This window comes from Amycolatopsis sp. NPDC051128 (assembly GCF_040682715.1).
Classification (GTDB): Bacteria; Actinomycetota; Actinomycetes; order Mycobacteriales; family Pseudonocardiaceae; genus Amycolatopsis.
Map to the genome: position 1 here is coordinate 1 of NZ_JBFBBN010000009.1, position 111,267 is coordinate 111,267.

A 111,267-nucleotide genomic window follows, 5' to 3' on the forward strand; every position below is an offset into this window, starting at 1 on the left:
CGTCCCTATCGGGCCCGTGCAATGTCCGATGCGGCGAGCCGGACGGCGACGTCTGGCTTCAAGTCCCTCAATGCGACATTCACGGCACTTCGGAGGGTCAGCAGCGGTTGAGCATGCTCGTCAGAGCCGTCTTTTCGGCCGAGTTGATCGTCAGCTTGAACTTGTACTTCACCGCGGTCCACATCTTCGCGTAGGTGCACCAGTAACTGGTCAGCGGCGGCTTCCACTGGTCGGGCGACTTGTCACCCTTCTCCTGGTTGACGTTGTCCGTCACGGCGATCAGCTGCGGGTCGGTGAGGTCGTTCGCGAACGCCTGGCGCTGCGCGGTCGTCCACGACGACGCGCCGGTGCGCCACGCGTCGGCCAGCGGCACGACGTGGTCGATGTCCACATCGGACGCCGCGGTCCAGGTCGCGCCGTCGTACGGGCTGAACCACTTGCCGGAGGTCGCCGCGCAGCTGGAGCTGGTGACCACGCTCGTGCCGTCCCGCTTCAGCACCACTTCGCGGGTGTTGCAGCTGCTGCCCTGGTCGATCCAGTGCGGGAACTTGTCCCGGCTGTAGCCGTCCTGGGACCCGTCGGCCTTGACGGTGAGGGACGCGAGCTCGGTCTTCGCCGTGGAAGCCGACGGGATGCCCGGCGGGGTGGCCTCGGCGACGCTGATCAGCGTCCCGGAGAGCACGGCGGTGGCCGCGAAGATGGTCAAGGAATGACGAACAGCACGCCTGGTCGGCATTTTGCTGCCTCCGTGTCAGATGCAGGGAACAGCTAACCCTGATACACGGGAGTAGCGGGTACAACACGTATAGGTGACATGTTGCTGTCCGTTGATGAACGACGCGCTACCGGCGCCACCCTATCGTGCAAGTCAGACCGCGCCGCGGACCAACCGGAGATCCTCGGTGTGCCGGTACCAGGTCCACTTGTTCACCGCGCGCTCGTAGACGACGTCGTCGCGCACCGGCCGGGTCGGGATGCAGCCGATCTGGAACGCCCGCGAGTACAGCGTCGTCGGCCGCTTGAAGATCGTCCCCTTCACGACGCGGACGGCCAGCCCCGGGCCACCCGGGTCCGGCGTCACCTCGATCGACGAGGCCGGCCCCCGCAGCGCCACCTGCTCGTCGGCGTAGGCCACGCCCCGGACGAGCCGGAGCAGTCCCCGCCCGACGAGCACGCCGCCGACGTCGTCGCGGATCAGCGGCACCGGGTCGACCTCGCCGCGCAGCGCCAGCGCGAGCGCCCGCAACGGCGTCTTGGGCAGTCCCCAGAGCGCGGCGACCGACGAGTCCGGCGACGACGGCACGAACCCGACCGACACGCCGGAGACCGCTTCCTTCCGGAGCAGCCGCAGCACGACCGCGGCGAGGTCCGCGTCCGTGCCCGACACCACCAGGTGATCGTGTTCGCCCAGCAAGGGGTCGATTTCCGCCTTGCCGGGACGGCTCGGCACCCGGATCGACTCGACGTCGTCGACCTCTTCGAAGCCGGCCGCTTCGTCGCCACAGGCCACCACTATTCCGCGCACCCGCGGGTCCTCCGTTACGCTCATGCACCGGCATTTAGCAGCGCCACCGGTGTCCGTCCGGGACACTAAACCTCACGTCGTCGAACACCTGGAGTGTCACATGCCGGCCATCGTGCTCATCGGTGCCCAATGGGGAGACGAAGGCAAGGGCAAGGCCACCGACCTGATGGGTGACCGCGTCCAGTGGGTCGTCCGCTACCAGGGTGGCAACAACGCCGGTCACACGGTCGTCCTGCCGAACGGCGAGAACTTCGCCCTGCACCTCATCCCGTCCGGCATCCTGACGCCGGGCGTGACCAACGTCATCGGCAACGGCGTGGTGGTGGATCCGGGGGTGCTGCTCGACGAGCTCTCCGGCCTCGAAGCGCGGGACGTCGACACGTCCAAGCTGCTGATCTCGGCCGACGCGCATCTGATCATGCCGTACCACGTGGCGATCGACAAAGTCACCGAGCGGTACCTCGGCAGCCGCAAGATCGGCACCACCGGCCGCGGCATCGGGCCGTGCTACCAGGACAAGATCGCCCGCGTCGGCGTCCGCGTGCAGGACCTGCTCGACGAGAAGATCTTCCGCCAGAAGGTCGAAGCCGCGCTGGAGTTCAAGAACCAGGTGCTGGTGAAGGTCTACAACCGCAAGGCCCTGGACGCGGACCAGGTCGCCGACGAGGTGCTGGCGGCCGGCGAGAAGTTCGCGCACCGCATCGCCGACACGCGGCTGCAGCTCAACCAGGCCTTGGAGCGCGGCGAGACGGTGCTGCTGGAGGGTTCACAGGGCACGCTGCTCGACGTCGACCACGGCACCTACCCCTTCGTGACGTCGTCGAACCCGACGTCCGGTGGCGCGAGCGCGGGTTCGGGCATCGGGCCGGGCCGGATCGGCACGGTGCTCGGCATCCTCAAGGCCTACACCACGCGCGTCGGCTCCGGCCCGTTCCCGACGGAGCTGCACGACGAGTCCGGCGAGTACCTGCGCAAGCAGGGTGGCGAGTTCGGCGTCACCACGGGGCGGTCGCGGCGCACCGGCTGGTTCGACGCGGTGATCGCGCGGTACGCGGTGCGCGTCAACGGCATCACCGACTACTTCCTCACGAAGCTGGACGTGCTGTCCGGGCTGGAGAAGGTGCCGGTGTGCGTCGGCTACGAGGTCGACGGCTTCCGCACGCAGGACATGCCGATGACGCAGACCGACGTGCACCACGCGATCCCGATCTACGAGGAGCACCCGGGCTGGTTCGAGGACATCTCGGCGTGCCGCACGTTCGAGGAGCTCCCGGCGAACGCGCGTGCGTACGTCGAGCGTCTCGAAGAGCTGTCGGGCGCCCGGATTTCGGCGATCGGCGTCGGCCCGGGCCGCGAGCAGACGATCGTGCGGCACGCGTTCGTCTAGGTCAGCTTCGTGCTGACGGGTGTCTCGTTGCGGAACAGGTCGAGCACCGGGCAGTGCTCGTCGACCTCGCGCTTGAGGTCTTCGTAGCGCTCCCGGCTCGCCGGGCCTTCCAGCTCGACGGACACGCGCACGTCCCCGAAACCGGGGCGGGTGTTGAAGGAGAAGCCGAAGAAGCCGTGCAGGTCGAGGTCGCCGTCGACGGTGACCTTGATGGAGTCGAGCGGGATCCCGCGCTTCGCCGCCCAGAACTGGTACGTGACCACCTGGCACGAACCGAGCGCGGCGAGCGCGAACTCGACGGGGTTCGCGGCGTGGTCGGACCCGCCGAGCGCCGGCGGCTCGTCGACGGTGAAGGAGTGGTCTCGCACCTTCACTTCGACTTCGGTCCTGGTGCCGGGCTTGAGGGTGTTGGCCACGCTGAATGAGGCGGCGGCGTTGTGCGGGTCGGCGTCGACGGCCCGGCGGGTGCCTTCGATGACGTCGGTCAGCGACATGGGCTCTCCTGAAAGATCGTGAGAGGGATGTCGCCACAGGGTGGGCGATGCCGGAGCCGTTCGCGCGGTTTCCCACGCGCTGGGAAGCCGGAAATCGATGGCGCCGCTCGTTAGCTTGGAATCATGACCATCGGAGTCGCGCTGCCGTCCGGGGACACGGGATCGGCGCCGAACCTCGTCGACGAGCTGATCGCCCAAACCCGCCAGGCCGCCGACGCCGGCCTGAAGTCGGTCTGGTTCTCCCAGCTGCCGCTCAGCCAGGACGCCGTCAGCGTCGCCGCGCTCGCCGGGCGCGAGGTGCCCGGGATCGAGGTCGGAACCTCGGTGGTGCCGACCTACCCCCGCCACCCGCTGGTCGTGGCGAGTCTCGCGCAGACGGCTCAGGCAGCCACCGGTGGCCGGTTCACCCTCGGCATCGGGCTCGGCTCGAAGGGGTTCCTCGGGCCGGTTTACGGCGTCGACTACCCGCCGCCGGTCCGGCACCTGCGCGAATACCTGACCGTCCTGAGGCAGGTCTTCGCCGGGGAAGCCGTCGACTACTCCGGCGACACCCTCGAGGCCCACGTGCCCGGACCGTCCACTGTGGCCGGTGGACAGGACGTGCCGGTCATCGTCGCCGCCATGGGGCCGCAGGCGCTGCGCGTCACCGGGGAACTCGCCGACGGCACCCTGCCCTACCTAGCCGGCCCCAGAGCGCTTTCCGAGCGGATCGTCCCGATCCTGACCCGCGCCGCCGAAGCCGCGGGACGTCCCCGGCCGCGGGTCATCGCCGCTGTGCCGGCCGTCGTCACCCGTGAACCCGACGCCGTGCGGGAACTGGCCATGCAACAGATGGCCTTCTACGCGCAGATCCCGTCCTACCAGAAGATCCTGGCGGCGGAAGGTGCCGATCACCCGGCGGACCTCGCGCTCATCGGCGACGAGAAGACCGTCGCCGCGGGAATCCGGCGCTACTACGACGCCGGCGCCACCGACGTCGTGCTGACCCAGGCCGGGATCCGCTCGGCCGAGGAGCGGCTCCGGACCTGGCAGGCGCTCAGCCCATCCGGTTCGTGAGGAGCCGTGCGCTCGGCTTCCGGTGAATGGAAGTGAGCTGGCTCGCGACGGGGGCACCGTGCATACTTGTGCGCAATACGCACACCTGTGCGGAAAACGTGCACCGACGCACATCCGGAGGTTCTCCATGTCCCCTGGCACTCGCTCCTGGGTCGTGCCCCTGGCCTGGACCGCCGTCCTGCTCGACGGGTTCGACCTGGTCGTGCTCGGCACCGTGCTGCCCGTGCTGCTCCGCGACCACGTCTGGGGCCTGACGCCCGGCACGGCGTCGGTCGTGTCGACGGTCGGGCTGGCCGGGATGATGCTGGGCGGGCTGGCGATCGGCACGATCACCGACGTCGTCGGCCGCCGGAAGTCGCTGATCGCCTCCGTGGCGCTGTTCTCCCTGTGCACGTTGCTGTGCGCGTTCGCGCCGTCGACGTTCGTCTTCGGCCTGCTGCGCTTCGTCGCCGGCCTCGGCCTCGGCGGCTGCCTGCCGACGGCGATCACGCTGGTCACGGAGTATGCGCGCCGCGGCAAGGCGGGCAGCGCGACGACCACCGTGATGACCGGCTACCACGTCGGCGCGGTGCTGACCGCGCTGCTGGGCATCGTGCTGATTTCGCCGCTGGGCTGGCGCGCGATGTTCGTCGCCGGAGCGCTCCCGGCCGTCGTGCTGATCCCGCTGATGCTGAAGTTCCTGCCGGAGTCCGAGACGTTCCAGCGGGTCCGCGAGACCGAGCGGTCGGCGGGGCACGCGGTGGCCGGCCTGTTCCGCGGCGGCCTGCTGCGCGCGACGATCGCGTTCTGGGTCACGTCGTTCATGGGTCTGCTGCTGGTGTACGGGCTGAACACCTGGCTGCCGGAGATCATGCGCCAGGCCGGGTACCCGCTCGGCGCCGCGCTGAGCCTGCTGCTGACGCTGAACGTCGGCGGCATCGCCGGCCTGCTCGTCGCCGGCCGGGTCGCCGACCGCGTCGGTATCCGCCCGTCGGTGCGCGTCTGGTTCGTCGCCGCGGCGGTGTTCCTGGCGCTGCTGAGCGTGAAACTGCCCGCGGTCGGGCTGTATGCGGCGGTGTTCCTCACCGGCTGTTTCGTCTTCAGCGCCCAGGTGCTGGTGTATGCCTACATCGGCCGGATCTACCCGGACGCGATCCGCGCGACGGGCCTCGGCTGGTCCGCCGGCATCGGCCGGATCGGCGCGATCTCCGGCCCCCTCCTCGGCGGCGCGCTGCTGACGGCGGGAATCGCGTACCCATGGGGCTTCTACGCGTTCGCCGGCGTCGGCGCCCTGGGCGCGGCGGCGGTGACAGTGGTCCGCCCGGGCCGCCACTCCCCGGCGCAGGAACCCGCTCGCGCGCCGGAATCCCGCCCCGCCACCACCTGAAGCCGTGAATGTCGCATTGAGGGTGGCGGCGGGGGCATGGATGGACCCTCAATGCGACATTCACGGACCTTTCAGCCGAGTTCCTTCAGTTCCTGTTCCACCGCGGCGAGTTCGGCTTCCGAGCCTTGGACCTTCGGGCCCGTGAACCACTTCCGCGCCGAGACCAGCCACCAGATTCCGGCGCCGCCGAGGACCACCAGGAAGGCGACCGGCGTGTAGTTGAAGGAATCCACCGTCACCGGGGACGCCGGCGGAAGCATGAACAGCACGAAGATGAACGCGACCCAGACGGACGCGACGATGCCGATCGGTTTCCCCCACTTGCCGAGGTTCCACGGACCCGCCTCGAACGAGTCGCCCCGCCGGACCCGGAGGAACACCGGAATCACGTAGGCGACGTAGAGACCGACGACGGCGATCGAGGTGACCGCGTAGTACGCCGTCGCGCTCCACAGGTAGGGCAGCGCCAGGATCAGGGCGCCGCCGGCGGCGAGCCAGACCGCGTTCGTCGGCGTCTGGGTCCGCTTGTTGATCCGGTGCCAGAAGGCCGATCCGGGGATCGCGCCGTCACGGGCGAAGGCGTAGATCATCCGCGAGTTCGCGGTCACCGACGACATCCCGCAGAACAGCTGGGCGCCGATGCAGATGAGCAGGAGGAACTTGCCCGTCGTGACCCCGGTGGCGTCGATGAAGATCTGGGCGGGTGGCACCCCGGTCCCGGAGCCGAGCGCGCCGTCGTAGTCCTGGATGGCGAAGGTCAGGCCGATCAGCAGGATCCAGCCGGCGATCAGGGAGACGATGATCGAGGTGATGATGCCCCGCGGTCCGGCCTTGGCGGCGTTCTTCGTCTCTTCCGTCATGTGCGCCGAGGCGTCGTAGCCCGTCAACGTGTACTGCGCGAGCAAGAGGCCCAGTGCGAACACGTAGATCGGCGAAGTCCAGCCGGTCTTGTTGACGAACTCCCCGAAGACGAAGCCGGCGTCCTGGTGCTTCGCGGGCACGAAGGTCAGCACGCCCACGATGACGAGGACGCCGACCAGGTGCCACCACACGCTGACGTTGTTGAGGATCGCGACCAGCCGCACGCCGAAGGTGTTGAGCAGGCCGTGCACCACGAGGATGATCGCGAGCAGCAGGATGGTGTGCCCCGGCGTTGCCGCGAAGCCCCACTGCAGGTCGAGGAACGCGTTGAGGAACAGCGCCGCGCCGAAGTCGATGCCCGCGGTGACCGCGATCTGCCCGACCAGGTTGAACCAGCCGGTGAACCAGGACCAGGCCGCACCGTTGCGGGGCGCCAGTTTCGCGGCCCAGTAGTACAGGCCGCCCGCGGTGGGGTAGCTGGAGCACACCTCCGCCATGCCGAGGCCGACCAGGATCACGAAGAAGCCGACCAGGACCCAGCCCCAGATCATCGCGGCGGGTCCACCGGTCTTCATGCCAGTGCCGTAGAGCGTGAGGCAGCCGGAGAGGATCGAGATGATCGTGAACGAGACGGCGAAGTTGGAGAACGCCGACATCGTCCGTTTCAGCTCTTGCGCGTACCCCAGCTGGTGCAGCCGGGCGCTGTCGTCGTCGGGGGTGGTCTGCTGGTCGGAAACATCCATCGGGCACCTCTTGAAAGGTATGCGGCCAGACCATTGAATTCGCCGAAGGTAGCCTTGGTCCCGAAGGGTGTCAAGCCTTCGTCAAGAACTCGTCCAGCAGCCCCAGCAAGGGCCCGCCACCTCGGTGGTTGTTCGAGATCAGGGTCGCGGTGACCCCGGACGCCGGCTCGTGGTCGCTCCGGAACGTGACACCCGCGTCGCCACCCTCCAGCCGCACCACGCCGGGCCGGGGCAGCCAGAAGCCCAGCCCGTAGGCGTCGGCGTGCGGGCGGAGCATCCGGTCGACCCACTCGTGCGGCAGGATCCGGCCGCCGAGCAGCGCGGGCCAGAACTTCCGGAAGTCCGGCGCGGAGCTGTAGATCCCGCCGTCGCCGTAGCCCACGACGGGCAGGCTGAACACGTTGGTGCGGCCGTCTTCGAGGTAACCGGTGGCCGTCCGGGCGGGCAGCGCGTCCGAGCGGAGGAACGCCGTGTCGGTCATTGTGGCGGGCTCGGTCACGCGGGTCCGGACGAGCTCGGCGAAAGGTATGCCCGCGATCCGTTCGGCGATCAGGCTCAGGACGGCGAACGCGCCGTTGTTGTAACGGAACTCCGTGCCGGGCGGCGTTTTCTGCGGGTACCCGTCGAGCGCGGCGAGGTAGTCGGCCGGCGTGGCGAGGAGCGGGGTCTGGGGCGGCGGATCCGCTTCCTCGTCGTAGTAGTCACCGACGCCGGAGGTGTGTGTCAGCAGGTGCTCGATCGTCACGGCGTCGTCGATCAGCGGCAGATCGGTGCCGAGGACTTCGCGAGCGGTGGTCTCCAGCTTCAGCCGCCCCTCGGCGACCAGCCCGACGACGACGAGCGCGGTGAACCCCTTGACGCCGCTGGCGATCGCGAACCGGGTGTCGACGGTGTTCACGACGCCGTACCCGATGTGCGCGAACCCGTACGCCTTCGAGCACAGCGTCTCGGCACCCCGGCTCACCAGCACGACGCCGGAGAACTCGTGTTCTTCGGCCAGTTCGTCGAGGGGCGCGCTCATGGACTCAGCGTCCACGAGCACGCCCCGCACGGCAAAGCGTTTTACCGGCCGAGAAAGGCGTGCAGCGACTCCAGCGCGGTGTCCGGCTGGTCGGCGAAGAAGCCGTCGACTCCCGCCTTGAGGAACGCCGCCTCCTCGGTGAAGACGTCGCCGTAGGCGTCCGGCTCGGCCGACGAGCGCAGGTTCGCCGGCAGGAACGGGTTCTCGTTCCGGAACGTGTACGGCTGCACCTTCAGGCCCGCCTTGTGCGCATCGGCAACCAGCGTGGTCGGCGCACCCAGGTTGTCGTCCTTGTCCCGCGGGATGACCTGCGCCTTCTCCGGCCCGAAGTACTTCGCGTACTTCGCGATGTCACGCAGTCCCTGCGGCGTCACGAGGTCCTTGTACGTCCGCGGGTCGCCCTTCGCGACGAAGTCCGCCGGCGCGCCGGTCGCCGACGTCAGCTGCAGCAGCGGCGTCCGGATCTGCTGGTGCAGCGCGATCAGGTTCGACACCTCGAACGACTGGATGATCGCGGGCGCGTCCGGCCGGTCGAGGCCGTTGCGCTTCAGGATCGCGACCAGCTTCGGCTCGGTCGGGTTGCCGATCGACTGGAAGAACGTCGAGTGCTTGACCTCGGGGTAGGTGCCCAGCGTCCGGTGCAGCTCCCGGCCGAGCCGCCTGGTCAGGTCGAGCACCTCCTGGTAGGTCGCGATCTGGTAGCGGCCGTTGTACAGCGTGTTGTGCGGCCGGTTCTGCGGGATCCGCTCGACCGCGCGCAGCGTCTTCAGCTCGGCGAGCGTGAAGTCCTGGGTGAACCAGCCGGTCGCCGAGACGCCGTCGAGCACGACGGTCTTCTTCCGCGACGCGAACTCGGGGTGCTTCGCGACGTCGGTGGTGCCGCCGATCTCCGGCTCGTGCCGGGCGACGAGCTGGCCGTCCTTGGTCGGCACGAGGTCGACGTCGACCCAGTCCACGCCCATCCGGTAGGCGAGCTCGTAGGAGGCGAGGGTGTGCTCCGGCCGGTACCCGGGCGCGCCGCGGTGTCCGATGATCACCGGGTCATCGTGGCCCCGTCCGTGCGCGGCCGCATCGGCGGACCCCCTGCTTTCGCCGGGCGCCGCGGCCGCGCTCGCGGACCCGATCGCCAGGCCGGTGACGCTCAGCAGCGCCAGCCCGGCCAAGGCCAGTACACCCACACGGTTGCGTTTCATCTGGTGACCTTCTTTCCCACGGGGTGCCTTGACTACCCGCGTCACCTTCGATGCCGCAAGCGTCTCCCGGGGGTATGTGGGCGGTCGACGCGGTAAACGGCGCGTGGACTCCTCTTCGAGCCCGGCCCCGGGGACGGCGAAATGTTCGCCGCGAACCCGGGCGGATACGCTGTGCGGCGTGCGCGTACTGGTAATCGGCTCCGGCGCCCGTGAGCATGCTCTCGTCCTCGCGGCGTCCGGCGACCCCGCTGTCACCGCGCTCGCCTGCGCGCCCGGCAACGCCGGGACGGCCGCGATGGCCGAGCAGCTCGGTGTCGAGGCCGCCGACCCGGACGCGGTCGCGGCGCTCGCGAAGAGCTGGCAGGCCGACCTGGTGGTGGTCGGGCCGGAGGTCCCGCTCGTCGCCGGCGTCGCCGACGCCGTCCGCAAGGCGGGCATCGCCTGCTTCGGCCCGTCGGCCGCGGCGGCCCGCATCGAAGGTTCGAAGGCGTTCGCGAAGGACGTCATGGCCGCGGCGAACGTGCCGACCGCGCGCAGCGAGGTGGTCGACAACCCGGCCCGCCTCGACGCCGCGCTCGCCCGCTTCGGCCCGACCTGGGTGGTCAAGGACGACGGTCTCGCCGCGGGCAAGGGCGTGGTCGTCACGACCGACTACGACGTCGCGCGCAAGCACGCGATCATGCTCCTCGACGGCGGCCACCCGGTGCTCCTGGAGTCCTTTTTGGATGGTCCGGAGGCGTCGCTGTTCTGCTTCGTCGACGGCCACACCGTCGTGCCCCTGCTGCCCGCGCAGGACTTCAAGCGCGTCGGCGACGACGACGCGGGCCCGAACACCGGCGGCATGGGCGCGTACGCACCGCTGCCGTGGGCGCCCGAGAACCTGGTCGACGACTTGGTCGAGCGGGTCGTCCAGCCGGTGGCCGACGAACTCGTGAAGCGCGGCGCGCCGTTCTCCGGCTTGCTCTACGCCGGGCTCGCGCTGACGTCCGACGGCCCGCAGGTCATCGAGTTCAACTGCCGCTTCGGCGACCCGGAGACGCAGGTCGTGCTGGCCCTGCTGCGCACCCCGATCGCCGGGCTGATGCACGCCACCGCCACCGGCAAGCTCGCCGAGCACCCGCCGCTGGAGTGGTCCGGCGGCACCGCGGTCACCGTCGTGATCGCCGCCGACGGCTACCCGGGCAAGCCGCACACCGGCGACGTCATCACCGGCGCCGAGCTGGAAGGCGTCCTGCACGCCGGCACCCGCCGCCGCGACGACGGCGCCGTCGTCTCCGCCGGCGGCCGCGTGCTGTCGGTGGTCGGCACCGGCAAGACGCTCAAGTCGGCGCGCAAGCACGCGTACGAGACCGTGGCGAAGGTCCACCTCGCCGGCTCCCACCACCGCACCGACATCGCGCTGAAGGCGGCGAACGGCGAGGTCAGCGCTCCGACGGCGAGTCAGCGCGCCTGATTTCCCGGATCGGGGGAACCGGACGGGGCCGGACTTCGTCCAAACTTAGGCTGCTGCCACATCCGCGTTGGTAGCCTCAGTAGCCTCGATGGGGAGTCGGCCGGTCACTGTCCGTATGACGTCAGGGGAGAGCATGTCAGGACCTTCGTTCGACCTCAGCTCGGCCGTCCCGGTGGCGCCGGCGGCCGCGGACGTCCTGGTCCACCCGGACAAGCTCCTCGACGTCGCCCGGATCGTCGAAGACCAGGCCAACGCCCTGGAGGACCAGCTGATCGTCCGGCTGGACCAGCTGCGGATCGACGCGCCCTCCGCGGACGTGATCAGCACGCAGTCGGTCCAGGCCTGGAACACCCTGATCGCCGACGGCGACCGCTCCTACGCCGGCCAGGTCCGCGAGTACGTCGCGGGTCTCAAGCGCCTGGTCTCCCAGCTGCGTGAAGCCGCGAAGGACTACCAGGTCAGCGACGAGGAGAAGGCGGCCGTGTTCGGTGACCGCGGCAAGCACGGTGCGTAACCACACGCTGAGGATCACCGGTGGTGTGCTCGCGACGGCGGCGCTCGCCGGCTGTTCGGCGGGCACCGACGGCACCCCCTACCCCATCGAGACGGCCGCGACCGCGGCGTCGCAGAGCGCCAAGGCGGCCCAGCTGCCGCAGCGTCCGGCCGAGCTGCCGATGCAGGGCGTCGACCTGTGCGCCCTGTTCCCGCAGGGGCAGCTCGACGCGATGAAGATCAGCAGCACGCCCCGGCAGGCCGACGGCCCGGACGGGCCGGTCTGCCTGTTCGACGCCGACCGGGAGGAGCCGTTCCACGGCTACGAAGCGGGATCGGCGGCCGCGGACCTCGACCAGTGGATCACCGGGGCCCGGCGCAAGAGCAGCATGACCACCGAGCCGAAGGCCATCGGTGGTTATCCGGCACTGACGAGCTACCGCGCGGCCGCCGACCCGGCCGACTGCACCACGCTCGTCGGCGTCGCGAAGGGCCGGACGCTGACCATCCGGGCCTTCCCCGTCACCCGCGGCAAGCTGACCCAGCCGCAGCTGTGCGACATGTCGGCCCACGCCGCCGACCTGGCGCTGCAGACCTTGAAAGCACGCAACTAGGGAGGGCGCGTGGACTTCTCCGAGCTCGCGGCCGGGATCCGGAACCACCGCTTCGACGGCTGGACCAACACCGCGGTCGCCGAACAGATCACCCGGATGGTCAACGGCGACGGCACCGGCAGCATCGGCACCGCCGTCGACGCGCTGAAGGCCGTCGCGACCGCGCTCGCCCACACCGACCAGACGCTGCGCGCGCAGCTGCTGAAGCTCGGTGTCGAGTGGCAGAGCCAGGCCGGTGGCGCGGCCAGCCAGGTGTTCACCGAACAGGCCGGGTTCTCCCAGGACGCCACCACGAAGGTCGCGCACGCCGCGGAAATGGTGTTCGAGCAGGGCGAGGCGTTCAACCGGACCAAGTACAAGCTCCCAGACGCCGAAACGGTCCGGAAGGGCGCGGGCGGCTACACGCTCACCGACGGCTTGCTGCTCAGCCTCATCGGCTTCGAGACCGACCACGCCCGGCAGGTCGAGGCCGCGAACAACGCCAAGGCGCAGGCGACACAGGCGCTGAACGAGTACGCCCAGGACAGCGGCACCAACCTGCTCTCGACGCAGACGCTGTCGGACCCGGAGTCGCTGAAGCTGGCCGCCCCGGGCGTCACGCCGGGAGTGCTGGACGTCGCCGGCTCCGCCGTCGCGGTGACGCCGGACGGCGGCGTGAAGCCGGCTTCGGACAAGGTCCGGTCGGTGCACGTCGACCCGCCGGTGGCGCAGCCGGTGTCGCACCAGGTGCACGTCGACCCGCCGACCCCGGCCTACGGCGTCGCGGCGCAGCGGCCGACGCGGCCCGCGCAGCAGCCGCGGCAGGCCGGGGCGGCGACGAGCGCCCCGGCCGCCCAGCACACGACGCCGAGTTCGTCGACGACGCCGTCGGGCGTGAAACCACCGACGACGACATCGCCGTCGTCACCCGGGCCGGGCTGGGTGCCCGCCCCGGGCCGCGGCACCGCCCACGAGCCCGGCCGGCTCACCCCCGGCCCCGGCCCCGGCGGCGGTGACCCCTTCGTCCCGCCAGGCGCGCCCGGCGCGCTGCCGCCCGGCTCGTCACCGGCGACCGCGCCGATCAAGTCGCTCGGCGGCGGGGGCGCGTCCGGCGGTTCGACCGGCGTCGACAGCTCGCTCGGCGGCGCCCACCGCGGCCAGGACGGGCTGCTGGCCAAGGGCCGTACGGTCGGCGCCGCCCCGCAGGCCCCGATCTCGCCGGGCCAATACACGGCCGAACGCGGCTTCGTCGTGAAGCCCGGCGCGACGCCGGGCGAGCTGGGCGCGGGCGCGGCGGCGGTCGGCGCGGGCGCGGCCGGTGGCGCGCTGAGCGGCGACCGCGAACGTCAGCGGCGCGAAAAGGGCCAGGCGAGGGGGCCCGTGCGGCCGCTGCCGGTCGGCGAGCTGCCCGAGGAAGAGGCCGCCGCACTGCGGAAGTCCGAGCAGATCAGCCCGAAGCAGGCACGCGGCGAGACGAAGTTCCTCTCGGAGGCGGCCCCGCAGGAGGAGGACGCCGAGCACGTCCGCCGCTACGGCGTCGACGACCAGGACCTGTTCGCCGACCAGCGGATGGTTTCGCCCGACGTGCTCGGCGACCACGGCGGGGATGTGCGCTGACCGTGTCGCTCGTGCTGTCCGCCCTGGAGTTCGACGTGCTCTGGGAGTCGTTCGAACTACCTCGCCGGCACGTCGCGCTGGACGTGCCCAGCGACGGAACCACCCGCGCGGAGCGGCTCGAGCTGGTGGAGTCGGCGTGGGCGTCGCTGAGCGAGCGGCGGCTCGCCCGCAACCGCCGGGCGTCCGGCGAGGTGGCCGACCTGCTGCACCTGCTGGCGCGTCCCGCATTCGGGCTGGACGTGTGGGTGTGGGCGGAACGCGAGATCCGCGGCCGCGCGGTCAGCCTGCGCGGCCAGGCGGTGCTGGCGGTGGTCGACAACGGCGAGGTGTGGCTGATCCCGGCCACGGAGGACAACCTGCCGGAAGCGGCGGTCTCGGTGGCGGGCGAGCTGACCCCGGGCATCGGCCAGACGGTGAGCCTCCCGTACGACGTGGTGAAGTCGGCCGACGCGGCGGCGAAGGGCGACCCGAAGGCGCTGGTCACGGCGTTGGAGGACCGTGGAGTGGCGTTGTTCCAGGCCCAGGAGCTGTCGGGCATGCTGCTCGGCCAGGAGGCCAGGGGCCAGTTCGGCGCGGAACGCACGGGCCGCGACGGCATGACGCACCGGGCGCCCCGGGTGGTGGCGTTCTTCGACACCGACGCGGGCCGGTACCTGTTCCAGGTGGCCAAGGATCGCGACGGCCGCGAATGGGCGACCGTGACCCCGGCGGACAACGCCCTGCTGGCGACGAGGATCCGCGAACTGATGGCGGAGGCCTGATCCTCGCCGGGGGAAGTTGCCGGGATCCGCACGCGCTCCCCACGGGAAGTCATAAAGTAAGCGCGGGAACCGTCCTGGTCATGGCGACGTCTGATCGGGCGGTGACAAGTTTCCGAAGGGGATGACGAACCGTGCCTGTCTACGACCCGGACTCGATGGCCATCGCGGCCCGCCAGGTGGAGAAGCTGAAGGACGAGTTCGAAAAGTCCAAGCAGAAGGTCACCGGCATGGACCACGAGAAGGAAAGCCCCTTCGGTGGCATGGACGACAAAGGCGACGCGCACGGCGCGGTCGGCAAGTTCAAGGACGGCGTGCACAGCCAGTTCGACGCCGCCGGCAAGCACATGGAGGCGCTGGGGTTCGCCATGCGCAAGGCCGCCGGCCTGATCGCCGAGACGGACCAGGTCGGGGCGAGCGACCTCAAGCTGCACGTGGACAAGTGACTGAGCAGGGGGCACGACGGTGGGCTTGAACGGGGTAGGCGCCGGAACGCCGGACAACTGGGACGCCTTCATGAAGAAGGTCGACCAGGTCGAGAAGGTCAACCTGCAGAAAATCACCGACGCGGCGACGCAGTTCCGCGAGGCGGGCAAGAACGCGGGTGACCACAATGCATCGCTGAAGTCGTCGACGGACGCGCTGAACGGCGGGGTGTGGGCCGGTCCGGCGGCGGACGAATTCTTCAAGTACGTCCGTCAGGTGCGCGATGCCGGCACCAAGGTGCAGACGCACCTCGAGGATGTCGCGAAGGACCTCGACACCCTGCAGGCCAACCTAGCGGAGATCAAGCGCAAGGTCTCGGACAAGCAGAACTCCGCCGAAACCGCGGTAAACAACCGCAACACCCAGGCGGAGGCCGCCATCAAGGCCGCGTTGGACGCGGCGAAGACGGCCCACGACGAGGGAAAGCCGGCACCGAGCCCGTCCGCGGCGGAGATTCTCGACCAGGCGAAGAAGGACATCCACACCATCACCGCCGGCTTCGACGGCGACGTGACCAGCCTGCAGACCGAAGCCGACACCCAGATCAAGGCATCACAGAAGCTGATGTCCCAGCAGATCGAGGGCGGCTACGACCAGGTGCCGTTGCCGAGCAGTTCCGCGTCGGCGCCGAAGAGCACCGGGGGCATCCACAGCAACGGCGCCTCTCACGGCGGCGGCGGTGGCGGTGGTGGAGGAGGCGGAGGCGGAGGTGGCGGCCTCGGCCCGAGCGGCGGCCCGCCGTCCTCGCCGCCCCCGGGCAACGTCCAGCAGTGGATCCAGGAAGCCATGAAGGCCCTCCAAGCCGCGGGTATTCCGGTGACCGACGCGGACATCCCGAAGATCTGGGCCATCATCCAGCACGAATCCGGCGGCAATCCCAATGCGATCAACAACTGGGACTGCGTGCCGCTGGAGACGCAGATATTGACCAGGCGCGGCCTCCTGAAGCACAACGCGGTCGAGGTCGGTGACGAGACGATCGGCTTCAATCCGGCCACCGGGCGCAGCGAGTGGACGCGGATCACCCGAGTCGTCCACCACGAAGACGCCGAACTGGTCCGGATGGGCAACTCCCGCTGGCAGGCGACCACGACGCCGAACCACCGCTGGCTCAACCTGCCGCGGGTCAGTGTCAGGCGCACCGACCTGCCGGTGGTCTGCCCGGAGTGCGGCTGGGAGCCACGTGCGGCACACCAGCCGGAGAACGGTGTCGCGGTGCATCGGCGCAAGAAGCACGGTTTCGTGTCGCCGAAGCAGGAGAACCGGTACGAGACCGAGCCGGGCTTCGTCACCACCGAGAACGTCGGCTCGCGCGACCGGATTCTCCTGACGGCGCCCGCCGCGACCGAGTCGTCGCTGGAAATCAGCGTGCCGGAAGCAGCCATCCTCGGGTGGATCGCCGGTGACGGCCACATCGAGACCCGGCAGCACCGCCCGACGATGTCCATCGCGCAGTCGAAGCCCGAAATGGTGGCGAAACTGCGCCGGCTTCTCGAGGGCGTGCCGCACGCGCTGTACGTCGACGACCGCGGCGGGTGCGGACCCCGGCACCAGTTCCGGCTGGACCACGACTACGCCCAGGATCTGCTTGCCCGAGCGGGAAATCCCAAGTCCGACGCGGTCGCGCAGGTGCTGGGGATGTCGACCGGCCAGCGTGCGGCGTGGCTCGAAGCGATCGTCGATGCCGAAGGCAGCCGGTACTCGCTGCCCGGCTACTCGCGACCGCAGGTGGTCGTTTACCAGGGGCCGGGCGCCGTCCTCGAGGCGATCGCGCTGGCTGGTTACCTGTCCGGATCGCGGCCTCGCGTCCTCTCGGTGAAGCGGACGAACCAGCCGGAAACCTGGCGCCAGGAATTCTCCGTGCACCTGAACAGCCCGATCATCACGGGAGCCTTCCTGCGGAAAGAAGACGCCGGGCGCGGCGACGTGTGGTGCGTGACCACCGAGTTGGGCACGTGGACGGCTCAGGAAGGTGACCACGTCTTCCTCACCGGCAATTCGAACGCCGCCGCGGGCCACCCGTCCAAGGGGCTCATGCAGTGCATCGACTCGACGTTCAACGCCCACAAGCTGCCCGGGCACGACAACATCTACAACCCGGTCGACAACATCATCGCCGGCGTGCGGTACTCCTACGACCGGTACGGCGGCCTCGACAACGTGCCCGGCATCAAGGCCATGGCCCACGGCGGTGCCTACCGCGGCTACTGATCCCAGAGCAGCCGGAGCCGAGCGTTAGCCTGGCCGTATGGTCGACCTCGGAGCCTTCGCCGGGCCCGCGCTGCGGGCCGGCGTCCCGCCCTTCCACGTCATGGACGTCCTCTCCGCGGCGGGCGCGCGGCAGCGCAGCCACGGCGATCTCGTGTCCCTCGCGGCCGGGCAGCCGTCCGCGCCCGCCCCGAAGCCGGTCCTCGAGGCCGCCCAAGAGGCGCTCCGGAACGGCACCCTCGGCTACACCGAGCAGCTCGGCATCCCCGAGCTGCGCGAGGCTGTGGCCGGGCACTACCGGAAGCGGTATGACGTCGACGTCCAGGCGCACGACGTCGTCGTGACCACCGGGTCGTCCGGGGGTTTCCTGCTCGCCTTCCTCAGTGCCTTCGACCCCGGCGCCAAGGTCGCGATGGCGCGGCCCGGCTACCCGGCCTACCGCAACCTGCTGTCCGTGCTGGGCTGTGAGGTCGTCGAGTTCGGAACCAGCGAAGAGACCAACTTCCAGCCCACCGTGCGGCTGCTCGACGAGCTCGGCCCGATCGACGGGCTGATCGTCGCCAGCCCGAGCAACCCCACCGGCACGGTGCTGCCGCCCGGTGAGCTCGCCGCGATCGCCGGCTGGTGCTCGTCACACGGCGTGCAGCTGATCAGTGACGAGATCTACCACGGCATCTCCTACGGGGCCGAGCTGGACTGCGCGTGGCAGTACGGCCGCGAGCCGCTCGTCCTCGGCAGCTTCTCGAAGTACTTCGCGATGACGGGCTGGCGGCTCGGCTGGATGCTCGTGCCGCAGCGTCTCCACCGCGCGGTCGACGTCCTGACCGGCAACTTCACCATCTGCCCGCCCGCCGTTTCGCAGCACGCGGCGCTCGCAGCCTTCACGCCGGAGGCGTACGCGGAAGCCGACGCGCACGTCGAGCGGTACCGCGCCAACCGTGACCGGCTCTTCGCCGGCCTGAAGCGCATCGGCCTCGGCAAGCTCGCCCCCGCCGACGGCGCCTTCTACGCGTACGCCGACGTCAGCGCGTACACCGAGGACAGCCTGAGCTGGTGCCAGCGGCTGCTCGCCGACACCGGGCTCGCCATCACGCCCGGCGTCGACTTCGACCCGGTCGACGGCGGCAAGTACGTCCGGTTCAGCTTCGCCGGCAGCGCCGAGGACATCGACGAAGGCGTTCGCCGGCTCGGGGCCTGGCTCGGCCAGGGGGAACCCTGATTCATCCCTGAACGTTGCGCTGACGAGGGGAGTTTCACCGCCGGGCATGGCACTGTAGCTATCGAGCCACCGGGCCGGTGGGGCCACGGGAAGTATCGGAGGAGCCATGTTCTGGAAGATCGTCGGCGGCCTGATCGTCGCCTGGGTGGCGTTCATGGTGCTGGGCGCCGTGATCGGCTTCGTGTTCAAGGCGGTCCTGTGGATCGCCATCATCGGCGGCGTGATCTTCCTCGGCACGGCCGCGTACGGCGCGATCAGCGGCAAGAAGGACCCGAAGCGCATCAACCGCTACTGAGGCCTGCTTCAGGGGATCCGCGCGACGCCGCACAGTGACGTCCAGTTGACGGGCGTCAGCGGTGCCAGGCGCGGCCCGTCCGGCCACCACAGGTGCGGGGCCGTCAGCCCGGGTTCGAGCAGTTCGAGGCCGTCGAAGAACGACGCGATCTCGGCGCGCGTGCGGTAGCGCGTGTCGAGCCCGGTGCTGCCGAACCGCTCCTGCAGTGACGCCGCGACGCCGGCCGCTTCGGAGCCGTCGTCCGGGTTGTGCTGGTGCAGCAGGACCAGGTAGGAGCCCGGCGCCATCGCGCCGACGTAGGACTTGACCACTTGCTGCGCCTGCTGGAAGTCGGTGATGTGGTGGATGATCGCGCACATCACGAGCCCGACGGGCCGGTCGAAGTCGATGAACTGCTTCACCGTGTCGTCGGCCAGCGTCTCGCCGGGGCGCAGCAGGTCGTTGCCCGAGATGTGCGTGAAGTCGTTGTCGACGAGCAGGGCCCGGCTGTGCGCCTGCACCACCGGGTCGTTGTCGACGTAGACGACGTGCGCCTCCGGGTTGTACTTTTGCGCCACCTGGTGGGTGTTCTCCACCGTCGGGAAGCCCGAGCCGAGGTCGAGGAACTGGTCGACGCCGAGCCGTTCGGTCAGGTAGCGGACGGCGCGGACGAGCCACTGCCGCATTTCCTTCGTCATCGCCGGGGCCTCGGGGGCGATTTCGAGGATCTGCCGCACGACCGCGCGATCGGTTTCGTAGTGGTCCTGCCCGCCCATCAACGCGTCGAAGACGCGGGCGATGCTCGGCTGGTCGAAGTCGACGCGGGCCGAGGGTTGTTCGCTCGCCATGGATACCTACCGGGGACGTCGGCCGTGGACGGCGCCCAGCCTAGATCATGGATATCACGGCAGGTAATCGAACGTGCGGTGTGGGTGAGTTTCAGTCCAGCCAGGCGCGGGCCGCGTCGGCGCCGTTCCAGAGCTGAGCCTTGAGCCCCGCCGCCCTCGCGCCCTCCACATTGGACTCGCGGTCGTCGAAGAACAGGCAGTCGGCCGGCTCGGCGCCGAGTTCGTCGAGCAGGAGGCGGAAGATCTTCGCGTCCGGCTTGACGCACCGGACGTCGCCCGAGAACAGCGTGACGCGGAAGTGCCGCGCCCAGTCCTGCGCGCGGACCCATTCGCCGAACACCGACGGCGCGTTCGAGAGCAGCGCCAGTGCCGCGCCGGCCTCGGACAGCGCTTCGAGCAGGGCTTTGGACGACGGTTCCAGGTGGCCCCAGCCGGCGACGTCGATGCGGGTCAGCTCGTCCGACAGCGCTTCGTCGACGGGCACACCCACCGCGTCGCCGACCGCCTGCCAGTACTCGAGCGGCGTGCTGCCGGCGTCGAACGGGATCCGGTAGTCCCAGTACGCCTTCTCGAATTCCGGGAGCGGTGCCCCCATCGCCGCGGCCAGGTCCGGGCGCGCCGCGCTCGGTTTGCTGAGCACGTCGCCGTAGTCGAACACGATCCAGTTCATGCGGTCCCCCAGGTCAGGCGCCGGTCTTGAGCCGGCGCAGGGCTTCTTCCACGTCGGCCGCGCTCAGGTCCCGGTGGGTGACGAACCGGACGCGGCCGGCCATCGGCACCGCCTGGATCCCGATCGAGTCGAGCCAGGTGAGCGCGGTCGGGACGTCGGCCACTTCGGCGAGCACGATGTTGGTGTCGGGGTCGTTCGTCGGCCAGCCGTGCTCGCGCAGGCCTTCGGCGAGCCGCCGGGCGTTTTCGTGCGACTCGGCCAGGTCGGGGACGCGGTCCAGCGCGATCAGGCAGGCCGCGGCCAGGATGCCGCCCTGCCGGACGCCGCCGCCGAGCATCTGGCGCATCCGGCGGGCCCGCTCGACGAACTCCGCGCTGCCCGCGACGACCGAGCCGACCGGCGCGCCGAGACCCTTGCTGAAGCAGGCCGACACGCTGTCGACGCCGACGGTCAGCGCGGCGGGCGGCACTTCCAGCGCGACGGCGGCCTGCCAGAGCCGGGCGCCGTCGAGGTGCACGGTGAGACCGGCTTCCTTGGCCACGGACAGCAGCTGGGCGTGCTCGTCGGGCGGCGTCACCGCGCCGCCGGCCGCGTTGTGGGTGTTCTCGAGGCACAGGAGCGTTGTCCGTAATGTGAAGTACGGCCCGGGTTGTCCGATCGCGGTCGCGAGGGCGTCGGGCGATGGGCGGCCCGGGCCGCCGTCGTGCTCCAGGATGTCCGGCATGCCGCCGGCCAGCCACGCCGCCGAGCCCAGTTCGTTGGTCAGCACGTGGGCACCGCGCGTGGCGAGGAACCGGTCGCCGCGCTGTAGGTGCAGGCTGAGCGCGATCAGGTTGGCCATGGTCCCGCTCGGCACCCACAGCGCGGCCGGCATGCCCAGCACGTGCGCGGCCCGCTCCTCCAGCGCCGCGACCGTCGGGTCGCGCTCGAGGACGTTGTCGCCGACCTCGGCGGACGCCATCGCCGCCCGCATCGTGTCATCCGGACGGGTGACAGTGTCGGAGCGGAAGTCGAGCGTCGGCAGCGCGAAGGTCACGGAGTGATCACATCACACGCACCTCGCGGGGATCAATGAGGCCTTCACTGGTCGAACCCGTCCGGTCCGTGCAACCGTGGACGCCCCTGATTCCGTCCTACCGGCCGAACGACAACCGAGTGGAGCACGACTGCGCGTGGACCAGCGCGACGAGCAGGAATTCGCGGAGTACTTCGCCGCCAGGCGAGACGCCGTGCGCCGGACCGCGTACATGCTCTGCGGCGACTGGCACCGGGCGGACGACCTCGCGCAGACGGCGTTCGTGGCGTTGCACCGGAGGTGGAAGAAGATCAGGGATCGCGCGGCGACCGACGCGTACGTCCGCACGACGCTCGTCCGGGCGTCGATCGACGAATCGCGGCGCCCGTGGCGGCGCGAATGGCAGACCGAGACGCTGCCGGAGCAGGCCGACGCCACGCCGGGCCTCGACGAGCTCGTGGCGACCAGGGAAGACCTGCTCGCGGCGCTGAAGGAAGTGCCGCCCAAGCAGCGGGCGGTGCTGGTCATGCGGTACTTCGAAGGGCTCGACGTGACCAGCGCGGCGAAGGCGCTGGGCTGCAGCGAAGGCAACGTGAAGAGCCAGACCGCGCGCGGGCTGGCGAACCTGAAACAGGTCCTGGAACGGGAGGTGGAGACGAATGGATGAGCAGGAGCTGCGCTCGTTGTTCGCCGCCGCGCCCGGGGACCCGCCGTCGCCGACCTTCGGGCAGGACGACGTCGTCCGCGAATCCCACCGCCAGACCCGGCGACGCCGCCACCGGATCACCGCCGGGGTGAGCGCCGCGGCGCTGGTCGTCGTCGGGTTCGGGGCGTACGGAGCGCTGTCGGGGGACATCCCCAAGTCGCTGACCGCGGCGAGCGACAGCGGCGTCCCGGTGCATTCGGGGCCGGGCTCCGGGCAACCGGGCGACGGCTCGATGCGTCCTGAAGTCGGTGGGGAGTCACCGAACTTCTCGTCCCAGCCACCCCAGCAGGGGGGTGACGGGGGTGGGAAGACCGGCCACCAGCTGGCCGAAGGCGCCTCCGGGTGCGAACAGGTGGACGGGGAGCTCGCCAGGGCCCTCGCTCGCGAGCTCCCCGGCCCCGTCGCCGTTTCCCAGGCTTCCCCGGGCGGCGCCTGTTCGACGACGTCGCGGTCCGCCGGGTTCGCCGTTCCGGGCGGCGAGGTGTCGGCGGCGGTGTACCCGAAGGGCATCCCGGTGACCTTCAAGTCCCAGCCGGCCGGCGCGGTCACGGCCCAGGTCGGCACGGCGTCCGGCGGGGTGCTGGTGCTGGTCAGCGTGCCTTCCGCCGGGGCTGGCGCGCCGTACGCGGGCCAGGTGGACCAGTTCGCGCACGATCTCGCGCCCCGCTTCTGAGCCCGGGTTCCCCCGGTTGGCAGAATGACCGGCCATGACCGCCGCGACCACCCCGAAAGGGGAGCGACGGCGCGCCGCGCTCGTCGAGGCCGCCGCGAAACTGCTCGTCGAGGGCGGGTTCGACGCCGTGCGTCACCGGGCGGTCGCCGAACGGGCCGGGCTGCCGCTCGCGTCGACGACGTACTACTTCGACTCACTGGAAGACCTGGTCACGGCGGCTGTCGAGCACCACTCGAACGCCGAGCTGACGGCCGGCCGTCGTCGGCTGGAGGAGCTGGCGACCCGCAACCGCGGGGTGCACGCGACCGTCGAGCTGGTGCTGGAGATGCTGCTGGGCCCGGAGAGCGGTGACCAGGAGGCCGACGCCGAAGCGGTGCTCCTGCGGTACGAGCGGCTGGTCGCCACCGGCCGCCGTCCGTACCTGCGGCCGTTGATGCGGACGTTGTCGGCCCAGCTCAACGAGCTGCTCACGGAGATCTTCGCCCGTTCGGGCACTCCGGTCACCGACATCGAGCTGGAGCGGCTGGTCGCGCTGGTCGACGGCGCCGTCGTCAACGCGCTGATCGCGGTCGACCCGGCCCCGCGCGCGGCGGCGGCCCGCATGCTCCAGACCGCCCTCGACGCTTGAGGGATGACCACTCACGACCGCGCGCGCTGAGCCCTTTCCAGGTCGTCGTGGGACTTCGTGACCAGGGCGGCCATCGCCTGTTCCGCCGCCGCCGGATCGCCGGCGACGACGGCGTCGAACACCTTCCGGTGGCTGGGCACCGGGTCCTCCGCCGTCGGCGCCCCGTGCACGAGCTTGTCGCGCTCGGCCAGCCCGATCGCGATGATCCGTTCCATCCGCACCAGGAAGTTGTTGTGGGTGGCGGCCATCAGCCGCCGGTGGAACGCGAGGTCGGCCTGGACGCTCGCTTCGGGATCACCGGCGGCCGCGGCCATGTCGGCCAGCGCTTCCCGCAGCGACTCGACGTCCTGCTCCGACGCCCGCCCGGCGGCGATCCGGGCGGCGGCGGGCTCCACGACCGCGCGGACCTCGGTGAGCTCGTCGAGCAAGCCCGGGTCGTCGGCGGCCGCGGTCTGCCAGCGCATGACGTCGGCGTCGAGCATGTTCCACGCCTCGCGCGGCTGGACGAACGTGCCGCGTTTCTGCCGGGCGTCGATCATTCCCTTGGCGGCCAGCACTTTCAGCGCCTCGCGCAGCGCGGTCAGGCTGATGTCGAGCTCTTCGCGCAGCGCGGTCAGGTCGAGGACGGCGCCCTCGCCCCACTCGTCGGAGAGGATCCGGCTGGCCAGCGTCTCCACGGTCTGGCCGTGCAACCCGCGTGGCCGGTGTTCGGTCAATGGAGGGCCCTCTCAGCCGGCGGTGTGACGGAATCCTACTTTCACGGCAGCGAGACCGGCAGCACGAACGTCGGCGAGCCCGTCGGGTAGTACCTCGGCTCGGCTTCGCCCGACGCGGTCAGCGGGAACGCCGTGATCGCGTCGTCGAGCTGGGCCGCCACATAGCAGTTCCCATCCACCAGTGCGAAGTGCCGCGGGCCCGCGCCGCACGGCTGGTCCGCCACCGCGGCCGCGTCGTCCAGGGCGAACTCCGTGACGCAGTCCGGGCCGCGGTTGGACAGATAGAGCCGCTCGCCCGCCAGTTCCAGGTGGGCCACCAGGTTCGGCACCTGAGGCGCGGAAAGCGTCGACGGCGTCGAGGTCACCACCTCGAACGCCCCCGGGGACGTTTCCCGGACCGTCACCAGCGTCCCGGCCAGCTCGCCGACGACGTACGCGAGGTCCGTGCCCGGCCGCCGGACCAGCTGGCGCGGGCCGGTGCCCGGCGGCAGCGAAGACACCGCCAGCGGCTCCAGCGTTCCCGACGAAGACAGCGTGTAGCTGCGGATCTCGTCTGTCCCGAGGTCCACGGCGCTCACCACGGTGCCCTCGGGCGACGGCACCGCCATGTGGACGTGCGCCGCTTCCTGCCGGTCGGAAACCGGGCCGCTGCCGCTGTGCCGGACCAGAGCTGTCCGCTCCTCGATGGCACCGGAGGAAGACAAGGAAAACACGGCCAGGCTGCCGCCGGTGTAGTTCGCGCACAGCAGGAACCGGCCGTCCGGCGTCACCGCCAGGTGGCACGGGTGCGCGCCGCCCGTCGCGGCCGAGCCCAGCACCGACAGTGCGCCCGACGCGGAGAAGGACAACGCCGTCACCTCACCGGAAGCGGTCTCGTTCGCCGCGTACAGCACCGGCGACGACGGGTGGCGCACGAGCCACGACGGCGACTCCATAGGCAGCGTCGCGATCTCCGCCAGCTCACCCGAAGACGACCGCGAGAACGTCGTGATCCCCGTGCCGTTCCCCGCGTCGCCGGTGTAGCACCCGACGAAGACCAGTTCAGCCATGCGCGCTCCTCAACAGCGTCCGGACCCGTGCGGAGATCTCCGCGGTGGTGCCGCGGGTCAGCGCCGAGCCGATCCCGCAGGCCACCGCGCCCGCCGAGAGCCAGCGTGGCACGTCTTCCGGTCCGATGCCGCCAGTGGGGACCAACGGCGCGATCCGCGCGGGCGCACGGTTTCTCGTGTCACCGTCGCGTCCGGGTAGGCCCGCGCCGCTTCCACAGCCGTCTTCAAAAAATTATAATTAGTATTTAATATTGACGAAGGCCCCGACCATCCTGGAGCGAAGACCGGGGAGGGAACAGCGATGGCTGCTCGTACGGCGGTGGTGACCGGAGCGGCGTCCGGGATCGGGGCGGCGACCGCCTCGAGACTGCTCGACGACGGGTACCGCGTGCTGGGCGTGGACATCGCCGAACTCCCCGGCGGCGTCGTCCCGATCCGCGGTGACGTAAGCGACGAGGCGACCTGGGCCGGCATCGGCGAGGTGGACGCGCTGGTCAGCAACGCCTACGTCCCCAGCACCGGGCCGCTGCACGAGATCGGGCGCGCCGAGTGGCAGCGCCAGCTCGACGTCAACCTGACCGGCGCCTACCTCGCCGTCCGTGCCTGCCTGCCGTCGCTGCGGGCCCGGCGCGGCGCGATCGTGCTCGTCTCTTCGGTGCACGCGCGCTTCGGCCTGCCCGGTCACCCCGCGTATGCCGCGAGCAAGGGCGCGCTGGTCGCGCTCGCCCGGCAGCTGGCCGTCGAATACGCCCCCGACGTGCGGGTCAACTCCGTGCTGCCGGGGCCGGTGCGGACACGGGCCTGGGACCGGCTCTCGGTGGAGGACCGTGAACGCAGCGCGCGGGCGACACCCGCCGGCCGGCTCGGCGAGCCGGCGGAAGTCGCGAATGTGATCGCTTTCCTGCTTTCGGACGCCGCGTCGTTCGTCACCGGGGCCGAGCTGACCGTCGACGGCGGCTGGTCCGCCGCCAAGGATTCCGCGTAGAGGGAGGACTCGGGTGAAGATCACCGAGGTCGAAACGTTCCTGGTCGCGCCGCGCTGGCTGTTCCTCAAGGTCAGCACCGACGAAGGGATCAGCGGCTGGGGGGAGCCCGTGGTCGAGGGCCGCGCGGGGACCGTCCGCGCGGCCGTGCACGAGCTGTCCGAGCTGCTGCTCGGCCAGGACCCGCTGCGCATCGAGGACCACTGGCAGGTGCTTCGCCGTGGTGGCTTCTACCGCGGCGGCCCGGTGCTGTCGAGCGCGCTGTCCGGGTTCGACCACGCGCTGTGGGACATCGCCGGCAAGGTCCGCGACGCGCCGGTGCACGAGCTGCTCGGCGGGCCGGTCCGCGACCGCGTCCGGGTCTACAGCTGGGTCGGCGGCGACCGGCCGTCCGGCATCCGCGAAGCCGTTTCCGCGCAGGTCGAGGCCGGTTTCACGGCGGTGAAGATGAACGTCGCCGGCCCGCTGACGGCGATCGCGTCGCCCGCCGAAGCCGACGCCGCCGTGGCGCGCGCGTGGGAGGCGCGGGAGGCGCTCGGCCCGCACCGCGACCTCGCGATCGACTTCCACGGCCGCGTCTCGCCCGCGATGGCGCGCCGGCTGGTGCGGCTCCTCGAGGACGTCCAGCCGATGTTCGTCGAGGAACCGGTGCTGCCGGAGACGCAGGGCGACGCGCTGCGCGCGGTCGTCGAGGCGTCCACCGTGCCGGTCGCGGTCGGCGAGCGGCTCTACTCGCGCTGGGAGTTCAAGCCGGTGCTCGACGCCGGGGTCGCGGTGGTCCAGCCGGACCCGTCGCACGCCGGCGGCATCTCCGAGCTGCGGCGGATCGGCGCGCTGGCCGAGATGTACGGCGCTTCGCTGGCCCCGCACTGCCCGCTCGGGCCGATTTCCCTGGCCGCGTCGCTGCAGGTCGCGTTCGCGACACCGAACTTCCTGATCCAGGAACAGAGTGCCGGCATGCACTACCACGAGGGCCGGGAGCACAGGTACCTCACCGGCCCGTCGATCTTCGCCTTCCGCGACGGCTACGTGGCCCGCCCGCTCGGCCCCGGTCTCGGCATCGAGGTCGACGAGGCCGCCGTCCGCCGCGCCGACGAGATCGGGCACGCGTGGCGGTCACCGGTGTGGCGCCACGACGACGGCGGGTTCGCGGAATGGTGAAAGCGCTTCCCTTCCGGGGCGAGGGGTTTCTTGGTCCCGAATGAGTCATCCGAGCAAGGCCGGGCAGTTAGCTGCGGCAGCCAGCTGGCCCGATCGGCCCGATTGGCCGTGGCGGCCCCTCCCCGGGCCGCCACCGCGCTGACCTGCGCAGGTATCGTGTGGGCGTGACCGAAAAGCCCCGCATTCCGAACGTGCTCGCCGCCCGCTACGCCTCGGCGGAGCTGGTCTCGCTCTGGTCGCCGGAGCACAAGGTCGTCCTGGAGCGCCAGCTCTGGCTCGCCGTCCTCAAGGCGCAGAAGGACCTCGGCGTCGAGGTGCCCGACGGCGTCGTCGAGGCCTACGAGCGCGTGCTCGGCCAGGTCGACCTCGAGTCGATCGCCGCGCGGGAGCGCGTCACCCGGCACGACGTCAAGGCGCGGATCGAAGAGTTCAGCGCCCTGGCCGGGCAGGAACACATCCACAAGGGCATGACTTCGCGCGATCTCACCGAGAACGTCGAGCAGCTGCAGCTGCTGCGTTCGCTCGAACTGGTGCGGACCCGGGCCGCCGCCGTGCTGGCGCGGCTGGCCGCCCTCGCCGTCGAGCACGCCGACACCGTCATGGCCGGGCGCTCGCACAACGTCGCCGCGCAGGCCACCACCCTCGGCAAGCGGTTCGCCACGGCGGCCGACGAGCTGCTCGTCGCCTTCGAGCGGCTCGACAACCTCGTCGAGCGCTATCCCCTGCGCGGCATCAAGGGTCCGGTCGGCACCGCGCAGGACATGCTCGACCTGCTCGGCGACGAGTCCACTTTGGACCAGCTCGAGGACCGCGTCATGCAGCACCTCGGGTTCAACCAGCGGTTCGTCAGCGTCGGTCAGGTGTACCCGCGTTCGCTCGACTTCGACGTGCTGTCCACTGTGGTCCAGCTCGCCGCGGCGCCGTCCAGCCTGGCCAAGACGATCCGGCTGATGGCGGGCCACGAGCTGGTCACCGAGGGCTTCAAGCCCGGCCAGGTCGGCTCGTCCGCCATGCCGCACAAGATGAACACGCGCTCGTGTGAGCGCGTGAACGGCCTCGCCGTGGTGCTGCGCGGCTACCTGTCCATGATCGGCGAGCTGGCCGGTGACCAGTGGAACGAGGGCGACGTCTCCGACTCGGTCGTCCGCCGCGTCGCGCTGCCGGACGCGTTCTTCGCGCTCGACGGCCTGCTGGAGACGTTCCTCACGGTGCTCGCCGAGTTCGGCGCCTTCCCGGCGGTGATCGAGCGTGAGCTGGATCGCTACCTGCCCTTCCTCACCACGACGAAGGTGCTCATGGCCTCGGTCCGCGCCGGCGTCGGACGTGAGACGGCCCACGAGGCGATCAAGGAGCACTCCGTCGCCGTCGCGCTCGAAATGCGGGAAGGGCGGGCCGAGAACGACCTCCTCGACCGCTTCGCCGCCGACAAGCGCATCCCGCTCGACCGCGGTGAGCTGGACAAACTCCTCGCGGACCGGATTTCGTTCACCGGCACGGCCGGGCGGCAGGTCGAGCAGGTGGCCGACCGCGTCGCGCGCGTGCTCGAGCGGTTCCCCGAGGCGGCGGGCTACGCGCCGCAGCCGATCCTGTGAGCTGACGCACCCGTCCACGGACTGGAACGAATCCGCTCGTACGGGCGAAATCCCTAATCTCGGTCGCTGAACCCCGTGCTCTTCGCGCGTGCCATCCGCGCGCTCAACCATGGAAGAAGCGATGAAATCCACGCTGTCGAAAATCGTCGCCGTCGTCGCCGCTGGTGCCCTGACGCTGACCCTGGCCGCGTGCGGGGGCTCCGGCTCCGCCGCGGGCCAGCCCCTGCGCGTCGGCACGCTGAGTGACGCGCCGCCGTCGATCTACCTCGAAAACGGGCGGTTCACCGGCTACGACAACGAGTTGCTGCGCGACATCGCCAAGCGTGAAGGCTTCGAGGTCGAGTTCGTCGGCACCGAGTTCGCGGGTCTCTTGGCGGGCGTGGCGAACGGCAAGTTCGACATCGGCAGCTCGACGATCTCGAGCACCGAGGCGCGCAAGAAGACGGTCGCCTTCTCCAACGGCTACAACACCGGCTTCACGACGGTCGTGACGGCGAAGGGCGCGAACCTCAAGGACGTCGCGGCGCTGTCGGGCAAGCGGCTCGGTGTGGTCCAGGGCTCGGTGCAGGACGAGTTCGCCGGCAAGGTCTCCGGCGCCCAGGTCGTCCGCTTCCCCGACTACAACGCGGGCTTCGCGCAGCTGAAGAACGGCACGCTGGACGGCTGGGTGGTGCCGCAGGACATCGGCCAGAAGTACCTGGATCAGAACGCGGCGGTGCCGCTGGAGCTCGGTTACACTGCCGAGGACAAGGACACACCGTCGGCTTTCGCGGTCGCCAAGACCAACCCGGAGCTGCTGAAGAAGCTCAACGACGGGCTGGCCAAGGCGATCGCCGACGGCACTGTCGAGCGGATCTACGGGCAGTTCTACAAGAACACCCCGCTGTCGAAGGAACTCCGGCAGGGCGGGCCGGGCCTGCCCGTGAAGAACCTGGATGCCTGACGTGAAAAAGCTGACAGTCACCGGTCTCATCACTCTGCTCGTCGCGACCCTCACCGCGTGCGGCGGCGGGGACCCCGGCGAGAAGACCCTCCGCGTCGGCACGCTGAGCGACTCGAAGCCGAACGCCTACCAGGAGAACGGCACCTTCACCGGGTTCGACAACGAGCTGCTGAAGGCCATCGCCGCCAAGGAGGGCCTGAAGCTCGAGTTCGTGTCGACGGACTTCTCCGCGCTGCTCGGCCAGGTCGCGAACGGCACCTTCGACATCGGCAGCTCGGCGATCTCCCAGACCGACGCCCGCAAGAAGACCGTCGACTTCTCGGCGCCGTACAACTACCAGGCGCTCGGCATCGAGGCGAAGGAAACGGCCGGCATCACCGACGAGAAGTCCTTGGCCGGCAAGCGGATCGGCGTCGTGCAGGGCACGGTCTCCGACACCTGGCTCGGCTCGAACGCGCCGACGGCCCAGGCCGTCCGGTTCCCGAACGACGCCGCCGCGCTCAGCGCGCTCAAGACCGGCGCGGTCGACGGCGCGGTGTTCGACCAGGCCACCGCCGAGGACTACGCGAAGAACAACCCGGACGCGAAGCTCAAGGTGACCAAGGCGATCACCACGACCATCCCGCACGGCTTCGCGTTCAGGAAGGGCAACACGGAGCTGATCGGCAAGGTCGACGACGGCTTGAAGAAGGTCATCGCCGACGGCACCTGGGTCAAGGTGCACGACCGGTTCGAGCCCACCGCGCCCGTGCCCGCCGAGTTCAAGCCGGGGCAGTAGTCCGCAATGGAACAGTTTTTCGACACCTTCCTCAACTGGGAGTACATCTGGCAGGTCTTTCCTGACCTGCTGAAGACCGGCCTCCTCAACACGCTGATCCTCGCGGTGACGTCCGCGTTGATCGGCACCGTGCTCGGCATGGTCGTGGCCGTCATGGGCCTGTCCACCAAGGCGTGGCTGCGCTGGCCGGCCCGGGTGTACACCGACGTCTTCCGCGGCCTGCCGGCGATCCTGACGATCCTCGTGATCGGCCAGGGTCTCGGCACGCTCGCGCGGGACGTCGTCGGCACCAACCCGTACCCGCTGGGCATTCTGGCGCTGAGCCTGATCGCGGCCGCCTACATCGGCGAGATCTTCCGCTCCGGCATCCAGAGTGTCGAAAAAGGACAGTTGGAAGCCAGCCGCGCGCTGGGGATGAGCTACGGCAAGGCGATGCTGCTGGTCGTCATCCCGCAGGGCGTCCGGCGGGTGCTGCCGGCGCTGGTGAACCAGTTCATCTCGCTGATCAAGGACTCCAGCCTGGTGTACTTCCTCGGCCTGCTGTCCGAGCAGCGCGAGCTGTTCCGGATCGGGCAGGACCTCGCGGCCAACACCGGCAACCTGTCGCCGCTGGTCGCCGCCGGGTTCGTCTACCTGGTGATCACGGTGCCGCTGACGCACCTGGTGAACTACATCGACAAGAAGCTCCGGACCGGCCGCGAGGTGCGCGCCGACGAGCCGGGCGAGGGTGATGAGCTGGACCTGGTCGCCAGCGGGAAGGTCGTCTCGTGACGACGGCGGTGCGTTCGTCCAGTGTGGAACTGCGGGACATCCACGTGCGCTTCGGCACGCTGGAAGTCCTGCGCGGGGTCGACCTCAAGGTCGCGAGCGGCAAGACGACCTGTGTGATCGGGCCGTCCGGCTCCGGCAAGTCGACGCTCCTGCGGTGCGTGAACCGCCTGCAGGAGCCCGACTCCGGCGACCTGCTGCTCGACGGCGAATCCGTGATCCGGTCGGATCCGGACGCGCTGCGCCAGCGCGTCGGCATGGTGTTCCAGCACTTCAACCTCTTCGGCCACCGGAGCGTGCTGGACAACATCGTGCTGCCGCTGCGCAGCGTGAAGAAGCTGAGCAGGGAGGAAGCGTCGGCGATCGCGCGCGCCCGGCTGGCGGACGTCGGCCTGGCCGACAAGGCGCCGTACCGGCCGAGCGCGTTGTCCGGCGGTCAGCAGCAGCGCGTCGCCATCGCGCGAGCGCTGGCCATGGACCCCGAGGTCATGCTGTTCGACGAGGCCACCAGCGCGCTCGACCCGGAGCTGGTCAAGGGCGTGCTGACCCTGATGGCCGGGCTCGCCGAACGCGGGTTGACGCTGATCGTGGTCACGCACGAGATGGGCTTCGCGCGCAGCGTGGCCGACGAGGTGGCGTTCATGGACGCGGGGCGGATCGTGGAGCAGGGCTCACCGGCGGAGATCTTCGACGAGCCGCAGAGCCCGCGCCTGCAGCGGTTCCTCTCCCAGGTGCTCTAAAGGAGGAGCTTGGGCGGCCGTGTCCCAGGTAGCCTGCGGAGATGGCGAGAATCACTCGGCTGACGTACTACCCGGTCAAGTCCTGTGCCGGCACCGACGTGCCGTCCGCCGAGGTGAGCCTCGCCGGGTTGGCGCACGACCGGGCCTTCCAGGTCATCACGCCGGCGGGCGACATCCTCACCCAGCGGCCGCACCCGGTGCTGGCGACGGTCCGGCCGACGGTGCTCGGCGACCGGCTCGCGCTGTCGGCCCCCGGCCGGGAAGACCTCGTCCTCGACATCCGGCGCGACGGCCCTCGCCGCCAGGTGTCGATCGCCGCCTGGCACGGCGAAGGCGTCCACCAGGGCGCCGAGGCCGCCGAGTGGTTCTCGGACCTGCTCGGCCGGTCGGCGGAGCTCATCGGCGTCCCGCCCGACCACGAGCGCGTCACCGGCGGCGAGACCCCTGGCACGGCCGCGTTCGCCGACGGACACGCCATGCTCTTCGCGTCCGAGTCCTCTTTGGACGCTTTGAACGAGCGGATCGCGTCCGGCGGCGGCGAGCCCGTGCCGATGGACCGCTTCCGCCCCAACGTCGTCATCTCCGGCTGGGCCGAACCCCACCGGGAGGACGAAGCCCGCGAGCTGGCAGCGGGCACCGCGAAGTTCGGCTACGCCGAGCGCTGCGTCCGCTGCCAGGTCCCGATGGTCGACCAGGAGACCGGCGCGAAGGCCGGACCCGAACCGATCCGCACCCTCGCCACCTACCGGCGTGACCAGGGCGGCGGCGTCGTCTTCGGCATGAAGGCCGCGGTGCTGCGGCCGGGTCAGCTCGCGGTCGGCGACGAGGTGATCGTGCACTCCTGGGCCGGCCCGAGTCCGAGCACGGCCGCCGCGGAGCCGCCGTTGACGGCGACGGCGAGCCGTCCCGCCGAATCGGTGTAGAGCACGCTCGCGCCGGCGGGCACGTCCGCGAAGGTCCGCCCGATCACCGTGGTCACCGCGACCCGCTCGCTGTGCACCGAAACCGCGCCGGCCAGGCCGGACAGCTCGAGGTCGGCCGGCGTCGCGGCGAGCTGGAGGTTGCCGAAGTGGTCGACCGTCAGCACTTCCGACACGAGCTTGCCGGGGAACGCCGCGACGAACGGCTCCGGCATCGCGACCAGGTCGTCGACCGGGGCGCCGAATTCGGCGGGCGGCACCCCGAGCGCGAGGTGCGCGGCCGCGGGTGCGAAGACGTCCCGCCCGTGGAACGTCGCCGACGTGACCGGCAGCCGCAGCGACGGCTCGGCCAGTTCGTAGGCCGCCCGCACCCCGCCCAGCGCCTGCGCGGCCGGCAGCAGGAGACCGTTGTCCGGCCCGACCAGCAGCCCGCCCTCGGCGACGACGACCACGCCGAGCCGGGTCGTGCCGACGCCGGGGTCGACGACGGCGACGTGCACCGCCTCGGGCAGGAACGGGACGGTCTGGGCCAGCGCCATCGCCCCGTGCCGGATGTCCTGGGGTGGGACTTCGTGGGTCACGTCGAGCACCCGCACCGCGGGCGCCAGCCGCGCGATCACGCCGTGGCAGGCCGCCACGAAGCCGTCGCGCAGGCCGTAGTCGGTGGTCACCGAGATCCAGTCGTACGCCATGCCAGCATCATCCAATGGTGGCGGAGTGTGCCCGTTAGGGTTCAGTGCGTGACAACCCTACCCGTGTGCCGGAGCATCGCCACCGGCAAGGTCCGCGACCTTTATGACGGGGGCGAAGACCTCCTGCTCGTCGTCGCCTCCGATCGCATTTCCGCGTTCGAACATGTCTTCCCCACCCCGGTCCCGGACAAGGGCCGGGTGCTCACCGCGATGAGCGTGTTCTGGTTCCGCGAGCTGGCCGACGTCCTCCCGAACCACCTGGTGGCCTGCGACGGCCCCCGGATCCCGGAGGCGGTCCGCGGCCGGGCCCTGCTCGTCGAGCGGCTCGACATGCTGCCGATCGAGGCCGTCGTCCGCGGCCACCTCACCGGCCGCGGGTACGCGGACTACCGCCGGGACGGCTCGGTGTGTGGTCTCGAGCTGCCGGGCGGGCTGGCCGAGTCGGCCCGGTTGCCCGAGCCGATCTTCACGCCGTCCACCAAGACCCGCCCCGGGGAACCCGACGTGAACATCGACTTCGACGAGTTCGCGACGATTCTCGGCCGTGCGCTCGCCGAAGAGGTCAGGGAGGCGTCGCTGGAGCTCTACCGCCGGGGCGCCGCGCTGGCCGCCGACCAGGGCCTGCTGCTGGCCGACACGAAGTTCGAGTTCGGGATCGGCGCCGGCGGCGGGCTCGTGCTCGCGGACGAGCTGCTGACGCCGGACTCGGCGCGCTACTGGCTCGCGGGCGCCGAGCGGCCCGGCCGCCGGCGGCCGTCGTTCGACAAGCAGCACGTGCGCGACTGGCTGGTCGGCCCGGCGTCCGGCTGGGACTGCGTGTCCCCGCTGCCGCCGCTGCCGCCCGACGTGGTGACCGCCACGCGCGGCCGGTACCTCGAGGCGTACCGCCGCATCACCGGGCTTTCCCTGGCAGACTGGCCGCGTGATCCTGCTGATCTGCGGCAGCCTGCGGGCAGGCTCGGGCAATGCGGCGGTGCTGGGGACCGTCGCGACCCTCACCTCGAGCACGACCTACACCGGCCTCGGCGAGCTGCCGCACTTCAACCCCGATGACGACCGCGACCCGCCGCACCCCGCCGTCGCCGCGCTGCGGGCGGCGATCAAGGAGGCCGACGCGGTCATGATCTGCACGCCGGAGTACGCGGGCGGCCTGCCGGGTTCGTTCAAGAACCTCCTGGACTGGACCGTGGGCGGCGGTGAGATCTACGGCAAGCCGGTGGCGTGGATCAACGCCTCGTCGGTCGCCGCTCCGACCGGAGGCCGGGACGCGCACGACTCGCTGCGCAAGGTGCTGACGTACGCGGGCGCCCGGATCGTCGACGAGGCCTGCGTGCGGATCCCGGTCCCGCGAGACGCGGTGGCCGACGGCCTGGTCGTCGACCCCGACCTGCGGGGCCGCATCGCCGTTGCCGTGCAGCGCCTGCGCGAAGGCGTCTGACGTCTTTGGGGGCCCAGGGGGCTTGTCCCCGGCTGGGGTCTGGGGCTCGGCCCCAGAGGATGCAGCCCTTCCGGCAACGGTCGTCCGCCCGTTCTGCGCAGTTCACGACGACGTCAGACGCGTCCGTCCCAATGGGGGCGTGGACGCTCGCTTGCTGGTTTCGCTGTCGGGAATCACCCCGCGCACGCTGCACCGCTGCGCCGACCTCGCGGCCGAGCTCGACCGCCGCGAGGTGCCGCTCTCGGTGCTGTACGCCGCCCGCACCGGCGAAGGGCCGGTGACGGAGTGGGTGCGCACGCGCGCCCGCGGCGGTGATTCCGTGCTGCTGCACGGCTACGACCACACCGTCACGCCCACGCACCGCACGGTGTACCTGGGCAAGAAGGCGGAGTTCGCGACGCTCCCGGCGCACGAGGCCCGGCTCCGGCTGATCGCGGCGAAGGCTTTGCTGGACACCGCCGGTCTCGACGTCGACGGCTTCGCGCCGCCGCGGTGGATCGCGTCGCAGGGCACGCTGCAGGCGCTGGCCGAGCACGGTTTCCGGCTGTGCGCGGACCTCGGCGCGGTGCGGGACCTCGGCACCGGCGAGGTGCGCCGCGCCCGCGTCCAGGAGTTCACCAGCCAGTCGCACCGCACGGAGACGGTGCGCTGCTTCGCGCTGGTGCTGGCGGCCGCGCGGTCGGCCCGGCGGGGCGGGCTGGTCCGCCTCGCCGTCGACGCGGCCGACCTCGTCCGCCCCGGCCTCCGCCAGGCCTTGCTCGACGCCGTCGACGTCGCGCTGGAGAACCGCGCTTACGGCGCCACCTATGGTTCGCTACGCGCGGTGGCGGCTCAGAACTTCGTCGGTTCGGCCCGTTCGAGCACCTTGACCTCGGTGCCTTCGGGCGCGAGGTTGCCGAACAGGCCGTAGATCATGGCCGGCTTGGCGAGCACGGCCTCGTGGATGGGCACGGCGATCCGCGGCGCGACGGCCCGCAGGTAGTCGACGGCTTCGCCGGCCTTGAGCCACGGCGCCCCGGTGGGCAGGCCCAGCACGTCGACCTTCTGCTCGGGCACGAAGAACGAGTCGCCCGGGTGGAAGAAGGCGCCGCCGTCGACGAGGTAGCCGATGTTGGGGATGACGGGAATGTCGGCGTGGATGACGGCGTGCTCCCCGCCGACGGCCTTGATCTCGGTGTCCCCGACGGCGAACGTGTCACCGACGTTGGCGACGTCGAAGGGCAGCCCCAGCTTCTCGATTTCGGGCGCCGAACCGGGATCGACGATCAGCTGGGCGCCCGGGTTGGCTTCGAGGACTTTGGGCAGCCGTTCGACGTCGAGGTGGTCGAAGTGCTGGTGCGTGACCAGCACGGCGGACAGTTCCCGCTCGCCTTCGAAGCCGGTGGAGAAGCTGCCGGGGTCGATCAGGATCCGCTCGGCGCCGGTCTCCAGCAGCACGCAGGAATGTCCGAAATGGACGATACGCATCGATGGTTCTCCTTCACGCGTGGTCGATCCCAGCCTAGTCCCGGTGGTCAGAGCTGCCGGTGAGCAACGCGTCCCCCAGCTCGGTCCGCCGGTACAGCACCCGGTGCCCGCGGCGCTCCGAGGCCAGCAGCCCGGCCGCGCGCAACGCCGTGAGGTGCGCCGAAACCGTCGCCGCCGCCAGGTCGTGCCGTGCCGCCAGCTCGGTGGTCGCGGCCGGGCGGTCCAGCGTCGCCAGCAGCAGCGCCCGCGTCCGGCCGAGCACCTCCGTCAGCGGCTCCGGCGGAAGAGCCGCCGACGTCCACAGCGAAGCGACGCCCCGCGCCGGGTAGAGCAGGGAGATCTGCCACGGTGGCACCGTCACCACGCCGACGTTCGGCCACGCGAATACCGCCGGGATCAGCAGCAGCCCGCGCGAGTCGATCTCCAGCCGCTCGCGGGCCCGGAGGTCGACGAGCACCGACGTCCCGGCGAGCCGGACGCGTGGGTGCAGCCCGGCCAGCATCGACGCGATGCCACCGGAGCCGAGCACCCGGGTCCGGAAGGCGATGTCCGCCGCCAGCAGCTCGCGCAGCCGGGGCCACTGCGGCGCGAGCAACGCGGTCCACACCGTTTCGAGCTGGTCGGCGAGCAGGTCCCGCGCCGTCGCCGGGTCGTCCGGCAGCCGCGAAAGGTCGGCGTCGACCATCCCCAGCTCCAGCGCGACCTGGTGTGGTGGTGTCGCCCGGACCGTGCGCAACTGCGCCTCGGCCGTCGTCTCCGGGCCGTCGGGCGGCGGGCTCAGGAACTCGGTGATGTAGTGCCGCGCACTCAAGACCGCGGCCAGCTCGGGCACGTCGGGAACGTCGGCGAGCCACGGCAGGTGCGCCGGATGCCGCCGGACGCCGACCAGCGTCTGGACGGCGCCCAGCACCTCTTCCAGCGGCGAGATCGCGAACCGGACGCGCTGCGCGCCGGCCGCGGTCAGGACCAGCTCGATCATCGGAGATTCGCTCTCACCCGAATCAGTGTGCCGCAAGACCTCGCTGAGCGAGCGTGTCCGCATGTCGTTGTTCACTCATCGCGCCTACTGGCGCTGGTCGGCCGGCGTCCAGTTCGCCCGGCTCCCGGCGACCATGGCGCCGCTCGCGTTCACCCTGCTCACCACGGCCACGACCGGCTCATACCGCCTGGGCGGTGTGCTGATGTCCGGCTACGTCGTCGCCGAGATGGCCGCCGCGGTGCCGGTCGGGCGGCTGCTCGACCGCGTCGGCCCTTCGCGCGGCCTGCCCGCGTTGTTGCTCCTGACCGCGGCCGGGTTCGTCGTCCTGGCCGCGGCCGCCGCGGCCGAAGCGCCGAGTGCCGTACTGCTCGCGCTCGTCCTGCTTCCCGGCATCGCGGGCGGCGCTTTGTCGGGCGGCTTCCGGACGCTGCTCGCGGACACGGTCGACGACGCGCTGTTGCCGCGGGCGATCTCGGTCGACGCGATGCTCCTCGAAGGCGTGCTCGTCGGCGGTCCGGCGCTGGTCGCGTTGCTCGACCTCGCCGGCACGTTCGTCCCGCTCGCCGCGATGGCCGTCGCCTGCGTGGCCGCCGCCGCGCTCGTCCCGCGTCGCGCGGGTGCACACGATCGGGTGGAATCCACCGAAGACGGGCCGCCCGCGCGGCTCGCCGCCTACCTGCCGTGGCTTTGCTGCGCGTTCACGGTCGGGCTCCTGCTGTCGACGATCGAGGTCGCGCCGTTGCCGCTGGTCCAGCGCCTCGGCGCGCCCGAGACGGCCGCGCCGGTCGTGATCGCCGTGCTGAGCGGGGCGAGCATCGCGGGCAGCGCGCTCTACGCGTGGCGCGGGAAGACCGGCGACCCACGGCTGTTCCTCGCCGGGTTCGTCGCCGGCGGGCTCGCGCTGGCGGCCGACCTCGGCTGGCCGGGGCTGCTCGCGTCGGTGGCCGTGATCGGCGCGTGCACCGGGCCGCTGGTCGCCGCGACGTCGGTCAACCTGCAGCGCCTGCTGCCGAAGAACCGCAGGTCAGCGGGGTTCTCCTTGAGCTTCACCGTGCAGGCGTGCGGCTTCGGGCTCGGCTCGCTGGCGGTCGGCGTGCTGCCGTTGTGGCTCGCCCCGCTGCTGGGTGTCTTTGCCGCGGCGGTCGCCGGTGGAATGCTGGTGGTGAAGCCCGGGCGAGCTATTGGCACGATGCCAGTAGCGTCGTAACCTGGGTGGACCCTCGACCTCCCGGGAGACGCCGATGACTGCCGTCCAGACTGAACCGACGTCGGTCGGCGAGACCTTCGACTCGCTGAGCCCGGCGACCGACGAGGTGGTCGGAACCCACCCCGTGCACAGTGCCGAAGACGTGCAGGCCGCCGTCGCGCGGGCGCGCGTCGCGGCGCGGTGGTGGGCCGACCTCGGCTTCGCCGGGCGCGCGGAGCGGTTGAAGAGCTGGAAAGGCGTGCTGACCCGGCGGCTGCCGCAGCTGTGCCAGGTGGTGCGCGACGAGACCGGCAAGCCGATCGCCGACGCGCAGCTCGAGAGCGTCCTGGCCATCGAGCACATCGCGTGGGCGGGCAAGCACGCGAAGAAGATCCTCGGCAAGCAGAAGCGGTCCGCCGGGCTGTTGATGTCGAACCAGGCGGCCACCGTCGAGTACCAGCCGCTGGGCGTGGTCGGCGTGATCGGCCCGTGGAACTACCCGGTGTTCACGCCGCTCGGCTCGATCGCGTACGCGCTCGCCGCGGGCAACGCCGTGGTGTTCAAGCCCAGCGAGTACACCCCCGGTGTGGGGAAGTGGCTGGTCGACGCGTTCGCCGAGATCGTGCCGGAGCAGCCGGTGCTGCAGCTGATCACGGGCTTCGGCGAGACGGGGGCCGCGCTGGTCGGCGCCGGTGTCGACAAGATCGCCTTCACCGGCTCGACCGCCACCGGCAAGCGCATCATGGCCGCGGCCGCCGAGACGCTGACGCCGGTCGTCATCGAGGCGGGCGGCAAGGACCCGGTGCTCGTCGACGCGGACGCCGACCTCGACGCCGCCGCCGACGCGACGGTGTGGGGCGCGTTCTCCAACTCCGGCCAGACCTGCATCGGCGTCGAGCGGGTGTACGTCCACGAGAAGGTCCACGACGAGTTCGTCGCGAAGGTCGTCGAGAAGTCGAAGGACGTGCGCGCGGGCTCGGACGACGCCGCGCAGTACGGCCCGGTGACGATGCCGTCGCAGCTTTCGGTGATCAAGCGGCACATCCACGACGCGCTCGCCCGCGGTGGCAAGGCGGTCCTCGGCGGCGAGGACGCGGTCGGCGACCGCTACGCCCAGCCGACGGTGCTGGTCGACGTCCCGGAGGACTCCGAGGCGGTCACCGAGGAGACGTTCGGCCCGACGGTGACGATCGCGAAGGTCCGCGACATGGACGAGGCCGTCGAGAAGGCGAACAGCACGAAGTACGGCCTGGGCTCGACGGTCTTCTCGAAGGCCCGCGGCGTCGAACTGGCCGAGAAGCTGCGCACGGGCATGACGGCGATCAACGCGCCGCTGTCGTTCGCCGGCATCGCGTCGCTGCCGTTCGGCGGCGTCGGCGACTCCGGCTTCGGCCGCATCCACGGCCCGGAGGGGCTGCGCGAGTTCGCCCGCACCAAGGCGATCGCACGCCAGCGCTTCACCGCACCGATGACGCTGACCTCGTTCAGCCGCAAGCCGTCGACGGACGCCATGGTCGCCAAGCTGGTGACCATCCTCCACGGCAAGCGCTGAGGTCCACCGGGGTTGTGGACAACTCGCGTCCGCAACCCCGGAACTGTCGGTGCCCCTCGGTAAACTGGCTACCGGGGGGCGCGGCCCAACCCGCGGCCCAACTCTCAGCGCCCGCGAATCAGATCCGCGGCCTTCTCCGCGACCATGATCGTCGGCGCGTTCGTGTTGCCCCGCGGCACCACCGGCATCACCGACGCGTCCACCACCCGCAGGCCCTCGACCCCGCGCACCCGCAACTGCGGGTCCACGACCGCCCGCTCACCGGTACCCATCGAGCACGTCCCGACCGGGTGATACAGCGTCTGGGTGTTCTCCCGGACGTGTTCGGCCAGCTCCGCGTCGCTCAGGTCGTGGCGCGAAGGCAGGAACGGCTTGTCCAGGAACCGCTTCAGCGGGCCGGCGCGACCGATCTCGATGAGCGCCTTCAGCCCCGCGACCATGGTTTCCATGTCGCGGGACTCCGCGTAGTACGCCGGGTCGATTTCCGGCTTCCACGCCGGGTTCGCCGACTTCAGCCGCAGCCGGCCGCGGCTCGCGACGTCCACCACCGTCGCCGCCGACGTGAAGCCGGGCACGGTCGGTTCGCGGAGCCCGTTGTCGTAGAACAGCGTCGGTGCGACGTGGATCTGCATGTCCGGCGCAGGCAGGCCGTCCGTGGTCGGGAAGAACGCGCCCGCTTCGCCGATGTTCGACGTCAGCGGCCCGCGCTTCGTCAGCTGGTAGCGGATCAGGCCGCGTGGCGTGGCCGCGTCGACCAGGTCGGTGGTGCCGCGCGTGGACCAGATGATCCCGCACGCCGGGTGGTCGTGCAGGTTCTCGCCGACGCCGGGCAGCGCGGCGACGACGTCGATGCCGTGCTCGCGCAGGTGCTCGGCCGGGCCGACGCCGGAAACCATCAGCAGCTGCGGAGAGTTGACCGCGCCGCCGGAGAGGAGCACTTCGGCCGCCGCGTGGGCCGTGCGCTCGATGCCCTTGTCCAAATAGGACACTCCGACGGCGCGGGTGCCCTCGAAGACGATCCGGGTCGCGGGCGTACCGGTCTTCACGGTGAGGTTCGGCCGGTCGAGCGCCGGCCGCAGGTAGGCGTCGGCGGTGGACCAGCGGCGGCCCTTCTTGCAGGTGACCTGGTAGACGCCGGCGCCTTCCTGGCTCTCGCCGTTGAAGTCGTCGGTGCGCTTGAGTCCCCATGCGACGGCGGAGTCGACCCAGGCGCTCGACAGCTCGTGGGTGAACCGCCGGTCCTCGACGTTGAGCGGGCCGTCGGTTCCGTGCAGCGGCCCGCCGAGCCGCTGGTTGCCCTCGGCGCGCTTGAAGTACGGGAGGACGTCGTCCCAGCCCCAGCCTTCGGCACCGTGCTGATCGCGCCAGCCGTCGTAGTCGGCGCGGTTGCCGCGGATGTAGATCATCGCGTTGATGGACGAGCAGCCGCCGAGCATCTTGCCTCGCGGCCAGTACGCCGGCTTGCCGGTGTGCTTCTGCTCGACGGTCTCGTAGTTCCAGTCCCACCTGGTCTTGAACAGCGACGCGAACGCGGCGGGGATGTGGATCTCGTCCGCGGTGTCCTCCGCGCCCGCTTCGAGCAGGAGCACCTGGGCCGACGGGTCTTCGGTCAGCCGGTTCGCCAGCACGCAGCCCGCGCTTCCGGCGCCGACGATGACGTAGTCGTAGGACTCCTGGACGGCCACGGCGCCTCCTGTTGGCGAGAGGTCAACGACCCATCATGGCGCAGGGCCGTGTCGTCGGCCAGTCTAGGTTTCCCGGTGGGCCCCGCCAGGGGGACGAGAGGGTGAACTATGCTCGCGGGGTATCCACGACCTGCGTGAATAAGGAGCAGCCTGCCGTGGCCCGAGTCGTCGTCGACGTCATGCCGAAGCCCGAAATCCTCGACCCGCAGGGACAGGCCGCGCTCGGCGCCGCCGGCCGCCTGGGGTTCACCGGGATCACCGAAATCCGCCAGGGCAAGCACTTCGAGATCGAGGTCGACGACACGGTCGACGACGCGACGCTGGAGAAGATCGCCGAAGGCTTCCTCGCGAACCCGGTCATCGAGCAGTGGACCATCAAGCGGGTCGAGGCGTGAGCGCGCGGATCGGGGTCATCACCTTCCCGGGCACATTGGACGACGGCGACGCGGCCCGCGCGGTCCGCTACGCCGGCGGCGAGGCGGTGTCACTGTGGCACGCCGACGAAGACCTGCGCGACGTCGACGCCGTGGTCGTCCCGGGCGGCTTTTCCTACGGCGACTACCTGCGCGCGGGCGTGATCGCCCGGTTCGCGCCGGTCATGACGCCGGTGATCGAAGCCGCGCGCGCCGGCATGCCGGTGCTCGGCATCTGCAACGGCTTCCAGATCCTGTGCGAGGCCGGCCTGCTGCCGGGCGCGATGATCCGCAACCAGGGCCTGCACTTCATCTGCCGCGACCAGTGGCTGCGGGTCGAAGACACCGGCACCGCGTGGACGACGCGGTACGACGCCGGCGCCGAAATCCTCATCCCGATGAAGAACATCGACGGCTGCTACGTGGCCGAGCAGTCCACTTTGGACGAGCTGGAGGCCGAGGGGCGCGTCGTGTTCCGGTACGTCGGCGGCAACCCGAACGGATCGCGCAACGACATCGCGGGCATCCGCAGCGAGAACGGCCGGGTCGTGGGCCTGATGCCGCACCCGGAGCACGCGATCGACGCGCTGACCGGGCCGTCCGATGACGGGCTCGGCATGTTCTACAGCGCGGTGGACGCGCTCGTGAAGGCCTGAGGGCGGCCCTCGGCCCCCCGAAATCCAGTTTACCGAGGCTCACCGACAGTTCCGGGGCTGCGGACTCGAGTTGTCCACAGCCCCGGTGCGGTCAGCTCTTGCTCTGGTCGTTCGACAGCCACTTCTCCGGCCGGACCCGCACCAGCACCGACGTCTCACCCAGCGCCGAGTCGACGTAGGCCCGCGCCTGCTCCTCCGGCCAGTACCGCCCCGCGATCCGCAGTGCCTGCTCCCGCGTCGGCGGCGAGTCGTTCGCCACCACGGGCCCCTCCACCGTCACGTACTTGTACGGCGGGTTCTCGTCCTGGGCCACCAGGCTCAGCCGCCCCGCCGCGCGGATCGACCGGTCCTTCACCGTGTCCCGATCCATCCAGATCAGCAACTCGCCGCCAGGCGAGTAGTCGTACCAGACCGGAACGGCCAGCGGGGCGCGTCCGGCCCGCTCCACCGCCAGGATCCCGACGTGGACCCCGCTCAGGAACTCTTCCCGCTCGGCGGCGGTCATCACGAACGACGACATGTCACTCCCCAGGTAGAAGATCGGCTACCTGAGGAGCAACACACCGGGAACTCCGGACATTCCGGACTGCTAGCTCGCCGCCGCCACCAGCCGGGCGTACGAGCCGCCCGCGGAAAGCAGCTGGTCGTGCGGTCCGAGCTCGGTGATCCGGCCGCCCTCGACCACCGCGACCCGGTCGGCCGCCGCGGCCGTGTGGAGACGGTGCGCGATCGCGATCACCGTCCGCCCGGAAAGAACGCTGTTCAGCGACCGCTCCAGGTCCCGCGCCGAACCCGTGTCCAGCAGCGACGTCGCTTCGTCGAGCACCAGCGTGTGCGGGTCGGCCAGCACCACGCGGGCCAGCGCCAGCTGCTGCGCCACCGCCGCGGGCACCGGGTGCTCGCCCGAGCCGAGCTTCGTGTCGAGCCCGTCCGGCAGTGACGCGACCCAGTCCGACGCGCCCGCCGACGCCAGCGCCGCCAGCAGCTCGTCGTCCGTCCAGTCGCCGCCCGCGCGCCGCGCCGGCAGCGCCAGGTTCTGCCGCAGCGTCCCCGAGAACACGTGGTGCTCCTGGGTCAGCAGCAGGACCTCGCCGCGCAGCACGTCGTCGGCCAGCGCCGAGACGTCCTGGCCGCCGATCCGGACCGAGCCGGACGACGGCACCGCGATGCCGGCCAGCAGCCGGCCGAGCGTCGACTTGCCCGCGCCGGACGGCCCGACGATCGCCAGCCGCTCGCCGCGCGGCACCCGCAGGTCGATGCCGTGCAGCACCTCCCGGTCGGCGGTGTAGGCGAACCGGACGCCGTGCACGTCGATGTCACGCCCGCGCGGCGCCTCCGTCACCTTCGGCGACTCCTCGACGGAGACCGAGCGGACGCCGAGGATCCGGCGCGCCGCGGCCGCCGCGACCTGGAGGTCCTCCAGCCAGAACAACGCCTCGTTGAGCGGCGCCGCCATCGCCTGCATGTACAGCAGCACCGTGGTGATCTCGCCGAGCCCGGCCCAGCCGCGCGTGTACGCGAGCAGCCCGAGCGGCAGCATGACCGCCAGCGGCAGCACGTAGCTGATCTCCAGCGACGGCAGCCAGCGCAGCTGCAGCGCCCGCATCCGGCGCTCGCCGAAGATGCTGCGGTCCAGCGCGTCGTGGCTCGCGGCGATCCGCCGCTCGGTCAGCCCGAGCGCCTCGACCGTGCGCGCGCCCTCCGCCGTCTCGTGGACGCTGGTGGTCAGGTCCGCCCAGCGGTCCAGCATCCACTGCATGACCGACGGGATCCGCCGCTGGTACCAGACGTTGACGCTGACCAGCAGCGGCAGCGCGACCAGCAGGCCCAATGCCAGCAGCGGCGACGTCAGCACCATCGCGACGACCGTGAACACCACCGTCACCGCCGCGACGAGGATCTCCGGCGCCGCGAACCGCGCCGCGTGGTCGATCCGGCCGAGGTCGGTGGTGGCGCGGCTGAGCAGGTCGCCGGTGCCGGCCGCCTCGACCGTGCCGAGCGGCAGCTGCAGCGCCGTCCCGACGAACTCCTCGCGGGTCTCGGCCAGCACCAGCTCGCCGAACACCGCGCCGCGCATCCGCGCGATCTTCCGCGCGAACGCCTGCAGCACGAGGATCACGACGAACGCCGCCGCCAGCACGTCGAGGTGCCCCATCGTGGTGCCGGCCGCGACGTCGTCGACCAGCGTGCCGAGCAGCTGCGGCCCGGCCAGCCCGATCAGCGTCGCCACGCACAGCGCGCCGAGCAGCAGCCCGAACTCGCGTTTGTGGATCGCCGCCGTCTTCAGCGCCCAGCGCCGGACGTCCCGCCGGGACGCCGTGGGGAGCCGTTTCATACCGTCACTACCTTCGCCGTGAAAACCTCGTCGGCCACATGTGTCCACAAGGGACTCTGGCTGAACACCACCGTCGTCCGGCCGCGCCGCAGCGCGGCGACGCGTTCGGTGATGCGTGCCTCCGTGTGCGCGTCGACCGCCGACGTCGGCTCGTCCAGCACCAGGACGTCGGCGTCGGCCGCCAGCGCGCGGGCCAGGTTCAGCCGCTGCCGCTGGCCGCCGGACACCTCGCGGCCGCGCTCGCCGATCACCTCGTCGACGCCGTTGGGCAGCGCCTCGACGATGTCGTCGGCGTCGGCCGCGTACAGCGCTTCGGTGATGCTCACGCCGCTCGGCCGCGCCGGCGCCAGCTGCTCGCGCAGCACGCCGGAGAACCAGATGTCCTGGTTGTGCGCGTAGACGACCCGCCGCCGCAGCTCCGCGAGCGCGACCTGGTCCGTCCGGATCCCGCCGACCAGCACCTCTTCGCCCGCGGCCGGATCGGCGAACCGGGCCAGCCGGTCGGCCACGGCCTCGCCGTCGGCGCCGAGGTCGACGACCGTCAGCCGCCCGGCCGCGACCCGGACCCCGGACTCGGTGTCCACCAGCTCCAGCGGCCCGGCGGGCAGCGGCACCGGCTGTTCCGGGTCCGCCAGCGCCGGGCGCAGCGCCAGCAGCGCCACCACCTTCCGCGCCGCGACCAGACCGGACGTGATCGAGCCGACGGCCTCCGTCGCGGCGGTGACCGGCCAGATGAGGAACGCCGAAACGCCGTAGAACGACACCAGCTGCCCGATGCCGATCTCCCCGGACACGGCCAGCCGCGCCCCGAGCCAGGTGATCACCACGGTGACCAGGCCCGGCAGCGCGATCTCGGCCGCGGCCAGCCACGCTTCGGCCTTCCCGACCTCGATGCCGGCCCGCCGCACCCGCTGGCTGGTTTCCCGGAAGCGGGCGAAGAACCGCCGCTCGCCGCCGATGCCGCGCAGGATCCGCAGGCCCGACACGATGTCCGCGCCGAGCGCGTTGACGTCGCCGCGCTTCTCCCGCTGCTTCGCCTTGCGCCTCTGCAGCGGCGCCAGCAGCGGCCCGATGCCCAGCACCGCGACCGGCACGCCGACCAGCGCGACCACGCCCAGCAGCGGCGACGTCGAGATCAGCCACACCGCCACCGCGACGAACGCGAGCAGCGAGCCGAAGGCCCGGCCGGTCATCTCGACGGTGTTGCCGATGTGGTTGATGTCCGTCGTGCTGATCGCGACGAGGTTGCCGGTGGTCGTCTGCTCGCGCAGGCCGGCGCCGACGCGCGTGGTGTGCGCCGACACGATCCGCTGCGTCGAGCCCGCGCCGTGCAGCCACAGGCCGTAGTTGAGGAAGTGGAGCCAGGTCCCGGTCAGCGTCTGCACCAGCCCGAGCGCGGCCGCGGCCAGCGCCCAGCGCCAGACGGCGGCACCGTCGTGCGCGCTCACCGCGCCGATCCCCTGACCGATCACCAGCGGCACGAGCGCGCCGGGCAGCGCCCAGACGACACCGATCGCGGCCGCGCCGAGGACCGTGCCCAGCCGGGCACGGAACACGGCGAGCAGGAAGCGGCTCGCGGACGGCCGTGCGGGCAGCCGCAGCGGCGGAAAGGGATATGTGGCGGAAAGCACGATTCTCGACGGTAAGCCGACCACCCCGCGAAGGCGACCGATTTTCGGCTCGGCTGAGTCCTCCACCGGTTCATGCGCCCCAATGTGGCGTTGGGTGCGCTGGACGCAACCAACGCCACATTGGGGCGCACGGCCGGGCCCGCGGTGCCGGCTCGCTCACCACCCGTCGAGGTGCGCCCGATTTCGGCGGCCCACCGTCCGGGGCATCCAGGCCCGGCACGTATCCTGACGGCCGTGGCGAACCCTGACACGGACACCGTGACCAGCACCGTTGACACCACCGAGCGCGCCGGGGCGACCCCGGACCATGCCCAGCCGTATCGCGAGCTCGGGCTCGCCGACGACGAGTACGCCCGCATCCGGGAGATCCTCGGCCGCCGGCCCACCGACGCCGAGCTGGCGATGTACTCGGTGATGTGGAGCGAGCACTGCTCGTACAAGTCGTCGAAGAAGCACCTCCGGTACTTCGGGGAGACCGCCACCGACGAGATGAAGGCCAAGATGCTGGCCGGCATCGGAGAGAACGCGGGCGTCGTCGACATCGGCGAGGGCTGGGCGGTCACCTTCAAGGTGGAGAGCCACAACCACCCGTCCTATGTGGAGCCGTACCAGGGCGCCGCCACCGGCGTCGGCGGCATCGTCCGCGACATCATGGCGATGGGCGCGCGGCCGCTGGCGGTCGCCGACGCGCTGCGCTTCGGCCCGGCCGACGCCCCCGACACCAAGCGTGTGCTGCCCGGCGTCGTCGCGGGTGTCGGCGGCTACGGCAACTGCCTCGGCCTGCCGAACATCGGCGGCGAGCTGGTGTTCGACCCGTCCTACTCCGGCAACCCGCTGGTGAACGCGCTGTGCGTCGGCGCGATGCGCGTCGAGGACCTGCACCTGGCGTTCGCGTCCGGCACCGGCAACAAGATCATCCTGTTCGGCGCGCGCACCGGCCTCGACGGCATCGGCGGCGTTTCCGTCCTCGCGAGTGACACCTTTTCGGGTGACGAGTCGGCGGGGGGCCGCAAGAAGCTGCCGAGCGTCCAGGTCGGCGACCCGTTCACCGAGAAGGTGCTCATCGAGTGCTGCCTCGAGCTGTTCGCGCAGGACCTCGTGGTCGGCATCCAGGACCTCGGCGGCGCCGGGCTGTCCTGCGCGACGTCGGAGCTGGCCGCGGCCGGCGACGGCGGCATGCACATCTACCTCGACCGGGTTCCGTTGCGCGCCACCGGGATGACTCCCGCCGAGGTGCTCTCCAGCGAGTCGCAGGAGCGCATGTGCGCGGTCGTCGCGCCGGAGAACGTCGAGGCGTTCATGGCGGTGTGCCGCAAATGGGACGTCATCGCCACCGACATCGGCGAGGTCACCGACGGCGAGCACCTGGTGATCACCTGGCACGACGAGGTCGTCGTGGACGTGCCGGCGCACACCGTGGCGCACCAGGGCCCGGTGTACGACCGGCCCGTCGAGCGACCGTCCACTCAGGACGCACTGGTCGCGGACACGTCGGCGAAGCTGCCGCGTCCGTCCACTCCGGACGAACTGCGCGCGGACGTGCTTCGTCTCATTTCCTCGCCGAACCAGGCGTCGAAGGAATGGGTGACGTCCCAGTACGACCGCTACGTGCGCGGCAACTCCGTGCTCGCGCAGCCGTCGGACTCGGGCATGATCCGGATCGACGAGTCGACCGGCCGCGGCGTCTCGGTGGCGACGGACTGCAACAGCAAGTTCGTCTACCTCGACCCGTACCGCGGCGCGCAGCTGGCGCTGGCGGAGGCGTACCGCAACGTCGCGACGGGCGGCGCGACGCCGGTGGCGGTGTCGGACTGCCTGAACTTCGGCGCCCCGACCGACCCGGGCGTGATGTGGCAGTTCGAGCAGGCGGTGCACGGCTTGGCCGACGGCTGCGTCGAGCTCGGCATCCCGGTCACCGGCGGCAATGTGAGCTTCTTCAACCAGACCGGCGACACGGCGATCCTGCCGACCCCGGTGATCGGCGTGCTCGGCGTGATCGACGACGTCACCCGCCGCATCCCGACAGGCATCGGCGCGGAGGCCGGGGAAACCCTGCTGCTGCTGGGCGAGACGCACGACGAGCTGGACGGCTCGGCGTGGGCCCGCGAGCTCCACGGCCACCTCGGCGGCGTTCCGCCAAGGGTCGATTTGGCGCGCGAGAAGCTGCTGGCGGACGTCCTGGTGGCGGGCTCCCGCGACGGCATGATCTCGGCGGCGCACGACCTTTCCGACGGCGGCCTGATCCAGACGCTGGTCGAGACCGTCCTCATCGGACAGTGCGGCGCCCGGGTGTTCCTCGACGACGGCCAGGACCCGTTCGTCCAGCTGTTCTCCGAGTCGGCGGGCCGCGTGCTGGTGGCGGTCCCGCGCACGGAGGAGCTGAGGTTCACGGAGATGTGCACGGCGCGCGGCCTCCCGTGGCGCAAGACCGGCGTGGTCGACCCGGAGTCGGGCAAGCTGGAACTGCAGGGCATCACGGAGTTCACGCTCGACGAGCTGCGCGAAACGTGGGAGAAGACCCTCCCGGCCCTCTTCGGCTGAGGCCTGTGGACAGCTGACCGGAGGGCACCGGGAACTCGGTGCCCTCCGCTACGCTTGTCCGGCTTGGTTCCGATACGGCTCGGACGGGGGCACGGACGCAGATGAGCGAGACCGATCCGCACATCCACGTCGAGCAGAAGGTGCTGCAGGCCGGCCCCGCCGTCCGCAACCTGATCTCGTCGATGCTGGGCCGCGTGACCGACGCGCCGAGCGTCGTCACCACCGGTTGCGGAGTCCAGGTTCCGTACGCGATGACCTCTCCCCGGCCGGAAAGCGTCACCTGCATCGCCTGCCGAGAACACGCCCACCGGGAGTACCTGCGCTTCGCCGACCAGGTCGAGGGCATGGGCCAAGGCCCGTTGCCCGGGGTGAACGTCACCGGCGACCAGGTGGCCGGCGCCGTGGAACGGCTGCGGGACCTCGCGAAGCGGTTCTCCGCCTGAGACGCGCGGCTGCTCAGCCCGCCTTGGCGACGATCCGCGCCTCCCCGTCGCGCAGCTCCTCCGTCGTCCATCCCTCGGGCAACCGGACTTCCTTCTCCGTCCGGACTCGCGTGTTGTACAGCGAAACCGACGTCGGCAGCGAGGCGAACCGCAGGTCCGTCTGGCCCTCGAAGCTGGTTCGCTTCAGATCCAGCGAACCCGTCACGCGCACCCCCGAGAACACCGCGTCCCTGGCGAACTTCGCGTCCTTGAACGTCGTCGGTCCGGCGAACGTGGTGTTCGTGAACTCGGCCAGCTCGGTGAACTGCGTGCCGCTGAACCACGCGTGGCCGGCGAACCGCGTGCCGCAGCAGCGGAACATCCCGATCAGCCTTCCGGATCCCGTGCCGGCGCCGGTGAAGTACGCCTTGCCGGTGAACACGGCACCGCTGAGGTTCGTGCTGCTGTAAAGGCTCGCGTACCGCAGCCAGAGGTCGCCGATCCGCCGCTTCGAGAGGTCGAAGTACTCCAGCCTGGCACCGGTCAGGTCGAGGTTGTACGCCGGAGCGGCCTCGTCCTCCGCGGCCGGCAGCAGCCCGACGACCAGCCGCTGCGCGGTCAGCCGCACCTGTAGTTCGCGTTCGTCCTCCGGGGAACCCGAGAGGGTTTTGCGCTCCTCGCGGTCGACCTTGGGGTCGTACCGTGGGTGCTCGAACGGCCGCCGCAGGTACGAGCACAGCACGTCCAGCACCGTCTGCGTGTACTCCGGCCGGCTGCGCGCCAGCCCCGCCAACGCGTGCAGCGCCCCGACCCGCACCTGGTCGGCCTCGTGCCCGAGCAGCTCGACGGCCTTCGCGAACCGATCGTCGGCGACCCGTTCGCGGTCCTGCTCCGCGCGCTGCGACTCGAGTTCGTGCCGCTTCCGCTCGATGTCCTGGCGCCGTTCCTCGACCCGGCGCCGCCGGTCGTTCAGCCACAGCGCGTACAGCGCCACGATCGCACCGCCGGCGAGGCCGCCGGTCTTCAGCGCGTCACTGCGACTGGTGGCGGGGTCGGTCAGCAGCCAGCCGCCGACCCCGAGCAACAGCAGCAACGACGCGAAGAACGTCCACGCCAGCGGTGATCGCCACAGCTTCACCGGCTCAGGAGACCAGCATGGTGCTGACGCAGAAGCCCTTGTCGTCGAAGTTGGTCGCGCTCAGCGTCCCCTTGACCGACTTGCCCGCGGACGTCCCGGTGACCTGGCCTTCGACCAGGTACTCGTCGTCCGGCACCTCACCGAGCTCCAGCCTCAGCGGCGGCTTGAGGAACGTCCTGAGCCACTCGTCGAGCAGCTGCTTCGAGTCGGAGCAGCCCAGCGCGATCGCGCCCTCTTTGTCGCCGCCGTTCAGCTTGTCGATGAAACTCTGCAGCAGGGCCTTGGCGTCCGACGCGCCCGAACCCCTCGACGTCGGCGGCTTCGCGCTCGGCGTCGTCGCCTTCGTGGCCGTCTTCGGCGCCGTCGGCTTGGCGGACGTGCTCGACGCCGGTGCCGCGGTGTTGTTGTCGTCCTTCGACAGGAAGAACCCGGGCGCGACGAAGCCGGTGACGCCCAGGACGGCCAGCACCAGCACCACGACGGCGCCGATGGCGATCCACATCCCGGTCTTGCCCTGCTTCGGCGGCGCCGGCGGCCCGCCGAAGCCCTGCGAGTAGCCACCGGGCGCCTGGTCCCAGCCGGACATCTGGCCACCCTGGTTCGGGTCCCAGGTCTGCTGGCCGTACTGCTGCGCGTTCGGGTCCGCCCACGCCGACTGCTGCTGGGCGTTCGGGTCACCCCACTGCGGCTGCGGGTTCGCCGGGAACCCGCCCGACGGGTACCCCTGCTGCTGGTTCGGGTCCCAGCCCTGCGGGTACTGCTGCGTCGGGTACGGCTGTTGCTGCTGGTTGGGGTCCCATCCGCCCTGCTGGGGGTACGGCTGCTGCGGGTAGCCGCCGGACTGCGGCTGCTGGCCGTACGGGTCGGGCTGACCGGGCTGGCCCGGCTGAGGCGGGTACGTCATCTTTCATGCCTTCCGGGCGCTGAGTGTTCGTGCGCTTCCGACGTCCGGTGGGCGTGTGTGGTTCCCCCAGACGTGTGCGCAGCATTCTGCAAGCTCGGACGGTACGGCATGAAACCGGCTCCCGGATCGCGACGACGCGAAGTCGTCATGATCCGGGAGCCGGGAGTGCGGGTCAGCCGTTGGCGAGCGCCTGGAGCCGGTCGTAGGCGCCGTTGAAGGTGTCCTGGTCGAGCGGGCTCGAGGTGTACTGCCAGACCGTGTAGAAACCCCAGTTGTAGGGCAGGGCGCCGACCGTCGACGAGTACCGCGCGACCCACAGCGGGGCCGTGCTGGAGAAGTCGCCGCTCACGCAGCTGCTCCACCAGCTCGTCGACGTGTAGATCACCGGGTAGCGGCCGGTCAGGGAGTGGTAGGTGTCGTGGAAGTCGAGGATCCACGACGTCATCCCCGCCTTGCTCAGCCCGTAGCAGGTCGAGCCGTACGGGTTGTATTCCATGTCCAGTGCCCCGGGCAGCGTCTTGCCGTCCTTCGACCAGCCGCCGCCGTGGGCGACGAAGTACCGGGCCTGCGCCGCGCCGCTCGAGGTGTTCGGCGTGGCGAAGTGGTAGGCGCCGCGGATGAAACCCTGGTTGTAGGAGCCGTTGTACTGCTGCGCGAAGTACGGGTTGGTGTAGCTGGTGCTTTCCGTGGCCTTGGTCCAGACGAACCGCTTGCCCTGGTTCCACCAGTTCGCCCAGTCGACGTTGCCCTGGTAGCCGGCGACGTCCATGCCGGCCACCGTGGCCAGCACCTGGTTCGGGATGGCCTGGGCCGGCTGCGGTTGCTGCGCCGCCCACCGCGTCTCCGGTGTCGACTTGTCGCCTTCGACGCGCCGGATCTGTGACCCCAGTTCGTGGTTGTGCTCGGCGATGTCCGCGTTGATCGCGGCCACGGGGTCGACTTCGGGGGAGAAGACCGTCGCCTGGGCCGTGCTGCCGAGCAGGAGCAGCGTGGCCGGGACAGCCAGGGCGGCGAAGAGCCGCCTTCTTCGAGAAGTGGACATGATGGAATCCCTTCACAGAACCCTCGCTGAGAGCGGCTTACCGCAGGTAGCCGCCCGTGCACGATTGTGAGGACGAACTGTGCGTTTGTCACTCAGTTCCGTGAAATTGCGTATACGCGTGGGTGATTTTCCCGGGAGGGTGATCGTTATTCGGTGACTGGTTAACACCTATTACTCGAAGGCGGGCGGATCAGCCCAACGCGAGCGCCAGCAGCCGGTGCGCCGACCCGTTGAACCAGTTCTGGTCGCCAGGCAGCGCGCCGCGGTCGGCGAACTGCCAGATCGTGTGCACGCCCCAGCCGGCGGGCAGCTCGCCGACGGCGGTGTTGTACCGGGCGATCCAGAGCGGGTTGCCGCCGAAGCCGCCGTTGTTCGCGGTGCACCGCTTCCACCAGTTCGTCGACGTGTAGATCGTCGGGAACAGGCCGGTCGCCGCGCGGTAGGTGCCGGAGAAGTCGTTGACCCAGGCGACCATGCCCGCGGCGTCCTTGCCGTAGCAGGTCTCGCCGTACGGGTTGTACTCCGCGTCGAGCGCGCCCGGCAGGGTCCTGCCGTCCTTCGACCAGCCGCCGCCGTGGGCGAGGAAGTACCGGGCCTGCGCGGCGCCGTCGGAGATGTCCGGCCGGGCGAAGTGGTAGGCGCCGCGGATCAGGCCGACGGCGTAGGAGCCGTTGTACTGCTGCGCGAACTGCGGGTTGACGAAGCCGGTGCCCTCGGTCGCCTTGACGTAGACGAACTTCGCGCCCGACCGCACCGCGCCGGGCCAGTCGACCGGGCCCTGGTGCCCGCTGACGTCGTGCCCGAGCTGCTGGTCGTCGGCTCCGTACCGGACCTCGGGCACCGTGGCGGCGCCTTCGACCTTGGCGATCTGCGAACCCGCGTAGTGGTTCTCGGCTCCGGCGTAGAGGTTCCCGGCCTTCGCCGTCGCCTGCCCGGCCACGAGCAAAGCGACGGCCAGGACGGCGGCGAAGGGCAGCGATCGACGTTTCACCCTCATGCTCCCCACCGGGTCCCGTGAGTACTCCAGGACGTCACGATGCACCGGTGTCGCCGGATCGGCGACTCGGGTGGTCACCCGATGGAGTGGAACCCGCAGGTCAGCGTCGTTCAGCGCTGTTCAGCGCTGTTCAGCGCTGTTCAGCGGCGAGCGCCAGCGCCAGCTGCTCCGCCGGGACGACGGCGGTGATCAGGTCGTGGGGGTTGATCGCGACGGGGTGCCCGCCGAGCAGGTCGATGATGTCGCGGCCGAGCACGGCGCGGGCGTGCGGCCACTCGCGCGGGACCAGCGCCTTGCGCGTGTAGGCGGGCACCATGACCCGGCCGTCGGCGTTGTGGAAGCCGATGACGGTGCGCTGCACGGGCGACATCGCGTAGACGAACAACGTCGAGTCGAGGACGATCTTCGGCAGGTCCGACGCCGGACGGTGCTCGGTGCGGACGAGCTGCAGCAGCTGCTCGAGGTCGTTCGTCGGCTCGGGGAAGCCGAGCGCCTTGGGCGAGGGCCGGTAGCGGTCGTTGGGGTGGAAGTCGGCGACGACGTCGCCGGCGCCGTTCACCGGGTAGGCGCCGACCACCGCCCACGAGGGGACCGGGCCGTTCGGGTCGAATGCTTCGTCGATGACGTAGAGCCAGCTGTTGGGGTTCGCGCGGGCGTTCGTGCGCATCTCCGCGGTGATCTCGGGCTGGCCGTGCTTGCCGGAGCGCCGGGCCTGCTGTCCGCCGCGCCGCGCGGCGCGGTTGTGCTTGGCATGCCTGCCGGGGCGATCGGCCCCGCTTCCGGTGGGCTGCTGCGAAACCGTCCGATCCGCCTCGTCCCGCTGCGCCATCGTCATCCCCATGTTCTCGGGTGTGCCTGAAACTCTTGGTGCGCCACTCTACTGTTTGCCCATGGCCTCTTCGCGTTCGGTCGACCCCGGACAGTTACGTGCGGCGGTGCTGGCGATTTCCCCGTGGTTGCACGGCGACGCGCCCGATCCCGCCCGCCCCGAACTGGCGGCGGCGGTCCGCCTCAGCCTGCGGGCACTGGCGGCCGACGCGCCGGGCCGGACGGTCGAGGTCCGCGTCCCGCCGTTCGCCGCAGTGCAGTGCGTGGAGGGGCCCCGGCACACGCGCGGCACCCCGCCGAACGTGATCGAGACCGATCCGCGCACGTGGCTCGAACTGGCCACCGGCCGGCTGGACTGGACCACGGCGGTGGCTGACGGCCGGGTGTCCGCCTCGGGCAGCCGAGCCGATCTCTCCCACTGGCTGCCCTTGGTCCGGATCTGAGGGACCCGCGCGGGCGGCCGGAGACGGCGACGCAGGCCTTACGGCTTGCGGCCCACGCCACCCGCGATGGTCCGCTGGGCGACGTTGAGCTCCTTGAGCCGCGGGCCGTCCGGCCACCAGTCGGCGCAGCGGACCACGCCCGGGGGCACCATGTCGAGGCCGGGGAACAGCTCCTCGATCTCCTTCTGGGTGCGGAAGGCGCCCGAGCCCATCGGGCTGTGCACGAAGAAGTCCTCCATGCGGCGGGCGGTCGCGGAGTCCTCGTCCTCGGGGTCGAAGAAGTGGGACACCGCCACGAACGAGCCCGACGGCAGCGCGTCGATGTACTCCTGCATGATCTGCGCCGGCCGCTCGGCGGGGCCGTTGAAGTGGTGCAGGGTGCCCAGCTGGAGAAACGCGACCGGCTGCGAGAAGTCGATGTGCTCGCGGACGACCTCGTGTTCGAGGATCCGCTGCGGTTCGAAGATGTCTTCGGCGACGAAGTGAGTGTTTTCGTTTTCCTCGAGCAGCGCGCGGCCGTGTGCGAGCACGACCGGGTCGTTGTCGATGTAGACGACCTTGATCTCCGGGTTGATCCGCTGGACGACCTGGTGGGTGTTCTCCGCGGTCGGCAGGCCGGAGCCGCAGTCGAGGAACTGGGTGATGCCGGTCTGGCCGGCGAGGAAGCGGCAGGCCCGGATGAGGAAGCCGCGGTTCTCGAAGGCCAGGTCCTGGGCCTCCGGGGCGGCCTTCTGGACCTTGTGCAGCACCTCGCGGTCGATCTCGTAGTTGTCCTTTCCGAGGAGGAAGGCGTCATACACGCGCGCGATGCTCGCTCGGGTCGGGTCGACTCCCACAGGAACTCGTTCGGTCCGGGTCGCGGCTTCGGGCATTGGTGAACCTCGCAACTTCTGTGTCGAAAGTCTCCTACTCTACGTAGAGTAGGACTCCACACGCATGCGGTAAACCGGGTCACCTCTTTGCGCAGGACGGCCCAACGTGTACTTTCGGTAGTCGGGCTAGAACCCCCTGGTGATGTGAGTGCGGAAGGTCCGGTAATGAACGCGGTGAACGCGTCCGCAGGCGAACAGAACATCGGCCCCACGGCGCGCCGGATGATCCTGGGATCGCAGCTGCGCCGGCTCCGCGAAGAAGCGGGCATCACCCGCCAGCAGGCCGGCTACAACATCCGCGGGTCCGAGTCGAAGATCAGCCGCCTGGAGCTGGGCCGCGTCGGTTTCAAGGAACGCGACGTCACCGACCTGCTGACGATGTACGGCGTCGACGACCCGACGGAGCGCCAGACCTTTCTCGACATGGTCAAGCAGTCGAACGAACCGGGCTGGTGGCGGCGCTTCGGCGACACGATGCCGAACTGGTTCACCGACCTCGTCGGCCTCGAAGAAGCCGCCGCGCGCATCCAGATCTGGGAGCCGCTCTACGTGTCGGGGCTGCTGCAGATCGAGCCGTACGCGCGGGCGATCTTCAGTCACGGCCGTCCGGAGATGGCCGACGAGCGGGTCGACCAGCTGGTCGCGCTGCGGATGCGGCGGCAGAAGATGTTCAGCAGGCCGGACGCGCCGCGCGTGTGGATGGTGCTCGACGAGTCGGTGCTGCACCGCCCGATCGGCGGCATGAAAGTCCTCAAGCAGCAGATCGAGTACCTGCTCGAGATGAGCGCGCTGCCGCATGTGTCGGTCCAGGTCCTGCCGTACACGCGCAGCGGGCTGTCCGCGGAGCACGCGTTTTCGCTGCTGCGGTTCGGAGAGCCGGAACTCCCGAACATCGCCTACGTCGAGTACCTGACCGGCGCGCACTACATCGAAAAGCGCGAAGAGATCGAAAAGTACAGCCGGGCGCTGGACATGCTGGCGGTCGACGCGGAGACGCCGGAGCGAAGCCGCAGTTTGCTCGCGAAGCGCCGCCAGGAGATCTAGCCTGCCGAGCGGTAACTATACGTAGCGGTTCGCCCGTTAGGGTCTCTAATTATCACCCGTTAGGGCGGCCGTGACATTTCAACTTTTTTACCTTCCGCGAACTTTGCAAGAAATTCTGCACGTGCATTTACCGCTGCATGCACACGTGCTAGCCTCCGATACGCGGGCAAATGCACATGCAGATGCATCGCCCGAGCTTCCGCATCGAGAGGTGGGACCATGGCTGAGCGATTCGAAAACGGCATCCCGGCCGATCGGCTGTCCGGTGCCGAGTGGCGTAAGGCGAGTTACAGCGGCGCCTACGGCAACTGTGTCGAGGTCGCGCCGCTGTCCAGCGGCGAGATCGCGATGCGCAACTCGCGTTTCCCGACCGGCCCGGCGCTCGTGTACACGCGCGCCGAGATGGCCGCGTTCCTGGCGGGTGCGAAGGACGGTGAATTCGATGATGTCCTCAGCTGAGGACATCCCCACCGTCTTCGACATCGACACCGGACTGCAGGAGCTGATGGCCCGCGGCTACCAGTTCGTCCACCCCGCCGACGAGCGTGGCGAAGTCCTCGCCGTCGTCGGTGTGCGGGTGCACGACGACGTGGTGGACGTGGTCCGGCTCAACGCCGAGGACGACGCGGTGGCCACCCGGATTCCCGGCACCGAGGAGAACATCTTCGAGCCGGAGCGGTGGCTGTGGCGCTGCTGTGGCGAAGGCGTACAGGTGCTCTCGGAGATCCTCTCACTGCCGGACGCGTGCTAGGCGTGCAGGCCCTGTCCGAAGTGGGCAGAACCACGTCGGGCGGGGACTGGTTCGTGACCGGACGGTTTACACTGAAACCGGCCTGATCACGTCTTCCTGGGAGCACCTCGGTGGTTTCCGACCCGCAGCTCGTGTCCGACCAACCCGACCCGGAACCCCGCGAGGAGTGTGGCGTCTTCGGCGTCTGGGCTCCTGGGGAAGAAGTAGCGAAGCTCACCTACTACGGCCTCTACGCCCTGCAGCACCGAGGGCAGGAAGCCGCCGGCATCTCCGTCTCCGACGGCTCGCAGATCGTGGTCTTCAAGGACCTCGGCCTGGTCAGCCAGGTGTTCGACGAACAGGTCCTGCAGTCGCTGCAGGGCCACATCGCCGTCGGGCACTGCCGGTACTCCACCACCGGCGCGGACGTCTGGGAGAACGCGCAGCCGATCTTCCGCACCACCGAGACCGGCAGCGGCATCTCGTTCGCCCACAACGGCAACCTCGTGAACACCGCCGAGCTGCGCGAACGCACCATCGCCGCGGGCCTCAAGCCGCACGCGGGCCTGACCGGCTCGTCCAGTGACTCCGACCTCATCTGCGGCCTCCTCGCCGCGAACGCCGCCGACAAGGGCATCGAGGGCGCCGCCATGGAGCTGCTGCCCACCCTGAAAGGCGCGTTCTGCCTGGTGTTCTCCGATGAGGACACGCTCTACGCGGCGCGTGACCCGCACGGGGTGCACCCGCTGGTGCTCGGCAGGCTCGAGCGCGGCTGGGTCGTCTCGAGCGAGACGGCGGGCCTCGACATCGTCGGCGCGTCGTTCGTCCGCGAGGTCGAGCCGGGCGAGTTGATCGCGATCGACGCCGACGGCCTGCGCTCCTCCCGGTTCGCGAACCCGGACCCCAAGGGCTGCGTCTTCGAGTACGTCTACCTCGCCCGTCCCGACACGACGATCGCCGGCCGTGGCGTGCACGCCACGCGCGTCGAGATCGGCCGCCGCCTGGCCATCGAGCAGCCCACCGAGGCCGACCTGGTCATGCCGGTGCCGGAGTCGGGCACCCCGGCCGCGATCGGCTACGCGCAGGGCTCCGGCATCCCCTACGGCACCGGCCTGGTGAAGAACGCCTACGTCGGGCGCACGTTCATCCAGCCGTCCCAGACCATCCGCCAGCTGGGCATCCGGCTCAAGCTGAACCCGCTGCGCGACGTCATCCGCGGCAAGCGCCTGGTCGTGGTGGACGACTCGATCGTCCGCGGCAACACCCAGCGCGCGCTCGTCCGGATGCTGCGGGAGGCCGGCGCGCTCGAGGTGCACGTCCGGATCGCGTCGCCGCCGGTGCGCTGGCCGTGCTTCTACGGCATCGACTTCGCGTCGCGGGCCGAGCTGGTCGCGAACGGCGTCGACCTCGACGGCATCCGTCGCTCGATCGGAGCCGACTCACTGGGCTACATTTCCCTGGACGGCCTGGTCGCGGCCACCGAGCAGCCGAAGTCGAGGCTGTGCACGGCGTGCTTCTCCGGGGAGTACCCGATCGCGCTCCCGGAGGACGCGCTGATCGGGAAGCACCTGCTCGAAAGCCTCGACGCCGTCAATGGCGCGGCGACGCCGGTCAGCCCGGCCGGGTACGGTGCCGAAGACGCCGTCCGGCGTCCCTAGCCCGCGCGGCTAGTCCTGCCAGTTGGGAGTCCTTCTACCGTGAGCGAGTCCACGAGCGCCACGTACGCCGCCGCCGGCGTCAGCATCGACGCCGGCGACCGAGCCGTTGAGCTGCTCAAGCCGCACGCCGAGCGGGCAACGCGGCCCGAGGTGCTGGGCGGCGTCGGCGGTTTCGCCGGGCTTTTCTCCCTGAAGCTCGACAAGTGGAAGGAGCCGGTCCTCGCGTCGTCGACCGACGGCGTCGGCACCAAGATCGCGGTCGCGCAGGCGCTGGACAAGCACGACACGGTCGGCATCGACCTGGTCGCGATGGTGGTCGACGACCTGGTCGTGACCGGCGCCGAGCCACTGTTCCTTCAGGACTACATCGCCGTCGGCAAGGTGTACCCGGAGAAGATCGCCGCGCTGGTCGGCGGCATCGCCGAGGGCTGCGTCCGGGCCGGCTGCGCGCTGCTCGGCGGCGAGACCGCCGAGCACCCGGGGATGATGGGCGAGCACGACTACGACATGTCGGCCACCGGCATCGGCGTGGTCGAGGCGTCCGCGCTCCTCGGCCCGGAGAAGGTCCGCCCGGGCGACATCGTGCTCGCGCTCGGCTCGTCGGGGCTGCACTCGAACGGCTACTCCCTGGCCCGGCGCGTGCTGCTGGAGATCGCGCGGATGCCGCTCGGCGGGCACGTCGAGGAGTTCGGCCGCACCCTCGGCGAGGAACTGCTCGAGCCGACGCGGATCTACGCGAAGGACTGCCTGGCGCTGGCCGCCGAGACCGAGGTCCGGACGTTCGCGCACATCACCGGCGGTGGCCTGGAGGCGAACCTGGCCCGGGTCATGCCGCGCGGCCTGGTCGCCCGGCTCGAGCGCGGCACCTGGACGCCGTCGGCGGTGTTCGCGCTGATCGGCCAGCGGGGCAAGGTCGAGCGGGCCGAGCTGGAGAAGACGTTCAACATGGGCGTCGGCATGGTCGCGATCGTCGGCGCCGAGGACGTCGACCGGGCGCTGGCCATGCTCACCGCGCGGCACGTCCCGGCGTGGGTGCTGGGCGACGTCCAGCCCGCCGCCGACGTCGACGGCCCGCGCGCGGTGCTCTCGGGCGATCACCCGCGCTTCTGAAAGCCGCTTGATCGCGGCTGTCACACTGGATGACGTGGCAGCCGAGGACGTGGTGGTCGGCTCCCGGTTCGTGATCCCGGGAGCCGAGTTGAGCGAGCGCTTTTCGCGGTCGTCCGGCCCCGGCGGGCAGGGCGTGAACACCACGGACTCGCGGGTCGAGCTGTCGTTCGACGTGGCTTCGTCGCCGTCGATCCCGGAACACCTGCGCGACCGGGTGCTGGCCGGCCTCGGCTCCCGGCTGGTCGACGGCGTCCTGACGATCGCGGCCAGTGAGCACCGTTCCCAGCTGCAGAATCGCGAGGCGGCCCGAGGTCGCTTGACGAATCTGCTGCTCGACGCGTCGGCGCCGCCGCCGGCCAAGCGGCGCCCCACGAAGCCGTCTCGCGGTTCGAAGGAGCGCCGCCTGGCGTCGAAGAAGCGCCGGAGCGACGTGAAACGAGGCCGCTCCGGCCGCTTCGATCCCTAGCTCAGTGACAGGTGCACGCACTCGCCGGCCGGCTGGTAGCCGACGCGGGCGTAGATGCGCCCGATCCCCAGGTCACCCGGGGTCAGGAACGCGACGTGCGCGCCCCTGGCGTGCGCGTCCTTGGTGAGGAACGCCGTGAGCGCGGCCGCGAGCCCGCGCCCGCGATGGGGTTCGAGCACGCCGATGCCGGCGATCTCCGTGGTGCCGTCGACGATTTCGAGGGCGACGCCGCCGCCGACGACCTCGCCGGTGGCCAGGTGCTCGACGAGCGCGGAGACGACCCCGGCCGCCTTGCTCTTCTTTGCCTTCTCGACGTCGTCGTCGGTGACTTCCCCGTCCGGTTCGCCGTACGCGTGGTTCTGCGCCGTGCGCATCCGCCGGTGGTCCTCGTCGGACCCCGGTTCCCGGACGGCGTAACCGTCCGGTGCGGGGTGGTCGACGAAGCCGGCCGGAGAACAGGTCATCAGCGGCACCCGGCGTTCGAGTCCGTACCCCGCCTCGAGCAGCAGGTTCTCCAGGTCGGGAGCGACGTCGGTGAAGTACTCCAGCCGCGGGAGCAGGTCCCGCCGCCGGTACGCCCTGGTCAGCGCGTCGATCTCGGCCGCCGTCGGCTTCGCGCCGTCGTCCGGGATCGCGTAGTTGAGCATCGGGTGCGTCGTGTCCGGCGAGTAGGTGGCGAGGAACGGACCCACCTGCTCGGTCGCCCGGCCGCGCGGCGCCGTCTTGCGGACATATGTCTGGATAGCGGACATTGCTGGGTAGGAGCCTTTCGCGAGCATGTCAAGGGACCGCAGCCGGTGAAAGGGGCATGCGGGTGGAGCGCTGGGCGTCGGGCCTAGCGGGGGCCGACGCCGGGTGCGGCGCCAGGCATAGGCGGTCATTCCTTGACTCGAAGGGCTCTTCGGGCCCAGTTTCGCATGACCCGCAACAGGTTTTCTGGCGTTCCGGGTGCACGATGGCCGTGTTCCGCAGGACGTCGGCACTCCGAGCGGACCGCACTATCCGGTGATCTTTCCGGTGGCGCGGCGCGGGTTTCCGTGGTTCGGTTTGGAGGCACACCGTCCACTGTGGATGCTGTGGACAACCCTGTGGATGAAATTGGGGACAACCTCGGGAACCCTTGGTTCACAACCTAAATCCGCGAGGTGTGCCTGTGTACTACTTGGCGGCCAATTCCCGCGCTTGCGCGAGCAGGGCCTGCAGGTGCAGGCCACGCCGGACGTCGCAGGGGTGCGCCGTGGTGCCGCTCGCGATCATCGCCGCGAAGTCGTCCAGCAGCGCGGTGTAGGACTCCTGCGCCGAGCCGGGCTTGCGCCCGAGCGTGCGGTAGCCGTGCTGACCCCAGACGGCGACCTCGACGACGGTGGGCCGCACCGGAAGCCGGAGCGAGAGCGTGGCGGTGCTGATCACGCCGCCGTCGTGGGCGAGCATGAGGTGCCAGAGGTCGCCTGGGCTCTGCCGGGCAGCCACGACCTCGGTGATCGGGCCGAGGGCGGCGTCCAGCATGTCCAGCGCGTGCGGACCGATGTCGAACAGCGCGCCGCCATCGTCCTGGCGCCACTCCGACGCCGCGTAGTCGCCGCCGAGCAGGGCGCCGGACAGCCAGCGCGCACCGCCGCCCGCCCAGCCGCCCGCCTCGGCCAGGCCGGCGAGCCACTCCTGGGTCTGCGCGGAGAACCGCAGGGTCAGCACGACGAGCGCGGCGACACCCGCGCCCGCGACCGCGTCGGCGAGCCGCTGCGCGCCGGCCAGGTCGGCGGCGATCGGCTTCTCCAGGATCAGGTGCTTCCCGGCTTCGGCCGCGCGCACGGCCAGCTCCGCCTGGACGGCGGGCGGCACCGCGAACGCGACGGCGTCCACCTGCTCGAACAGCTCTTCGAGGCTGCCCGCGGCGCTCGCGCAGTGCGTCTCCGCAAGCGCTTGCGCCGCCTCCGGCCGCCGGGCCCAGACCGCGGTCAGCGCCGTGCCGGGGTGATCCGCCAGGCCGGGCGCGTGCACCGTCCTCGCCCACGGGCCGGTGCCGAGCAGGCCGACGCGCAGCTGTCCGTCCGCGATGAGCTGTCCCACAGGCAGCAGTCTAGGTGTGTCCCGTGTCGCGCCGGAACCGAACCTTCGGCGAGCGCCGATCTCGATAAAGTGCCTGCATGATCGCCTCGCGTTTCGCCCGTCTCGCCGCCGCCGGTGCCGTGCTGCTGGCCGCCTGCCTGGCCGGTGCCGTCCCCGCGTCGGCGACCGTGCCGGGGAAGGGCACGGACGGGTACTGCCCGGAGGGCGGCGGCGTGACGGTGGTCGTCGACTTCGGCGACCTGGGCCCGCAGCCGCTGGTCCGCTGCGCGCCCGGCACGCCCGCGACCGGCGTCGCGGCCCTCCAGGACGCCGGGATCGAGGTCGCCGGCTCGCAGAAGTACGGCCTGGCCGTGGCCTGCCGGATCGAAGGCAAGCCCGGTCCCGAGGTCGAGTCGTGCGCGGGAATGCCGTCGGCCACGGCGTACTGGAGCTACTGGCACGCGCCCGCGGGCGGCGCCTGGACGTCGAGCCAGGAAGGCGCCCAGACGGCGAAGCCGACGCCGGGTGGGTTCGAGGGCTGGGCGTTCGCCCGCCCGAAGTCGGCGAACGACATGCCCACGCCGCCTCGGGTGCCGCCGGTCCGGCAGACGTCGGCGCCCGTTTCGGACGGCGCGAAGCCCGTGAGCGCCGAGTTCCCGTGGGGCCTGGTGCTCGGGGTCGCCGCGATCCTGGTCGTCGGTGGCGCCGCGGTGTTCGCCTCGTCGCGCCGACGGCGACGGCGTGGGCAGTAGGGCGCTGCACCCCGGCGCCTGGTGGGTCTGGGCGCTCGCACTGGCCGTCGCGGCCAGCCGGACCACGAACCCGCTGCTGCTCGGCCTGATCATCGCCGTCGCCGGGTTCGTCGTCGCGAACCGGCGGAGTGACGCGCCATGGGCGCTGGCGTTCCGGCTGTACGTCTACGTCGGCGCGCTGATCGTCGCGTCGCGTGTGCTGTTCCGGGTCCTGATCGGCGGCGAGGACAGCGGGCACGTGCTGTTCACGCTGCCGCGGATCCCGCTGCCGGCGTTCGCGGCCGGGGTGTCGCTGCTCGGACCGACGTCGGCGGAGGAACTGCTCGGCGGGTGCTACGACGGTCTGCGGCTGGCGGCGATGGTGATCTGCGTCGGCGCGGCGAACGCCCTCGCCAACCCGAAACGCCTGCTCAAGGCGGTGCCCGGGGCGTTGTACGAGGTGGGCACGGCGGTGACGGTCGCGTTGACGGTGGCACCGCAACTGGTCGAGAGCGTGCAACGCGTCCGGCGGGCCCGGCGGCTGCGGGCGGGCCGGACTCGCGGGCTGCGGGCGGTCAAGGGCATCGTGGTCCCGGTGCTGGAGGACGCGATGGACCGGTCCCTGCGGCTGGCGGCCGCGATGGACTCCCGGGGCTACGGCCGCCGGGCGTATCTGAGCTCCGGGCTGCGCGCGCTGATCGCCGGGTGCGTGCTCGCCGGGCTGGCCGGCGTGTGCGTCGGCGTCTACGGCGTGCTCGACGGGACGTCGTCGTGGCTCGGCGTGCCGATGCTGGGGGCCGGGCTCGTGGTGGCCGTCGTGGGGTTCGTCCTCGGTGGACGGCGCGTGCGGCGGACGGCGTACCGGCCCGATCCGTGGCGGTGGCCGGAGACGCTGGTCGTCGTGGCCGGGGCGGGGGCGTGCGTGCTGCTGTTCGTCTCCGCGCGAGTCGACCCGGCGAACCTCTACCCGTCGCTGAGTCCGTTGCGTTGGCCTTCGCTGTCGTTGATGCCCGCGCTGTCCCTGCTGGTCGGGGCGGTGCCGGCGTTCGCCGCGCCCCGGCCGCCGTCCTCGGAGGTCGTCCGGTGATCGAGTTCTCCCACGTCACGGTGACCTACCCCGACGCTTCGCGGCCGGCGCTCTCCGACGTCTCGCTGCTGGTCGAGGAGGGTGAGCTCTGCCTGGTCGCGGGGCCGACCGGGGCAGGCAAGTCGACGTTCCTCGGCGCGATCAACGGGCTCGTCCCGCACTTCACCGGCGGGCGGCTGGCCGGCCGCGTGCTCGTGGACGGGTTGGACACGTCGTCGTACCCGCCCCGCGAGCTGGCTTCGGTCGTCGGCGTCGTCGGGCAGGACCCCTTGGCGGGGTTCGTGACCGACACCGTCGAGGAGGAACTCGCCTATGCGATGGAGCAACTCGCGGTGCCGCCGGACGTCATGCGCAAGCGGGTCGAGGAAACCCTGGACCTGCTGGGGATCGCGGACCTGCGCCATCGTCCACTTCGGACACTTTCGGGCGGGCAGCAGCAGCGCGTCGCGATCGGCTCGGTGCTGACGGCGCACCCCCGGGTCCTGGTCCTCGACGAGCCGACGTCGGCGTTGGACCCGACGGCCGCCGAGGACGTGCTCGCGGTGATCACCCGGCTGGTGCACGACCTCGGGACCACGGTGGTCGTCGCGGAACACCGGATGGAGCGCGTCGCGCAGTACGCCGACCGGCTGCTGTACCTGCCGGGCGACGGGTCGGTGCGGTCCGGGCCGCCGGCGGAAGTCCTGGAGACGGCCGAAATCGCGCCGCCGATCGTCGAGCTGGGGCGGCTGGCCGGGTGGTCGCCGCTGCCGCTGTCGGTGCGGGACGCGCGGCGGGTCGCGGGGCCGCTGCGGTCTCGCCTTCAGAAATTGTCGGTGGTGGGTTCTACTCTCTCGGTGACCGGTCGAGCACTGGACGTGAGAGAGGTGGTGGTCCGTTACGGAGATGTCCTGGCGGTGCGCGGGGTCGACCTGCGTGTCGGGCCGGGGGAGATAGTCGCGCTGATGGGACGCAACGGCTCCGGCAAGTCGTCGCTTCTCTGGGCGGTGCAGGGCAGTGGGCCGAGGTCGGCGGGGAAGGTCGACGTCGGCGGAGCGGATCCTGCGTCGCTCAAGCCACGGGTGGCCCGTCAGCGCGTGGGGCTGGTTCCGCAGACACCGGCCGACCTGCTGTACCTCGATTCGGTCGACGCCGAGTGCGCACAGGCCGACGTCGAATCCGAGGTGCCGGCGGGGACGGCCCGGGCGCTGCTGGACCGGCTCGCCCCCGGGATCGCCGGTGAAGCGCACCCCGGCGACCTGTCCGAAGGGCAGCGACTGGCGTTGGTGCTGGCCGTCCAGCTGGCGGCGGCGCCGCCGGTCGTGCTGCTCGACGAGCCCACCCGCGGCCTGGACTACCACGCGAAACGGCACTTCGCCACGGTCCTGCGAGAGCTGGCCTCGCAGGACCGGGCGGTGGTGCTGGCCACCCACGACGTCGAATTCGTCGCGACGGTGGCGCACCGCGTGGTGGTCATGGCCGAGGGCGAGATCGTCGCGGACGGCCCGACGAAGGAGGTGATCGTCGCCTCGCCGTCGTTCGCGCCGCAGGTGGCGAAGATCCTGGCGCCGCAGCAATGGCTGACGGTGGACGAGGTCGCGGAAGCGTTGACATGAGCGGCAGGCCGCCGCGCGTTGTCCGGCTCTCGCTTCGGCCCGCGCTGGTCCTCGGCGTCGCCGTGCTGCTCGGCCTCGCCATGTTCTGCTGGCCGCTGTTCGCGCACCCACAGCCCGGCGGGGCCGGGCACACCACGGACGCCCCGTTCGTGTTCATGGCGACCCTGCCGGTGCTGATGCTCGTCGTCCTGGCCGAACTCTCCGACGGCGGCATCGACGCCAAAGCGCTCGCGCTGCTCGGCGTGCTGTCGGCGGTGAACGCCGGCCTGCGGCCGCTCGGGGCCGGCACCGGGGGCATCGAGCTGGTGTTCTTCCTGCTCGTGCTCGCCGGCCGCGTGTTCGGGCCCGGCTTCGGGTTCGTGCTCGGCTCGACGTCGCTGTTCACGTCGGCGCTGCTCACCGCCGGCGTGGGGCCGTGGCTGCCGTTCCAGATGCTCGCGTCTTCGCTGATCGGGCTGGGCGCCGGGCTGCTGCCCCGGCGAGCCCGCGGCAAGGCGGAGATCGCCTTGCTGGTGGCGTACGGCGTGTTCGCGGCCTACTTCTTCGGGCTCCTGATGAGCCTGTGGTCGTGGCCGTTCCTCGCCGGTGCGTCACTCGGCGGCGACACCGCCGGGCTCGGGTTCGTGCCCGGTGCCCCGCTGGCGGAGAACCTCCACCGGTTCGCGGTGTTCACGGTCCTGACGTCGACCCTCGGCTGGGACACCGGCCGCGCGGTCACCAACGCGGTCGCGATCGTCCTGCTGGGACCGGCCGTCCTGGCGGTCCTGCGCCGGGCGGCCCGGCGAGCGGCCTTCGACGCGCCCGTGACGTTCGATCAGCCGTAGGAGTAGAAGCCCCGGCCGGTCTTCTTGCCGAGCAGGCCCGCGTCCACCATGCGCAGCAGCAGCGGCGGCGAGGAGTACAGCGGCTCCTTGAACTCCGCGTACATCGAGTCCGCGATGGCCTTGATGGTGTCCAGGCCGATCAGGTCGGACAGCCGCAGCGGGCCCATCGGGTGGGCCGTGCCCAGCTCCATGCCGCGGTCGATGTCCTCCGCCGAGGCGAAGCCCGACTCGATCATCCGGATCGCCGAGAGCAGGTACGGCACCAGCAGCGAGTTCACGATGAACCCGGCGCGGTCCTGTGAGCGGATCACGGTCTTGCCCAGCGCCGTCGTCGCGTGCGCTTCCGCGCGGCGGGCGGTGTCGTCGCTGGTCAGCAGCGAGGGCACCAGCTCCACCAGCGGCAGCACCGGCACCGGGTTGAAGAAGTGGATGCCGACCACCTGCTGCGGCCGGCTCGTCGCCATGCCCAGCTTCATGATCGGGATCGACGACGTGTTGGACGCGAACAGCGCGTCCTCGGCTTCGACGATCTTGTCGAGCTGGCGGAAGACGTCGACCTTCGCCTGCTCCTGCTCGAGGATCGCCTCGATGACCAGATCGCGATCGGCGAACTCGGCGATGTCGGTCGTGAAGCGGAGCCTGCCGAGCGCCGCGTCGGCGTCCTCGGCGGTGAGCTTGCCGTTCTTGACGCCGCGTTGCAGCGACTTCTCGATGCGCGCCTTGCCCGTGTCGAGCGCCGGCTGGTTCACCTCGGTGACCACGACGTCCAACCCGGCCCGGGCGTGCACCTCGGCGATGCCGGAACCCATGAGTCCCGCCCCGACGACTCCAACCCGACTTACCACCGGCTCACTCCTTCATCGCTTCGCAGCCCGCGTGCTCTCGTCAACGTGCTTCTAGCCGACACTGTGGACAGCACTCTTGTAGACAGCACCCGTTCAGACAGCACTCTTTCAGACAGCACAGTGGGCAGCACGCGACGCGCGAGGGCGGTTGCCGAGTTTGCCCGGCTACGCCCTCGCGCGATTACGCGTGCTCAACGACGGTACTCGTCGTACCCGTCGTCGTACGGGTCTTGATCATCGCTGTCGGACTGCTCCTCGTAATGACCACTAGAGGAACCACTCGACAGCTCGCGCTGCAAAGCATCGAAGTCGGTCTCGTGTGAGCTGTACTTGAGCTCGCGCGCCACCTTCGTCTGCTTGGCCTTAGCCCGGCCGCGCCCCATGGCTCGACCCCCTCGCACAGGGGCGGGGCGGCCGGGGGAATCGGCGGCCCCGCATCGTCTCGACAATTCTTTCCTGCTCACACCGTACCGTGTCCGGGGGGTTCGATGCGACGTGGCACGGTGTGCCGGTGGCGACAGTGTCCGCCGGACGCCGGTTACCGGCCGGTCGGTGGCGATCGACGCAGGTAGGCGTGCCACGATCTACTCGTGCTCCGTCCCTTCGTGGCCTACTTGCGGGTGTACGAACCCCTGCTCGCCCTGGGTGACCCGCCGGACGAACGGCTGCGTGCTGCCGTCGCGGCAGCCAAGCTGCGGCGGACGGACGCGGGCGGGCGCGAGCAGGCCATGTGGCTCAAGTCACAGGTCGCCGCGCCGCGGCGGCTGCTGCCCGCCGAGCTGGCCGACGGCCGTCCGGCGCCCAGCATGCTGACCGACGTCCTGGTGCTCGACTCCGACGAAGTGCCCGGCGGCAAGGCCGCGCACGGCCCGCTGGTCTGCCCCCTCGAACTGCGGGCCCGCTCGGCCGCCGCGCTGGTCACCTTCCTGGGGGACGCCCATCCGGCGCTGAAGAACGTCGTCCTCGACGAGGGCGGGTTCACCCAGGAGACGATCCGCTCCCGGACGAAGTCGGCCATGGCGGACCTGAGCACGTCGGCGGCGCACACGCTGTCCACCACCTGGACCGTCCCGCTGCCGTGGTTCGTGCTGGTCGACCCGGACGAGCGCCGGCTCGTGCTCGGCAGCGGCCGCGACGACCCGGCGCGGGAGCTGTCCTGGCGCACCACCCTCGCCGACGCGCAGCACCGGGCGCGCGAGGCCGGTGAGCTGCTGGAACAGACCTTCGGCGACTCCGGGCCGGGGCGCGTGCTGTACGAGACGCGGCGATGGCTGGACAACTTCCACGCGGACTCCGTCGTCGAGCTCGACTACGGCGGTCTCGTGCAGCTCTTCGCGGACGCGGCCCTGGAGGCCGACAACACCGCCGACGAGGTGCACGACATCCTGGACGCGCTGCGCTCGGGCAACGTCGAGGAGCTGGCCGAACTGTTCTCCGACCTGCGGGAGTTCTGGGGCGACCTGGCCGCCCGCGAACGCTCCAACTGACGGCGCCGGGCCTGCTGGGCACACCTGCGACGGACCCTGTGGACGGAAGGTGGCTTCACGGCGTTCCGGCACGAAACCTGTCGGTGCCCGCCGGTAGCGTGGAAATCGGGGGCTGCTCAGCCGCGCAGTTCCGGCACCCGGACCTCGCCGACCGGGCGGCCGCCGCCGAGCACCGAGCCGTGCGCGAGCGCTTCGAGGCCCGACACGTCGACGCCGAGGTACCTGAGCGCTTCGACAGCCAGCGGCGCGCAGGCCCGCTTCGCGCCGTCGTCGATCTTCATCGCCACCGCGAACCCGTCCGGCAGCGCGAACGCCTGGACACCTTCGGCGCCGCCCTTCGCCACGAGACCGTCCACGGCGGACATCAGCTCCGTGTCCTCGCGCCCGGTGCCGGCGACCAGCCACGGGTGGGCCCGCATCGCCGACGCCACCGTCGAAGACGGCCCATCCGCCGCGCTCGCGAGCCGGCCGAACGCGCGCGCCAGCGCCGTCAGCGAGAACGCGAAGAGCGGCGCGCCGCAGCCGTCGACGCCCGTGTGCGCGATCGGCTCGCCGGTCAGCTCGGCGACGACGGTGGCGATGGCCTGTTGCAGCGGGTGGTCCGGCGCTTCGTAACCGTCGGTCGGCCAGCCCGCCCGGACGCAGGTGGTCAGCATCGCGGTGTGCTTGCCGGAGCAGTTCATCATCACCCGCCGCGGCTCGGCGGCGTCCCGCATGCTCGGCACGTGCAGCGGGAAGTCGGGCGGGCAGGCGAGGTCGTCTTCGTGCCGCCCGGCCGCCTCCAGCAGCTCGAGGACGCGCTTGACGTGCGCGGGCTCGCCGGAGTGCGACGCGCAGGCCAGCGCCAGGTCCTCACCGGTGAAGTCCAATCCCGACCGCAGCATGCCGACCGCCTGCAGCGGCTTGTTGGACGAGCGGGGGAAGACGGGTGAGGTGACGTCGCCCAGCGCCAGCCGGGCTTCGCCTTCGGGGCCGGTCACGACGAGCGCGCCGCGGTGGGTGCTTTCGACGAAACCGGAGCGGACGACCTCGGCGAGGACCGGGTTGGTCACTGCCCCTCGCCGCGCCCGCGTTCGCTCTCGAGCAGCTCGTCCACAGTGGCCGAACCCTGCTGGTAGCGCTGCGCGATCTCCGCGTTGAGCGTGTCCATCACGCCTTGGACCTCGCGGCGGAAGGACGACACCAACAGCTCTTCACGGGCGTAGGTGTCCAAAGCGGAGGCGAGCTTTTCGTCCGACAGCGACTCGACGTCGGTCAGGTCGGTGTCGCCGATCAGGGCTTCGGCGTGCCGCCGGTGTTCCCCGGCCCGTGACGGCTCGAGCTGCTGGTGGCGGCCGGAACCGGCGGCCGGGCCCAGCGCGTTGTCGGCGAGGATCGTGGCCAGCTGGTCGACGATGCTGGACTCCCCGCCGGAGCTGCGCCGTGTCTGCTCCGCGCGCACGATGTCGATCCGGGCGTGCAGGAGCCGGCGCAGATAGGACAGATCCGTCTCTTCTTGCGCGGCTTCGTCGCGCCGCTCGCGCAGCACCTTCAGCGGCAGTTCACCCAAGCCGCTGAGGTATCCCGGGCCGAGCACGCGGTCGATCCGCCGCCTGCCGCCGGGCCGCACTTCGATCACAGCGCAGTTTATCCTGGTCGCGGGTGATCTCGCTGTCAGGGGCTGGCGTTCAGCCACGAAGTCGCGCCGCCGCGGTGCGCCCCGGCGCGGGAAGTTCCGCAGGCACGGAGTCGGGGTCGATCGCGGCTTGGACGAGGTTGTCGGGATTGTCTTCGGACCCGGTCAGCAGCTCGGCGCCAACCGGTGTCGACCGCTTGATCAGTGCCAGCGCGATCGGGCCGAGCTCGTGGTGCTGGATGACGGTGCCGATCCGGCCGACCTTCCGGCCGTCGAGCAGGACCGGGTCGCCGGTCTCCGGTGTGACGTCCGGTGAGCCGTCGAGGTGAAGCAGAAGCAGGTTGCGCGGCGGACGGCCGACGTTGTGCACCTTGGACACCGTCTCCTGGCCGCGGTAGCAGCCCTTCGCGACGTGCGCGGCCGAGCCGACCCAGCCCACCTCGTGCGGGATCGTGCGGTCGTCGGTGTCGATGCCGAGCCGCGGCCGCAGCGACTCGACGCGCAGGGCGTCGAACGTCCAGCTGCCCGCCGCGCGGGCGCCCGCGTCGGTGAGCCGCCGCCACCAGTCCACGAGCCCGTCGCGCGGCACCGCCAGGTCCACGCCGGACCGGCCGGGCCACGGCATCCGCCGGACGAAACCGCCGCCGGCCAGCGCCGCGACCGCGTACGGCTCGGGCCCGACCTCGGCGCCGACCGCGCTCAGCACGCGCTCGGCGTCCGGGCCCAGCACGGTGAGCAGCGCGAGTTCGCCGGTCGCGTCGCGGATGTCCACCTTGGACCAGAACTTCATCGCTTCGAAGTACTCGCGCGGCGTCTGGGGGCCGCCCTTGGGCAGCGCGCTGGTCACGCTCTGGCCCGGGTCGGTGTCGAGGTACACGGTGCCGTCGAGGTGCGCCAGCACCATGTGCGACTCGACGCGGCCCTGGCTGTCGAGGACCAGCGCCTCGGTGCCGGAGCCTTCGGCCAGCTCGGTCACGTGCTGCGAGATCACCAAGTGCAGCCACGACAGCCGTTCCGCACCGGTGACGGCGATGAACTCGCGGTGCGACCGGTCGATCACGACCACGCCGCGCGAGGCCGTGCGCTGCTCGGCGAACGGGTCTCCCCAGTGCCAGGGCACTCCGGCTTCGGAGTAGTCGTCAGGCGGCGGAATGGATCCGGGCACGTCCAGCAGCGGCGAGCGGTACGGCATACCGCCCAGCCTAGGTGAGTACGGTGTCGGCATGCGCGTGCTCGTCTTCCTCGACGGAACCCCGGCCGACCCCGACGCCGCCCAGATCCGGGTGGACGACCTCGGGCTCATGCGCGGCGACGGCGTCTTCGAAACGATCCTCGTGGTCGACGGCAGGCCCCGCGAACTCCGGCCGCACCTTGAGCGGCTGGCCCGCTCGGCGGCCATGCTCGACCTGCCCGAGCCCGACCTCGCCGCCTGGGAACGCGTGGTTTCCCGGGTGCTCGAAACGTGGGCCGGTGGCCCCGAAATGGTGCTGAAACTGGTGTACACGAGGGGTTCCGACGGCGACCCGGACGCGGTGCCGACCGGCTTCGCGCTCGGTTCGGAGATCCCGCCGTCGATCTTGCGGGCGCGCGCCGAAGGCGTCGCCGCGGTCACCCTGGAACGCGGCTTCCCGCCGGACCTCGCCGAACGCGCGCCGTGGCTGCTGCTCGGCGCGAAGCCGTTGTCGTACGGCGTGAACATGGCCGCGCTGCGCGAGGCCGGCCGCCGCGGCGCCGACGATGTGATTTTCACCGCCGCCGACGGTTCGGTGTTCGAAGGCCCGACGTCGACGGTGGTGCTGGCGAAGGGCCGGACGCTCTACACGCCGCCGCCGAGCATCGGCATCCTCCCGGGCACGACCCAGGCCGCGTTGTTCCGCGGCGCCGAGCAGGCGGGCTGGGCGGTCAAGGTGGAGCCGCTGACCGTCCGCGACCTGGTCGAGGGCGACGCCGTGATGATGGCGTCCTCGGTGCGCAAGGTGGTCCGGGTGCACACGCTCGACGGCGAGCGGCTGCCGGACTCCTCGGCCGTGTACGCCGAGCTGATGGCGGCCTACGAAGCCGAGTACGCCTGACCCTGGGCGATCCGGACGACGGCGGGGGCGACGTCTTCCGCGCGGTAGGCGGCGATCTTGTGGTGGCCGTCGATGATCAGCTCGCGGCCGCCGTCGGCCAGCACCACCGCCACCGGGCGGTGGCCGGTGCGGATCGCGGTCCGGTAGTAGCCGACGCGGGCCTCGTCGGACGGCGGCCAGGCGTCGGTCGGGGTGAGCTCCTGGTCGTCCGGCAGCCGTTCCGGGCCGCTCACGCGGTAGTCGCCGTCGACGAGCAGGTCGAGGACCGGGCCGAGCGTGGTGGCCAGCGGGCGGCGCAGCTGCCCGGTGGCGAGGGCGATCCGCAGGGCCTGGGGCAGGTCCGCCCGCACCCGCGTGTTCACGTCGAGGAAACCCGTGCCACCGCTGATCGTCACCTGTTCCACGACTATCAGGACGGGCGACGGCGCGACATGGTTCCGGCCCCTACCCGGAAGGGTGCACGGCGTGACCTGGGTCTCACCCGGGTGGCTGCCCCGTGCGGCACTTTCACGTGAAAGTGCCGCATTCCTCAGGCGGGGCGGAAGCGGATCCGGGTGCCCGGGCGGGCTTGCGCGAGCGCGCCCAGCGCGGCGGTCCGGACGACGGCGGCCACCGGGTAGCCGCCGGTGGTCGGGTGGTCGGCGAGGAACACCACCGGCAGGCCGCTCGGCGGCACCTGGATCGCGCCCGTGACCACGCCTTCGCTGGGGAGTTCGACCTCGGCGAAGCGGTCGGCCCGCCGCAACGGCGTCCCGTCCAGCCGCAGGCCGACGCGGTTCGAGTCGGCCGTCACCGTCCACCAGGCCGAGAGCCCGTGGGCCGGCTCGTCGAGCCAGTCGTCGCGGGGGCCGAGGGTCACCGGGACCACGAGGTCCGCCGGGGCCGCGGCGGGGACGACCACGTCCGCCCCGGCCGGGATCCCGGCCGGGGCACCGAGCGGGAGCACGTCACCGGCGGTCAACGGCGCGGGGCCGATGCCGGACAGGACGTCCCGCGACCGGCTGCCCAGCACCGGCTCCACCGCGATCCCGCCGGACACGGCCAGGTAGCACCGCAGCCCGGTCGAAGCGGTGCCGACGGACAGGGTTTGCCCGGCTCGGACGGCCAGCGGCGCGTGGGAGCCGACCGAACGGCCGTCGACCCGGACTTCGACCGCCGGGCCGGTCACCGCCGCCGTCGCCGCCGCCGTGAAGCGCACCGACAGGCCGCCGAGCAGGGCCTCGATGCCCGCCGCCGCTTCGGTGTTGCCGGCGAGCCGGTTCGCCAGGCGCAGCGACGCCGCGTCCAGCGCACCCGAAGGCGCGACACCGAGGTGGGCGTAGCCGGGCCGGCCCAGGTCCTCCACCAGCGCGTACCGGCCGGGATCCAGCACCTCCAAGGTCCTCATCGGACGCTCCGGAAGCGGACGCGGTCGCCCGGCGCGAACAGCGCCGGCGGGTCGGCGTGGGGGTCGAACAGCGTCGCCGACGTGTGCCCGAGCAGCCGCCAGCCACCCGGCGACTCGCGCGGGTAGACGCCGGTGAACTCGCCCGCGAGCCCGACCGACCCGGCCGGGACGCGGGTGCGCGGGGATTCCAGCCGCGGCTGCCGCAGTGGGGCCGGGAGGCCCGTCAGGTAGCCGAACCCGGGCGCGAACCCGGTGAACGCGACCGTGTAGACGGCCTCGGTGTGCAGCGAGACGACGGCGTCCGTGGAAACCCCGGCGTCCTCGGCGACCAGGGAAAGGTCGTCGCCGTCGTAACGGACGTCGAGGGTCACTTCGCGTGGCTCGCCGGCGGGCGGGTGGGTGAGATCGGCGTCGGCCAGCAACGCGCGCACGGCGGCCACGTCGCCGACGACCAGCAGGCTGCGCGCGCCGGGCACGAGGTCGACGACGCCTTCGGGGCGCGCCGCGCAGACGGTCGCGTGCGCCGCCCGCATCTGCTCGAGGGAATCACAGTCCAGCAGGGCGGCGTCTTCGCCACACCGCCGCCAGCGCACCGCGTCAGCCGACGACGCGGCGCAGCATGGCCGAGGTGTGGGGCTGCATCTCCTGGCCCATCATCGCGCGCTCCTCGACGTAGCCGAGGGAGCCGTCGATCAGGCCGTACAGCCGCTGGGCCGCGGTGACGTCCTTCGCGGTGGCCGTCCGGATCACCGCGTCGGTGCCGAGCTCCCAGGACGTCTGGTTGCGCGGCTTGCCGTAGTACAGCTCGACGATGCCGGTGTTGTGCGTGAGCAGCAGCTCGATCGTGTCGTCCTCCTGCGGCCGCCAGAACCCGGTCTCGCGGGCGGCGGGGCGGATGACGTTGCCGTCGTCGTCGAGCAGCCACGAGCGCGACTCGTGGATGAGGAACGGACGGCCGTCGTGCGAGAGGGTCAGCTGCTGCGCGAACTTGCGCGGGCCGTCGATGGTCGGGTAGTCGACCTCGCCCTCACCGCGCCAGACGCCGACGAGCGGCAGCAGCGCGAGGCAGGCGTCGTTGAGGTTCGGCCCCTCGCGCAGGTTCGCGGTGTCGTTGGGGATGGGCAGGTCGTCCCACAGCGGGAGGTTGCGCGCACGTGTGCTCTCCGCGCGCATCTCGGCTGCCGCGATGGCTTCGTCGCCGCTGGCGGTCATGGGTCAGCGCTGGTCCGCGTAAAGCCGGTAGACGACGTACACGGCGAACCAGGTGATCGCGATGCCCGCCAGCACCAGCAGGGTCGTAAACAGGATTTCCACGCCTCGGAGGATAGTCCGCCCGGCCCCGCCCGGCCCGGCGCAGGGTCGCCGCGGTGAGCACGGTCACCGACGGCGGCACCCCCGAAACGCCGTGAAGGCCACCTCGAGGACTCGAGGTGGCCTTCACGGGTGAAGCGAACTCAGCCGACCGAGATCGCCAGCTGGTGCACGCCCGGCCCCTCCGCGGTGACGGACGCCTCGCCGTTGCCGGTGCGGTGCAGCGCGCGCACCGTCCAGTCACCCGGCGCCGCGTAGAAGCGGAAGTCGCCCTCGGCCGACGAGACGACCTCGCCGGTGAAGTCGCCGCCGCCGTCCAGCAGGCGGACGAACGCGCCGCCGACCGGTCCGTTCGCGCCGGTCACCTTGCCGGCGAGCACGACCTGCCCGCGCGTGTCGTAATCCGACGGCGTGGCCTCCTGGACCGGTGCGCCGCAGCTATCGTCAACCGCCATCACTTAGCTCCCAACTCGACCGGCACGCCGACGAGCGAGCCGTATTCCGTCCACGAACCGTCGTAGTTCTTCACGTCCTCGTAGCCCAGCAGCTCGTGGAGCGCGAACCACGCGATGGAGGAGCGCTCACCGATGCGGCAGTAGGCGATGGTGCCCTTGCCCTCGTCGATGCCCTCGTCCTTGTACAGCTCCTTGATTTCGTCCTCGGTCTTGAAGGTGCCGTCCTCGTTGGCGACCTTCGCCCACGGCACGTTCAGCGCGCCGGGGATGTGCCCCGGGACCTGGGACTGCTCCTGCGGCAGGTGCGCCGGCGCGAGCAGCTTGCCGGAGAACTCGTCGGGCGAGCGCACGTCGACGAAGTTCTTCGACCCGATCGACTGGACGACCTCGTCGCGGAACGCGCGCAGCGACAGGTCCTGGTCCTGCGCCTGGTAGCTCGTCGCCTCGCGCTTGACCTCGTCGGAGTTCAGCTCACGGCCGTCGAGCTCCCACTTCTTGCGGCCGCCGTCGAGCAGCTTGACCTTCTCGTGGCCGTACAGCTTGAAGTACCAGTACGCGTACGCGGCGAACCAGTTGTTGTTGCCGCCGTAGAGGATCACGAGGTCGTCGTTGGAAATGCCCTTCTCCGAGAGGAGGCGCTCGAAGCCCTCCTTGGAGACGAAGTCCCGGCGCACCCCGTCCTGCAGGTCCTTCCGCCAGTCGAGCTTCACCGCGCCCCGGATGTGGCCGGCGTCGTAGGCGCTGGTGTCCTCGTCGACCTCGGCGAACACGACGCCGGGGGTGTCCAGGTTCTCTTCGGCCCACTGGGTGGTGACCAGGACGTCTTCACGGCTCATGGACAGAACTCTCTTTCTGGGTTGTTCTTCAAGAAGTGCGGGCGGGGCTGAAGCGTTTGATCAGCAGGTACATTTCGCAGCCGAGGCAGAAGCCGAAGGTCGCGTTGAGGAAGGCCGCGAACAGCGCGAACGCCGTGGCGACGATGCCGAGCGCGTCGATCCCGACGGCGAAGCCGAACGTGCCGACCAGGGCGAACACGAACCCCACGGCTTGGGCGAACCGCAGCGGCGCCGCGTCCTCGCGCTCGCCGGCCGGGCCGAGGCGCGGGGCCAATACGTACCGGTAGACGATCGAGTACGGCATCTGCTTGAGCCCGACGAACGCGCCGACGGCGAACACGACGGTCTGGATCGCCAGCAACGGCCACCACTCGGTGACCAGGACGACCGCGAGCACGATCGTGGTCAGGATGGCGGCGAACCGCGGGCCTCGCGGGTCGACGGCCGGTCCGGCGGACATGGTTCCTCCAGCTGGAGCTCCAGGGGTGCGGGCGAACGGCACGCGTCAGCGTGCATCAGGGCTGGTGGGGACCGGACGTGCTTCAGCGCCGGTCGGGCTGGACACGACACAGGCTGCTGCGGACGCGGCAGAGGTCGACTGCGCGTCGCTGCGTCAAGAAGGTGGTCAGCCCGGTCACGGGTGCGAGGGTACCCAGAGCTCCCTCAGAGTGGGAACCACGTTCATACCTTGGGACGATTCCCGTTTTCTGGGACATCGCCCTGGTCAGGACGTCCGAGTCGTGAGATGAGGCCGCAGGGCGGCCAGGAGATCGGGGCCCTTCGGGACGCCGCCGACGCGCAGCAGCTCCCGGCCGTCCGGGGTGAGCGCGATCGTGGTCGGCGTCCGCAGCACGGACAGCGACCGCGCCACTTCCGGCTGGTTCGTGACGTCGAGCTCGACGTGGCGCAGGCCGTCGGTGCGCTCGGCGAGCGGCCCGAGCACGGCCTTCGCGTGCCGGCAGGGCGCGCAGAAGGTGGTGGAGATCTGGACCAGCGTCACCGCGACCGCCGGGTCGAGCACGGCGGTGACGGGGCCCGGCAGCGCACGGGCGGGCGCGGCGGGCTTCGCCGCGCGTACGCGCCCGTTGCGCGCCCGCAGCAGCACGCCGGCGGCCACGGCGGCCACCAGCGTCGCCATGAGCACCCAGAGTCCCGTCACCGGTCGCTCCTTACTTGCTCAGCTCCGCGAAGGACACGTTCGTCGCCTCGCCCTTGATCGTCACCGATCCGCTCTGCACCCGCACGCCGGTCGGGGTGACCGACAGCGGCAGTTCCTTGGTGCTGATCGACGCCTTGAAGCTCGGCATCAGCGCGTTCTGCACCGCCCGGGGAACGACGGTGGTCTCCTGGTCATTCCCGAACTGGAGCCGCTTCGGGACGAAGTTGATCTTCCCGCCCTTCGCGTCGGCCTCGATCATCGCGAAGCAGAAGATTTCCAGATCCCGGCCCGCGAACTGAAGGTGTCCCGAAATGCGGACACCGGTGCTCGACTCGTCGACGGGCTGGCCGTCGGTGGTCGTGGGGGTCGGCGTCGGCTCGCTCTGGGCCGCGTCGCCGTTCTCGACGTACGCCTTGGCCGACGGCTCGATGCGCAGGTCCTTGATCTTGTCCAGCGGCGCGACCCTGGCCAGGTCGGCGGCCTTGATGGTGACCGAGCCGGTCAGCTCGCCGATGGTGATCGCCTTCGTGTTGCCCGCGGAGAGGTCCGACAGCGGCGCCGTGACGTTCTCGAGTTCGGCGTTCACCGCGACGTCCTGGAGCTTGTCGGCGACCGGAACGCCGGCGGCGGACACGCTGATGTGACTGTAGTCACCGCCGAGTGCCTGCGTGAGGAACGGGAAGCCGTGGATCGTGACCGACGGGTCGTCACTCAGCTGCAGCTGCGTGCGCACCTTCTGCGAGATCATGTGCTCGGCGTACGCGGCGGCCCCGAAATCGGCGCCGACCAGCAGCAGCACCAGAACCACCAAAGCGATCACCCAGCGTCGCAGCCGGCGCCCGCGGCGCCGCGCGTCCGGCCTCGGTGCGGGTCGGTCGTCCCGGGTCACGGGCCTGCTCACCATCGCGTCCGTACTCCTGTTCGTCGGGGGCACCGGGGTTTGTCCACGTGTGATCGATCCAGCAAGGGTTAGGTGCCCGGCCGTTCAGCCGCTATTCTCACTTAGCACCGGCAAACGCCACCGTAAGGCGACGACTTGTGAAGGCGGTGCGGCTCATGAGCCTGGACCTTCTGGTACTGACCGCGGAGGCCGACGCCACCGCGGTACTCCCGGCGCTGGACCTGCTGCCGCACACCGTACGCGTCCGCGCTCCCGAGGTGACCGCCCTGCTCGACGCGGGGCACCGTGACGTGATCGTCCTCGACGCCCGCAGCGACCTGGCCTCGGCGAAGAGCCTCTGCCGGCTGCTCAAGGGCACCAGTGAAGACGAGGCGTCCACCCCGATCATCGCGGTCGTCGGCGAGGGTGGCCTGGTGGCGGTCAGCGCCGAGTGGCGCACCGACGACATCCTCCTGCCCACCGCGGGCCCGGCCGAGGTCGATGCCCGGCTGCGGCTGGTCACGACCCGCGACGGCGGTTCCCAGCAGGTCGAGGCCGAGCTGCGGGTCGGCGAGCTGGTGATCGACGAGGCGACGTACACCGCGCGCCTGCGGCGTCGCACGCTGGAGCTCACCTACAAGGAGTTCGAGCTGCTCAAGTACCTCGCGCAGCACGCGGGCCGGGTGTTCACCCGCGCGCAGCTGCTGCAGGAGGTCTGGGGCTACGACTTCTTCGGCGGCACGCGCACGGTCGACGTGCACGTCCGGCGGCTGCGCGCCAAGCTCGGCCCGGAGCACGAGCAGATGATCGGCACCGTGCGCAACGTCGGCTACAAGTTCGAGCGGCCCGCCAAGGGCAACGCGCCGCGCCCGGGGGTGCCCGCGCAGGCCACCGCCGAGGCCCCGGCCGACACACCCGAACTCGCGCACTGATCCCCCTTCGCTCACGACAGGACGCTTCGCACGACCTTCGCGTTGCGTCCCGCGGCGGTACGGTCGCAGGGTGAGCGGAGACGGCGAGTGGCGCCAGGAACTGGACGAGCGACAGCACGAGGACGTGCGGGGGCTCCTGCTGGCCGTGCGCGAGGCGGACGGGCGGCCCGAGGTGGCGCCCGAGGGGCCGCTGCCCGGCGAGTTCGACGGTGGTGAGCACCTCGTCGCCTGCGTCGAGGGCGAGGTCGTCGGCTACGCGCACCTCGACACCACGGGTGACTCCTTCGGGCACCAGGTCGCCGAGCTGTTCGTGCACCCCGCCCACCGCGACCGCGGCTACGGCGCGAAGCTGCTTCAGGCGCTCGACGAGCGTGCCGCGGTCGGGTTCCGGGTCTGGGCGCACGGCGACCACCCGGCGGCGCGGAGGCTGGCGCTGAAGGCCGGTCTGGAGCGCAAGCGCGAGCTGCTGATCCTGCACGCGCTCGTCGAAGGCGCGGACTGGCCGGAGCCGGTGCTGCGCGACGGCGTCTCGCTGCGGACGTTCGTGCCGGGTCAGGACGAGGACGCCGTGGCGCGGGTCAACGCGCGGGCCTTCGACTGGCACCCCGAGCAGGGCGCGCTGACCGCCGACGACATCCGTGCCGACGAGCGGCGGCCGTGGTTCGACGCCGACGGCTTCTTCCTCGCAGTTTTGGAAGGCGCAGCAGCGGGCAGTCCGAATGACACTGTCATCGGCTTCCACTGGACGAAGGTGCACGAGCCGACGCCGGGCCGGTTCGACGGCGAGCGCGTCGGCGAGGTCTACGTCGTCGGCGTCGACCCGGGGGCGCAGGGCGGCGGGCTCGGCCGGGCGCTCACCCTCGCCGGACTGCGGCACCTCGCGAACCTGGGGTTGCGGCAGATCATCCTGTACGTCGAAGGCGACAACGCGCCGGCTCTGGCCGTCTACACGAAGCTCGGGTTCACGCGTCACGAAACCGACGTCCAGTACGGTCGGTGACCACGGTCGACGCCGTGCGAACACCTCGTCACTGAGGGCAAAGACGCAGGTCACAGCAAGGACACGGCGGCCTTTCGGGGGAGTCGCACTCCTCACATCGGCGGCCTTGTTCACTTCGCGTTCATTTGTTCACGGCCGACCGTCCACCAGGGCTGCCTAGTGTCCGGATCCGGCGCGGCGACATCCGCCGGCCGAACCGGCGAAGCTCCTGATGGAGGAAATAGCAGTGAAGATCATGCGGCCCCTGAGCGCGGTGGGCATCGTGGCGAGCGCCGCTCTCGTGCTCGCCGCCTGTGGCACTGACCCCGCGGCGTCCAACAGCAGCAGCTCGAACTCCGCTGCCGCCCCGGCCGGGACCGCCACGGCCGATGTCCAGTGCGGCGGCAAGAGCCCGCTGTCCGCGGAAGGCTCGTCGGCGCAGAAGAACGCGATCGACATCTTCACGCAGCAGTTCGGCAAGAAGTGCAAGGGCCAGCAGGTCAACTACAACCCGAGCGGTTCGGGCGCGGGCGTCAAGCAGTTCAACGCCAACCAGATCGACTTCGGCGGCTCGGACTCGCCGATCAAGGACGCCGACGCGGCGGCCGCCAAGGCCCGCTGCGCCAGCGACGCCTGGAACATCCCGCTCGTGGTCGGCCCGATCGCGGTCGCCTACAAGCTGTCCGGTGTGGACAAGCTGGCGCTGACCCCGTCGGTCACCGCCAAGATCTTCAGCGGTGCCATCACCAAGTGGAACGACCCGGCCATCAAGGCGGTCAAGGGCAACGAGAGCCTGAACCTGCCCGACAAGGCCATCCAGGTCGTCTCCCGCTCCGACGAGTCGGGCACCACCGACAACTTCCAGAAGTACCTGGGTGCGGCGGCCAAGGCCGACTGGACCAAGGGCGCCGGCAAGAAGTTCAACGGCGGTGTCGGCAACGGCGCGCAGGGCTCCAACGGCGTCGCGACCGCGGTGAAGGCCTCCGACGGCGGTATCACCTACGTCGAGGGCGCGTTCGCGAAGGACGGCCTGACCGCGGCCCTGATCGACAGCGGCTCCGGCGGTGTCGAGCTCAGCTCGGAGAACGTGGCCAAGTCCCTCGACGCGGCGAAGTTCCTCAAGGAGGGCACGAACGACCTCGCGCTCGACCTCAACGGCATCTACGCCAGCAACACCCCGGGTGCCTACCCGCTGCTGCTGACGACCTACGAGATCGTCTGCTCGAAGTACGCGAACCCCGACGTCGCGAAGGCCGTCAAGGCGTTCCTGACGGTGGCGGCCACCGACGGGCAGCAGCCGCTGTCCGCGAAGGGCTACGTGCCGATCCCGTCGTCGCTGCAGACCAAGGTCCTGGCCGCGGTCCAGGCCATCTCCTGACCTGGTGTTGCGGCAGCTCCCCGAGTTGATAGAGGCTGGTCAGAAGTAGCTGATGAGCGAGTCATCCTCGACGCGAACGCCCACCGGCGACCCCGGTGGGCGTTCGTCGTCCGCCACGACGCCCCCGGAGGATCCGATTTCGGAGCAACCAGGCTCCCCGGCGGCGCCCGAGCCGCCCGCGAGCGAGAAGCCGAAGAAGGTGCGGCCCGGTGACCGCATCTTCCAGAACCTGACCATCGGGGCCGGTGTCTTCGTCGTCGGCCTGATCGGCCTGATCGGGCTGTTCCTGCTCATCCAGGCGATCCCGGCGCTGAAGGCCGACAAAGCCAACTTCCTGACCAACCACGGCTGGTCGACCAGCGACCCCGCGAACATGTCGTTCGGCATCCTCGACCTGCTCGAGGTGACGGTGGCGACGTCGCTCGTGGCGCTGGTCATCGCGATGCCGGTTTCGCTGGGCATCGCGCTGTTCCTGACCCAGTACGCGCCGCCGCGGCTCGCGCGGCCGTTCGCGTACATCATCGACCTGCTCGCCGCGGTGCCGTCGATCATCTTCGGCCTGTGGGGCATCCTGGTGTTCGCGCCGGCGATCGAGCCGTTCGCGCAGTGGGTCAACGACACGTTCTCGTGGTTCCCGCTGCTGGCTCCGGGCAACGTCGCCCCGAGCGTGCGCGGCACGATCTTCACCGCGGGCATCGTGCTGGCCGTGATGATCCTGCCGATCATCACGTCGCTCTCGCGCGAGGTCTTCGAGCGGACGCCGACGCCGCACCTCGAGGGCGCGCTGGCGCTCGGCGCCACTCGCTGGGAGGTCATCCGCACGACGGTGCTGCCGTTCGGCAAGGCAGGCTACGTCGGCGCGTCCATGCTCGGCCTCGGCCGCGCGCTGGGCGAGACGATCGCGCTGGCCGTCATCCTGCTGATCCCGCAGGGCAAGAACTTCGACTGGAGCCTCTTCGACGGCGGAGCCACCTTCGCCTCGAAGATCGCCGCCAACTACAGCGAATTCAACAACGAGGTCTCGGCCGGCGCGTACATCGCGGCCGGCCTGGTGCTGTTCGTGCTCACCTTCCTCGTGAACTTCGCCGCCCGGGCCATCATCGCCAAGAAGGGGGACTGAGCATGTCCACCACTTCGCTCGAAGCGCCCGCGGCGACTCCCGCCTTCCAGCAGGTCAGCCTGGCCCGCAAGGTCAAGAACGGCGTCGCGACCACGCTGGTCTGGCTGTCGTTCCTGATCGCCGTCGTCCCGCTGGTGTGGGTGCTCTACACGGTGGTCGCGAATGGCATCAAGCGCATCCCGTACAGCAACTGGTGGAGCCAGGACTTCGGGGACGTGCTGTCCGACGAGGTCGGCGGCGGCGTGCTGCACGCCATCGTCGGCAGCCTGCTGCAGGGTCTCGTCTGCGCGGTCATCGCGGTGCCGGTCGGCATGCTCGTCGCGATCTACCTCGTCGAGTACGGCCGCGGCAAGCTCGCCAGGACCACCACGTTCATGGTGGACATCCTGTCCGGTGTCCCGTCCATCGTGGCCGCACTGTTCATCTACGCGCTCTGGATCACGACGCTCGGCCTGCCGCGCAGCGGTTTCGCCGTCTCGCTTTCCCTGGTGCTGCTGATGATCCCGGTGGTCGTCCGCTCGTCGGAGGAGATGCTGCGGATCGTCCCGGACGACCTGCGCGAGGCGTCGTACGCGCTGGGCGTGCCGAAGTGGAAGACGATCATGAAGATCGTGCTCCCGACGGCGATGTCCGGCATCATCGGCGGCGTCATGATGGCCCTCGCCCGCGTGATGGGCGAAACCGCGCCGCTGCTGGTCCTCGTCGGCTACTCGGCCTACACGAACTGGGACATCTTCCAAGGCGAGCAGGCCGCGCTGCCCCTGCTGATGAACAACGAACGCGTCAGCAACCCGATGGAGCCGGGCTCGGTCGGCTTCGACCGGATCTGGGGCGCCGCACTGACCCTGGTGCTCATCATCGCCCTGATCAACCTCCTCGCCACCGTGTTCGCGCGCCTGGTCGCGCCGAAGAAGAAGTGAGCTGTTTCTGATGGCCAAGCGAATCGACGTCAAGGACGTGGACATCTACTACGGCAAGTTCCACGCCGTGGACGGCGTCACCCTGTCCGTGCCGCCGCGCAACGTCACCGCGTTCATCGGCCCGTCGGGCTGTGGCAAGTCGACGGTGCTGCGCACGCTCAACCGCATGCACGAAGTCATTCCGGGTGCGCGTGTCGACGGCCAGGTGCTGCTGGACGGCGAGGACATCTATGCGTCGGCGGTCGACCCGGTCCAGGTGCGCCGCACGATCGGCATGGTGTTCCAGCGCCCCAACCCGTTCCCGACGATGTCCATCCGGGACAACGTCGTCGCGGGCCTGAAACTGGGTGGCACCAAGGGCAAGAAGACGCTCGACGACATCGCCGAGCGCGCCCTGCGCGGCGCGAACCTGTGGAACGAGGTCAAGGACCGCCTCAACAAGCCGGGCGGTGGCCTCTCGGGTGGTCAGCAGCAGCGGCTCTGCATCGCGCGCGCGATCGCGGTCCAGCCGGACGTGCTGCTGATGGACGAGCCGTGCTCGGCGCTGGACCCCATCTCCACGCTCGCGATCGAGGACCTGATCGGCGAGCTGAAGAAGGACTACACGATCGTCATCGTCACGCACAACATGCAGCAGGCGGCGCGGGTTTCCGACCAGACGGCGTTCTTCAACCTGGCCGGCGTGGGGCAGCCGGGCCGGTTGGTCGAGCTCAACGACACGGAGAAGATCTTCTCCAACCCCCACGAAAAGGCCACGGAGGACTACATCTCCGGCCGCTTCGGCTGAGTCCTAAAAGGACGGTGGGCGCCGGGTCTCCTGCGCCCACGAAAAGCCCCTGGCCATGCGGTCAGGGGCTTTTTCGTGGCAGGGCTCAGACTTCTTCGGTGGAACCGTAGCCCGGCATCTTGCCGGTGACCACGAAGATCATCCGCTTCGCGACCGACACCGCGTGGTCGGCGTAGCGCTCGTAGAAGCGGCCCAGCAGGGTGACGTCGACTGCCGCCGCCACACCGTACGGCCACTCGCGGTCCATCAGGACGGTGAACAGGTGGCGGTGGATGTCGTCGACCTGGTCGTCGTCGGTCTCGAGCGTCTTCGCCGCTTCGACGTCCTTCGTCTTGATGACCTGCTCGGTCGAGCGGGCCAGCTTCACGGCGACCTCGCCCATCTCGGCGAAGTACGGCCGCACCGCGTCCGGCAGCACCGGCTCCGGGTGGCGGCGCCGAGCGGCCTTCGCCACGTGCAGCGCCAGGTCGCCCATCCGCTCCAGGCTTTCCGCGGCGTGGATCGCCGCGAGCACCGTGCGCAGATCGGTCGCCACCGGCGCCTGCAGGGCCAGCAGCGCGTACGCCTGCTCTTCGCACTGGGCGCGGGCGTTGTCCACCTTCGCGTCGTCGCTGATCACCTGCTCGGCGAGACCGAGATCGACCTCCAGCAGTGCCCGCGTCGCACGCTCCATGGCTTCGGCGACCTGGACCGACATCGCGGCCAGGTGGTCGGCGAGCTGTTCGAGTTCGACATGGTAAGCCTCACGCATGGCCCAACCCTACGGCCAACCGCGGCCAAATACCGCATCGAAGGGTGAACCCCACGTGAACCCGGACTAACGATCCTCGCGGCTCAGCCGGTGGTGCCGGGTTTCCTGCTCGTCGACGTCTTGCCGCTGGACGACGACTTGGACGACGACTTCGACGTGCTGGTCGGCGGGGCCTGCTCGCTCACCGGGACCGGCGCGTTCGGGTCGGGCAGCGGGGTGTTGTTGCGCAGCGCGTCGAAGAGGGCCTTCGTCTTGCTGCGGACGAGGACCTCGTTGCCACGGCCGTTGGCGATGCCGACCGTCGGGACGGTGAGGAATGTGATTTTGGACGGGTCCAGGCCCTTCATCGACTGCGCCAGCGTCATCATCTGCTTGACGCCGAGGTTGTCACCGAAAGTGGCCTTCGCGAAGGCGTTGATGAAGTCGCTGAGCTTGCCGGGGTCGAGCACGACGTCCGACGACATGACCTTCTTCAGCAGCGCGCCGATGAACTCCTGCTGCCGCTTGATCCGGTCGTAGTCCGACTTCGCCACGTCGGCCTTGACGTGCCGTGCGCGCACGAAGTTCAGCGCCTGGTCGCCGGAGATCGTCACGTCACCGGTCTGCATCAGGACCTTGCCGAGGATCTCGTCGTCGATCGGTTTGTCGGTGTGGACGGTGACCCCGTGCACGGCGTCGACCATCTCCTTGAAGCCGTTGAAGTCGATGCCGACGAAGTGGTTGATCCGCAGGCCGGTGATCTGCTGGATCACTTTGGTCACGCAGGCCGGCCCGCCTACCGCGTACGCGGTGTTGAGCTTGGCGATCTTCTGCCGCGGAGAGACCTGGTCGGTCGTCTTGTTCTGCGCCGGGTCCCAGCGCTGGCAGTCGGGCCGGTCGATCTCGAGGTCGCGCGGGAACGACGTGACGACGACCCGCTTCCGGTCCGCCGGGATGTGCGCCACCATCACGGTGTCGCTTCGCGCACCCGGGTTGCTGTCGGCGGTGCCGACGCCCTCCTCGGCGGACGCGCCGTCACGGGTGTCGGAGCCGACCATCAGGAAGTTCTCGTCGTTGGCCTGCGCGTCGGCGTCCTGGATGTCGGCCGAGTTCTCGTCGAGCGCGGAGACCTGGGTGAACTTCGCGTCGAAGTAGGTCTGGGCGCCCCACGCGCCGCCGATGCCGAGGAACACGAGACCGGCGACGACGGCCGCGGCGATCCGCCCGAACCGGACCGAGCGGTCGAACTTCCGCTGCTTCTTCTCCTGGAGCCGGGTCTGCGCGGCCTGCTCGGCGGCGTCGACCTCCAGTTCCTCCGACGGTACCGGCGCGACGACGCGCTGAAGCGCCGTCCGTGTGCTCTCGAGCAGCGAAGCAGGTGTCAGCCGGTCACGGCGTTCGCGCCGCTTCGCCTCCTCGGCTTCCATTTCGTCGTGCGCGGCCGAGAACCGGGCGAGCGTGTTGTCGATCTTGCGGCGGACCTGCGTCGCCTCGTCGATCGCTTCCATCTCGTCGGTCATGGTCATCGGGTCGAGCGCGGCGCGCGGCGGCGCCGAGCCCACCCCGGTGACCGGCGGCCGCTTCTGCGTGGGGGCGTCCGGGTCGGCCGCGCCGGGCTGGGGGCGCTGCGGGGCGGCGCCGTCGGGCGCGGGACGGCGGGGCCGCCGGGGCGGCTGCGGCGCGGACGTCTGCTGCGAGCCCGGGGCCGCGGCCGACGGGCGGCGCTGGGGCGGGGCCTCGGGCAGCGGCGCGGCCGCGGTCGTGCGGCGCGGCTGACGCGGTCGCGGCGGGCGCGATTGACGAGTGACGTCCGTGGGTACTGGGTTCTCGGCGGGCGCCTGCGCCGGCCGAGGTGCGCGCGGCGGCTGCGTGGCACGGGCCGGAGCCGGCGGCGCGGGTGGTTCGGCGGTGCGGACCCGGCGTCCTGGCTGGTCGGCCCGGTCCTGCTGCTCGCGCGGCGGGAGGGGGCGGGCGCCGGTGGTCCTGGCGACGACGTCGGAGACGCTGATCCCGCCCTGGTCCTCCATCGATCGCCGTCTGCCGGTGCGGGGCCGCGCGGGACTGTCGCTGCGGCGACCGGTTCCCGGGCTGTCGTGCTCGTCCGGCACTCGGTCTCCTTTCGCGCGATCGAAGGCGGTCTTCGACTTGGCCGTCTTCCCCCGCAGGAGGTGGTCGTTCCCGGGGAGGCTTTCGTTATCGTACGGATACCCCCCGTTCGTGACGACACCCTCCCGGAATTTTCTTCACCTTGAGTCGACGAACGGCGGTCTGGCGTCGATAAACGGGTGAAGTCGGGTGTCAGTAATCCGGGTTAATGCGGGGCTTACGTTACTCAGCGTGGGTCATTAACTGCGTACTTTGCGCGTCGCGATAGGCGACTTTGTTCCGGCCCGCACGTTTCGCCGCATAAAGCAAGGTGTCCGCGCTGCGCAGCTGGCGCTCGGGCGTCGTCACCGGCTCCCCGGATCCCGGCGCCTCGTGGGCCAGCCCGGCGCTGATGGTCACCCGCAGTCCGGGCTGAAGTTCTGACCAGGGATGACGAGCGACGCGCAGCCGGGCGGCTTCGACGACGCGAACCGCCTGCCCCGCCTCGACCCCGGGCAGCCACAGCACGAACTCCTCGCCGCCGTAGCGGGCGCAGAAGCCGCCCGATGGCAGCTCCTCCTGGAGGAGGTCGGCCACCCGGCGGAGGACGCGATCGCCCACGAGGTGACCGTACGTGTCGTTGACGCTCTTGAAGCGGTCGAGATCGATCAGCGCGATGCCCAGCGGCGCGTGGGCCGCCTGCCGGTCGGCGAACGGTCCGTACAGCCGCTCGTCGAGATAGCGCCGGTTGTAGCTTGACGTCAGCGCGTCGCGCAGGCTGCCGTCGCGGGCGATGTCCAGGGCGGACCGCAGGTGCTGGTACGCGCGGCGCCAGTCGCCCTGGATGGCGAGGCGGCCGGCGATGGCCTCGTGGAGGCGGAGCAGGTCCGGCGGCTGCGGGCTGCGCAGCACGGCTTCGTTCTCGGCGACCATGCCCACCTCCACCACGCATTGGTTGTCGTCGTAGAGGACGCCACGCTTGAGGTTGTCGGTACATGCAAAGGTGAATTTCGCTCAAACGAGACTCGTCGGTGACTCTTCGGAGTTGTCCGCTCAGAGTCCGGAGAACGGCTCGATGGCCTTGAGCTGGGCGAACTGGTCCTTGGCCCAGTAACTCATATTAGCCGTTTCGTCAGCCAGTAGCTTTGTGTAGTCACCCCAGGCGACCCAGCGCCAGTCGCCGACCTCGGCCGGGTTCGGCGCGGGCTCGGCGTCGGCCCACGCGGTGAACACCGGGCAGAACTCGTTCTCGACGATCCCCTGGAACGGCGGCGTCCGGTAGCGGTAGTTCGGCAGCACGCACCGCAGCCCCGCGAGCGAGGGCAGCCCGAGCTCGTAGGCGGCGCGGCGCCGGACGGCGTCCTCGAGGGGCTCGCCGGGCGCGGGGTGGCCGCAGACGCTGTTGGTCCAGACCCCCGGCCAGACCTTCTTTTCGTGCGCACGCTGGGTGATCAGCAGAGCGTTGTCGCCGCGACGCAGCACGTAGCACGAGAAGGCCAGGTGCAACCGGGTGTGTTCGTGGTGGCTGGCCAGCTTCGGGCCGGTCTCGCCGGTGGGCACGCCGTCCTCGGTGACGAAGACGACCTGCTCGGTCTCGGGTTCGGTCGCGGTATCCACGCGCCCCAGTGAACACGACGGACGGGAGTGAGCCGTACCGCGAGCCGGGTGGGTTACCCGCGGTCCGCTCGACGGGGTGATGGGCCGTCACCCCGCGTTGAGGTGCTCGACGAGCAGGGAGGTGACGACCTCCGGCACCTCCTCCGGCACCCAGTGCGTGACGTCTTCGAGCATTTCGAAGCGGTACGGCCCGGTGACCCAGTTCCCGGTGTCGAGCGCGGCGGCCGAGCCGAACGAGACGTCCTCGGTGCTCCAGATGTACAGCGTCGGCACGGTGACCTTGCCGATCCTCCCGCCCGGCCGGCCGGCGCGGTACCAGTTGAGGGCCGCGGTGAGGGCGCCCGGTTCGGACAGCCGCCGCACGTAGTCGTCGACCTTGGACGGCGGCACGCGCCGCTCGAACATGTCGCGCAGGGCGCGGGCGCCGTTCTCGAGCATCCGCCGCTCGGTGACGCGGGTCTGCCGCCACTCGGTCATGTACTGGGTGCGCAGGTACTGGTCCTCGTCGTTCTTCATGGCGTCGGCGAGCGCGGCCGGGTGCGGCGTGGAGACGACGGTGAGGCTGCGCAGCCGGTCCGGGTGCGCGTCGGCGGTCCACCAGGCGACGGCGCCACCCCAGTCGTGCCCGACGAGATCGAACTTCCCCCACCCGAAGTGCCCGGCGATCGCGACGACGTCCCCGACAAGGTGATCGATCGAGTAGCCGGCGGCCTGCTCCGGCCGCACCCCGGGCGAATAGCCACGCTGGTCCGGCGCGACGGCCCGGAACCCGAGCACCCCGAGGGTGGCGACCTGGTGCTCCCACTCGGTCGCGGCTTCGGGGAAGCCATGCAGCAGCAGCACGGGCCGCCCGTCTTCCGGCCCGGCGGCGATGGCGTCGAAGGAACCGGCCTCGGTGGGGATGCTGATGTGGTCGATCACAGGGCGAATCTACCGGTCGGTCAGCGTCGTTCGACCTTGCTGCCCGGTCCCAGCAGGTCTTCGCCGGCCAACCGGGTTTCCTTGCCCGCGGACACCGTGAGATCGGCCTTTCCGGCGAGTGGCGTCAGGTCGGCTTCGTCGTCGTTGCCGAGCACCAGCGTCCGAAGCGCGGTCAACGAGGCGAGCGGGGCCAGGTCCACCCTCGGGCAGTTCATGAAGGCGACCCGGGTCAGGCTCGCGGTCCACCTGGTCAGTGCGGAGACGTTCTGCAGTGCGGGGCAGTGGCGGAGGCCGAGCGCAATTGGATTGTCCAAAAAGGACAATGGGGTCAGGTTCTGGAGGCTGGGAACGTGGTTCAGGGAGAGGGAAGGCAGGTGGTCCAGGGGTGCCAGCTCGGCGAGCCGGCGCACCTCGTCGATCCAGCTCAGCTGCAGGTGTTCAAGGTTCGGCAGTTCGGCCAGCCGCCGCCACCCGTGGGTCTCCACGTCGGCGAACACGCGGCGCAGGGTGGGGACGTCGGCCAGCGGTCCGAGGTCGGTCGAGCCGGGAAGCGGATTGCCCGTCAGGGTGATGCGTTCGAGGGATGTGCCCGCGAGCGACCGCAGGTCGAGGCCGGCGAGATCACCGATCTCCAGGCCCTTGAGCCGGGAAAGGTTCTGGACGAAGCTCAGGTCCCCGTGTCCGTCGTTGAACCAGCAGTGGAGGTATTCGAGGTGCCGCAGGTGCTCCAGGCCCGCCAGCTCCGCCGGGTCGCCCACGTAGAGGTAGCCGTTCGGCAGCCGGGTATCGGCCAGCACGCGTTCGGCGAACTCGGCCGGATCGAACCGTTTCCGAGCTGCGATCAGCTCGACCACCACGGCCAGTTCCTGCGACCCGTTGTAGCGGATCAGCAGCTCCAGCGCTCCCGGGCCGCCGATCAACGCGATCGCGTGGACGGTCGCCGCCGTGGCCTCGGCGTCCTCGGGCTCGCAGTCGGCGAGGAGGTCGAGGACGAACTCGCCCGCCGCCGCCAGCTCCTCCGCTTCGTCCGTGGTCTTCGGCGGGATCAACGTGCTGGCCCGGTCCTCGATCTCGTTGCGCAGCCGTTCGCTCAACACCGGTGACGTTTCCAAACAGGCCAACGCCACCAGGTCGAGCTTCAGCCGCTCCTGCTCGTCCGCGTCCCACTGAAGGATTCCGTCCAGCAGACGTTCACGTTGCGCGGGATGGGCGTGGCCCGCCGCCAGCACCACCACTTCGCGCCACTCGTCGAGGTGGGCGTTCGCCATCAGGATGCCGATGTCGTCCTCTTCGATCGCCGCCTGGGCGGCCAGGTATTCCTGGAACGTGCGGTGCACGAAGTCGATCCGGCCCGGGACCGGTTCGCGCAGCACGCCACCACGATCCAAGAGGTGGCGGAACACCGTCCGCGGGGTGACGTCGATCTGGCCCATCGAACGCAGCTTCGCCGCGACACGGGCTTCGGCGTCGGCGGCGGGGACGTCCGTGTGGCCGTTGCGGACCAGCCAGTACGCCAGGCTTCGCAGCAGCACCAGCTTCTCGGTCAGGGAAAGCCGGACGGAAGCTTCGATTCGCCGCTCGATGTCGCGGCTGTCGAGCAGCATGCGCAACGCGACTTCGTACAGCTCCATCCGGTTCTCCGGAAGCCGTCCGTTGCCCTCGTGGTGCAGGGCGCAGAGCAACGCGCACAGCAACGGGTTCTCGGCGAGCCGCCGCAATGCGCTCCGTGCGCCGATGGCCGTGATCAGGGCGTCGCGTTCCGCGTCGGGTGCCGCGCCCGGGAGCGCCTGGTGCCAGCGCGTGACGAACGTCCGGACGTCGCGCGGGGTCATCGGCTGGAGCCGGACTTCGGTGAACCCTTCGCCGCGCAGCCAGTCGGGGGCCACCGCGGCCGGGCGCGTGGTGACGACGAACCGGGCGCGCGGGAACGCGCCGACGAGTTCGTGCAGCCATTCGCGCACCTCGCGGCGGCGCTCGTCCGGGAGCTCGTCGAGGCCGTCGACGAGCAGGACGGCCCGGCCCCGGCGCAGGCGCCGCTGCACCCAGCCGGACGGCATCTCGTCGGCGATGTGCCTGCCGGCCTCGTCGAGGAAGCGCTCCGGTGCCGGCAGCGGCGACCGGCTGAACCGCCGCAGCCGCACCAGGAAGGGCGCCAGGTCGGCCCAGCCGTCGACGTCCTCAAGCTGCCGGCTCGCGCACTGGACGGCCAGCCACTGCAGCAGCGTCGTCTTGCCCGATCCCGCCTCGCCGCGCAGCAGGATCCGCGAAGACTTCGGCAGGACGTGCTCGATGCGGTCACCGGTCGCGTTGTCATCGTCCGAAGTGACCCTCAGGCTGAGATACGCCACCGACAGCGGGTACAAGCGGGTCGCATCCGTCAGACCCGCGCCGAACAGCGCCATCCGGTCGAGCGCCGTCACGACCTGGCGGCGGAAGTCCGCGGCGAAGTCGTCCGGGTGACGGCGTTCGGGCAGCGTCGCCAGCACGTTCCGGACGGTCTCGAGGATCTCCGTCTCCCGCTGGAGGATTTCGACGAGCGCGCCGGGCTGGAACCGGGGCAGGGTGCTCGTCACCTGGACCAGGTACGCGCAGCATTCCCGCAGCACCCGCTGGTACAACTCGGTCGCGTCGGCCGAGAGGAGCCGGGTGCCGTCGGGGACGGTCCGGAGCAGGTAGCGGTAAAGATAAGCGGCGTCGAGATCGGTGGCGAACAGGTCGTCGTCGGTCAGGGCCGCGTGGTCGAACGTCTCGCGCACCGCGTCGACCGCGGCGGCCCGCTCGTTCTCGGGCAACGCGCGGAACTCGACGTCGAGGAACGGCAGGAGCCGGTCGGCCACCCGCGACTCGAGGTTCGTGAACAACAGCCGCAGCTTGCGGCGGTCGTTGAGGCCGGTGGCCTGCTTCTCCAGCAGATCGAAGACCTTCGCGGTGGCGTCGGCGGCGATCGGGCGGTCTCCCAACCAGATCTTCGCCGCGGCCTTCACCACCGCCGTAGTCAACGCGATCGCCGAGGCTTCGAGGCTCACCGAGCCCAGCCTAGCCGAGCACCTCGTCCGTCGTGGCCACCTTCACCAGCGGGCCGTACAGCCGCAGGATGTCGAGCGCCTTGGCATGACTCGCGTCATCCGCTCCCGCGCACGCGTCCGACACCACTGTCACCGAGACGCCCGCATCCGCGGCCGCCAACGCTGTCGACAGGACGCAGCAGTCCGTCGACACGCCCGCCAGCACCAGCCGGGCCCCACCCACGCGCGTCGCCATCCGCGGGTTCCACTTGCCGAACGTTGTGGCGTCCACAGTGGACGGTGGCTGGAACGCGTCGATCACCTGGCACAGCGGTGCGTCCGGTGGCCGCAAGGCGAACGGCCACCGCTCGTAGTACTGCTTCCACGCGCCCTCCGGCCGGGCCGGGGCGACGAACCGGGTGAACACGACGTCGTCGCCGAAGGCCGTCACCAGGCGGCGGATCGGGGGCACCACCTCGGCGAAGCGCGGGGTGAACCACTCGCTCGCCGGGTCGGCGAACACGTTCTGCAGGTCGATGACCGCCAGGACCGCCCTCATGCCGTCTCCTGGGCGCGGACGCGGGACCGGGTCGGCAAAGTGACGAGGAAGCCCAGCGCCAGTGCCACCAGCACGCCGAGGTTCGCGTACGCCCACGCGCCGCCACGGCCACCGAGGCCGAGCGGCTCGAGGAGGTAACCCTGCCACTTCAGCCACCCCGCGGACGAGTTCGTCACCAGGCCCCAGCCGAGTGCGGTCGCCACCAGCACCAGCGCGATCGGCCCGGCCCGGACGTCGCCGTAGCGGCCGGCCGGGTCGAACAGCTCCCGCTCGGCGTAGTCGCGCCGCCGCAGCAGGACGTCCGCGAGCATCACCCCGCACCAGGCCGCGACCGGCACACCCAGCGTCACCAGGAATCCCTGGAACTGGCCCAGGAACTCGCCGCCGAAGAAGACGATGTAGATCGTGCCGAACACCATGATCACGCCGTCCACCAGCGCCGCCACCGGGCGCGGCACGCGCAGGCCCGCCGACAGCAGCGCCAGCCCCGACGAATAGATGTCCAGCACCGCGCCGCCGACCAGGCCGAGCACCGCCACGATCGCGAACGGCACCAGGAACCACAGCGGCAGCAACGTCGTCAGCGCCCCGATCGGGTCGGCCGCGATCGCCTTGTTCAGGTCCGGCGACGACCCGGCCAGCAGCAGCCCGAACACGAGCAGCACCAGCGGCGCCACCGCCGCGCCGAACGTCGTCCAGCCGACCACGCCGCGGCTCGACGACGACCGCGGCAGGTAGCGCGAGTAGTCCGCGGCCGCGTTGACCCAGCCGAGGCCGAAGCCGGTCATCAGGAACACCAGCGAGCCGACCCACTGCTGCGCCGAGCCGGACGGCAAGGCGCTGACGGCTTCCCAGTGCACGTCGCCGGCCACGAGGATCACGTAGACGACCGTGAGCACGCCGGTGATCCAGGTGATCCACGTCTGCAGCTTCATGATCGCGCCGAAGCCGAGCACGCCGGCGACGACGGTCAGCGCGGCGACCACGACCAGCGCGATCACCTTCGTCGGTGTCCCGCCGCCCCAGCCGAGCCGCTCGAACACCGTCGACGTCGCCAGCGTCGCCAGCGCGGTGAGCACGGTTTCCCAGCCGACCGTGAGCAGCCACGAGATCGCCGACGGCAGCCGGTTGCCGCGGACGCCGAACGCGGCACGCGAGAGCAGCATCGTCGGCGCCGACCCGCGCTTGCCCGCGATCGCGATGAAGCCGCACAGCAGGAACGAGAACAGGATGCCGACGACGCCGGCGACCAGCGACTGCCAGAACGAGATGCCGAAACCGAGGGTGAACGAGCCGTAGCTCAGCCCCAGCACCGACACGTTCGCGCCGAACCACGGCCAGAACAGCTGGCGCGGCGTGCCCCGGCGCTCGGCGTCGTCGATCACGTCGAGGCCGTTGGTCTCCACCTCGAGCCTGCGAGAACCGGTCATGTCGTGGCCTCCACCAGCTTGTCGATCTCCGCCCGGTCCGGCGCCGTCGCCGGGCCGGGGCGGGTCACCGACAGTGCGGCCGCCGCGTTGGCGCGCACTGCGGCGTCGAGGAGGGTACTGCCGCGCAGCAGCTCCGCGGCCAGTACACCGCAGTGCGTGTCGCCGGCGCCGTTGGTGTCCACCGCGTCGACCGGGAAGCCGGGGACGTCGACGGTCCGGCCGTGTTCGTGGACGCGGCAGCCCTTCGCGCCGTCACGGACGACGGTGACCGGTGGCAGCTCGCCGAGCACGTCGGCTTCGCGGGTGTTGCAGCTCAGAATGTCTACTGTGGACAGTATCGTTCGCAGTACCTCCGGATTGATCGATGCGACCAGCGGGCCAGGATCGAACAGCACCTTCGAGCCGGGCAGCCGGGGTAGCCACTCGAGGAGTGCCGCGCGATTGATCTCGTGCAGCAGACTGTATCCGGTCACGTACACGACGTCGTCCTTCTTTGGGAGGACCCGGTCGAGCAGGGCGCCCCGCAGCCGTCCCTCGGCGCCGGCACCCGTGGCGAAGGTTCGCTCGCCGGTCGCGTCGACCAGAACGACGACGACGCCGGTGTCCATTTCGGACAGTTGCTCCTGAGCCAGTTCGACGCCCTCCGCGGCGAGCGCGGCGCGGACGAGATCGCCGAAGCCGCCGGTGCCGTGGCTGCCGGCGTAGAGCACGCGAGCGCCGGACCGCGCGGCCGCGGCCATCACGTTGAACCCGCCGCCGGGCAGCAGGCTCGTCGAGGACGCCAGCACGTCGCCGCCCGGTGGCGGCAGGGCGGGCACCGCCATGACCAGGTCGAGGACGACCTGGCCGGTGTGCACCAGCCGCCCGGTCACCGCGCGCGCCGCCGCAGCGCGAGGAGTTCGTCGACCAGCGGGCCGAACTCGAGCCGGTTGACGCTGAGCACGGTGTCGACGACGTCGGGGCGGAAGGCGCCGATGCCGTGCGCGGCCCCGAGCATCGCCCCGCAGATCGCGGCGACGGTGTCGGTGTCGCCGCCGAGGCCCGCGGCCAGGCGCAGCGCCGACGGCGGATCGTCGCCCATGGCTTCGGCCAGCGCGAACGCGGCCACGACGGACTCCTGCGACGCCACCGACGTGCCGATCACCCGGGCGACCGCGTCGGCGACGGCGTCCGGCGCCATGCCCCGCACCCAGTCGCGCGCCCAGCGGATGCGGGCGGCGATCTCCCCGCCGGGCACCCAGTGCCCGCGTTCCCCACCGACGACGGCGGCGCGCTCGCCCGCGTCGAGCGCTTCGGACAGGCTCGCGCCGTCGACCCCGGCGGACACGGCGGCCGCGACCGCGGCGGCCGACGCGATGCCCAGGCTGGTGTTGTGCGTGACCCGCGCGGTCGCGACGACGGCGTCGACCAGGATGTGCAGGTTCTCCGGCGGCGTCGCGATGCCGACCGGCGTGACCCGCATGGCGGCGCCGTTGGTGGTTCCGGTGCGGCCGGCTTCCTCGGCCGGGACGCCGTCCTGCAGCCGGGAGAGCGCGCGCTTCGTCGACGGCCCGAGCAGGTCCGCGGAGCCGCGGCGGACCATGTCCGCCTCCCAGATGAGCAGGGCGTCGGCGAAGACGCGCGGCTCGACGGTGCCGCGGCCGTCGATGAGCAGCCGGGCCAGCAGGAGGGCCTGCTCGGTGTCGTCGGTGACCGAGCCGGCGGGCATCGACGGCGCGACCGGCTGCTCGGCGACGGCGGTGAGCAGCCCGGTGACCGGTCCGTAGGTGGCGGCGATCGCGGCGCGGGACATCGACTGCGTCGGCATGCCGAGCGCGTCGCCGACCGCCAGCCCGGTGAACGCGCCGAGCGCCCGGTCCCGCGCGCTCACCGGTGTCCGAAGGTGAGGTGGAACTGGAACCGATCCGGGTCCAGCAGGCTGACCACGCGCTCGACCAGCAGGCCCTCGACGTCGACCGAGGTGCGCTCGGCGCGGAGGAAGAGCTCGCCGATGCTCCGGCCGAGCAGTCCGGCGGCGCGGACGTCGAGACGTTCGGTGCTGATCCACTGGTCGCCGCCGACGGAGATCCGCCCGGCGGCTTCGAGGGTCTTGGTCAGGGAGCCGTCCAGCAGGCCCGTTTCGGGGAGCCCGGCGAGCGGCCCGGCGGCGGACACGGTGGCGGTTTCCAGCGAGATCCCGCGGTCGTGCTCGCGCCGCAGCCGCCGCACGGCGACGTAGGTCTTCTCGCCGAACTCTTCTTCGAGCGACCGGTCTTCGACGGTCTCGATGCCGAGGAGTTCGGTGGTGACCGGCGCCCCCGCGTCGGCGAGGGCGCGGGCCCAGCCGATCTGCTGGTCGAGCTGGACGCCGTCGAAGGTGACGAAGGAGCCGACGCCGGCCTGGGTGGAGATGAGTTCGAGCTGCTGCAGCTCGGACAGCGCGCTGCGGACGGTGCCGCGGCTGACCTGGTACCGCAGGGCGAGCTGGTTCTCGCCGGGGAGCCGTTCGCCGTGGGCGAGGCGCCCCGAGCGGATCAGCTCGGTGAGGTCGCCGATCAGGTGCTGCCGCTTGCTGTACATGTACACACCTGTACCCTGCGGCTTTGCGCTGGTCAAACGGCGACGAGCTCCCGCCGCCGCGACTCTTCGGCGACCATCATGCCCGCTTCCTTGGCGCTCACGCCGGCGATCAGCATGATCACCGCCAACGAGATCACGAAGATGACCGTGCTCAACCACACCATCGTGGACACCGGCAGGGTGAAGGCGCCGATCACGCGGGCGGCGCTCTCCAGTGCGAACCCGATGCCCCAGATGTAGCTGCCGCGCCGGAGGACGATCTCGAACCGCCGGTTGCCCCGCAGCCGTTCCCAGGCGGCTTCGTGGTCGGCCTTGCCGTGGGTGAGGAACGGGCGCAGGGTCTTGGTCATGATCGGCTGCGCGGTGAACGCGGAGACCAGAACGACGAGCCCGATGATGCCGCTGCCGAGCGAGTCCTTGGCGATCATCATCCGGGCGTCTCCGGAGACGAAGGTCAGCAACATGCCGACGACGTTGGTCACCAGGATGACGAGGGCGAGGCCGTTGAGGGTCCGGTCCTTGGCGAACTGGTAGAGCGTCCGGGCGAGCGGGAAGACGCCGGAGAGGGCGAGCGCGGTGAAGTCGCTCGCGCCGAGCGAGTGGAGCCCGTAGTAGACACCGAGGGGCACGGCGATCTCGATCGCGAGGGTCTTGAGCAGGGAGCTTCCGGGCTGGTTCGTCGTCATGGGAAGAGCTTGTCGCGGCCGGGGGTCCGGCAAGGATGCCGTCCGCCACGACTTCGGCCTGACAGATGTCACGGCCTCACATTCCGGGAGGCCGCGTCGTCGGGTAGGTCATGACGACAACCATGCCGTCGTCGCCGGGGCCCTGGCGTGGCGGCCGGGCGGGGCTCACCCCGGCTGATGCTGCCCGGGTTCAGCCTGCTTCAGCTCAGCCGAGCGCGCGGAGAAAATCTATGCCGGCTGAAGTAGACATTAGGTGCGAGCTGCGTGTAGAGTTCTCCTCGTACCGAGAGAGATAACGTCAAGCAGGCGCGGGAGAGTACGTAACTACCCGCGAGGTGAAGGAGGGAAGGACGCATCATTGGATCGCCTGCTCACGAGTGAGCGATCCTCGCCTCGTCCGCCTCTCGGCCGGACGACGCGAGTACCGGTGGCCGGCGGTCGCGTCGGTTGACAATGGTGAAACCCAACCCCGGGACCCCGGGTGCCGTGCACGGCACCCGGGGTCCTTTGTGTTGTGGAGAACTGCGATCCGGCGACGTCCCGAGCCGGGTCAGCCGCCCGAGTGCATGTCCTCGGCCTCGGGGACGCAGTCGTCGTCCGGGTCGTCGAGCCAGCCGTGCGGGAGGGTGACCTTGCCCGGGGAGCCCTGACGGCCGCGCGGCCCGGTGGCCGCCTCGGGGAAGGGGGCGTCGTGGTCGAGCTGGGCGATCAGGTCGTCCAGCTGGTCCATCGACGAGAGCATCGCGAAGCCGCGACGGAGTTCGGAGCCGACGGGGAAGCCCATCAGGTACCAGGCCATGTGCTTGCGGATGTCGCGCATGGCCTTGTCGTGGCCGTCGTGCTCGATCAACAGCTCCGTGTGCCTTCGCAGCACCTTCGCGACTTCGCCGAGGTTCGGCGGGGTCGGGATTTCGGTCCCCTTGAACGCGGCTTCGAGCTCGCCGAACAGCCACGGCCGGCCCAGGCAGCCGCGGCCGACGACGACGCCGTCGCAGCCGGTTTCGGTGACCATGCGCAGGGCGTCGTCGGCGCTGAAGATGTCGCCGTTGCCGAGGACCGGGATGCTGGTGACGGCTTCCTTGAGCGCGGCGATCTTGGTCCAGTCGGCTTGGCCGGAGTAGCGCTGCGCGGCGGTGCGCGCGTGCAGGCTGACGGCGGCGGCGCCTTCGGCCTCGGCGATCCGGCCCGCGTCCAGGTAGGTCAGGTGGTCGTCGTCGATGCCGACGCGGAACTTCACCGTGAACGGCACGTCGCCCGCGGCCTTCGCGGACTCCCGCACGATGTCGGCGAACAGCTTCCGCTTGAACGGCAGCGCGGCCCCGCCGCCCTTGCGCGTCACCTTCGCGACGGGGCAGCCGAAGTTGGAGTCGACGTGGTCGGCGAGGCCTTCGCCGACGATGATCCGGACGGCTTCGGCCATGGTCTTCGGGTCGACGCCGTAGAGCTGCATGGACCTGGGCTTTTCGTGCTCGCCGAAGGTCATCATGTGCATGGTGCCGGGGTGCCGTTCGACGACGGCGCGGGCGGTGATCATTTCGCACACGTAGATGCCGGCGCCGTACTCGGCGCACAGCTGCCGGAAGGCGACGTTGGTGATGCCGGCCATGGGCGCGAGCACGACTGGCGGATCGACCTCGTAGGGGCCGATCTTCAGGGCGGGCTTGCTCAGCAGGGCAGTCACGTCCTCCATTGTCGCTGGTGACACTCGTCACGCACAGCCGGCCTGCTCAACCTGCTCTCCGGGCCGTCACTTGTTCCAGACGGTGGCTTGCGTGCGAAGGGGACTACCAGCCGACGTCACGTTGAGAAGGAAGATCCGCCCTTCGGCGGTTCGCCCGCACACCTGGTTGCCCTTCGCGACGTAAGTCTGGTTTGAGCCATCGGCATCGACGGCCGACGCGCAGTCGTCCTTGCCCGGCTGTCCGCTCTTCTTCCAGACGGTCACCGTGGCTTTGCCAGTGACGTACAGCAGTTCGCTGCCGCCGAGGTCCATGATGTATTCGCCGTCGGTGTAAATCGGAGGGGCGAGGTCGAGGTTGAACTTGCCCCACTCGAGCTCGCCCGACCAGTAGACAGCCTTGTCCGGATTCACTGGCGCTGTCTTCGATGCGGTGTTGTCGGCCGGACCGGCTTCAGGTGCCGTCACGGTGACTGTCGCCGGAGCGGCCGTGAACGTTGTCGAGGCGGATGACTTCGCCTCCGGTGCACTGCTCCGGCCGATGAAGAAACCAGCGCCGGCGAGCGCGGTGACCAATGCCGCGATCGCCGTTATCCACTTGTGGCCCAGTTCTCCCCAGCCGGACTTCTTCGGCGACTGACTGTCGTCACTCATCGTGCCCCCTCGGCCTGACGTGGTCGGGGTAACACTTTACGGGGTCGGGTTTCGTCGACCAGGGCTTTACTGAGGCTGGGTCGAGTCGTAAAACACCTGCGCGATGGCCATGACCCTGTTCCGGCAGCTCTGCGTGTCGTCCGCGGCCAGTTTCCCGTCGGAGACGCCGACCTTGAACTGCGCGTTGCTGTCCCACACGGCCAGGGTGCACAGCTTTCCGGTGGGTGACGGTCCCCATGCCGCGCTTTCGCCGAGGTGCACCGCCGGGTCCGGCACGTAGCCGCCCGAGGACGTGTAGACGTCGACGCCGGTGCGCTGCTGCCGCACGGTGCTCACCTCCAGGTCGAGGTCCACCGTGACGGCGTCCGCCGAGTTGGCGAAGTGGCACACCCAGCCCTGGCCGATCTTCGTGCCGGAACTCTTCGGCGGCAGGTTCCCGACGCGGATCGCGACTTCGTCGCAGGTCGGCAGCGGCGCGGCGCCGTACTTGCCGCCGGTCTCGCCGTTGCCGCGGTTCAGGAACACGAACGCTCCCACCGCGGCGCCGAGCACGACCACCACCCCGACGGCCACGATCGCGATGATCCCGCCGGTCCCGATGCCCCGCTTCGACGGACCCGCCCTCACAGGTTGACCGCCTGGGGCCACTGGCCGCCGGGCAACCGGGAGTCGTTCATCAGGCCCTTCGCGTCCCGGATGCTGCCCACGGTCTGCATCAGCAGATTCGCGATGTCCGCCAGCCTGCCGATCGAATTGGTGACGAGCCCGCCGAGCGCGCCGGCCAGATCCTTGACCGCGAACGGGATTTCGACAACGGTCGCGGTTTCGAGGGCGGCCGTCACCACTTCCCCGAGGAAGTCGGCGACCAGTTTCACGAGCCCCGTCATGAACTCGACGTTGAGCTGGGCGATCTTGATCAGCCAGCTGCTGATCGTGTCGGCCTTCCCGCCTTGGCCGCCAACGGCCTCCACGGCGTCCCGCTGCGTCTTGGCCCGCTTCCAGTACTCGCTCGCGCCGCCGCCTTCCCAGTACGCGAGGTTGGGGTCCGCGGCGGTCTCCACGGCGACCGCCATGGCGGCGACGTCCTTCTGGACGTGGTCCTGCCAGTTGAAGCTCTGGACGATCAGGGACACCACCGGCAGGTGGTGTTCCACCGCGTACTGCACCAGCTTCACGAGCTTGTCCAGGCCCTCGCGGATCTTCCCCAGCGCGTCGGAGATCCAGATCATGGCCGGGCCGAGCACGTACTTCCAGTCGTTGATGTGGTGCACCGCCGCGTTGTACTTGGCGATGATCTCCTTGATCTTCGCCTCGACCTTGCCGAACAGGTCGTCGAGGGGGCGGGTGAACTCTTCGGGGCCGGCCGGACCGAGCGGGTTGAACGGGATGGTCATTTCGCCGCCGTTCCGTAGATCTGCTTGAGATCGATTTCGGTGATCGCCTCGGCCTGGTCGTACAGTTGTGCGGTCTTCTGCAGTGCTTCGTCGATCTGGTCGAACTCGACGATGGCGCCGTCGAGGGCGTTTTCGACGTACGCGCGCAGCGATTCGTACGTTTCGCTCAGCAGCTTCGCGTTGAACGCTCCGGCCGCGAGGGTGATGGGGTCGCCGACGAAGAACGCGGCTTCGCCCAGTGTCGCGTTCTTCACGGCGGGGTTCACCTTGCCCACGGTGTCGGCGAACCCCCGCCATTTCGTTCCTTCGGCGCGCACGGCCGAGGTGATCACCTTGTAGCCGACCATGGTCAGCTCCCCCTAAACGTCGTAGCGGAATTCGAAGGCGTCTTCGTCGTCCTCCTGGGCCGCGCCCCGGGCGGAGCGTGGCTTGGGCGAGGACGAAGTGGCGGCCAAGCCGGCCGCCGAAAACATTTCGAGGAAGTCCTGGCGCAACCGGCTCGCGCCGGCCTTCGGCAGGGTGCCTGCCGACCCGGTCACGCCGGCCGGACTGCCGCCCCGCAGGTGCAGCACGAAGAACCCGAGCGGACTCCGGACGTCGGTCAGTTCCGGGGTGGCCTGGCTCGCTTCGAGACGCCGGATGTCGTCCAGCTGCGCGTCGATTTCGCTGATCCTGGCCCGGACGCCGGCGATCCACTCGTCGTGGGGCTTCGGCTCGAGGTCGGCGGCCGGCAGGTCGGCCGGCCGGGGCGCTTCCGGCGCGTCGCGGGTGTTCGCGAGCTCGACGACCACCGCGCGCTGAGTGGCCGTGACGTAGGTGCCGAACAGCACCCCGGCCAGCTCGGCGGCGGGAATTCGCGACGCCCAGCTCTGCTGGATGTCGACGTCGGTCAGCTTGCGGCGCGCGTCGACGGTGACCCGGATGGTGCCACTCGCGTCCCGGGCTTCGTACTCCGCGGCCGGCCCGACTCTCTCGCCGCCCGGCTGCAGAAGGTCGTTCAACTGGGCGTTCACCGTCGCCGTGCTCGGCATGTCCAGCTCCGCGAGCACGACTTCGTCGCGATCGAATCCCAACGGTCCTCCCCTTGCGCCGTCGAGCCGGTATCGTACCGCCGAATGGCCCAGCTCGGGCGCGAATGGACATGATGCCGGCCGCGACCAGGACGTGACCCGGGTTTGAGTAGTGCTACGGATCCGCGGGCGGGCCTCGTGCGTGACCCTGACCGGTATGACCACCGAAGCAGATGTGCTCCTCCGCCTCGCCGGCGAGATCGACGACCTGGGGCGTCGTCTCGCTCTGGTGGGTTCCGAACTGCGGACCGTCCGGGCCGAAGACACCGAGGACGCCGAACAGCCGACGCAGGCACCGCGACCGCAACCCCAGCCCGAACCGCCGCAACCCCAACCACAGCCCCACCTGCAGCAACCCTGGCCGATGCCGCGGCCCGGGCCGGTCCCGTGGCCGCAGTATCAGTGGGCGCCGCCGCCCCAGCAGTACTTCCCGCCCCCGCCTCAGCAGCCGTACCCACAGCAGTCGTATCCCCAGCAGCCCTACCAGCCGTACCAGCCCGTCCCGCGCCAGAAGCTGGGCGAGAAGCTCGGCAAGGAAGGTGCGGGAAGCCGCGTGCTCGCCTGGGTGGGCGGAGCCGTGACGCTGCTCGGCGTCGTCCTGCTGCTCGTGCTCGCCGTCCAGCGGGGCTGGCTCGGGCCGCTGCCGCGGGTCCTCGTCGGCGCCGCGTTCGGGCTGGCGCTGACCGGCGTCGGCGGGTGGCTGCACCGCAAGCCCGCCGGCCGCACCGGGGCCTTCGCGCTGGCCGCCACCGGGATCGCGACGCTCTACCTGGACGTCCTCGCCGCGACCTCGCTGTACGAGTTCCTGCCGATGCTCGCCGGGCTCGCCGCCGGGCTGGCGATCGCCGTCGGCGGGCTGCTCGTGGCCGTGCGCTGGGAGTCGCCGCTGCTGGCCTCCGCCGTCGTCGTCGGCTGCGTCGTGTGCGCGCCGGTGATCACCCGCGGCTTCACTCCCGAATTGGTCACCTTCCTGCTGATGGTCCAGCTCGCGACGACGCCGGTGCAGCTGCGCCGCGACTGGTCGTCGCTGACGCTCGCCGCCGGGGTGCCGCCGCTGTTCGCGTCCGTGATCAGCACCGCGGTGCTCGGCGTTGGCGGCGGCTGGGCCAACACCGCCGCGGCCGCCGGCGCCGGTGTGGTCGGGGTGGCGCTCGCGCTGATCGTGCTGCGCCGCCGCGAGAACGACCCCGGCGCGCTTTCCGTGCTGGCGACGGTCGTGCTCCCGGTGCTGGTCGCGGCGCTGCTGCTGCCCAAGGCCCAGGCGGTGCCGGTGGCGGCCGGGGCGGGGGTCGTCCTGCTCGCGGTCTGGGCGACGCGCCGCTGGTGGCCCGGGTTCGCCGGGCAGGTGGCCGGGCTCGCCGGGTTGCTGGCGATCCTGCAGGCGACGGTCACGCAGTTCGACGGCCCGGCCCGCGCCGGTGTCCTGCTCGGCGAGGCGCTGCTGCTGGTCGTGGCCGCGCTGGGCGGGCGGAACCGGCTCGTGCTCGGCGCCTCGCTCTGCTTCGCGGCGATCGGTGGCCTGGTCGGCCTGTTCTTCGACGTCACGCCCGCGCTGCTGGTCGTCCACCGGCCCCGGTCGGCCGGTGACCTGGCCGGCGCGTGCGTGGTCGCCGCGCTGATCCTCGCCGTGTCGGTCGCGCTGCCGTGGGCCGCGGCCCGGCTGGCGGTCTTCCGCGGCCCGGCCGACGACCTGCCGGTGTGGCTCCTGGCCGGGGTTTCGGCGCTGTACGGCGCCGCCGGGGTCGTGCTGTGCGGGTCGCTGCTGGCGGTCCCCGGCCGGACCGGGTTCCTCGTTGGCCACGCGCTGATCACGGTGTCCTGGACGATCGCGGCGCTCGTCCTGCTGCTGCGCGGGATCGAGGCCGTCGCGCTGCGGGTGAGCGGGCTGGTCCTGGTCGGCGCCGCGGTGCTGAAGCTGGTGCTGTTCGACCTGTCGGCGCTGGACGGCCTGGCCAGGGTCGGCGCGTTCCTCGGCGCCGGGCTGGTGCTGATGGCGGCCGGGACGCGGTACGCGCGGCGCGTCGCCTCGCGCTAGCCCCGGAAGAAAATGTCGGTGCCTCGTGGTTACCTGGGTCACAGCCCGACGACCAGGGGGTAGGACCATGGCAGAACCAAAACTCGCCGACCGAGCAGGCGAGCCGATCGGCTGGCTGACCACTGTCACGCCGAAGGGGCGGCCCGCACCACGACCGGTGTGGTTCGTCCTCGACGGCGAGGACGTCGTGCTGTTCAGCCGGCCCGGCACGGCGAAGCTCCGGCACATAGAGGCGAACCCCGACGTGAGCTTCCACCTCAACAGCGACGAGCACGGCGGCTCGATCCTCGTCGTCAACGGAAAGGCGCACGTCGAGGCGGGGAAGGCCGCGGAGGCGCCCGGGTTCCGCGACAAGTACGCCCCCCACTACGCGGGGGCCGGATTCTCGGCGCCGGAGGCCTTCGAGGCCGAGTACTCCGTCCGCATCCGCGTGGTGCCCGAGCGCTTCTGGGGGTTCTGACTAGAAATCAACGTCCAGGCAGGCCAGCCGGGCGCCCGCGGTGCCCGCGTGGCCGGCGTCGGTGTGCGTGTGAGTTTCGTGGATGACCACGGACTTCGCCCGCCGGTCGGCGAACGTCCAGTCCACGGCGGACCGGGCGAAGCCGGAGCCCAGCCGGTCGGTGCTGAAGTCGAGCCAGATCTCGTTGCGGGGGTTCGCGTACGCGGGGTCGACCGACGGCTTCACCGGGTCGGGTGCGTGCTGGAAGTGCGGGCCGGCGGCGTCGCCGGTGGCATCGCACGGCTGCGCGTGCGCGTGGGCGCCGTAGGCCCGGCCCGGGCGCAGGCCGGTGACGACGAGCATGGTCGTCGTGCCGGCGTGCGACGCCGAGAGGCTGAACACGTGCGCCCGGGCGCCGGCCGGAACGAGGTCGGGGCGATACGTCACCGCGTGTGCGCCGGGGGCATACGCGGTGAACCTGCCGTGCTCGGTGGCGACGTGCACGGGTGACGAAGACGCGGCGGCGGCGCCTGGGGCGAGCAGGGCGACGGCCGCCGTGGCGGCGAAAGCGGCGATGAGACGCATTGTTCCTCCTTGGACGCAGTCCCTCCTTAACAGCCGGTCGGCGAGTCGTCATGGTCTTCACTCGAACGAGTGACACGTGTTCGTGGGAGGTTCACGGATTTCCCATCCGGTGGGCGCTCCTGGGGCCGGTTATGGTTTTCCTGTGCCCGAACACACCGGCGAAACCCGCAACGAACAGCTGACGCGCAACGTCGCCGAACTGCTGCAGGAACTGCGCGTCGCGCAGGCCGGCGTGCAGATCCTCTTCGGCTTCCTGCTCTCCGTCGTGTTCACCGACCGGTTCCACGACGCCAGCGGGTTCGAGAAGTCGCTGCACCTGGCCGCCGTGATGCTGGCCGTGGCGTCGACCGCCCTGCTGACGGCGCCCGCGGCGTGGCATCGGCTGCTGTTCCGCACCGGCAGCCGGGAGCGGATCCTGACCGTCGGCAACCGGCTCGTACTGGTCGGGCTGGTCTGCCTGGCGCTCGCGATCACGTCGACGGTCTCGCTGATCGCCAAGGTGGTCTACGGCGAGATCGCCATGGGCATCGTCGGCGTGCTGTCGGCGCTGATCTTCGGGGGCCTCTGGTTCGTCATCCCGATCCGGCTGCACCCGGACAACGACGACGACACTCAGCCGACGGGCCCACCCAAGTAGAGCGTGTCCTCCTGGACGAAGCAGAGCGGGTTGCCGAACGGGTCGTCCGCGTAGAAGGAGCGTTCGCCCCAGAACTGGGTCTCGATCGCGTCGTCGAGCCAGCGCGGCCCGGCGGCACGCACCCGCTGGAACGTCTCCTCGACGTCGTCGACCGCGAGGTAGACGATCCGCGGGTCCTTCCGCGGGCGGGGCTCACGGTGTTCGAGTGGTGCTTCGACGCAGGCGAGCACGACGCCGCCGCAGGTGAAGTAGTGCCGGTTGACCGCGATCCGCTCGCCGGGGTGACCCAGGACGTGCCCGTAGAACGCGACCGCCGTTTCGATGTCGTCGACGGGCTGGATCAGCCGGAAGACGCGAGGTCCGCTCATGCGACGAGACAGTACCGCCGCGGCCCGGGTGTTCATCCGCTGTTCGGCGATAGTTGCCGGGCCGGTCGGGCGGCGCCCGTAGCTTCCGGCGCGTGACTGATACTTCCCGCCGGACCTTCCTGCTCGGCGCGGGCGCTGCCGCGGCGGCGAGCCTGCCGAACGTCCTCGCCGCGCCGGCCGCCGAAGCCCGGGGCCACCACCGCCCGGACCCCGAAGATCCGCGTTTCACGCTCGTGGTCATGCCGGACACGCAGTACCTGTTCGACGAGGACCGCGGCGACGCGGCCCCGCTGGACGCCTCGCTGCGCTACGTCCTCGACGAGGCCGGCAACGTTGTCTTCCTCGCCCATCTCGGTGATCTCACGCAGAACGGCCGCGTGGACGAGTTCGCCCGGATCAGCCGGTCCTTCAGGCGCTCGACCGCCGCCGGTTCCCCTACAGCACCCTCGCCGGCAACCACGACGTCAACGGCTCGACGGACGACCAGCGCGGCCGGACGCCGTACCTGGACGCGTTCGGCCCGCAGCGGCAGCGCAGCTCGCCGACGTTCCGCGGCGCGTCGAAGGACGGCTACAACAGCTACCACGTGTTCCGCGGCGGCGGCCGCGAGTGGCTGCTGCTCGCCCTGGACTGGCGGCCCTCGGCGGGCGGCCTGGCCTGGGCGAAGCAGGTCCTCGCGCAGCACCCGGGCCTGCCCGCGATCCTCACCGTCCACGAGCTGGTCTGGGCCGACGACGCCGGCCAGGCGCAGTTCTCGACGTTCGGCGAGCACGTCTGGAAGGAACTGGTCGAGGGCAACGACCAGATCTTCCTCACCCTCAACGGCCACTACTGGCCGACCGGGCGCACCGTCCGGAAGAACGCCGCCGGCCACGACGTCCACGTCCACATCGCCAACTACCAGGACCGCTACTACGGCGGCAGCGCGATGATCCGGCTCTACCAGTTCGACCTGGCGCGCGGCGTGATCGACGTCCGGACGTTCTCGCCGTGGCTCGCCGCGCAGGACCACCTGAGCGAGCTGCAGCACGTCGAGGTCGAGCGCAGCGGCTCGGCCGACTACTTCAGCGTGGAGATCGACTTCGCCGAGCGGTTCAAGGGCTTCGCGCCGGTGCCGGTCCCGCCGGGACGGCCGGCGAAGCAGCTGCTGGTGCCGGGCACGGTCGCGTACTGGCGCTTCGAGGGCGGGGCGGACGGTAAGCCGGTGCCGGACGACGTGGTCGTGCGCGACCAGTCCGGGCGCGGCAACGACCTCACGCGCGTCACGGCGCCCGGCAGCGGTCCGGCCGCGCTGAAGTACGCGAGTGAGTTCTCGCCGCGGCAGCCGTCGCGCGGGAGCCTGCGATTCGACGGCAGCCGCGACCCGAGCCGCGGCGCGTACCTGCGCATGGTCGACGCGGCGCCGATGAACCGGCTGAAGTTCGAGCGCGGGTACACCGTCGAAGCGTTCTTCCGGCTGCCGGCGAACTTCAAGGACGGTCACCACGGCTGGTGCGGGCTGTTCGGCAGGCTCGGCAGCGGGGCCGCCGCCGGCAAGACCGGCGACGACCCGCTGGAGTCCGCGGCCACACTGTCCCTTTCGGACGGTGGCGAGCTCCAGTGGGCGGTGTACCCGCTGAACCAGGACCGGACCTCGACGAACTGGGGCCACGAGCTGCCGGTCGAAAAGTGGTGGCACGTCGCCGTGGTCAACGACGGCGGGCGCACGATCATGTACGTCGACGGCTGCCCGGTGGTGCGGAATCCGGCCACGCCCGCTGTCGGGCTCGCCGACCCCGGCGGCCCGTGGCTGGTCGGCGCCGCGTCCTACGAGGGGAAGGTCGACCGGAGTTTCGCCGGGCTGCTGGGTGACGTGCGGGTGGTGGACCGGCCGCTGAGCGTGCGCGAATTCATGCTGGCCTGAGGCCCTTGACAGCGGGTGGACAATAAAAAATCGGCGTGCTCTCCAGAATCAATAAGAGAACTCGCCGAACCTGATAAGAGTCTAACCGCTGTGAGGGGAACTTGTCAAACCAGGGGTACGACGAGGAATTGCGGGAAGAACGGGCCTACGTCGCCGCGCTGTACGAGCGGCTCGATCGCGAGCGCGCGGTGGCGCAGGCCCGCTACCACGGCGCACTCGGGCAAACCGAGGTGACGCCAGGGGAACGGGAGGACGACGTCCGGTGCCGGTCGCGGGAGGCGGCCCGGCTGGACGTCGCCGACAACGGCCTCTGTTTCGGCCGATTGGACGCCGTTTCGGGCGAAACCCGCTACATCGGCCGGATCGGGCTCTTCGACGCGGAAAACGACTACGAACCGTTCCTGCTGGATTGGCGGGCACCGGCGGCGCGGCCGTTCTACGTCGCCACCGCGGCGAGGCCGGAAAACATGCGCCGCCGTCGCCAGTTCCACACGAGGGGCCGCCGGATCGTCGATTTCACGGACGAGGTGCTCGGCCGCCCGGGCGACCACGAGCGCGGGGACGCGGCCCTGCTCGCGGCCGTCAGCGCGCCACGCGGCGAGGGCATGCGGGACATCGTCGCGACGATCCAGGCCGAGCAGGACGAGATCATCCGGCTCGGCCACACCGGGGTGCTGGTGGTCGAAGGCGGACCCGGCACCGGCAAGACGGCCGTCGCGCTGCACCGGGTGGCCTACCTGCTCTACACCCGCCGCGAGCGGATGGCCCGCAGCGGCGTGCTCGTGGTCGGGCCGAGCCCGCTGTTCCTCGACCACATCGGCCGCGTGCTGCCGTCGCTCGGCGAGTCCGACGTCGTCTTCCAGACCACCGGCGACCTCGTGCCCGGGCTGCGCTTCACCGCCGAGGACCGGCCGGAGGTGGCGCGGTTCAAGGGTTCCCTGAAGATCCTGGACGTCCTCGCGGCCGCGGTCGCCGACCGCCAGGAGGTGCCCGGCGAACCGCTGCCGGTCGAGCTGAGCGACGTCACGGTGGAGCTTGACGCCGGCCTCGCGGCCGAGGCCCGCCTCGCGGCGCGCCGATCCGAGTTGCCGCACAACGAAGCCCGCGCGGTCTTCCGCGAGCACGTCATGGCGCTCATCGCCGAGCGGGTCGTGGCGAAGACCGGCGAAGGCTGGCTGACCCCGGAGGATCGCGGGGTGTGGGCGGACCTTCGCGCCGACGTCCTCGACGAGCTCACGGAGCACGAAGCGTTCGACGCCGCACTCGACACGCTGTGGCCGTACCTGACACCGGAGACGCTG

General features: G+C 70.7%; 114 protein-coding genes and 3 pseudogenes (1 of these 117 only partly in view). 57 read left to right on the forward strand and 60 right to left on the reverse strand.

What is annotated here, in order from left to right; all coding sequences use genetic code 11:
* Positions 1–97 precede the first annotated feature (97 nt).
* A complete protein-coding gene (locus AB0M82_RS12270; RefSeq protein ID WP_364720468.1) occupies positions 98–736 on the reverse strand; it encodes an HNH endonuclease family protein in 639 nt (212 codons plus the stop codon).
* A gap of 132 nt (positions 737–868) precedes the next feature.
* A complete protein-coding gene (locus AB0M82_RS12275; protein WP_364720993.1) occupies positions 869–1,513 on the reverse strand; it encodes a hypothetical protein in 645 nt (214 codons plus the stop codon).
* 112 nt (positions 1,514–1,625) lie between these two features.
* Between AB0M82_RS12275 and AB0M82_RS12280 the strand changes: the two genes are divergently transcribed.
* Entirely contained in the window at positions 1,626–2,912 is a 1,287-nt protein-coding gene (locus AB0M82_RS12280; protein ID WP_364720471.1) for an adenylosuccinate synthase, read from the forward strand.
* Here the strand turns inward: AB0M82_RS12280 and AB0M82_RS12285 are convergent.
* The gene (locus tag AB0M82_RS12285; RefSeq protein WP_364720474.1) at positions 2,909–3,406 is read right to left on the reverse strand and encodes an OsmC family protein; all 498 of its coding nucleotides are present in this window, start codon (positions 3,404–3,406) and stop codon (positions 2,909–2,911) included. The genes AB0M82_RS12280 and AB0M82_RS12285 overlap by 4 nt on opposite strands.
* Before the next feature lie 123 nt (positions 3,407–3,529).
* On the opposite strand from AB0M82_RS12285, the gene AB0M82_RS12290 reads away from it, so the two are divergent.
* Positions 3,530–4,462, forward strand: coding sequence for an LLM class F420-dependent oxidoreductase (locus AB0M82_RS12290; RefSeq protein ID WP_364720475.1), 933 nt, complete (start codon positions 3,530–3,532; stop codon positions 4,460–4,462).
* Between the two features lie 127 nt (positions 4,463–4,589).
* A complete protein-coding gene (locus tag AB0M82_RS12295) occupies positions 4,590–5,828 on the forward strand; it encodes an aromatic acid/H+ symport family MFS transporter (protein ID WP_364720477.1) in 1,239 nt (412 codons plus the stop codon).
* Between the two features lie 71 nt (positions 5,829–5,899).
* Here the strand turns inward: AB0M82_RS12295 and AB0M82_RS12300 are convergent, their stop codons facing one another.
* The 3 genes from AB0M82_RS12300 to AB0M82_RS12310 form a co-directional block, all read right to left on the reverse strand.
* On the reverse strand, positions 5,900–7,432 hold the full coding sequence (locus tag AB0M82_RS12300; protein ID WP_364720480.1) for an amino acid permease: 1,533 nt from the start codon (positions 7,430–7,432) through the stop codon (positions 5,900–5,902).
* Between the two features lie 70 nt (positions 7,433–7,502).
* On the reverse strand, positions 7,503–8,453 hold the full coding sequence (locus AB0M82_RS12305) for a serine hydrolase domain-containing protein (protein ID WP_364720483.1): 951 nt from the start codon (positions 8,451–8,453) through the stop codon (positions 7,503–7,505).
* Positions 8,454–8,494: 41 nt separating this feature from the next.
* A complete protein-coding gene (locus tag AB0M82_RS12310; protein ID WP_364720486.1) occupies positions 8,495–9,646 on the reverse strand; it encodes a glycerophosphodiester phosphodiesterase in 1,152 nt (383 codons plus the stop codon).
* Positions 9,647–9,824: 178 nt separating this feature from the next.
* Between AB0M82_RS12310 and purD the strand changes: the two genes are divergently transcribed.
* The 10 genes and pseudogenes from purD to AB0M82_RS12360 all read left to right on the forward strand — a co-directional run bounded on the left by purD (position 9,825) and on the right by AB0M82_RS12360 (position 18,767).
* Entirely contained in the window at positions 9,825–11,099 is a 1,275-nt protein-coding gene (gene purD / locus AB0M82_RS12315; RefSeq protein WP_364720489.1) for a phosphoribosylamine--glycine ligase, read from the forward strand.
* A gap of 133 nt (positions 11,100–11,232) precedes the next feature.
* A complete protein-coding gene (locus tag AB0M82_RS12320) occupies positions 11,233–11,613 on the forward strand; it encodes a hypothetical protein (RefSeq protein WP_364720492.1) in 381 nt (126 codons plus the stop codon).
* Positions 11,588–12,205 (forward strand): DUF3558 domain-containing protein, encoded by a 618-nt coding sequence (locus AB0M82_RS12325; protein ID WP_364720494.1) that lies wholly within the window; start codon positions 11,588–11,590, stop codon positions 12,203–12,205. The genes AB0M82_RS12320 and AB0M82_RS12325 overlap by 26 nt, the downstream gene beginning before the upstream one ends.
* Positions 12,206–12,214: 9 nt before the next feature.
* Positions 12,215–13,801 carry a hypothetical protein gene (locus AB0M82_RS12330; RefSeq protein WP_364720496.1) on the forward strand — a complete coding sequence of 529 codons (1,587 nt, stop codon included), beginning with the start codon at positions 12,215–12,217 and terminating at the stop codon, positions 13,799–13,801.
* A gap of 2 nt (positions 13,802–13,803) precedes the next feature.
* The gene (locus AB0M82_RS12335) at positions 13,804–14,562 is read left to right on the forward strand and encodes an ESX secretion-associated protein EspG (RefSeq protein ID WP_364720499.1); all 759 of its coding nucleotides are present in this window, start codon (positions 13,804–13,806) and stop codon (positions 14,560–14,562) included.
* Between the two features lie 131 nt (positions 14,563–14,693).
* Entirely contained in the window at positions 14,694–15,005 is a 312-nt protein-coding gene (locus tag AB0M82_RS12340) for a hypothetical protein (protein WP_364720502.1), read from the forward strand.
* 19 nt (positions 15,006–15,024) lie between these two features.
* Positions 15,025–15,945, forward strand: a pseudogene (locus AB0M82_RS12345) (WXG100 family type VII secretion target); the annotation flags it as partial.
* 1,098 nt (positions 15,946–17,043) lie between these two features.
* Positions 17,044–17,256: pseudogene (locus tag AB0M82_RS12350) on the forward strand (transglycosylase SLT domain-containing protein); the annotation flags it as partial.
* Positions 17,257–17,293: 37 nt separating this feature from the next.
* Positions 17,294–18,472 (forward strand): pyridoxal phosphate-dependent aminotransferase, encoded by a 1,179-nt coding sequence (locus AB0M82_RS12355; RefSeq protein ID WP_364720505.1) that lies wholly within the window; start codon positions 17,294–17,296, stop codon positions 18,470–18,472.
* 106 nt (positions 18,473–18,578) lie between these two features.
* Positions 18,579–18,767: a hypothetical protein gene (locus tag AB0M82_RS12360; RefSeq protein WP_247059237.1), complete on the forward strand. Its 189-nt coding sequence runs from the start codon at positions 18,579–18,581 to the stop codon at positions 18,765–18,767.
* Positions 18,768–18,775: 8 nt separating this feature from the next.
* On the opposite strand, the gene AB0M82_RS12365 is transcribed toward AB0M82_RS12360, so the two are convergent.
* The 3 genes from AB0M82_RS12365 to AB0M82_RS12375 all read right to left on the reverse strand — a co-directional run bounded on the left by AB0M82_RS12365 (position 18,776) and on the right by AB0M82_RS12375 (position 21,300).
* Positions 18,776–19,594: an SAM-dependent methyltransferase gene (locus AB0M82_RS12365; RefSeq protein ID WP_364720509.1), complete on the reverse strand. Its 819-nt coding sequence runs from the start codon at positions 19,592–19,594 to the stop codon at positions 18,776–18,778.
* A 91-nt stretch (positions 19,595–19,685) separates the two neighbouring features.
* Positions 19,686–20,264, reverse strand: a complete 579-nt coding sequence (locus AB0M82_RS12370; protein ID WP_364720511.1) for an HAD family phosphatase — start codon at positions 20,262–20,264, stop codon at positions 19,686–19,688.
* 13 nt (positions 20,265–20,277) lie between these two features.
* On the reverse strand, positions 20,278–21,300 hold the full coding sequence (locus AB0M82_RS12375) for a GntG family PLP-dependent aldolase (RefSeq protein WP_364720513.1): 1,023 nt from the start codon (positions 21,298–21,300) through the stop codon (positions 20,278–20,280).
* A 136-nt stretch (positions 21,301–21,436) separates the two neighbouring features.
* On the opposite strand from AB0M82_RS12375, the gene AB0M82_RS12380 reads away from it, so the two are divergent.
* The 3 genes from AB0M82_RS12380 to AB0M82_RS12390 are packed head-to-tail and all read left to right on the forward strand — an operon-like array spanning position 21,437 to position 23,286.
* On the forward strand, positions 21,437–21,946 hold the full coding sequence (locus AB0M82_RS12380) for a SigE family RNA polymerase sigma factor (RefSeq protein WP_364720516.1): 510 nt from the start codon (positions 21,437–21,439) through the stop codon (positions 21,944–21,946).
* Positions 21,939–22,658, forward strand: coding sequence for a hypothetical protein (locus AB0M82_RS12385; RefSeq protein ID WP_364720519.1), 720 nt, complete (start codon positions 21,939–21,941; stop codon positions 22,656–22,658). The genes AB0M82_RS12380 and AB0M82_RS12385 overlap by 8 nt, the downstream gene beginning before the upstream one ends.
* Before the next feature lie 34 nt (positions 22,659–22,692).
* Positions 22,693–23,286, forward strand: coding sequence for a TetR family transcriptional regulator (locus AB0M82_RS12390; protein WP_364720521.1), 594 nt, complete (start codon positions 22,693–22,695; stop codon positions 23,284–23,286).
* 11 nt (positions 23,287–23,297) lie between these two features.
* Here AB0M82_RS12390 and AB0M82_RS12395 read toward each other — a convergent pair whose 3' ends face one another.
* Together AB0M82_RS12395 and AB0M82_RS12400 are read right to left on the reverse strand one after the other, a co-directional pair.
* Positions 23,298–24,002: an FCD domain-containing protein gene (locus AB0M82_RS12395; RefSeq protein ID WP_364720524.1), complete on the reverse strand. Its 705-nt coding sequence runs from the start codon at positions 24,000–24,002 to the stop codon at positions 23,298–23,300.
* A gap of 41 nt (positions 24,003–24,043) precedes the next feature.
* Positions 24,044–25,051: a beta-propeller fold lactonase family protein gene (locus tag AB0M82_RS12400; protein WP_364720527.1), complete on the reverse strand. Its 1,008-nt coding sequence runs from the start codon at positions 25,049–25,051 to the stop codon at positions 24,044–24,046.
* 301 nt (positions 25,052–25,352) lie between these two features.
* Between AB0M82_RS12400 and AB0M82_RS12405 the strand changes: the two genes are divergently transcribed.
* From AB0M82_RS12405 to AB0M82_RS12440, 8 genes are all read left to right on the forward strand, one after another.
* Positions 25,353–26,036, forward strand: a complete 684-nt coding sequence (locus AB0M82_RS12405) for an SDR family NAD(P)-dependent oxidoreductase (RefSeq protein WP_364720530.1) — start codon at positions 25,353–25,355, stop codon at positions 26,034–26,036.
* A 13-nt stretch (positions 26,037–26,049) separates the two neighbouring features.
* The gene (gene dgoD / locus AB0M82_RS12410; RefSeq protein ID WP_364720532.1) at positions 26,050–27,195 is read left to right on the forward strand and encodes a galactonate dehydratase; all 1,146 of its coding nucleotides are present in this window, start codon (positions 26,050–26,052) and stop codon (positions 27,193–27,195) included.
* Positions 27,196–27,359: 164 nt separating this feature from the next.
* A complete protein-coding gene (gene purB / locus AB0M82_RS12415) occupies positions 27,360–28,787 on the forward strand; it encodes an adenylosuccinate lyase (RefSeq protein ID WP_364720534.1) in 1,428 nt (475 codons plus the stop codon).
* A 121-nt stretch (positions 28,788–28,908) separates the two neighbouring features.
* Entirely contained in the window at positions 28,909–29,730 is an 822-nt protein-coding gene (locus AB0M82_RS12420; protein ID WP_364720537.1) for an ABC transporter substrate-binding protein, read from the forward strand.
* Positions 29,723–30,508 carry an ABC transporter substrate-binding protein gene (locus AB0M82_RS12425; protein ID WP_364720539.1) on the forward strand — a complete coding sequence of 262 codons (786 nt, stop codon included), beginning with the start codon at positions 29,723–29,725 and terminating at the stop codon, positions 30,506–30,508. The genes AB0M82_RS12420 and AB0M82_RS12425 overlap by 8 nt, the downstream gene beginning before the upstream one ends.
* A 6-nt stretch (positions 30,509–30,514) precedes the next feature.
* Positions 30,515–31,279: an amino acid ABC transporter permease gene (locus AB0M82_RS12430; protein WP_364720541.1), complete on the forward strand. Its 765-nt coding sequence runs from the start codon at positions 30,515–30,517 to the stop codon at positions 31,277–31,279.
* Positions 31,276–32,016 (forward strand): amino acid ABC transporter ATP-binding protein, encoded by a 741-nt coding sequence (locus AB0M82_RS12435; protein WP_364720543.1) that lies wholly within the window; start codon positions 31,276–31,278, stop codon positions 32,014–32,016. The genes AB0M82_RS12430 and AB0M82_RS12435 overlap by 4 nt, the downstream gene beginning before the upstream one ends.
* Before the next feature lie 41 nt (positions 32,017–32,057).
* The gene (locus tag AB0M82_RS12440) at positions 32,058–32,939 is read left to right on the forward strand and encodes an MOSC N-terminal beta barrel domain-containing protein (RefSeq protein ID WP_364720546.1); all 882 of its coding nucleotides are present in this window, start codon (positions 32,058–32,060) and stop codon (positions 32,937–32,939) included.
* Here the strand turns inward: AB0M82_RS12440 and AB0M82_RS12445 are convergent.
* Positions 32,822–33,628, reverse strand: a complete 807-nt coding sequence (locus AB0M82_RS12445) for an SAM-dependent chlorinase/fluorinase (protein WP_364720548.1) — start codon at positions 33,626–33,628, stop codon at positions 32,822–32,824. The two genes, AB0M82_RS12440 and AB0M82_RS12445, sit on opposite strands and share 118 nt — an antisense overlap.
* A 48-nt stretch (positions 33,629–33,676) precedes the next feature.
* Here AB0M82_RS12445 and AB0M82_RS12450 point away from each other — a divergent pair, with 48 nt between their 5' ends.
* The 3 genes from AB0M82_RS12450 (at position 33,677) to AB0M82_RS12460 (ending at position 35,976) form a co-directional block, all read left to right on the forward strand.
* A complete protein-coding gene (locus AB0M82_RS12450; protein WP_364720550.1) occupies positions 33,677–34,681 on the forward strand; it encodes a phosphoribosylaminoimidazolesuccinocarboxamide synthase in 1,005 nt (334 codons plus the stop codon).
* Positions 34,602–35,066 (forward strand): NAD(P)H-dependent oxidoreductase, encoded by a 465-nt coding sequence (locus tag AB0M82_RS12455; protein WP_364720553.1) that lies wholly within the window; start codon positions 34,602–34,604, stop codon positions 35,064–35,066. The genes AB0M82_RS12450 and AB0M82_RS12455 overlap by 80 nt, the downstream gene beginning before the upstream one ends.
* A gap of 139 nt (positions 35,067–35,205) precedes the next feature.
* A complete protein-coding gene (locus tag AB0M82_RS12460; RefSeq protein ID WP_364720556.1) occupies positions 35,206–35,976 on the forward strand; it encodes a DUF2334 domain-containing protein in 771 nt (256 codons plus the stop codon).
* Here the strand turns inward: AB0M82_RS12460 and AB0M82_RS12465 are convergent.
* The gene (locus AB0M82_RS12465) at positions 35,898–36,533 is read right to left on the reverse strand and encodes an MBL fold metallo-hydrolase (RefSeq protein WP_364720559.1); all 636 of its coding nucleotides are present in this window, start codon (positions 36,531–36,533) and stop codon (positions 35,898–35,900) included. The genes AB0M82_RS12460 and AB0M82_RS12465 overlap by 79 nt on opposite strands.
* A gap of 34 nt (positions 36,534–36,567) precedes the next feature.
* Positions 36,568–37,512 carry a DUF5937 family protein gene (locus AB0M82_RS12470; RefSeq protein ID WP_364720561.1) on the reverse strand — a complete coding sequence of 315 codons (945 nt, stop codon included), beginning with the start codon at positions 37,510–37,512 and terminating at the stop codon, positions 36,568–36,570.
* Positions 37,513–37,573: 61 nt separating this feature from the next.
* Here AB0M82_RS12470 and AB0M82_RS12475 point away from each other — a divergent pair, with 61 nt between their 5' ends.
* Both AB0M82_RS12475 and AB0M82_RS12480 read left to right on the forward strand, forming a co-directional pair.
* A complete protein-coding gene (locus tag AB0M82_RS12475) occupies positions 37,574–38,719 on the forward strand; it encodes an MFS transporter (RefSeq protein ID WP_364720563.1) in 1,146 nt (381 codons plus the stop codon).
* Between the two features lie 34 nt (positions 38,720–38,753).
* A complete protein-coding gene (locus AB0M82_RS12480; protein ID WP_364720566.1) occupies positions 38,754–40,250 on the forward strand; it encodes an aldehyde dehydrogenase family protein in 1,497 nt (498 codons plus the stop codon).
* 104 nt (positions 40,251–40,354) lie between these two features.
* Here AB0M82_RS12480 and AB0M82_RS12485 read toward each other — a convergent pair whose 3' ends face one another.
* Positions 40,355–41,935, reverse strand: coding sequence for a GMC family oxidoreductase N-terminal domain-containing protein (locus tag AB0M82_RS12485; protein ID WP_364720568.1), 1,581 nt, complete (start codon positions 41,933–41,935; stop codon positions 40,355–40,357).
* Between the two features lie 155 nt (positions 41,936–42,090).
* Between AB0M82_RS12485 and purS the strand changes: the two genes are divergently transcribed.
* Together purS and purQ are read left to right on the forward strand one after the other, a co-directional pair.
* A complete protein-coding gene (purS, locus tag AB0M82_RS12490) occupies positions 42,091–42,330 on the forward strand; it encodes a phosphoribosylformylglycinamidine synthase subunit PurS (RefSeq protein ID WP_364720570.1) in 240 nt (79 codons plus the stop codon).
* On the forward strand, positions 42,327–43,004 hold the full coding sequence (gene purQ, locus AB0M82_RS12495; protein ID WP_364720573.1) for a phosphoribosylformylglycinamidine synthase subunit PurQ: 678 nt from the start codon (positions 42,327–42,329) through the stop codon (positions 43,002–43,004). The genes purS and purQ overlap by 4 nt, the downstream gene beginning before the upstream one ends.
* A gap of 91 nt (positions 43,005–43,095) precedes the next feature.
* Here the strand turns inward: purQ and AB0M82_RS12500 are convergent, their stop codons facing one another.
* The 3 genes from AB0M82_RS12500 to AB0M82_RS12510 form a co-directional block, all read right to left on the reverse strand.
* A complete protein-coding gene (locus tag AB0M82_RS12500) occupies positions 43,096–43,524 on the reverse strand; it encodes a pyridoxamine 5'-phosphate oxidase family protein (protein ID WP_364720576.1) in 429 nt (142 codons plus the stop codon).
* 69 nt (positions 43,525–43,593) lie between these two features.
* Positions 43,594–45,339: an ABC transporter ATP-binding protein gene (locus AB0M82_RS12505; RefSeq protein ID WP_364720577.1), complete on the reverse strand. Its 1,746-nt coding sequence runs from the start codon at positions 45,337–45,339 to the stop codon at positions 43,594–43,596.
* Entirely contained in the window at positions 45,336–46,970 is a 1,635-nt protein-coding gene (locus AB0M82_RS12510; RefSeq protein WP_364720579.1) for an ABC transporter ATP-binding protein, read from the reverse strand. The genes AB0M82_RS12505 and AB0M82_RS12510 overlap by 4 nt, the downstream gene beginning before the upstream one ends.
* Positions 46,971–47,204: 234 nt before the next feature.
* Between AB0M82_RS12510 and purL the strand changes: the two genes are divergently transcribed.
* Both purL and AB0M82_RS12520 read left to right on the forward strand, forming a co-directional pair.
* Complete coding sequence (purL, locus tag AB0M82_RS12515; RefSeq protein WP_364720581.1) at positions 47,205–49,511, forward strand: phosphoribosylformylglycinamidine synthase subunit PurL; 2,307 nt, start codon at positions 47,205–47,207, stop codon at positions 49,509–49,511.
* 101 nt (positions 49,512–49,612) lie between these two features.
* Entirely contained in the window at positions 49,613–49,954 is a 342-nt protein-coding gene (locus tag AB0M82_RS12520) for a hypothetical protein (protein ID WP_364720584.1), read from the forward strand.
* A gap of 13 nt (positions 49,955–49,967) precedes the next feature.
* On the opposite strand, the gene AB0M82_RS12525 is transcribed toward AB0M82_RS12520, so the two are convergent.
* From AB0M82_RS12525 to AB0M82_RS12545, 5 genes are all read right to left on the reverse strand, one after another.
* Positions 49,968–51,071, reverse strand: coding sequence for a pentapeptide repeat-containing protein (locus tag AB0M82_RS12525; RefSeq protein WP_364720585.1), 1,104 nt, complete (start codon positions 51,069–51,071; stop codon positions 49,968–49,970).
* A gap of 4 nt (positions 51,072–51,075) precedes the next feature.
* Positions 51,076–51,975: a hypothetical protein gene (locus tag AB0M82_RS12530; RefSeq protein WP_364720587.1), complete on the reverse strand. Its 900-nt coding sequence runs from the start codon at positions 51,973–51,975 to the stop codon at positions 51,076–51,078.
* A 172-nt stretch (positions 51,976–52,147) separates the two neighbouring features.
* Complete coding sequence (locus AB0M82_RS12535; RefSeq protein ID WP_364720589.1) at positions 52,148–53,017, reverse strand: lysozyme; 870 nt, start codon at positions 53,015–53,017, stop codon at positions 52,148–52,150.
* A 190-nt stretch (positions 53,018–53,207) separates the two neighbouring features.
* Positions 53,208–54,014, reverse strand: coding sequence for a lysozyme (locus tag AB0M82_RS12540; RefSeq protein ID WP_364720591.1), 807 nt, complete (start codon positions 54,012–54,014; stop codon positions 53,208–53,210).
* 130 nt (positions 54,015–54,144) lie between these two features.
* Positions 54,145–54,849 carry a type VII secretion system-associated protein gene (locus AB0M82_RS12545; protein WP_364720996.1) on the reverse strand — a complete coding sequence of 235 codons (705 nt, stop codon included), beginning with the start codon at positions 54,847–54,849 and terminating at the stop codon, positions 54,145–54,147.
* Positions 54,850–54,904: 55 nt separating this feature from the next.
* Between AB0M82_RS12545 and AB0M82_RS12550 the strand changes: the two genes are divergently transcribed.
* Entirely contained in the window at positions 54,905–55,285 is a 381-nt protein-coding gene (locus AB0M82_RS12550) for a sterol carrier family protein (protein WP_364720594.1), read from the forward strand.
* A 38-nt stretch (positions 55,286–55,323) separates the two neighbouring features.
* On the opposite strand, the gene AB0M82_RS12555 is transcribed toward AB0M82_RS12550, so the two are convergent.
* Positions 55,324–56,121: an SAM-dependent methyltransferase gene (locus AB0M82_RS12555; protein ID WP_364720597.1), complete on the reverse strand. Its 798-nt coding sequence runs from the start codon at positions 56,119–56,121 to the stop codon at positions 55,324–55,326.
* A gap of 201 nt (positions 56,122–56,322) precedes the next feature.
* On the opposite strand from AB0M82_RS12555, the gene AB0M82_RS12560 reads away from it, so the two are divergent.
* The 6 genes from AB0M82_RS12560 (at position 56,323) to arfB (ending at position 61,165) form a co-directional block, all read left to right on the forward strand.
* Positions 56,323–57,201, forward strand: a complete 879-nt coding sequence (locus AB0M82_RS12560; RefSeq protein ID WP_364720600.1) for a helix-turn-helix transcriptional regulator — start codon at positions 56,323–56,325, stop codon at positions 57,199–57,201.
* Positions 57,202–57,420: 219 nt separating this feature from the next.
* A complete protein-coding gene (locus AB0M82_RS12565) occupies positions 57,421–57,660 on the forward strand; it encodes a DUF397 domain-containing protein (protein ID WP_364720602.1) in 240 nt (79 codons plus the stop codon).
* Positions 57,644–57,952, forward strand: a complete 309-nt coding sequence (locus AB0M82_RS12570) for a hypothetical protein (RefSeq protein WP_364720604.1) — start codon at positions 57,644–57,646, stop codon at positions 57,950–57,952. Before AB0M82_RS12565 ends, AB0M82_RS12570 begins: the two co-directional genes overlap by 17 nt.
* A 110-nt stretch (positions 57,953–58,062) precedes the next feature.
* Positions 58,063–59,589, forward strand: a complete 1,527-nt coding sequence (purF, locus tag AB0M82_RS12575; RefSeq protein ID WP_364720606.1) for an amidophosphoribosyltransferase — start codon at positions 58,063–58,065, stop codon at positions 59,587–59,589.
* A gap of 39 nt (positions 59,590–59,628) precedes the next feature.
* Entirely contained in the window at positions 59,629–60,699 is a 1,071-nt protein-coding gene (purM, locus tag AB0M82_RS12580; RefSeq protein WP_364720609.1) for a phosphoribosylformylglycinamidine cyclo-ligase, read from the forward strand.
* Between the two features lie 49 nt (positions 60,700–60,748).
* The gene (arfB, locus tag AB0M82_RS12585; protein WP_364720998.1) at positions 60,749–61,165 is read left to right on the forward strand and encodes an alternative ribosome rescue aminoacyl-tRNA hydrolase ArfB; all 417 of its coding nucleotides are present in this window, start codon (positions 60,749–60,751) and stop codon (positions 61,163–61,165) included.
* On the opposite strand, the gene AB0M82_RS12590 is transcribed toward arfB, so the two are convergent.
* Together AB0M82_RS12590 and AB0M82_RS12595 are read right to left on the reverse strand one after the other, a co-directional pair.
* Positions 61,162–61,917 carry a GNAT family N-acetyltransferase gene (locus AB0M82_RS12590; RefSeq protein WP_364720611.1) on the reverse strand — a complete coding sequence of 252 codons (756 nt, stop codon included), beginning with the start codon at positions 61,915–61,917 and terminating at the stop codon, positions 61,162–61,164. The genes arfB and AB0M82_RS12590 overlap by 4 nt on opposite strands.
* A 406-nt stretch (positions 61,918–62,323) precedes the next feature.
* The gene (locus AB0M82_RS12595; RefSeq protein ID WP_364720613.1) at positions 62,324–63,232 is read right to left on the reverse strand and encodes a Gfo/Idh/MocA family oxidoreductase; all 909 of its coding nucleotides are present in this window, start codon (positions 63,230–63,232) and stop codon (positions 62,324–62,326) included.
* 77 nt (positions 63,233–63,309) lie between these two features.
* On the opposite strand from AB0M82_RS12595, the gene AB0M82_RS12600 reads away from it, so the two are divergent.
* The 4 genes from AB0M82_RS12600 to AB0M82_RS12615 are packed head-to-tail and all read left to right on the forward strand — an operon-like array spanning position 63,310 to position 67,448.
* The gene (locus tag AB0M82_RS12600) at positions 63,310–63,963 is read left to right on the forward strand and encodes a hypothetical protein (RefSeq protein ID WP_364720616.1); all 654 of its coding nucleotides are present in this window, start codon (positions 63,310–63,312) and stop codon (positions 63,961–63,963) included.
* Positions 63,953–65,029 (forward strand): CbiQ family ECF transporter T component, encoded by a 1,077-nt coding sequence (locus tag AB0M82_RS12605; RefSeq protein ID WP_364720618.1) that lies wholly within the window; start codon positions 63,953–63,955, stop codon positions 65,027–65,029. The genes AB0M82_RS12600 and AB0M82_RS12605 overlap by 11 nt, the downstream gene beginning before the upstream one ends.
* Positions 65,026–66,624, forward strand: coding sequence for an ATP-binding cassette domain-containing protein (locus tag AB0M82_RS12610; protein WP_364720621.1), 1,599 nt, complete (start codon positions 65,026–65,028; stop codon positions 66,622–66,624). Before AB0M82_RS12605 ends, AB0M82_RS12610 begins: the two co-directional genes overlap by 4 nt.
* On the forward strand, positions 66,621–67,448 hold the full coding sequence (locus AB0M82_RS12615) for an ECF transporter S component (protein WP_364720624.1): 828 nt from the start codon (positions 66,621–66,623) through the stop codon (positions 67,446–67,448). The genes AB0M82_RS12610 and AB0M82_RS12615 overlap by 4 nt, the downstream gene beginning before the upstream one ends.
* Here the strand turns inward: AB0M82_RS12615 and AB0M82_RS12620 are convergent.
* Positions 67,439–68,293, reverse strand: coding sequence for a 3-hydroxybutyryl-CoA dehydrogenase (locus tag AB0M82_RS12620; protein ID WP_364720626.1), 855 nt, complete (start codon positions 68,291–68,293; stop codon positions 67,439–67,441). The two genes, AB0M82_RS12615 and AB0M82_RS12620, sit on opposite strands and share 10 nt — an antisense overlap.
* A gap of 191 nt (positions 68,294–68,484) precedes the next feature.
* On the reverse strand, positions 68,485–68,676 hold the full coding sequence (locus tag AB0M82_RS12625) for a DUF3073 domain-containing protein (RefSeq protein ID WP_364720629.1): 192 nt from the start codon (positions 68,674–68,676) through the stop codon (positions 68,485–68,487).
* A gap of 207 nt (positions 68,677–68,883) precedes the next feature.
* Here AB0M82_RS12625 and AB0M82_RS12630 point away from each other — a divergent pair, with 207 nt between their 5' ends.
* Positions 68,884–69,780 carry a hypothetical protein gene (locus tag AB0M82_RS12630; protein ID WP_364720631.1) on the forward strand — a complete coding sequence of 299 codons (897 nt, stop codon included), beginning with the start codon at positions 68,884–68,886 and terminating at the stop codon, positions 69,778–69,780.
* A gap of 116 nt (positions 69,781–69,896) precedes the next feature.
* On the opposite strand, the gene AB0M82_RS12635 is transcribed toward AB0M82_RS12630, so the two are convergent.
* The 3 genes from AB0M82_RS12635 to AB0M82_RS12645 are packed head-to-tail and all read right to left on the reverse strand — an operon-like array spanning position 69,897 to position 72,587.
* A complete protein-coding gene (locus tag AB0M82_RS12635; protein ID WP_364720634.1) occupies positions 69,897–70,832 on the reverse strand; it encodes an asparaginase in 936 nt (311 codons plus the stop codon).
* Positions 70,829–71,398 (reverse strand): aerial mycelium formation protein, encoded by a 570-nt coding sequence (locus AB0M82_RS12640; protein ID WP_364720637.1) that lies wholly within the window; start codon positions 71,396–71,398, stop codon positions 70,829–70,831. Before AB0M82_RS12640 ends, AB0M82_RS12635 begins: the two co-directional genes overlap by 4 nt.
* A gap of 49 nt (positions 71,399–71,447) precedes the next feature.
* Positions 71,448–72,587, reverse strand: coding sequence for a folate-binding protein (locus AB0M82_RS12645; protein ID WP_364720639.1), 1,140 nt, complete (start codon positions 72,585–72,587; stop codon positions 71,448–71,450).
* Between the two features lie 31 nt (positions 72,588–72,618).
* On the opposite strand from AB0M82_RS12645, the gene AB0M82_RS12650 reads away from it, so the two are divergent.
* Positions 72,619–73,467 (forward strand): aminodeoxychorismate lyase, encoded by an 849-nt coding sequence (locus AB0M82_RS12650; RefSeq protein ID WP_364720642.1) that lies wholly within the window; start codon positions 72,619–72,621, stop codon positions 73,465–73,467.
* On the opposite strand, the gene AB0M82_RS12655 is transcribed toward AB0M82_RS12650, so the two are convergent.
* The 9 genes from AB0M82_RS12655 to AB0M82_RS12695 all read right to left on the reverse strand — a co-directional run bounded on the left by AB0M82_RS12655 (position 73,446) and on the right by AB0M82_RS12695 (position 79,519).
* On the reverse strand, positions 73,446–73,871 hold the full coding sequence (locus AB0M82_RS12655) for a hypothetical protein (RefSeq protein ID WP_364720645.1): 426 nt from the start codon (positions 73,869–73,871) through the stop codon (positions 73,446–73,448). The two genes, AB0M82_RS12650 and AB0M82_RS12655, sit on opposite strands and share 22 nt — an antisense overlap.
* 125 nt (positions 73,872–73,996) lie before the next feature.
* A complete protein-coding gene (locus AB0M82_RS12660; RefSeq protein WP_364720648.1) occupies positions 73,997–74,854 on the reverse strand; it encodes a biotin-dependent carboxyltransferase family protein in 858 nt (285 codons plus the stop codon).
* A complete protein-coding gene (locus tag AB0M82_RS12665; protein WP_364720650.1) occupies positions 74,851–75,447 on the reverse strand; it encodes an allophanate hydrolase subunit 1 in 597 nt (198 codons plus the stop codon). Before AB0M82_RS12665 ends, AB0M82_RS12660 begins: the two co-directional genes overlap by 4 nt.
* Before the next feature lie 4 nt (positions 75,448–75,451).
* Complete coding sequence (locus tag AB0M82_RS12670; protein WP_364720652.1) at positions 75,452–76,066, reverse strand: FABP family protein; 615 nt, start codon at positions 76,064–76,066, stop codon at positions 75,452–75,454.
* A gap of 242 nt (positions 76,067–76,308) precedes the next feature.
* Complete coding sequence (locus AB0M82_RS12675; RefSeq protein WP_364720655.1) at positions 76,309–76,620, reverse strand: DUF1416 domain-containing protein; 312 nt, start codon at positions 76,618–76,620, stop codon at positions 76,309–76,311.
* Positions 76,620–77,456: a sulfurtransferase gene (locus tag AB0M82_RS12680; RefSeq protein ID WP_364720657.1), complete on the reverse strand. Its 837-nt coding sequence runs from the start codon at positions 77,454–77,456 to the stop codon at positions 76,620–76,622. The genes AB0M82_RS12675 and AB0M82_RS12680 overlap by 1 nt, the downstream gene beginning before the upstream one ends.
* Before the next feature lie 28 nt (positions 77,457–77,484).
* On the reverse strand, positions 77,485–77,916 hold the full coding sequence (locus AB0M82_RS12685; protein WP_364720660.1) for a DUF4395 domain-containing protein: 432 nt from the start codon (positions 77,914–77,916) through the stop codon (positions 77,485–77,487).
* A 264-nt stretch (positions 77,917–78,180) separates the two neighbouring features.
* The gene (locus tag AB0M82_RS12690) at positions 78,181–78,615 is read right to left on the reverse strand and encodes a thioredoxin family protein (protein WP_364720662.1); all 435 of its coding nucleotides are present in this window, start codon (positions 78,613–78,615) and stop codon (positions 78,181–78,183) included.
* A gap of 10 nt (positions 78,616–78,625) precedes the next feature.
* Complete coding sequence (locus tag AB0M82_RS12695) at positions 78,626–79,519, reverse strand: DUF2993 domain-containing protein (RefSeq protein WP_364720665.1); 894 nt, start codon at positions 79,517–79,519, stop codon at positions 78,626–78,628.
* A gap of 152 nt (positions 79,520–79,671) precedes the next feature.
* Between AB0M82_RS12695 and AB0M82_RS12700 the strand changes: the two genes are divergently transcribed.
* From AB0M82_RS12700 to pstB, 6 genes are all read left to right on the forward strand, one after another.
* Positions 79,672–80,427, forward strand: a complete 756-nt coding sequence (locus tag AB0M82_RS12700) for a response regulator transcription factor (RefSeq protein WP_364720667.1) — start codon at positions 79,672–79,674, stop codon at positions 80,425–80,427.
* Between the two features lie 70 nt (positions 80,428–80,497).
* Positions 80,498–81,427, forward strand: coding sequence for a mycothiol synthase (gene mshD / locus AB0M82_RS12705; RefSeq protein ID WP_364720669.1), 930 nt, complete (start codon positions 80,498–80,500; stop codon positions 81,425–81,427).
* A 226-nt stretch (positions 81,428–81,653) separates the two neighbouring features.
* The gene (gene pstS / locus AB0M82_RS12710) at positions 81,654–82,784 is read left to right on the forward strand and encodes a phosphate ABC transporter substrate-binding protein PstS (protein WP_364720671.1); all 1,131 of its coding nucleotides are present in this window, start codon (positions 81,654–81,656) and stop codon (positions 82,782–82,784) included.
* A gap of 199 nt (positions 82,785–82,983) precedes the next feature.
* Complete coding sequence (pstC, locus tag AB0M82_RS12715; protein WP_364721000.1) at positions 82,984–83,904, forward strand: phosphate ABC transporter permease subunit PstC; 921 nt, start codon at positions 82,984–82,986, stop codon at positions 83,902–83,904.
* A 2-nt stretch (positions 83,905–83,906) separates the two neighbouring features.
* Positions 83,907–84,824: a phosphate ABC transporter permease PstA gene (pstA, locus tag AB0M82_RS12720; RefSeq protein ID WP_364720674.1), complete on the forward strand. Its 918-nt coding sequence runs from the start codon at positions 83,907–83,909 to the stop codon at positions 84,822–84,824.
* Between the two features lie 10 nt (positions 84,825–84,834).
* The gene (pstB, locus tag AB0M82_RS12725; protein WP_364720677.1) at positions 84,835–85,611 is read left to right on the forward strand and encodes a phosphate ABC transporter ATP-binding protein PstB; all 777 of its coding nucleotides are present in this window, start codon (positions 84,835–84,837) and stop codon (positions 85,609–85,611) included.
* A gap of 85 nt (positions 85,612–85,696) precedes the next feature.
* Here the strand turns inward: pstB and phoU are convergent, their stop codons facing one another.
* The 18 genes from phoU to AB0M82_RS12815 form a co-directional block, all read right to left on the reverse strand.
* Positions 85,697–86,362, reverse strand: coding sequence for a phosphate signaling complex protein PhoU (gene phoU, locus AB0M82_RS12730; RefSeq protein WP_364720680.1), 666 nt, complete (start codon positions 86,360–86,362; stop codon positions 85,697–85,699).
* A gap of 83 nt (positions 86,363–86,445) precedes the next feature.
* On the reverse strand, positions 86,446–88,449 hold the full coding sequence (locus AB0M82_RS12735) for an LCP family protein (protein ID WP_364720682.1): 2,004 nt from the start codon (positions 88,447–88,449) through the stop codon (positions 86,446–86,448).
* A gap of 220 nt (positions 88,450–88,669) precedes the next feature.
* On the reverse strand, positions 88,670–89,359 hold the full coding sequence (locus AB0M82_RS12740) for a GGDEF domain-containing protein (RefSeq protein WP_364720685.1): 690 nt from the start codon (positions 89,357–89,359) through the stop codon (positions 88,670–88,672).
* 120 nt (positions 89,360–89,479) lie between these two features.
* Complete coding sequence (idi, locus tag AB0M82_RS12745; RefSeq protein ID WP_364720687.1) at positions 89,480–90,043, reverse strand: isopentenyl-diphosphate Delta-isomerase; 564 nt, start codon at positions 90,041–90,043, stop codon at positions 89,480–89,482.
* Positions 90,044–90,130: 87 nt separating this feature from the next.
* Positions 90,131–90,964, reverse strand: a complete 834-nt coding sequence (locus AB0M82_RS12750; RefSeq protein WP_364720689.1) for an alpha/beta hydrolase — start codon at positions 90,962–90,964, stop codon at positions 90,131–90,133.
* Between the two features lie 20 nt (positions 90,965–90,984).
* Positions 90,985–93,990, reverse strand: coding sequence for an NACHT domain-containing protein (locus AB0M82_RS12755; protein WP_364720692.1), 3,006 nt, complete (start codon positions 93,988–93,990; stop codon positions 90,985–90,987).
* A gap of 10 nt (positions 93,991–94,000) precedes the next feature.
* Positions 94,001–94,528: a cysteine hydrolase gene (locus tag AB0M82_RS12760; RefSeq protein ID WP_364720694.1), complete on the reverse strand. Its 528-nt coding sequence runs from the start codon at positions 94,526–94,528 to the stop codon at positions 94,001–94,003.
* Positions 94,525–95,958: a cytosine permease gene (locus AB0M82_RS12765; protein ID WP_364720696.1), complete on the reverse strand. Its 1,434-nt coding sequence runs from the start codon at positions 95,956–95,958 to the stop codon at positions 94,525–94,527. The genes AB0M82_RS12760 and AB0M82_RS12765 overlap by 4 nt, the downstream gene beginning before the upstream one ends.
* Complete coding sequence (locus AB0M82_RS12770) at positions 95,955–96,830, reverse strand: PfkB family carbohydrate kinase (RefSeq protein WP_364720698.1); 876 nt, start codon at positions 96,828–96,830, stop codon at positions 95,955–95,957. The genes AB0M82_RS12765 and AB0M82_RS12770 overlap by 4 nt, the downstream gene beginning before the upstream one ends.
* Positions 96,827–97,828 (reverse strand): ADP-ribosylglycohydrolase family protein, encoded by a 1,002-nt coding sequence (locus AB0M82_RS12775; RefSeq protein ID WP_364720700.1) that lies wholly within the window; start codon positions 97,826–97,828, stop codon positions 96,827–96,829. The genes AB0M82_RS12770 and AB0M82_RS12775 overlap by 4 nt, the downstream gene beginning before the upstream one ends.
* Positions 97,825–98,517, reverse strand: coding sequence for a GntR family transcriptional regulator (locus AB0M82_RS12780; protein WP_364720703.1), 693 nt, complete (start codon positions 98,515–98,517; stop codon positions 97,825–97,827). The genes AB0M82_RS12775 and AB0M82_RS12780 overlap by 4 nt, the downstream gene beginning before the upstream one ends.
* 32 nt (positions 98,518–98,549) lie before the next feature.
* Positions 98,550–99,203, reverse strand: coding sequence for a VC0807 family protein (locus AB0M82_RS12785; RefSeq protein ID WP_364720705.1), 654 nt, complete (start codon positions 99,201–99,203; stop codon positions 98,550–98,552).
* 550 nt (positions 99,204–99,753) lie between these two features.
* Positions 99,754–100,893 carry a tRNA dihydrouridine synthase DusB gene (dusB, locus tag AB0M82_RS12790; RefSeq protein ID WP_364720708.1) on the reverse strand — a complete coding sequence of 380 codons (1,140 nt, stop codon included), beginning with the start codon at positions 100,891–100,893 and terminating at the stop codon, positions 99,754–99,756.
* A gap of 57 nt (positions 100,894–100,950) precedes the next feature.
* Entirely contained in the window at positions 100,951–101,535 is a 585-nt protein-coding gene (locus tag AB0M82_RS12795; RefSeq protein WP_364720711.1) for a hypothetical protein, read from the reverse strand.
* Between the two features lie 66 nt (positions 101,536–101,601).
* The gene (locus AB0M82_RS12800) at positions 101,602–102,108 is read right to left on the reverse strand and encodes a hypothetical protein (RefSeq protein WP_364720713.1); all 507 of its coding nucleotides are present in this window, start codon (positions 102,106–102,108) and stop codon (positions 101,602–101,604) included.
* 50 nt (positions 102,109–102,158) lie between these two features.
* Positions 102,159–102,929 (reverse strand): hypothetical protein, encoded by a 771-nt coding sequence (locus tag AB0M82_RS12805; RefSeq protein WP_364720716.1) that lies wholly within the window; start codon positions 102,927–102,929, stop codon positions 102,159–102,161.
* Positions 102,926–103,276 carry a hypothetical protein gene (locus AB0M82_RS12810; protein WP_364720719.1) on the reverse strand — a complete coding sequence of 117 codons (351 nt, stop codon included), beginning with the start codon at positions 103,274–103,276 and terminating at the stop codon, positions 102,926–102,928. The genes AB0M82_RS12805 and AB0M82_RS12810 overlap by 4 nt, the downstream gene beginning before the upstream one ends.
* A gap of 12 nt (positions 103,277–103,288) precedes the next feature.
* On the reverse strand, positions 103,289–104,002 hold the full coding sequence (locus tag AB0M82_RS12815; protein ID WP_364720722.1) for a hypothetical protein: 714 nt from the start codon (positions 104,000–104,002) through the stop codon (positions 103,289–103,291).
* A gap of 154 nt (positions 104,003–104,156) precedes the next feature.
* Here AB0M82_RS12815 and AB0M82_RS12820 point away from each other — a divergent pair, with 154 nt between their 5' ends.
* Together AB0M82_RS12820 and AB0M82_RS12825 are read left to right on the forward strand one after the other, a co-directional pair.
* On the forward strand, positions 104,157–106,034 hold the full coding sequence (locus tag AB0M82_RS12820) for a DUF2339 domain-containing protein (protein WP_364720725.1): 1,878 nt from the start codon (positions 104,157–104,159) through the stop codon (positions 106,032–106,034).
* Between the two features lie 67 nt (positions 106,035–106,101).
* Positions 106,102–106,494 carry a TIGR03667 family PPOX class F420-dependent oxidoreductase gene (locus AB0M82_RS12825; RefSeq protein WP_364720728.1) on the forward strand — a complete coding sequence of 131 codons (393 nt, stop codon included), beginning with the start codon at positions 106,102–106,104 and terminating at the stop codon, positions 106,492–106,494.
* Here the strand turns inward: AB0M82_RS12825 and AB0M82_RS12830 are convergent, their stop codons facing one another.
* Positions 106,495–107,058: a superoxide dismutase gene (locus tag AB0M82_RS12830; RefSeq protein WP_364720730.1), complete on the reverse strand. Its 564-nt coding sequence runs from the start codon at positions 107,056–107,058 to the stop codon at positions 106,495–106,497.
* A 142-nt stretch (positions 107,059–107,200) separates the two neighbouring features.
* Here AB0M82_RS12830 and AB0M82_RS12835 point away from each other — a divergent pair, with 142 nt between their 5' ends.
* Positions 107,201–107,695, forward strand: coding sequence for a DUF6328 family protein (locus AB0M82_RS12835; protein ID WP_364720732.1), 495 nt, complete (start codon positions 107,201–107,203; stop codon positions 107,693–107,695).
* Here AB0M82_RS12835 and AB0M82_RS12840 read toward each other — a convergent pair.
* Positions 107,671–108,063, reverse strand: coding sequence for a VOC family protein (locus AB0M82_RS12840; RefSeq protein WP_364720735.1), 393 nt, complete (start codon positions 108,061–108,063; stop codon positions 107,671–107,673). The genes AB0M82_RS12835 and AB0M82_RS12840 overlap by 25 nt on opposite strands.
* 92 nt (positions 108,064–108,155) lie before the next feature.
* Here AB0M82_RS12840 and AB0M82_RS12845 point away from each other — a divergent pair.
* A pseudogene (locus AB0M82_RS12845) lies at positions 108,156–109,966 on the forward strand (LamG-like jellyroll fold domain-containing protein).
* A 101-nt stretch (positions 109,967–110,067) separates the two neighbouring features.
* A protein-coding gene (helR, locus tag AB0M82_RS12850) for an RNA polymerase recycling motor ATPase HelR (RefSeq protein WP_364720737.1) crosses the window boundary here: on the forward strand, positions 110,068–111,267 show its 5' portion. The gene runs 1,005 nt beyond the window's last position; the window shows 1,200 of its 2,205 coding nt (coding positions 1–1,200); its start codon is at positions 110,068–110,070; its stop codon lies beyond the right edge, outside the window.

Coding starts and splice junctions, on each gene's coding strand:
- AB0M82_RS12295 (WP_364720477.1), top strand. CDS start 4,590: ATGTCCCCTGGCACTCGCTCCTGGGTCGTGCCCCTGGCCTGGACCGCC.
- AB0M82_RS12280 (WP_364720471.1), top strand. CDS start 1,626: ATGCCGGCCATCGTGCTCATCGGTGCCCAATGGGGAGACGAAGGCAAG.
- AB0M82_RS12695 (WP_364720665.1), bottom strand. CDS start 79,519: ATGGTGAGCAGGCCCGTGACCCGGGACGACCGACCCGCACCGAGGCCG.
- AB0M82_RS12675 (WP_364720655.1), bottom strand. CDS start 76,620: ATGGCGGTTGACGATAGCTGCGGCGCACCGGTCCAGGAGGCCACGCCG.
- phoU (WP_364720680.1), bottom strand. CDS start 86,362: ATGCGTGAGGCTTACCATGTCGAACTCGAACAGCTCGCCGACCACCTG.
- AB0M82_RS12550 (WP_364720594.1), top strand. CDS start 54,905: ATGGCCTCTTCGCGTTCGGTCGACCCCGGACAGTTACGTGCGGCGGTG.
- AB0M82_RS12600 (WP_364720616.1), top strand. CDS start 63,310: ATGATCGCCTCGCGTTTCGCCCGTCTCGCCGCCGCCGGTGCCGTGCTG.
- AB0M82_RS12445 (WP_364720548.1), bottom strand. CDS start 33,628: ATGGCGTACGACTGGATCTCGGTGACCACCGACTACGGCCTGCGCGAC.
- AB0M82_RS12310 (WP_364720486.1), bottom strand. CDS start 9,646: ATGAAACGCAACCGTGTGGGTGTACTGGCCTTGGCCGGGCTGGCGCTG.
- AB0M82_RS12565 (WP_364720602.1), top strand. CDS start 57,421: ATGGCTGAGCGATTCGAAAACGGCATCCCGGCCGATCGGCTGTCCGGT.
- AB0M82_RS12760 (WP_364720694.1), bottom strand. CDS start 94,528: ATGAGGGCGGTCCTGGCGGTCATCGACCTGCAGAACGTGTTCGCCGAC.
- AB0M82_RS12270 (WP_364720468.1), bottom strand. CDS start 736: ATGCCGACCAGGCGTGCTGTTCGTCATTCCTTGACCATCTTCGCGGCC.
- AB0M82_RS12505 (WP_364720577.1), bottom strand. CDS start 45,339: ATGAAACGGCTCCCCACGGCGTCCCGGCGGGACGTCCGGCGCTGGGCG.
- AB0M82_RS12405 (WP_364720530.1), top strand. CDS start 25,353: ATGGCTGCTCGTACGGCGGTGGTGACCGGAGCGGCGTCCGGGATCGGG.
- AB0M82_RS12540 (WP_364720591.1), bottom strand. CDS start 54,014: ATGAGGGTGAAACGTCGATCGCTGCCCTTCGCCGCCGTCCTGGCCGTC.
- AB0M82_RS12475 (WP_364720563.1), top strand. CDS start 37,574: ATGTCGTTGTTCACTCATCGCGCCTACTGGCGCTGGTCGGCCGGCGTC.
- AB0M82_RS12795 (WP_364720711.1), bottom strand. CDS start 101,535: ATGAGTGACGACAGTCAGTCGCCGAAGAAGTCCGGCTGGGGAGAACTG.
- AB0M82_RS12285 (WP_364720474.1), bottom strand. CDS start 3,406: ATGTCGCTGACCGACGTCATCGAAGGCACCCGCCGGGCCGTCGACGCC.
- AB0M82_RS12390 (WP_364720521.1), top strand. CDS start 22,693: ATGACCGCCGCGACCACCCCGAAAGGGGAGCGACGGCGCGCCGCGCTC.
- AB0M82_RS12465 (WP_364720559.1), bottom strand. CDS start 36,533: ATGCGTATCGTCCATTTCGGACATTCCTGCGTGCTGCTGGAGACCGGC.
- AB0M82_RS12530 (WP_364720587.1), bottom strand. CDS start 51,975: ATGACGTACCCGCCTCAGCCGGGCCAGCCCGGTCAGCCCGACCCGTAC.
- AB0M82_RS12825 (WP_364720728.1), top strand. CDS start 106,102: ATGGCAGAACCAAAACTCGCCGACCGAGCAGGCGAGCCGATCGGCTGG.
- AB0M82_RS12645 (WP_364720639.1), bottom strand. CDS start 72,587: ATGCCGTACCGCTCGCCGCTGCTGGACGTGCCCGGATCCATTCCGCCG.
- AB0M82_RS12560 (WP_364720600.1), top strand. CDS start 56,323: ATGAACGCGGTGAACGCGTCCGCAGGCGAACAGAACATCGGCCCCACG.
- AB0M82_RS12520 (WP_364720584.1), top strand. CDS start 49,613: ATGAGCGAGACCGATCCGCACATCCACGTCGAGCAGAAGGTGCTGCAG.
- AB0M82_RS12470 (WP_364720561.1), bottom strand. CDS start 37,512: ATGATCGAGCTGGTCCTGACCGCGGCCGGCGCGCAGCGCGTCCGGTTC.
- AB0M82_RS12650 (WP_364720642.1), top strand. CDS start 72,619: ATGCGCGTGCTCGTCTTCCTCGACGGAACCCCGGCCGACCCCGACGCC.
- AB0M82_RS12365 (WP_364720509.1), bottom strand. CDS start 19,594: ATGGCGAGCGAACAACCCTCGGCCCGCGTCGACTTCGACCAGCCGAGC.
- AB0M82_RS12570 (WP_364720604.1), top strand. CDS start 57,644: ATGATGTCCTCAGCTGAGGACATCCCCACCGTCTTCGACATCGACACC.
- AB0M82_RS12430 (WP_364720541.1), top strand. CDS start 30,515: ATGGAACAGTTTTTCGACACCTTCCTCAACTGGGAGTACATCTGGCAG.
- AB0M82_RS12355 (WP_364720505.1), top strand. CDS start 17,294: ATGGTCGACCTCGGAGCCTTCGCCGGGCCCGCGCTGCGGGCCGGCGTC.
- AB0M82_RS12305 (WP_364720483.1), bottom strand. CDS start 8,453: ATGAGCGCGCCCCTCGACGAACTGGCCGAAGAACACGAGTTCTCCGGC.
- AB0M82_RS12300 (WP_364720480.1), bottom strand. CDS start 7,432: ATGGATGTTTCCGACCAGCAGACCACCCCCGACGACGACAGCGCCCGG.
- AB0M82_RS12805 (WP_364720716.1), bottom strand. CDS start 102,929: ATGACCATCCCGTTCAACCCGCTCGGTCCGGCCGGCCCCGAAGAGTTC.
- AB0M82_RS12615 (WP_364720624.1), top strand. CDS start 66,621: ATGAGCGGCAGGCCGCCGCGCGTTGTCCGGCTCTCGCTTCGGCCCGCG.
- AB0M82_RS12785 (WP_364720705.1), bottom strand. CDS start 99,203: ATGACGACGAACCAGCCCGGAAGCTCCCTGCTCAAGACCCTCGCGATC.
- AB0M82_RS12840 (WP_364720735.1), bottom strand. CDS start 108,063: ATGAGCGGACCTCGCGTCTTCCGGCTGATCCAGCCCGTCGACGACATC.
- AB0M82_RS12700 (WP_364720667.1), top strand. CDS start 79,672: ATGAGCCTGGACCTTCTGGTACTGACCGCGGAGGCCGACGCCACCGCG.
- AB0M82_RS12535 (WP_364720589.1), bottom strand. CDS start 53,017: ATGTCCACTTCTCGAAGAAGGCGGCTCTTCGCCGCCCTGGCTGTCCCG.
- AB0M82_RS12440 (WP_364720546.1), top strand. CDS start 32,058: ATGGCGAGAATCACTCGGCTGACGTACTACCCGGTCAAGTCCTGTGCC.
- AB0M82_RS12820 (WP_364720725.1), top strand. CDS start 104,157: ATGACCACCGAAGCAGATGTGCTCCTCCGCCTCGCCGGCGAGATCGAC.
- pstB (WP_364720677.1), top strand. CDS start 84,835: ATGGCCAAGCGAATCGACGTCAAGGACGTGGACATCTACTACGGCAAG.
- AB0M82_RS12660 (WP_364720648.1), bottom strand. CDS start 74,854: ATGAGGACCTTGGAGGTGCTGGATCCCGGCCGGTACGCGCTGGTGGAG.
- AB0M82_RS12320 (WP_364720492.1), top strand. CDS start 11,233: ATGTCAGGACCTTCGTTCGACCTCAGCTCGGCCGTCCCGGTGGCGCCG.
- AB0M82_RS12425 (WP_364720539.1), top strand. CDS start 29,723: ATGCCTGACGTGAAAAAGCTGACAGTCACCGGTCTCATCACTCTGCTC.
- AB0M82_RS12830 (WP_364720730.1), bottom strand. CDS start 107,058: ATGCGTCTCATCGCCGCTTTCGCCGCCACGGCGGCCGTCGCCCTGCTC.
- AB0M82_RS12385 (WP_364720519.1), top strand. CDS start 21,939: ATGGATGAGCAGGAGCTGCGCTCGTTGTTCGCCGCCGCGCCCGGGGAC.
- AB0M82_RS12685 (WP_364720660.1), bottom strand. CDS start 77,916: ATGTCCGCCGGACCGGCCGTCGACCCGCGAGGCCCGCGGTTCGCCGCC.
- AB0M82_RS12765 (WP_364720696.1), bottom strand. CDS start 95,958: ATGACCGGTTCTCGCAGGCTCGAGGTGGAGACCAACGGCCTCGACGTG.
- AB0M82_RS12480 (WP_364720566.1), top strand. CDS start 38,754: ATGACTGCCGTCCAGACTGAACCGACGTCGGTCGGCGAGACCTTCGAC.
- pstA (WP_364720674.1), top strand. CDS start 83,907: ATGTCCACCACTTCGCTCGAAGCGCCCGCGGCGACTCCCGCCTTCCAG.
- AB0M82_RS12780 (WP_364720703.1), bottom strand. CDS start 98,517: ATGTACAGCAAGCGGCAGCACCTGATCGGCGACCTCACCGAGCTGATC.
- AB0M82_RS12420 (WP_364720537.1), top strand. CDS start 28,909: ATGAAATCCACGCTGTCGAAAATCGTCGCCGTCGTCGCCGCTGGTGCC.
- AB0M82_RS12625 (WP_364720629.1), bottom strand. CDS start 68,676: ATGGGGCGCGGCCGGGCTAAGGCCAAGCAGACGAAGGTGGCGCGCGAG.
- AB0M82_RS12590 (WP_364720611.1), bottom strand. CDS start 61,917: ATGTCCGCTATCCAGACATATGTCCGCAAGACGGCGCCGCGCGGCCGG.
- AB0M82_RS12740 (WP_364720685.1), bottom strand. CDS start 89,359: ATGGTCGCCGAGAACGAAGCCGTGCTGCGCAGCCCGCAGCCGCCGGAC.
- AB0M82_RS12680 (WP_364720657.1), bottom strand. CDS start 77,456: ATGAGCCGTGAAGACGTCCTGGTCACCACCCAGTGGGCCGAAGAGAAC.
- AB0M82_RS12545 (WP_364720996.1), bottom strand. CDS start 54,849: ATGACGATGGCGCAGCGGGACGAGGCGGATCGGACGGTTTCGCAGCAG.
- AB0M82_RS12290 (WP_364720475.1), top strand. CDS start 3,530: ATGACCATCGGAGTCGCGCTGCCGTCCGGGGACACGGGATCGGCGCCG.
- AB0M82_RS12500 (WP_364720576.1), bottom strand. CDS start 43,524: ATGTCGTCGTTCGTGATGACCGCCGCCGAGCGGGAAGAGTTCCTGAGC.
- AB0M82_RS12370 (WP_364720511.1), bottom strand. CDS start 20,264: ATGAACTGGATCGTGTTCGACTACGGCGACGTGCTCAGCAAACCGAGC.
- AB0M82_RS12360 (WP_247059237.1), top strand. CDS start 18,579: ATGTTCTGGAAGATCGTCGGCGGCCTGATCGTCGCCTGGGTGGCGTTC.
- AB0M82_RS12810 (WP_364720719.1), bottom strand. CDS start 103,276: ATGGTCGGCTACAAGGTGATCACCTCGGCCGTGCGCGCCGAAGGAACG.
- dusB (WP_364720708.1), bottom strand. CDS start 100,893: ATGGAGGACGTGACTGCCCTGCTGAGCAAGCCCGCCCTGAAGATCGGC.
- AB0M82_RS12400 (WP_364720527.1), bottom strand. CDS start 25,051: ATGGCTGAACTGGTCTTCGTCGGGTGCTACACCGGCGACGCGGGGAAC.
- AB0M82_RS12670 (WP_364720652.1), bottom strand. CDS start 76,066: ATGACCGCCAGCGGCGACGAAGCCATCGCGGCAGCCGAGATGCGCGCG.